Annotated in this window: 120 protein-coding genes and 1 tRNA gene (2 of these 121 cut by a window edge); 97 read left to right on the forward strand and 24 right to left on the reverse strand. The window is 72.7% G+C overall.

What is annotated here, in order from left to right; translation table 11 throughout:
• The 3 genes in view from rpmG to O2W20_RS04200 are tightly spaced (at most 31 nt apart) and all read left to right on the forward strand, a layout consistent with a single transcriptional unit that may run on beyond the window.
• On the forward strand, positions 1-18 hold the final stretch of the coding sequence (rpmG, locus tag O2W20_RS04190; RefSeq protein ID WP_014742879.1) for a 50S ribosomal protein L33. 147 nt of this gene lie to the left of the window's left edge; the window shows 18 of its 165 coding nt (coding positions 148-165); its start codon lies beyond the left edge, outside the window; the stop codon is at positions 16-18.
• A gap of 31 nt (positions 19-49) precedes the next feature.
• The gene (locus O2W20_RS04195) at positions 50-496 is read left to right on the forward strand and encodes a MaoC family dehydratase N-terminal domain-containing protein (RefSeq protein WP_269170494.1); all 447 of its coding nucleotides are present in this window, start codon (positions 50-52) and stop codon (positions 494-496) included.
• A complete protein-coding gene (locus O2W20_RS04200) occupies positions 493-915 on the forward strand; it encodes a MaoC family dehydratase (protein ID WP_269170495.1) in 423 nt (140 codons plus the stop codon). Before O2W20_RS04195 ends, O2W20_RS04200 begins: the two co-directional genes overlap by 4 nt.
• 16 nt (positions 916-931) lie before the next feature.
• Here the strand turns inward: O2W20_RS04200 and O2W20_RS04205 are convergent, their stop codons facing one another.
• Positions 932-2,185 (reverse strand): pyridoxal phosphate-dependent aminotransferase, encoded by a 1,254-nt coding sequence (locus O2W20_RS04205; protein ID WP_269170496.1) that lies wholly within the window; start codon positions 2,183-2,185, stop codon positions 932-934.
• 224 nt (positions 2,186-2,409) lie between these two features.
• Between O2W20_RS04205 and O2W20_RS04210 the strand changes: the two genes are divergently transcribed.
• From O2W20_RS04210 to O2W20_RS04250, 9 genes are all read left to right on the forward strand, one after another.
• Positions 2,410-2,485: transfer RNA gene (locus tag O2W20_RS04210), tRNA-Trp, on the forward strand.
• A 63-nt stretch (positions 2,486-2,548) separates the two neighbouring features.
• Complete coding sequence (gene secE / locus O2W20_RS04215; protein WP_269170497.1) at positions 2,549-3,013, forward strand: preprotein translocase subunit SecE; 465 nt, start codon at positions 2,549-2,551, stop codon at positions 3,011-3,013.
• A 40-nt stretch (positions 3,014-3,053) separates the two neighbouring features.
• Positions 3,054-3,950, forward strand: coding sequence for a transcription termination/antitermination protein NusG (gene nusG, locus O2W20_RS22745; protein WP_269170498.1), 897 nt, complete (start codon positions 3,054-3,056; stop codon positions 3,948-3,950).
• 51 nt (positions 3,951-4,001) lie between these two features.
• A complete protein-coding gene (gene rplK, locus O2W20_RS04225; RefSeq protein ID WP_036334253.1) occupies positions 4,002-4,430 on the forward strand; it encodes a 50S ribosomal protein L11 in 429 nt (142 codons plus the stop codon).
• A 128-nt stretch (positions 4,431-4,558) separates the two neighbouring features.
• Positions 4,559-5,278, forward strand: a complete 720-nt coding sequence (rplA, locus tag O2W20_RS04230; protein ID WP_269170499.1) for a 50S ribosomal protein L1 — start codon at positions 4,559-4,561, stop codon at positions 5,276-5,278.
• Between the two features lie 327 nt (positions 5,279-5,605).
• A complete protein-coding gene (gene rplJ / locus O2W20_RS04235) occupies positions 5,606-6,238 on the forward strand; it encodes a 50S ribosomal protein L10 (protein ID WP_269170500.1) in 633 nt (210 codons plus the stop codon).
• Positions 6,239-6,257: 19 nt separating this feature from the next.
• Entirely contained in the window at positions 6,258-6,647 is a 390-nt protein-coding gene (rplL, locus tag O2W20_RS04240) for a 50S ribosomal protein L7/L12 (protein WP_269170501.1), read from the forward strand.
• A 571-nt stretch (positions 6,648-7,218) separates the two neighbouring features.
• Positions 7,219-10,728, forward strand: a complete 3,510-nt coding sequence (gene rpoB / locus O2W20_RS04245) for a DNA-directed RNA polymerase subunit beta (RefSeq protein WP_269170502.1) — start codon at positions 7,219-7,221, stop codon at positions 10,726-10,728.
• Between the two features lie 94 nt (positions 10,729-10,822).
• Positions 10,823-14,722: a DNA-directed RNA polymerase subunit beta' gene (locus tag O2W20_RS04250; protein WP_269170503.1), complete on the forward strand. Its 3,900-nt coding sequence runs from the start codon at positions 10,823-10,825 to the stop codon at positions 14,720-14,722.
• Positions 14,723-14,834: 112 nt separating this feature from the next.
• Here O2W20_RS04250 and O2W20_RS04255 read toward each other — a convergent pair whose 3' ends face one another.
• The 3 genes from O2W20_RS04255 to O2W20_RS04265 form a co-directional block, all read right to left on the reverse strand.
• Positions 14,835-15,875 carry an LLM class F420-dependent oxidoreductase gene (locus O2W20_RS04255; protein ID WP_269170504.1) on the reverse strand — a complete coding sequence of 347 codons (1,041 nt, stop codon included), beginning with the start codon at positions 15,873-15,875 and terminating at the stop codon, positions 14,835-14,837.
• 88 nt (positions 15,876-15,963) lie between these two features.
• A complete protein-coding gene (locus O2W20_RS04260) occupies positions 15,964-16,179 on the reverse strand; it encodes a hypothetical protein (protein ID WP_269159153.1) in 216 nt (71 codons plus the stop codon).
• A gap of 92 nt (positions 16,180-16,271) precedes the next feature.
• Positions 16,272-17,252, reverse strand: coding sequence for a hypothetical protein (locus tag O2W20_RS04265; protein ID WP_269170505.1), 981 nt, complete (start codon positions 17,250-17,252; stop codon positions 16,272-16,274).
• A 628-nt stretch (positions 17,253-17,880) separates the two neighbouring features.
• Between O2W20_RS04265 and rpsL the strand changes: the two genes are divergently transcribed.
• The 36 genes from rpsL to truA all read left to right on the forward strand — a co-directional run bounded on the left by rpsL (position 17,881) and on the right by truA (position 40,788).
• Complete coding sequence (gene rpsL, locus O2W20_RS04270; RefSeq protein ID WP_036334266.1) at positions 17,881-18,255, forward strand: 30S ribosomal protein S12; 375 nt, start codon at positions 17,881-17,883, stop codon at positions 18,253-18,255.
• On the forward strand, positions 18,255-18,725 hold the full coding sequence (rpsG, locus tag O2W20_RS04275; protein WP_269159155.1) for a 30S ribosomal protein S7: 471 nt from the start codon (positions 18,255-18,257) through the stop codon (positions 18,723-18,725). Before rpsL ends, rpsG begins: the two co-directional genes overlap by 1 nt.
• A gap of 87 nt (positions 18,726-18,812) precedes the next feature.
• A complete protein-coding gene (gene fusA, locus O2W20_RS04280; RefSeq protein ID WP_269170506.1) occupies positions 18,813-20,912 on the forward strand; it encodes an elongation factor G in 2,100 nt (699 codons plus the stop codon).
• A gap of 94 nt (positions 20,913-21,006) precedes the next feature.
• The gene (gene tuf / locus O2W20_RS04285; protein WP_269170507.1) at positions 21,007-22,200 is read left to right on the forward strand and encodes an elongation factor Tu; all 1,194 of its coding nucleotides are present in this window, start codon (positions 21,007-21,009) and stop codon (positions 22,198-22,200) included.
• A 119-nt stretch (positions 22,201-22,319) separates the two neighbouring features.
• Complete coding sequence (gene rpsJ / locus O2W20_RS04290; RefSeq protein WP_014742859.1) at positions 22,320-22,625, forward strand: 30S ribosomal protein S10; 306 nt, start codon at positions 22,320-22,322, stop codon at positions 22,623-22,625.
• Positions 22,626-22,639: 14 nt separating this feature from the next.
• Positions 22,640-23,305 (forward strand): 50S ribosomal protein L3, encoded by a 666-nt coding sequence (gene rplC, locus O2W20_RS04295; protein WP_269170508.1) that lies wholly within the window; start codon positions 22,640-22,642, stop codon positions 23,303-23,305.
• Entirely contained in the window at positions 23,302-24,090 is a 789-nt protein-coding gene (gene rplD / locus O2W20_RS04300) for a 50S ribosomal protein L4 (RefSeq protein WP_269170509.1), read from the forward strand. Before rplC ends, rplD begins: the two co-directional genes overlap by 4 nt.
• Positions 24,087-24,389, forward strand: coding sequence for a 50S ribosomal protein L23 (gene rplW / locus O2W20_RS04305; protein ID WP_014742856.1), 303 nt, complete (start codon positions 24,087-24,089; stop codon positions 24,387-24,389). The genes rplD and rplW overlap by 4 nt, the downstream gene beginning before the upstream one ends.
• A gap of 54 nt (positions 24,390-24,443) precedes the next feature.
• On the forward strand, positions 24,444-25,277 hold the full coding sequence (rplB, locus tag O2W20_RS04310) for a 50S ribosomal protein L2 (protein WP_269170510.1): 834 nt from the start codon (positions 24,444-24,446) through the stop codon (positions 25,275-25,277).
• Between the two features lie 22 nt (positions 25,278-25,299).
• On the forward strand, positions 25,300-25,581 hold the full coding sequence (gene rpsS / locus O2W20_RS04315; protein ID WP_036334275.1) for a 30S ribosomal protein S19: 282 nt from the start codon (positions 25,300-25,302) through the stop codon (positions 25,579-25,581).
• A gap of 28 nt (positions 25,582-25,609) precedes the next feature.
• Positions 25,610-26,077, forward strand: a complete 468-nt coding sequence (gene rplV, locus O2W20_RS04320) for a 50S ribosomal protein L22 (protein ID WP_164699905.1) — start codon at positions 25,610-25,612, stop codon at positions 26,075-26,077.
• Positions 26,077-27,006 (forward strand): 30S ribosomal protein S3, encoded by a 930-nt coding sequence (gene rpsC / locus O2W20_RS04325; RefSeq protein WP_269170511.1) that lies wholly within the window; start codon positions 26,077-26,079, stop codon positions 27,004-27,006. The genes rplV and rpsC overlap by 1 nt, the downstream gene beginning before the upstream one ends.
• Positions 27,007-27,009: 3 nt before the next feature.
• Complete coding sequence (gene rplP, locus O2W20_RS04330) at positions 27,010-27,426, forward strand: 50S ribosomal protein L16 (RefSeq protein ID WP_269170512.1); 417 nt, start codon at positions 27,010-27,012, stop codon at positions 27,424-27,426.
• Positions 27,426-27,659, forward strand: coding sequence for a 50S ribosomal protein L29 (gene rpmC, locus O2W20_RS04335; RefSeq protein ID WP_014742850.1), 234 nt, complete (start codon positions 27,426-27,428; stop codon positions 27,657-27,659). The genes rplP and rpmC overlap by 1 nt, the downstream gene beginning before the upstream one ends.
• Positions 27,656-27,961, forward strand: a complete 306-nt coding sequence (gene rpsQ / locus O2W20_RS04340) for a 30S ribosomal protein S17 (protein ID WP_269170513.1) — start codon at positions 27,656-27,658, stop codon at positions 27,959-27,961. Before rpmC ends, rpsQ begins: the two co-directional genes overlap by 4 nt.
• A 199-nt stretch (positions 27,962-28,160) precedes the next feature.
• Entirely contained in the window at positions 28,161-28,529 is a 369-nt protein-coding gene (rplN, locus tag O2W20_RS04345; protein ID WP_222050071.1) for a 50S ribosomal protein L14, read from the forward strand.
• 2 nt (positions 28,530-28,531) lie between these two features.
• Positions 28,532-28,879 carry a 50S ribosomal protein L24 gene (gene rplX, locus O2W20_RS04350; RefSeq protein ID WP_442928849.1) on the forward strand — a complete coding sequence of 116 codons (348 nt, stop codon included), beginning with the start codon at positions 28,532-28,534 and terminating at the stop codon, positions 28,877-28,879.
• Positions 28,880-28,884: 5 nt separating this feature from the next.
• A complete protein-coding gene (rplE, locus tag O2W20_RS04355; protein ID WP_331254073.1) occupies positions 28,885-29,469 on the forward strand; it encodes a 50S ribosomal protein L5 in 585 nt (194 codons plus the stop codon).
• Between the two features lie 32 nt (positions 29,470-29,501).
• Positions 29,502-29,687: a type Z 30S ribosomal protein S14 gene (locus tag O2W20_RS04360; protein ID WP_036334286.1), complete on the forward strand. Its 186-nt coding sequence runs from the start codon at positions 29,502-29,504 to the stop codon at positions 29,685-29,687.
• A 133-nt stretch (positions 29,688-29,820) separates the two neighbouring features.
• Positions 29,821-30,231 carry a 30S ribosomal protein S8 gene (rpsH, locus tag O2W20_RS04365; protein ID WP_036334288.1) on the forward strand — a complete coding sequence of 137 codons (411 nt, stop codon included), beginning with the start codon at positions 29,821-29,823 and terminating at the stop codon, positions 30,229-30,231.
• Positions 30,232-30,246: 15 nt separating this feature from the next.
• The gene (gene rplF, locus O2W20_RS04370) at positions 30,247-30,786 is read left to right on the forward strand and encodes a 50S ribosomal protein L6 (protein WP_269170514.1); all 540 of its coding nucleotides are present in this window, start codon (positions 30,247-30,249) and stop codon (positions 30,784-30,786) included.
• Positions 30,786-31,202 (forward strand): 50S ribosomal protein L18, encoded by a 417-nt coding sequence (gene rplR, locus O2W20_RS04375; RefSeq protein WP_081975217.1) that lies wholly within the window; start codon positions 30,786-30,788, stop codon positions 31,200-31,202. The genes rplF and rplR overlap by 1 nt, the downstream gene beginning before the upstream one ends.
• A 37-nt stretch (positions 31,203-31,239) precedes the next feature.
• Positions 31,240-31,881: a 30S ribosomal protein S5 gene (gene rpsE, locus O2W20_RS04380; protein ID WP_036334292.1), complete on the forward strand. Its 642-nt coding sequence runs from the start codon at positions 31,240-31,242 to the stop codon at positions 31,879-31,881.
• A 1-nt stretch (position 31,882) separates the two neighbouring features.
• Positions 31,883-32,065, forward strand: a complete 183-nt coding sequence (rpmD, locus tag O2W20_RS04385; RefSeq protein ID WP_269170516.1) for a 50S ribosomal protein L30 — start codon at positions 31,883-31,885, stop codon at positions 32,063-32,065.
• Positions 32,066-32,090: 25 nt separating this feature from the next.
• Positions 32,091-32,534 carry a 50S ribosomal protein L15 gene (rplO, locus tag O2W20_RS04390; protein ID WP_269170517.1) on the forward strand — a complete coding sequence of 148 codons (444 nt, stop codon included), beginning with the start codon at positions 32,091-32,093 and terminating at the stop codon, positions 32,532-32,534.
• 196 nt (positions 32,535-32,730) lie between these two features.
• A complete protein-coding gene (secY, locus tag O2W20_RS04395; RefSeq protein ID WP_269159165.1) occupies positions 32,731-34,041 on the forward strand; it encodes a preprotein translocase subunit SecY in 1,311 nt (436 codons plus the stop codon).
• A complete protein-coding gene (locus O2W20_RS04400; protein ID WP_269170518.1) occupies positions 34,041-34,661 on the forward strand; it encodes an adenylate kinase in 621 nt (206 codons plus the stop codon). Before secY ends, O2W20_RS04400 begins: the two co-directional genes overlap by 1 nt.
• An 81-nt stretch (positions 34,662-34,742) precedes the next feature.
• Positions 34,743-35,546, forward strand: a complete 804-nt coding sequence (gene map, locus O2W20_RS04405) for a type I methionyl aminopeptidase (RefSeq protein WP_269170519.1) — start codon at positions 34,743-34,745, stop codon at positions 35,544-35,546.
• A gap of 288 nt (positions 35,547-35,834) precedes the next feature.
• On the forward strand, positions 35,835-36,056 hold the full coding sequence (gene infA / locus O2W20_RS04410; RefSeq protein WP_012950459.1) for a translation initiation factor IF-1: 222 nt from the start codon (positions 35,835-35,837) through the stop codon (positions 36,054-36,056).
• Between the two features lie 73 nt (positions 36,057-36,129).
• The gene (gene rpmJ, locus O2W20_RS04415) at positions 36,130-36,243 is read left to right on the forward strand and encodes a 50S ribosomal protein L36 (RefSeq protein ID WP_014742835.1); all 114 of its coding nucleotides are present in this window, start codon (positions 36,130-36,132) and stop codon (positions 36,241-36,243) included.
• Positions 36,244-36,257: 14 nt separating this feature from the next.
• Complete coding sequence (rpsM, locus tag O2W20_RS04420) at positions 36,258-36,632, forward strand: 30S ribosomal protein S13 (RefSeq protein WP_036334299.1); 375 nt, start codon at positions 36,258-36,260, stop codon at positions 36,630-36,632.
• A 128-nt stretch (positions 36,633-36,760) separates the two neighbouring features.
• Positions 36,761-37,168, forward strand: a complete 408-nt coding sequence (gene rpsK, locus O2W20_RS04425; RefSeq protein ID WP_026844840.1) for a 30S ribosomal protein S11 — start codon at positions 36,761-36,763, stop codon at positions 37,166-37,168.
• Between the two features lie 35 nt (positions 37,169-37,203).
• The gene (gene rpsD / locus O2W20_RS04430) at positions 37,204-37,830 is read left to right on the forward strand and encodes a 30S ribosomal protein S4 (protein WP_269159168.1); all 627 of its coding nucleotides are present in this window, start codon (positions 37,204-37,206) and stop codon (positions 37,828-37,830) included.
• 127 nt (positions 37,831-37,957) lie between these two features.
• Positions 37,958-39,025: a DNA-directed RNA polymerase subunit alpha gene (locus tag O2W20_RS04435; protein WP_269170520.1), complete on the forward strand. Its 1,068-nt coding sequence runs from the start codon at positions 37,958-37,960 to the stop codon at positions 39,023-39,025.
• Positions 39,026-39,194: 169 nt separating this feature from the next.
• Positions 39,195-39,914 (forward strand): 50S ribosomal protein L17, encoded by a 720-nt coding sequence (gene rplQ / locus O2W20_RS22670; protein WP_331254098.1) that lies wholly within the window; start codon positions 39,195-39,197, stop codon positions 39,912-39,914.
• Positions 39,915-39,942: 28 nt separating this feature from the next.
• A complete protein-coding gene (gene truA, locus O2W20_RS04445; protein ID WP_269170521.1) occupies positions 39,943-40,788 on the forward strand; it encodes a tRNA pseudouridine(38-40) synthase TruA in 846 nt (281 codons plus the stop codon).
• Positions 40,789-40,827: 39 nt separating this feature from the next.
• On the opposite strand, the gene O2W20_RS04450 is transcribed toward truA, so the two are convergent.
• Together O2W20_RS04450 and mobA are read right to left on the reverse strand one after the other, a co-directional pair.
• The gene (locus O2W20_RS04450) at positions 40,828-41,493 is read right to left on the reverse strand and encodes an NAD(P)H-binding protein (RefSeq protein WP_269170522.1); all 666 of its coding nucleotides are present in this window, start codon (positions 41,491-41,493) and stop codon (positions 40,828-40,830) included.
• 58 nt (positions 41,494-41,551) lie between these two features.
• Complete coding sequence (gene mobA / locus O2W20_RS04455; protein WP_269170523.1) at positions 41,552-42,139, reverse strand: molybdenum cofactor guanylyltransferase; 588 nt, start codon at positions 42,137-42,139, stop codon at positions 41,552-41,554.
• A gap of 42 nt (positions 42,140-42,181) precedes the next feature.
• Here mobA and fdhD point away from each other — a divergent pair, with 42 nt between their 5' ends.
• Positions 42,182-43,009, forward strand: a complete 828-nt coding sequence (gene fdhD, locus O2W20_RS04460) for a formate dehydrogenase accessory sulfurtransferase FdhD (RefSeq protein WP_269170524.1) — start codon at positions 42,182-42,184, stop codon at positions 43,007-43,009.
• A gap of 9 nt (positions 43,010-43,018) precedes the next feature.
• On the opposite strand, the gene O2W20_RS04465 is transcribed toward fdhD, so the two are convergent.
• From O2W20_RS04465 to moeA, 3 genes are read right to left on the reverse strand one after another with little or no spacing between them, the layout of a single operon-like run.
• Positions 43,019-43,513: a MogA/MoaB family molybdenum cofactor biosynthesis protein gene (locus O2W20_RS04465; protein WP_269170526.1), complete on the reverse strand. Its 495-nt coding sequence runs from the start codon at positions 43,511-43,513 to the stop codon at positions 43,019-43,021.
• Positions 43,510-44,013: a cyclic pyranopterin monophosphate synthase MoaC gene (moaC, locus tag O2W20_RS04470; protein WP_269170527.1), complete on the reverse strand. Its 504-nt coding sequence runs from the start codon at positions 44,011-44,013 to the stop codon at positions 43,510-43,512. Before moaC ends, O2W20_RS04465 begins: the two co-directional genes overlap by 4 nt.
• Positions 44,010-45,215 carry a molybdopterin molybdotransferase MoeA gene (gene moeA, locus O2W20_RS04475; RefSeq protein ID WP_269170528.1) on the reverse strand — a complete coding sequence of 402 codons (1,206 nt, stop codon included), beginning with the start codon at positions 45,213-45,215 and terminating at the stop codon, positions 44,010-44,012. The genes moaC and moeA overlap by 4 nt, the downstream gene beginning before the upstream one ends.
• A gap of 171 nt (positions 45,216-45,386) precedes the next feature.
• On the opposite strand from moeA, the gene O2W20_RS04480 reads away from it, so the two are divergent.
• From O2W20_RS04480 to tsaE, 12 genes are all read left to right on the forward strand, one after another.
• Positions 45,387-46,352 carry a PfkB family carbohydrate kinase gene (locus O2W20_RS04480; protein WP_269170529.1) on the forward strand — a complete coding sequence of 322 codons (966 nt, stop codon included), beginning with the start codon at positions 45,387-45,389 and terminating at the stop codon, positions 46,350-46,352.
• Between the two features lie 52 nt (positions 46,353-46,404).
• The gene (locus O2W20_RS04485; RefSeq protein WP_269170530.1) at positions 46,405-46,890 is read left to right on the forward strand and encodes a beta-class carbonic anhydrase; all 486 of its coding nucleotides are present in this window, start codon (positions 46,405-46,407) and stop codon (positions 46,888-46,890) included.
• 175 nt (positions 46,891-47,065) lie between these two features.
• A complete protein-coding gene (gene rplM, locus O2W20_RS04490) occupies positions 47,066-47,509 on the forward strand; it encodes a 50S ribosomal protein L13 (RefSeq protein WP_269170531.1) in 444 nt (147 codons plus the stop codon).
• On the forward strand, positions 47,506-47,925 hold the full coding sequence (rpsI, locus tag O2W20_RS04495) for a 30S ribosomal protein S9 (RefSeq protein WP_164699893.1): 420 nt from the start codon (positions 47,506-47,508) through the stop codon (positions 47,923-47,925). The genes rplM and rpsI overlap by 4 nt, the downstream gene beginning before the upstream one ends.
• 10 nt (positions 47,926-47,935) lie before the next feature.
• Positions 47,936-49,291, forward strand: coding sequence for a phosphoglucosamine mutase (gene glmM, locus O2W20_RS04500; RefSeq protein WP_269170532.1), 1,356 nt, complete (start codon positions 47,936-47,938; stop codon positions 49,289-49,291).
• A gap of 151 nt (positions 49,292-49,442) precedes the next feature.
• A complete protein-coding gene (glmS, locus tag O2W20_RS04505) occupies positions 49,443-51,305 on the forward strand; it encodes a glutamine--fructose-6-phosphate transaminase (isomerizing) (protein ID WP_269170533.1) in 1,863 nt (620 codons plus the stop codon).
• 117 nt (positions 51,306-51,422) lie between these two features.
• Positions 51,423-51,800 carry a holo-ACP synthase gene (locus O2W20_RS04510; RefSeq protein WP_269170534.1) on the forward strand — a complete coding sequence of 126 codons (378 nt, stop codon included), beginning with the start codon at positions 51,423-51,425 and terminating at the stop codon, positions 51,798-51,800.
• Positions 51,797-53,233: an NAD(P)H-hydrate dehydratase gene (locus O2W20_RS04515; RefSeq protein ID WP_269170535.1), complete on the forward strand. Its 1,437-nt coding sequence runs from the start codon at positions 51,797-51,799 to the stop codon at positions 53,231-53,233. The genes O2W20_RS04510 and O2W20_RS04515 overlap by 4 nt, the downstream gene beginning before the upstream one ends.
• Positions 53,234-53,260: 27 nt before the next feature.
• Complete coding sequence (alr, locus tag O2W20_RS04520) at positions 53,261-54,412, forward strand: alanine racemase (protein ID WP_269170536.1); 1,152 nt, start codon at positions 53,261-53,263, stop codon at positions 54,410-54,412.
• The gene (locus tag O2W20_RS04525; protein WP_269170537.1) at positions 54,412-55,599 is read left to right on the forward strand and encodes an alpha/beta fold hydrolase; all 1,188 of its coding nucleotides are present in this window, start codon (positions 54,412-54,414) and stop codon (positions 55,597-55,599) included. Before alr ends, O2W20_RS04525 begins: the two co-directional genes overlap by 1 nt.
• Before the next feature lie 33 nt (positions 55,600-55,632).
• Entirely contained in the window at positions 55,633-56,250 is a 618-nt protein-coding gene (locus O2W20_RS04530; RefSeq protein WP_269170538.1) for a uracil-DNA glycosylase, read from the forward strand.
• Positions 56,247-56,699 carry a tRNA (adenosine(37)-N6)-threonylcarbamoyltransferase complex ATPase subunit type 1 TsaE gene (gene tsaE, locus O2W20_RS04535; RefSeq protein WP_269170539.1) on the forward strand — a complete coding sequence of 151 codons (453 nt, stop codon included), beginning with the start codon at positions 56,247-56,249 and terminating at the stop codon, positions 56,697-56,699. The genes O2W20_RS04530 and tsaE overlap by 4 nt, the downstream gene beginning before the upstream one ends.
• A gap of 3 nt (positions 56,700-56,702) precedes the next feature.
• On the opposite strand, the gene O2W20_RS04540 is transcribed toward tsaE, so the two are convergent.
• A complete protein-coding gene (locus O2W20_RS04540) occupies positions 56,703-57,383 on the reverse strand; it encodes an alpha/beta hydrolase (protein ID WP_269170540.1) in 681 nt (226 codons plus the stop codon).
• Positions 57,384-57,493: 110 nt separating this feature from the next.
• Here O2W20_RS04540 and tsaB point away from each other — a divergent pair, with 110 nt between their 5' ends.
• The 3 genes from tsaB to tsaD are packed head-to-tail and all read left to right on the forward strand — an operon-like array spanning position 57,494 to position 59,600.
• Positions 57,494-58,123: a tRNA (adenosine(37)-N6)-threonylcarbamoyltransferase complex dimerization subunit type 1 TsaB gene (tsaB, locus tag O2W20_RS04545; protein WP_269170541.1), complete on the forward strand. Its 630-nt coding sequence runs from the start codon at positions 57,494-57,496 to the stop codon at positions 58,121-58,123.
• 2 nt (positions 58,124-58,125) lie between these two features.
• Positions 58,126-58,569: a ribosomal protein S18-alanine N-acetyltransferase gene (rimI, locus tag O2W20_RS04550; protein WP_269185488.1), complete on the forward strand. Its 444-nt coding sequence runs from the start codon at positions 58,126-58,128 to the stop codon at positions 58,567-58,569.
• Positions 58,566-59,600, forward strand: a complete 1,035-nt coding sequence (gene tsaD, locus O2W20_RS04555) for a tRNA (adenosine(37)-N6)-threonylcarbamoyltransferase complex transferase subunit TsaD (protein WP_269170543.1) — start codon at positions 58,566-58,568, stop codon at positions 59,598-59,600. The genes rimI and tsaD overlap by 4 nt, the downstream gene beginning before the upstream one ends.
• Positions 59,601-59,626: 26 nt before the next feature.
• Here tsaD and O2W20_RS04560 read toward each other — a convergent pair whose 3' ends face one another.
• On the reverse strand, positions 59,627-60,874 hold the full coding sequence (locus tag O2W20_RS04560; protein WP_269170544.1) for a THUMP-like domain-containing protein: 1,248 nt from the start codon (positions 60,872-60,874) through the stop codon (positions 59,627-59,629).
• Positions 60,875-61,065: 191 nt separating this feature from the next.
• On the opposite strand from O2W20_RS04560, the gene groES reads away from it, so the two are divergent.
• The 3 genes from groES to O2W20_RS04575 all read left to right on the forward strand — a co-directional run bounded on the left by groES (position 61,066) and on the right by O2W20_RS04575 (position 64,902).
• Complete coding sequence (groES, locus tag O2W20_RS04565; protein WP_269159193.1) at positions 61,066-61,374, forward strand: co-chaperone GroES; 309 nt, start codon at positions 61,066-61,068, stop codon at positions 61,372-61,374.
• Positions 61,375-61,501: 127 nt separating this feature from the next.
• A complete protein-coding gene (gene groL / locus O2W20_RS04570; RefSeq protein ID WP_269170545.1) occupies positions 61,502-63,142 on the forward strand; it encodes a chaperonin GroEL in 1,641 nt (546 codons plus the stop codon).
• Between the two features lie 146 nt (positions 63,143-63,288).
• Positions 63,289-64,902 carry a GGDEF domain-containing protein gene (locus O2W20_RS04575; RefSeq protein ID WP_269170546.1) on the forward strand — a complete coding sequence of 538 codons (1,614 nt, stop codon included), beginning with the start codon at positions 63,289-63,291 and terminating at the stop codon, positions 64,900-64,902.
• Positions 64,903-64,996: 94 nt separating this feature from the next.
• Here O2W20_RS04575 and O2W20_RS04580 read toward each other — a convergent pair whose 3' ends face one another.
• The gene (locus O2W20_RS04580) at positions 64,997-65,296 is read right to left on the reverse strand and encodes a WhiB family transcriptional regulator (protein WP_036334333.1); all 300 of its coding nucleotides are present in this window, start codon (positions 65,294-65,296) and stop codon (positions 64,997-64,999) included.
• A 368-nt stretch (positions 65,297-65,664) separates the two neighbouring features.
• Between O2W20_RS04580 and O2W20_RS04585 the strand changes: the two genes are divergently transcribed.
• On the forward strand, positions 65,665-66,423 hold the full coding sequence (locus O2W20_RS04585; protein ID WP_269170547.1) for a response regulator transcription factor: 759 nt from the start codon (positions 65,665-65,667) through the stop codon (positions 66,421-66,423).
• A 1,280-nt stretch (positions 66,424-67,703) separates the two neighbouring features.
• Here the strand turns inward: O2W20_RS04585 and O2W20_RS04595 are convergent.
• Positions 67,704-68,138, reverse strand: a complete 435-nt coding sequence (locus O2W20_RS04595) for a DUF5319 family protein (protein ID WP_269159197.1) — start codon at positions 68,136-68,138, stop codon at positions 67,704-67,706.
• Between the two features lie 189 nt (positions 68,139-68,327).
• Between O2W20_RS04595 and guaB the strand changes: the two genes are divergently transcribed.
• From guaB to O2W20_RS04615, 4 genes are all read left to right on the forward strand, one after another.
• A complete protein-coding gene (gene guaB / locus O2W20_RS04600) occupies positions 68,328-69,848 on the forward strand; it encodes an IMP dehydrogenase (RefSeq protein WP_269170549.1) in 1,521 nt (506 codons plus the stop codon).
• A 3-nt stretch (positions 69,849-69,851) separates the two neighbouring features.
• Positions 69,852-71,015 (forward strand): GuaB3 family IMP dehydrogenase-related protein, encoded by a 1,164-nt coding sequence (locus O2W20_RS04605; RefSeq protein WP_269170550.1) that lies wholly within the window; start codon positions 69,852-69,854, stop codon positions 71,013-71,015.
• 8 nt (positions 71,016-71,023) lie between these two features.
• On the forward strand, positions 71,024-72,607 hold the full coding sequence (gene guaA, locus O2W20_RS04610; RefSeq protein ID WP_269170551.1) for a glutamine-hydrolyzing GMP synthase: 1,584 nt from the start codon (positions 71,024-71,026) through the stop codon (positions 72,605-72,607).
• Between the two features lie 76 nt (positions 72,608-72,683).
• Positions 72,684-73,703, forward strand: coding sequence for a sodium:calcium antiporter (locus tag O2W20_RS04615; RefSeq protein WP_269170552.1), 1,020 nt, complete (start codon positions 72,684-72,686; stop codon positions 73,701-73,703).
• A gap of 57 nt (positions 73,704-73,760) precedes the next feature.
• Here the strand turns inward: O2W20_RS04615 and O2W20_RS04620 are convergent, their stop codons facing one another.
• Positions 73,761-74,045, reverse strand: a complete 285-nt coding sequence (locus tag O2W20_RS04620) for a hypothetical protein (protein ID WP_269170553.1) — start codon at positions 74,043-74,045, stop codon at positions 73,761-73,763.
• A complete protein-coding gene (locus tag O2W20_RS04625; RefSeq protein ID WP_269185489.1) occupies positions 74,038-75,090 on the reverse strand; it encodes a PspC domain-containing protein in 1,053 nt (350 codons plus the stop codon). The genes O2W20_RS04620 and O2W20_RS04625 overlap by 8 nt, the downstream gene beginning before the upstream one ends.
• Before the next feature lie 134 nt (positions 75,091-75,224).
• On the opposite strand from O2W20_RS04625, the gene O2W20_RS04630 reads away from it, so the two are divergent.
• On the forward strand, positions 75,225-76,463 hold the full coding sequence (locus tag O2W20_RS04630; protein ID WP_269170555.1) for an ATP-binding protein: 1,239 nt from the start codon (positions 75,225-75,227) through the stop codon (positions 76,461-76,463).
• Positions 76,460-77,128, forward strand: coding sequence for a response regulator (locus tag O2W20_RS04635; protein WP_269170556.1), 669 nt, complete (start codon positions 76,460-76,462; stop codon positions 77,126-77,128). The genes O2W20_RS04630 and O2W20_RS04635 overlap by 4 nt, the downstream gene beginning before the upstream one ends.
• A 36-nt stretch (positions 77,129-77,164) precedes the next feature.
• On the opposite strand, the gene O2W20_RS04640 is transcribed toward O2W20_RS04635, so the two are convergent.
• From O2W20_RS04640 to O2W20_RS04655, 4 genes are all read right to left on the reverse strand, one after another.
• Positions 77,165-77,899 carry a PIG-L deacetylase family protein gene (locus O2W20_RS04640; protein WP_269170557.1) on the reverse strand — a complete coding sequence of 245 codons (735 nt, stop codon included), beginning with the start codon at positions 77,897-77,899 and terminating at the stop codon, positions 77,165-77,167.
• 13 nt (positions 77,900-77,912) lie between these two features.
• Positions 77,913-78,827, reverse strand: coding sequence for an RNA polymerase sigma factor SigJ (gene sigJ / locus O2W20_RS04645; RefSeq protein WP_269170558.1), 915 nt, complete (start codon positions 78,825-78,827; stop codon positions 77,913-77,915).
• Positions 78,824-79,387 carry a carboxymuconolactone decarboxylase family protein gene (locus O2W20_RS04650; protein WP_269170559.1) on the reverse strand — a complete coding sequence of 188 codons (564 nt, stop codon included), beginning with the start codon at positions 79,385-79,387 and terminating at the stop codon, positions 78,824-78,826. The genes sigJ and O2W20_RS04650 overlap by 4 nt, the downstream gene beginning before the upstream one ends.
• A 103-nt stretch (positions 79,388-79,490) precedes the next feature.
• Complete coding sequence (locus O2W20_RS04655; RefSeq protein WP_269170560.1) at positions 79,491-79,808, reverse strand: chorismate mutase; 318 nt, start codon at positions 79,806-79,808, stop codon at positions 79,491-79,493.
• Between the two features lie 260 nt (positions 79,809-80,068).
• Here O2W20_RS04655 and pcrA point away from each other — a divergent pair, with 260 nt between their 5' ends.
• Positions 80,069-82,360, forward strand: a complete 2,292-nt coding sequence (pcrA, locus tag O2W20_RS04660; protein WP_269170561.1) for a DNA helicase PcrA — start codon at positions 80,069-80,071, stop codon at positions 82,358-82,360.
• A gap of 51 nt (positions 82,361-82,411) precedes the next feature.
• Here the strand turns inward: pcrA and O2W20_RS04665 are convergent, their stop codons facing one another.
• Positions 82,412-83,278, reverse strand: a complete 867-nt coding sequence (locus tag O2W20_RS04665) for a M23 family metallopeptidase (RefSeq protein ID WP_269171003.1) — start codon at positions 83,276-83,278, stop codon at positions 82,412-82,414.
• 240 nt (positions 83,279-83,518) lie between these two features.
• Entirely contained in the window at positions 83,519-84,424 is a 906-nt protein-coding gene (locus O2W20_RS04670; protein WP_269170562.1) for an esterase/lipase family protein, read from the reverse strand.
• A 163-nt stretch (positions 84,425-84,587) separates the two neighbouring features.
• Here O2W20_RS04670 and O2W20_RS04675 point away from each other — a divergent pair, with 163 nt between their 5' ends.
• The 13 genes from O2W20_RS04675 to O2W20_RS04735 all read left to right on the forward strand — a co-directional run bounded on the left by O2W20_RS04675 (position 84,588) and on the right by O2W20_RS04735 (position 96,834).
• Positions 84,588-85,640, forward strand: a complete 1,053-nt coding sequence (locus tag O2W20_RS04675; protein ID WP_269170563.1) for a hypothetical protein — start codon at positions 84,588-84,590, stop codon at positions 85,638-85,640.
• 34 nt (positions 85,641-85,674) lie between these two features.
• Positions 85,675-86,085: a cobalamin B12-binding domain-containing protein gene (locus O2W20_RS04680; protein WP_269170564.1), complete on the forward strand. Its 411-nt coding sequence runs from the start codon at positions 85,675-85,677 to the stop codon at positions 86,083-86,085.
• 104 nt (positions 86,086-86,189) lie between these two features.
• Positions 86,190-87,350, forward strand: a complete 1,161-nt coding sequence (sucC, locus tag O2W20_RS04685) for an ADP-forming succinate--CoA ligase subunit beta (protein ID WP_269170565.1) — start codon at positions 86,190-86,192, stop codon at positions 87,348-87,350.
• A 34-nt stretch (positions 87,351-87,384) separates the two neighbouring features.
• A complete protein-coding gene (gene sucD / locus O2W20_RS04690) occupies positions 87,385-88,263 on the forward strand; it encodes a succinate--CoA ligase subunit alpha (protein WP_269170566.1) in 879 nt (292 codons plus the stop codon).
• A 138-nt stretch (positions 88,264-88,401) separates the two neighbouring features.
• Positions 88,402-89,211, forward strand: a complete 810-nt coding sequence (locus O2W20_RS04695) for a hypothetical protein (protein ID WP_269170567.1) — start codon at positions 88,402-88,404, stop codon at positions 89,209-89,211.
• Positions 89,212-89,296: 85 nt separating this feature from the next.
• Positions 89,297-90,484, forward strand: a complete 1,188-nt coding sequence (locus O2W20_RS04700) for a cell division protein PerM (protein ID WP_269170568.1) — start codon at positions 89,297-89,299, stop codon at positions 90,482-90,484.
• A 49-nt stretch (positions 90,485-90,533) separates the two neighbouring features.
• Positions 90,534-91,172 carry a phosphoribosylglycinamide formyltransferase gene (gene purN / locus O2W20_RS04705; RefSeq protein WP_269170570.1) on the forward strand — a complete coding sequence of 213 codons (639 nt, stop codon included), beginning with the start codon at positions 90,534-90,536 and terminating at the stop codon, positions 91,170-91,172.
• The gene (gene purH / locus O2W20_RS04710; RefSeq protein ID WP_269170571.1) at positions 91,169-92,719 is read left to right on the forward strand and encodes a bifunctional phosphoribosylaminoimidazolecarboxamide formyltransferase/IMP cyclohydrolase; all 1,551 of its coding nucleotides are present in this window, start codon (positions 91,169-91,171) and stop codon (positions 92,717-92,719) included. The genes purN and purH overlap by 4 nt, the downstream gene beginning before the upstream one ends.
• Entirely contained in the window at positions 92,719-93,339 is a 621-nt protein-coding gene (locus tag O2W20_RS04715) for a pentapeptide repeat-containing protein (protein ID WP_269170572.1), read from the forward strand. Before purH ends, O2W20_RS04715 begins: the two co-directional genes overlap by 1 nt.
• 37 nt (positions 93,340-93,376) lie before the next feature.
• Positions 93,377-94,246, forward strand: coding sequence for a bifunctional methylenetetrahydrofolate dehydrogenase/methenyltetrahydrofolate cyclohydrolase (locus tag O2W20_RS04720; RefSeq protein ID WP_269170573.1), 870 nt, complete (start codon positions 93,377-93,379; stop codon positions 94,244-94,246).
• Entirely contained in the window at positions 94,243-94,569 is a 327-nt protein-coding gene (locus O2W20_RS04725) for a DUF3017 domain-containing protein (RefSeq protein WP_269170574.1), read from the forward strand. The genes O2W20_RS04720 and O2W20_RS04725 overlap by 4 nt, the downstream gene beginning before the upstream one ends.
• 59 nt (positions 94,570-94,628) lie before the next feature.
• Positions 94,629-95,582 carry a malate dehydrogenase gene (mdh, locus tag O2W20_RS04730; protein ID WP_269170575.1) on the forward strand — a complete coding sequence of 318 codons (954 nt, stop codon included), beginning with the start codon at positions 94,629-94,631 and terminating at the stop codon, positions 95,580-95,582.
• A 37-nt stretch (positions 95,583-95,619) separates the two neighbouring features.
• Positions 95,620-96,834, forward strand: a complete 1,215-nt coding sequence (locus tag O2W20_RS04735) for an NADP-dependent isocitrate dehydrogenase (protein ID WP_269159227.1) — start codon at positions 95,620-95,622, stop codon at positions 96,832-96,834.
• A gap of 116 nt (positions 96,835-96,950) precedes the next feature.
• Here O2W20_RS04735 and O2W20_RS04740 read toward each other — a convergent pair whose 3' ends face one another.
• On the reverse strand, positions 96,951-97,850 hold the full coding sequence (locus tag O2W20_RS04740; RefSeq protein ID WP_269170576.1) for a CAP domain-containing protein: 900 nt from the start codon (positions 97,848-97,850) through the stop codon (positions 96,951-96,953).
• 198 nt (positions 97,851-98,048) lie between these two features.
• Between O2W20_RS04740 and O2W20_RS04745 the strand changes: the two genes are divergently transcribed.
• Positions 98,049-99,380: a hemolysin family protein gene (locus O2W20_RS04745; protein ID WP_269170577.1), complete on the forward strand. Its 1,332-nt coding sequence runs from the start codon at positions 98,049-98,051 to the stop codon at positions 99,378-99,380.
• 12 nt (positions 99,381-99,392) lie between these two features.
• Here the strand turns inward: O2W20_RS04745 and galE are convergent, their stop codons facing one another.
• The gene (gene galE, locus O2W20_RS04750; protein ID WP_269170578.1) at positions 99,393-100,349 is read right to left on the reverse strand and encodes a UDP-glucose 4-epimerase GalE; all 957 of its coding nucleotides are present in this window, start codon (positions 100,347-100,349) and stop codon (positions 99,393-99,395) included.
• Between the two features lie 26 nt (positions 100,350-100,375).
• Between galE and hisC the strand changes: the two genes are divergently transcribed.
• The 4 genes from hisC to O2W20_RS04770 all read left to right on the forward strand — a co-directional run bounded on the left by hisC (position 100,376) and on the right by O2W20_RS04770 (position 104,350).
• Positions 100,376-101,533 carry a histidinol-phosphate transaminase gene (gene hisC / locus O2W20_RS04755; RefSeq protein ID WP_269170579.1) on the forward strand — a complete coding sequence of 386 codons (1,158 nt, stop codon included), beginning with the start codon at positions 100,376-100,378 and terminating at the stop codon, positions 101,531-101,533.
• Positions 101,534-101,560: 27 nt separating this feature from the next.
• Positions 101,561-102,586, forward strand: a complete 1,026-nt coding sequence (gene trpS / locus O2W20_RS04760; protein ID WP_442928931.1) for a tryptophan--tRNA ligase — start codon at positions 101,561-101,563, stop codon at positions 102,584-102,586.
• A complete protein-coding gene (locus O2W20_RS04765; protein ID WP_269170581.1) occupies positions 102,583-103,173 on the forward strand; it encodes a 2'-5' RNA ligase family protein in 591 nt (196 codons plus the stop codon). The genes trpS and O2W20_RS04765 overlap by 4 nt, the downstream gene beginning before the upstream one ends.
• 61 nt (positions 103,174-103,234) lie before the next feature.
• Positions 103,235-104,350 carry a YihY/virulence factor BrkB family protein gene (locus O2W20_RS04770; protein WP_269170582.1) on the forward strand — a complete coding sequence of 372 codons (1,116 nt, stop codon included), beginning with the start codon at positions 103,235-103,237 and terminating at the stop codon, positions 104,348-104,350.
• On the opposite strand, the gene O2W20_RS04775 is transcribed toward O2W20_RS04770, so the two are convergent.
• Positions 104,277-105,584, reverse strand: a complete 1,308-nt coding sequence (locus O2W20_RS04775) for a D-alanyl-D-alanine carboxypeptidase family protein (protein ID WP_269170583.1) — start codon at positions 105,582-105,584, stop codon at positions 104,277-104,279. The two genes, O2W20_RS04770 and O2W20_RS04775, sit on opposite strands and share 74 nt — an antisense overlap.
• Positions 105,585-105,898: 314 nt before the next feature.
• Between O2W20_RS04775 and O2W20_RS04780 the strand changes: the two genes are divergently transcribed.
• From O2W20_RS04780 to O2W20_RS04795, 4 genes are all read left to right on the forward strand, one after another.
• Positions 105,899-106,957: a BMP family lipoprotein gene (locus O2W20_RS04780; protein WP_269171004.1), complete on the forward strand. Its 1,059-nt coding sequence runs from the start codon at positions 105,899-105,901 to the stop codon at positions 106,955-106,957.
• Between the two features lie 173 nt (positions 106,958-107,130).
• Positions 107,131-108,678, forward strand: a complete 1,548-nt coding sequence (locus O2W20_RS04785; protein WP_269170584.1) for an ABC transporter ATP-binding protein — start codon at positions 107,131-107,133, stop codon at positions 108,676-108,678.
• Positions 108,675-109,931 carry an ABC transporter permease gene (locus tag O2W20_RS04790; protein ID WP_269170585.1) on the forward strand — a complete coding sequence of 419 codons (1,257 nt, stop codon included), beginning with the start codon at positions 108,675-108,677 and terminating at the stop codon, positions 109,929-109,931. The genes O2W20_RS04785 and O2W20_RS04790 overlap by 4 nt, the downstream gene beginning before the upstream one ends.
• A protein-coding gene (locus tag O2W20_RS04795; RefSeq protein ID WP_269170586.1) for an ABC transporter permease crosses the window boundary here: on the forward strand, positions 109,928-110,823 show its 5' portion. It continues 385 nt past the right edge of the window; only the first 896 of its 1,281 coding nucleotides appear in the window; the start codon lies at positions 109,928-109,930; its stop codon lies off the right edge, out of view. Before O2W20_RS04790 ends, O2W20_RS04795 begins: the two co-directional genes overlap by 4 nt.

The raw sequence follows: 110,823 nt of genomic DNA on the forward strand, positions 1-110,823 counted from the left end.
CACCGCGAGACGCGCTGACCGCAGCGGTCGCGAGGAGAGGGCGGGGAGCATGACGCTGGACGCAGGACTGGTCGGGCGCAGCTACCCGCCCTCTGCCGTGTACGAGGTCGGGCGAGAGAAGATCGCGGAGTTCGCCACGGCCCTGGCCGACCCGGACCCGGTCTACCGCGACCCGGCCGCCGCGCGTGCCGCCGGTCACCCCGACGTCATCGCCCCGCCGACCTTCGCCATCGTGCTCTCCCTCGGTGCGGCCGACGTCGTGGTCGAGGACCCGGAGGTCGGGCTCGACTACAGCCGGGTCGTCCACGGCGAGCAGCGGTTCACCCACCACCGCCCGATCCGGGCCGGCGACCGGCTGGTCGCGACCGCCACGATCGACGCGGTGAAGACGGTGGCCGGCAACGACATGCTGACCACCCGGGTGGACCTGGCCACCGAGGACGGCGAGCCGGTCTGCACCACCCGCTCCATGCTCGTCGCCCGGGGCACGGCGTGAGCCCGCGACCGGCCGACGTCGAGGTCGGCGCCGAGCTCCCCGAGCAGACCTCCCGGGTCACCCGCGCCGACCTGGTGCGGTACGCCGGGGCTTCCGGTGACTTCAACGTCATCCACTGGAACGAGCGGGTCGCCCGCGAGGTCGGCCTCCCCGGCGTGATCGCGCACGGGATGCTCACCGCCGGCCTCGCCGTCCGCGCGGTCACCGCCTGGGCCGGCGATCCGGCTGCCGTCGTCGACTACCAGGTGCGCTTCAGCCGGCCGGTGGTGGTGCCGGACGACGAGCTCGGTGCCGAGCTCACCGTGCGCGGCCGGGTCGCCGCGCTCCTCGAGGGCGGCCGGGTGCGCATCGACCTCACCGTGACCAGTGGTGGCGAGAAGGTGCTGTCCCTGGCGCGCGCCGTCGTCGCGCTCGGCTGATCCCGCGCGTGGGGCGTCAGTCGGCGGAGCCCAGCAGCTGCTGCATCCGGCGGACCCCCTCCACCAGGTCGTCGTCCTCCAGGGCGTAGGACAGCCGGAGGTACCCCGGCGTGCCGAAGGCCTCGCCGGGGACGACGGCGACCTGTGCCTGCTCCAGCAGCAGCTCGGCCAGCTCGGCGCTCGTGGTGACGGTGCGGCCGGCGATCGACCGGCCGAGCAGCGCGGTGACCGAGGGGTAGACGTAGAAGGCACCGAGGGGCTCCGGGCAGGCGATCCCGGGGATCTCCCGGAGCATCCCGACCACGGTCCGGCGGCGGCGGTCGAGCGCGGCCCGCAGTTCCGCCACGCTGGACTGGTCGCCGGTCAGCGCGGCCACCGCGGCGGCCTGCGCGATGTTCGAGACGTGGCCGGCCGAGTGCGACTGCAGGGCCGTTGCGCCGGCCACCACGTCCGCCGGCCCGATCAGCCAGCCCACCCGCCAGCCGGTCATCGCGTACGCCTTGGCGACCCCGTTGACGACGACGCACCGCGGCTGGATCTCCGGGACCAGGGCGGGCAGGGACGCCGCCGTCGTCCCGTCGTAGGTCAGGTGCTCGTAGATCTCGTCGGTGACCACCCAGAGGCCGGCCGCCAGTGCCCACCGGCCGATCTCGGCCACCTCCTCGGGCGGGTGGACGGCGCCCGTCGGGTTGGCCGGGGAGTTGAACAGCAGCAGCTTGGTGCGCGGGGTGCGCGCAGCCTCCAACTGCCCGACGGAGACGAGGTAGCCGCTGGCCTCGTCGGCGACCACGGGGACGGGGACGCCACCGGCCAGCCGGATCGCCTCCGGGTAGGTCGTCCAGTGCGGAGTCGGCAGCAGGACCTCGTCGCCGGGGTCCAGCAGCGTCGCCAGCACCTGGGCGACCGCCTGCTTGCCCCCGGCGGTGACCAGGACGTCGGTGGGCCGGGCGGTGAGGCCCGAGTCGCGCAGCGTCTTGGCGACGATCGCCTCCCGGAGCTCCATGAGGCCCTCGACCGGGGTGTACCGGTGCATCGCCGGGTCCCGGGCCGCGCGGACGGCTGCGGCGACGACGTGGTCGGCCGTGGCGTGGTCCGGCTCCCCGGCGGCCAGGTTGACCACCGGCCGCCCGGTCGCCCGCAGCGCCTTGGCGCGGGCGTCTGCGGCCATCGTCGTCGAGGAGGTGAGGGCACCGACCCGCCGGGAGACCCGCCGATCCACCGGTGGCGCCGGCTCGGCGGGATCGGGCCCGGGCGCAGTGGCGGTCGACATGATCCGATCGTGGCAGACGGGCGGGGACGCCCGGCCTGTCCGCTCGCCCCGTCTGAGGGCCCGGGCGGGGGCCTCGCCTCCCGTGTTCGCTGCCCCCCGGGTCGGTCCCGTACACTCGACGACCTGGGGCCTGTGGGACCCCGCCACCGGCGTGCCCCGGAGGCCCTCTTCGGGGGGTCACGTCGAGACTGGGGCCGCGCCGCGACGCGGGCCCGGCGATCCCTAGGGGTGTAGCTCAATTGGCAGAGCAGCGGTCTCCAAAACCGCAGGCTGCAGGTTCAAGTCCTGTCACCCCTGCCACGACCTGACGACCGACCGAGATGAGCCGACCGAAGTGAGCCGGACCGACGTGAGCGAGGCGCTGTGAGCGAGAAGGACGGCGAGCCGAACGGCGAGCAGGTCGACGCCGAGCAGCTCGACGCCGAGACGCCGGGCGTGGATGACGCGGAGGCGCTCGAGGCCGCCGAGGCCGGTGTCGCCGACCAGGCGGAGTCCGACGAGGACAAGGTCGTCGCCACCCCCACCCAGCGCCGGTCCCGGTCCTCCCGCCGTCCGGCCGACCGGACGCCGGACGCCGGACCCACGGGGGAGGGCACCCGCACCCGGGCCGACGCCGAGCGGGCACGCGCCGCGGAGCTGAAGGAGAAGCGGAACCTGGGGCGGTTCCTGCGCGAGGTCGTCGCCGAGCTGCGCAAGGTCATCTGGCCCGGCCGCAAGGAGCTGATCACCTACACCACCGTGGTGATCATCTTCGTGGCCGTCATGGTCGCGATCGTCGCCGGCCTGGACCTCCTCTTCGCCCAGGGCGTGCTCGCCGTCTTCGGCTGACCGTCCGCGCCTGCACCGCACCCGACAAGGAAGAGACCCTGTGACTGACCCCCGCGAGCCCTTCGAGACCGACAGCGCCGTCGAGGGCACCGACCTCGACGACGCGCGTGCGGACGTGCGCGGCAGCGCCGACCTCGAGACGGGCGCCGGCGAGACCGGGTCCGCCGAGGGATCGAGCGACACCGCCGACCAGGACACCAGCACCGATGCCGCCGACGTCGTCCCCGACGTCGAGACCGGGGAGCCGGCCACGCTCGCCGCCGACCCGGCGCCCGAGCCGGCCCCCGACCACGACCTGCCGGTCAGCGAGGCCCTCGAGGCCGCGGCGGCAGAGGACGAGGACCCGGCGGACGCCCTGCGCTCGACGCTGCGCGGGCAGTTCGGCGACTGGTACGTGATCCACTCCTACGCGGGCTACGAGAACAAGGTGAAGACCAACCTCGAGTCCCGGATCACGTCGCTGGACATGGAGGACTACATCTTCCAGATCGAGGTGCCCACCGAGGAGGTCACCGAGATCAAGAACGGCAAGCGGACGCAGGTCAACCGCAAGAAGCTGCCGGGGTACCTGCTGGTCCGGATGGACCTCAACGACGAGTCCTGGGGAGCGGTCCGCAACACCCCGGGCGTCACCGGCTTCGTCGGGGCCACCTCCAAGCCCTCGCCGCTGAGCATCGACGAGGTCGTCAACCTGCTGGTCCCGGCGACGACCGCCAAGCCGGTCTCCGCGACCGAGGCCGCCCCCAGCGCCGGCCCCGCGCCGGAGGTCGAGTTCGAGGTCGGCGAGTCCGTCACCGTCATGGACGGTCCGTTCGCGACGCTGCCGGCGACCATCAACGAGATCAACCCGGAGCAGCAGAAGCTCCAGGTGCTCGTCTCCATCTTCGGCCGCGAGACGCCGGTCGAGCTGTCGTTCACCCAGGTCACCAAGATCTGACCCTGGCACAGGCAGCGCAGCACCACCCCCGATCCGCAGAAGAAGGAAGTCATGCCCCCCAGGAAGCGGTTGACCGCGGTCATCAAGCTCCAGATCAACGCCGGTGCGGCCACCCCCGCGCCGCCCGTGGGCCCCGCCCTCGGTCAGCACGGCGTCAACATCATGGAGTTCTGCAAGGCGTACAACGCCGCGACGGAGGCGCAGCGCGGCAGCGTCATCCCCGTCGAGATCTCGGTCTTCGAGGACCGGTCGTTCACCTTCGTCACCAAGACGCCCCCGGCAGCGCGCATGCTGCTGAAGGCCGCCGGTGTGGAGAAGGGCTCGGGTGAGCCGCACAAGACCAAGGTCGCGACGGTCACCCGCGACCAGGTCCGTGAGATCGCGCAGACGAAGATGGCCGATCTGAACGCCAACGACCTCGAGCAGGCCGAGAAGATCATCGCCGGCACCGCCCGGTCGATGGGCATCACCGTCAAGTGACGGCAGCCGCCGGCTGACGGCGGCGTTGCACGACCCGGGTCCACGCGGACCCGGCCAGTACTCGTGGGAGGGCCTCGCCAGGCCCGCGCACCACGCGACCCCCGCTCCCGGGGGGAAGGAGAACCACCATGGCAAAGCACGGCAAGCACTACCGCAAGGTCGCTGAGCTGGTCGACGCGGACAACCTGTACAGCCCGCTGCAGGCCGCCGGTCTGGCCAAGGAGACCTCGACCACCAAGTACGACGCGACCGTCGAGGTCGCCATCCGGCTCGGGGTCGACCCCCGCAAGGCCGACCAGATGGTCCGTGGCACGGTCAACCTGCCGCACGGCACCGGCAAGACCGCTCGCGTGATCGTCTTCGCGACCGGCGACAAGGCAGCCGAGGCCGAGGCCGCCGGCGCCGACGTCGTGGGCTCCGACGACCTGATCGAGCAGATCCAGGGCGGTTTCCTGGACTTCGACGCCGCGATCGCCACCCCGGACCAGATGGCGAAGGTCGGTCGCATCGCCCGCATCCTCGGCCCCCGTGGCCTGATGCCCAACCCGAAGACGGGCACGGTGACCCCCGACGTCACCAAGGCCGTCAACGACATCAAGGGCGGGAAGATCAACTTCCGCGTCGACAAGCAGGCCAACCTGCACCTGGTGATCGGCAAGACGTCCTTCGACCAGACCAAGCTGGTGGAGAACTACGCCGCCGCCCTCGACGAGGTGCTGCGGGCCAAGCCGTCCGCGGCCAAGGGCCGGTACCTGAGGAAGATCACCGTCTCCACCACCATGGGCCCGGGCATCCCGGTCGACCCGAACCGCACCCGCAACCTCACCGTGGACGAGCCCTCCGCCTGATCGACGGACGCCGCCCCCGGCGAGGGCCCCGCAGCGCACGTCGCTGCGGGGCCCTCGTGCGTCCGGCCCCACAGGGGCGTGTACTCTTGCCGCTGTTCCCCCCAAGACCGCTGGTCGTCGCACGTCCGCGTGCGATCGAAGGTCCGGAAACGACCGGACGACCCGCGCAGGTGGACGGTTCGACGAACGTGTCGCGGCACGGGCTCAGCGCCTGCACCGTGATCGTCCCTCGCCCCGTGCGCCCTGCGCCGGGGCGTTCCTCGTCTCCGGGCCCGATCGCCCCGGGCGCACGTCGCCGGTGGTCGCCCGACAGACGAGAGGAGGCCCATGCCCACGCAGGCGAAGGCCGCGGTGATCGAAGAGATCACCGAGCGGTTCCAGAAGTCCAGCGCGGCCGTGCTCACCGAGTACCGCGGGCTGACCGTGGCGCAGCTGACCGAGCTGCGTCGTTCCCTCGGTGCGGGCAGCAGCTACGCCGTCGTCAAGAACACCCTGACGAAGCGTGCAGCGGACTCGGTCGGTCACTCCGACCTGGCCCCGCTGCTCAACGGCCCCACCGCGATCGCCTTCATCGAGGGCGACCCGGTCGAGGCCGCCAAGGCCATCCGTGACTTCGCGCGGGCCAACCCGCTGCTGGTCATCAAGGGCGGCGTGGTCGAGGGCCGCACGGTCGACGCAGCCGAGGTCACCCGCCTCGCCGACGTCGAGTCCCGTGAGGTCCTGCTGGCCAAGCTGGCCGGCGCCATGAAGGGCAACCTCACCAAGGCTGCCGGGCTGTTCCAGGCCCCGCTGTCGCAGGTCGCCCGACTGGCCGAGGCCCTCAAGGAGAAGAAGCCGGCCGAGGGCGCTGCTGCCTCGGACGACGCTGCTCCCGCCGACTCTGCTGCTGACACCACCCCGGCCGCCCCGGCCACCAACGACGAGAGTGCTGCTGCGGACTCCGCGGCCAGCACCGACTGACCCCCCTCAAGGAGACACCATGGCCAAGCTTTCCACTGACGAGCTGCTCGACGCCTTCAAGGAGATGACCCTCCTGGAGCTGTCGGACTTCGTGAAGGAGTTCGAGACCACCTTCGACGTCACCGCTGCCGCTCCGGTCGCCGTCGCGGCTGCCGCTGGTGCCGGAGGCGGCGCCGCCACCGAGGCGCCGGTCGAGCAGGACGAGTTCGACGTCGTCCTCGAGGCTGCCGGTGACAAGAAGATCCAGGTCATCAAGGAGGTGCGCGGCCTGACCTCGCTCGGCCTCAAGGAGGCCAAGGACCTGGTCGACAACGCGCCGAAGCCGGTCCTGGAGAAGGTCGCCAAGGACGCTGCGGAGAAGGCCAAGGCCGCCCTCGAGGGCGCCGGCGCCACCGTCACCGTCAAGTGACCCCCCACCCTGCCGCCGCCCCCGCGGCGGCCGGGTAGCACCACCCCGCACTGACGACAGGGGCCGATCCACTCCGGTGGGTCGGCCCCTGTCGTGCGTCCAGATCGCTCCGGTGCGCCGTCCGGTCGCCCCTGGCCGGGTCTCCGTAGGCACGTCGTTCACCCACAGGTCCCGGCGTGGCAGTTCCCGCTGGGCTGCCGCACTGGCATCATCGGCAGGGCACTCGCCTCGCTCGCCCCCGATCCCGCGGTGCTGCGCTCCTCCTCCGGAGCCCAGTGTTCCCCGGGCCGGGTGGGCACCGGCCACCCCTCGTGGGTGGGTCCCCGGCCGCTCCGGCGGCCCGACGTGGACACCGGCGCTGAGCAGGGGTAGGGTCTCCTGTTGCGCTGCCCTCTGACTGCCAGCCCGCCGAGACGGGTCACGAGGGGTGCCCGGGAACGGCTCCGGGAGACCCCGTGTTGACCGTACCGACGGGGCAGGCATCCGCGGTCAGCCTCGCCGACAACGACGACGACCCAGGACGAACTGCACCCACCGCCCGCACGTCGTGAGGTCCTCGAAAGGACGCATCTTGGCAGGCTCTCGCCCCACCAGCATCACCCCCGGCACCACCGAGTCCAGCAGCACCCCGACCACCGCGGTCGACGTGCAGCCCGGTCCCCGCACCGGCGGCACCGACCACCAGAAGATCCCTGGCGCGCCGCTGCGCGTCTCCTTCGCCAAGATCCACGAGCCGCTCGAGGTCCCGGACCTGCTCGCGCTCCAGACCGCCTCCTTCGACTGGCTGGTCGGGAGCCCCGCGTGGCGGGCCACCCTCGCTCCCGAGGAGCAGGCCGGCGCGGTGGGCGGCCTGGCGGAGATCCTCGAGGAGATCTCCCCGATCGAGGACTTCAGCGGCTCCATGTCGCTGTCCTTCTCCAACCCGCGCTTCGAGGACGTCAAGGCGTCCCTCGAGGAGTGCAAGGACAAGGACATGACCTACGCGGCGCCGCTGTTCGTCACCGCCGAGTTCATGAACAACACCACCGGCGAGATCAAGAGCCAGACGGTGTTCATGGGCGACTTCCCGGTGATGACGAGCAAGGGCACGTTCGTCATCAACGGGACCGAGCGCGTCGTCGTCTCCCAGCTGGTCCGCAGCCCCGGCGTCTACTTCGACAAGAGCCTGGACAAGACGTCGGACAAGGACGTCTACAGCGCCAAGGTGATCCCCAGCCGTGGTGCGTGGCTGGAGTTCGACGTCGACAAGCGCGACACCGTCGGCGTCCGGATCGACCGCAAGCGCCGTCAGCCGGTGAGCGTCCTGCTCAAGGCCCTCGGCTGGACCGAGGACCGCATCCGCGAGCACTTCCAGTGGTCGCCCACGATGCTGGCCACCCTGGAGAAGGACCACCTCGCCGGCCAGGACGAGGCGCTGCTGGACATCTACCGCAAGCTGCGCCCGGGCGAGCCGCCGACGCGTGAGTCGGCGCAGGCGCTGCTGGAGAACCTCTTCTTCAACCCGAAGCGCTACGACCTGGCGAAGGTCGGCCGCTACAAGGTGAACAAGAAGCTCGGCGTCGAGGTGCCCAAGGGCACCTCCACGCTGACCGAGGACGACATCGTCGCGACCATCGAGTACGTCGTGCGTCTGCACGCCGGCGAGCCCGACCACGGCGTCGACGACATCGACCACTTCGGCAACCGGCGCCTGCGCACGGTCGGTGAGCTGATCCAGAACCAGATCCGGGTCGGCCTCTCCCGCATGGAGCGCGTCGTCCGCGAGCGGATGACGACCCAGGACGTCGAGGCCATCACGCCGCAGACCCTGATCAACATCCGGCCGGTCGTCGCCTCCATCAAGGAGTTCTTCGGCACCAGCCAGCTCTCGCAGTTCATGGACCAGACCAACCCGCTCGCGGGCCTGACCCACAAGCGCCGCCTGTCGGCGCTGGGTCCGGGTGGTCTGTCCCGTGAGCGCGCGGGCATGGAGGTCCGCGACGTGCACCCGAGCCACTACGGCCGGATGTGCCCGATCGAGACGCCGGAAGGCCCGAACATCGGCCTGATCGGCTCGCTGTCCTCCTTCGGCCGCGTCAACCCGTTCGGGTTCATCGAGACCCCGTACCGCAAGGTCGAGAACGGCACGGTCACCGACCAGATCGACTACCTCACCGCCGACGAGGAGGACCGCTTCGTCGTCGCGCAGGCCAACTCGCCGCTGGACGCGACGGGCCGGTTCGCCGAGGACCTGGTCCTGGTCCGCACCAAGGGCGGCGAGACCACCGACCTCGCGCCGGAGAACGTCGACTACATGGACGTGTCGCCGCGGCAGATGACCTCGGTCGCGACGGCGATGATCCCGTTCCTCGAGCACGACGACGCGAACCGGGCCCTGATGGGCGCGAACATGCAGCGTCAGGCGGTGCCGCTGCTGCGCAGCGAGGCGCCGCTGGTCGGCACCGGCATGGAGCTGCGTGCCGCCGTGGACGCCGGCGACGTCGTGGTGGCCGAGAAGGCGGGCGTGGTCGAGGACTCCACCGCCGACTACGTCACCGTGATGGCCGACGACGGGACCCGGCAGACCTACCGGCTGCTGAAGTTCCAGCGCTCGAACCAGGGCACCTCGATCAACCAGAGCCCGGTGGTCGAAGAGGGCCAGCGGGTCGAGGTCGGCCAGGTCGTCGCCGACGGGCCCTGCACCGACGAGGGCGAGATGGCGCTGGGCAAGAACCTGCTCGTCGCCTTCATGCCCTGGGAGGGTCACAACTACGAGGACGCGATCATCCTGTCGCAGCGCCTCGTGCAGGACGACGTCCTGTCCTCGATCCACATCGAGGAGTTCGAGGTCGACGCCCGCGACACCAAGCTCGGTGCCGAGGAGATCACCCGGGACATCCCGAACGTCTCCGAGGAGGTCCTCGCCGACCTCGACGAGCGCGGGATCATCCGGATCGGTGCCGAGGTCGTCCCCGGCGACATCCTCGTCGGCAAGGTCACGCCCAAGGGCGAGACCGAGCTGACCCCGGAGGAGCGGCTGCTGCGGGCGATCTTCGGTGAGAAGGCCCGCGAGGTCCGCGACACCAGCCTCAAGGTCAAGCACGGTGAGTCCGGCAAGGTCATCGGCGTCCGGGTCTTCTCCCGCGAGGACGGCGACGAGCTGCCCGCCGGCGTGAACGAGCTCATCCGGGTCTACGTGGCCCAGATGCGCAAGATCAGCGACGGCGACAAGCTGGCCGGCCGGCACGGGAACAAGGGCGTCATCTCCAAGATCCTCCCGCAGGAGGACATGCCGTTCCTCGAGGACGGCACCCCGGTCGACATCGTGCTCAACCCGCTGGGCGTGCCCGGCCGGATGAACGTCGGCCAGGTGCTGGAGATGCACCTCGGGTGGATCGCCAAGCAGGGCTGGGAGGTCGAGGGCACGCCGGAGTGGGCTGCGAAGCTGCCCGCCGCCGCCCGTCAGGCCGCTCCCGGCACCCGCACAGCGACCCCGGTGTTCGACGGCGCCAAGGAGGAGGAGCTCATCGGCCTGCTCGGCTCGACGACGCCGAACCGCAACGGCGAGCGGATGGTCAAGGAGACCGGCAAGGCGCGGCTGTTCGACGGCCGCTCCGGGGAGCCCTTCCCCGAGCCGATCGCCGTGGGGTACGTCTACATCCTGAAGCTGCTGCACCTGGTCGACGACAAGATCCACGCCCGTTCCACCGGCCCGTACTCGATGATCACGCAGCAGCCGCTGGGTGGTAAGGCGCAGTTCGGTGGTCAGCGCTTCGGTGAGATGGAGTGCTGGGCGATGCAGGCCTACGGCGCCGCCTACGCGCTGCAGGAGCTCCTCACCATCAAGTCCGACGACATCCTCGGCCGCGTCAAGGTGTACGAGGCGATCGTCAAGGGCGAGAACATCCCGGAGCCGGGCATCCCGGAGTCCTTCAAGGTGTTGCTCAAGGAGCTCCAGTCGCTCTGCCTGAACGTGGAGGTCCTCTCCGGCGACGGGCAGGCGATCGAGCTGCGTGACACCGACGACGAGGTCTTCCGCGCCGCGGAGGAGCTGGGCATCGACCTCAGCCGTCGCGAGCCGTCGTCCGTCGAGGACGTCTGATCGGCCGCCGGCCGGCCCTGAGCAGTCAGGGCCGGCCGGCACCAACCCTCATCGACTAGAAGCGAAGAACTAGCCCCGGAAAGGGGTACATCGAGTGCTCGACGTCAACTTCTTCGACGAACTGCGCATCGGTCTGGCCAGCGGTGACGACATCCGCCAGTGGTCACACGGCGAGGTGAAGAAGCCCGAGACCATCAACTACCGCACTCTCCGTCCGGAGAAGGACGGTCTGTTCTGCGAGAAGATCTTCGGTCCCACCCGGGACTGGGAGTGCTACTGCGGCAAGTACAAGCGGGTCCGCTTCAAGGGCATCATCTGCGAGCGCTGCGGCGTCGAGGTCACTCGCGCCAAGGTGCGTCGTGAGCGGATGGGCCACATCGAGCTGGCCGCGCCGGTCACCCACATCTGGTTCTTCAAGGGCGTTCCCTCGCGCCTGGGCTACCTGCTCGACCTGGCGCCCAAGGACCTCGAGAAGATCATCTACTTCGCTGCGTACATGATCACCTCCGTCGACGACGAGGCGCGTCACCGCGACCTGCCGACCGTCGAGGCCGAGATCAGCGCCGAGAAGTCCAACCTCGAGGGTCGCCGCGACGCCGACGTGGAGGCCCGCCAGCAGAAGCTGGAGGCCGACCTCGCCGAGCTGGAGGCCGAGGGTGCCAAGTCCGACGTGCGCCGCAAGGTGCGCGAGGGCGGCGAGCGCGAGATGCGCCAGCTGCGCGACCGGGCCCAGCGGGAGATCGACCGCCTCGAAGAGGTGATGGACACCTTCCGCAAGCTCGAGGTGAAGCAGCTCATCGCCGACGAGGGCCTCTACCGCGAGCTGCGCGACCGCTTCGGTGAGTACTTCGAGGGCGGCATGGGCGCTGCGGCGCTGCAGAAGCTGCTCGCCGGCTTCGACCTCGACGCCGAGGCCATCTCGCTGCGCGAGACCATCCGCAGCGGCAAGGGCCAGCGCAAGCTGCGGGCGCTCAAGCGGCTGAAGGTCGTCGCGGCGTTCCAGCAGACCCAGAACTCGCCCATGGGCATGGTGCTGGACTGCGTGCCGGTGATCCCGCCGGACCTGCGCCCCATGGTGCAGCTGGACGGTGGCCGCTTCGCGACCAGCGACATGAACGACCTGTACCGCCGGGTGATCAACCGGAACAACCGGCTCAAGCGACTGCTCGACCTGGGCGCGCCGGAGATCATCGTCAACAACGAGAAGCGGATGCTCCAGGAGTCCGTGGACGCGCTGTTCGACAACGGCCGTCGTGGCCGGCCGGTCACCGGTCCGGGCAACCGTCCGCTGAAGTCCCTGAGCGACCTGCTCAAGGGCAAGCAGGGCCGTTTCCGCCAGAACCTGCTGGGCAAGCGCGTCGACTACTCCGGCCGTTCGGTCATCGTCGTCGGCCCGCAGCTGAAGCTGCACCAGTGCGGTCTGCCCAAGCAGATGGCCCTGGAGCTGTTCAAGCCCTTCGTGATGAAGCGGCTGGTGGACCTCAACCACGCGCAGAACATCAAGTCCGCCAAGCGGATGGTGGAGCGCGCGCGGCCGGTCGTGTGGGACGTCCTCGAAGAGGTCATCACCGAGCACCCGGTGCTGCTGAACCGGGCGCCGACCCTGCACCGTCTGGGCATCCAGGCCTTCGAGCCTCAGCTGGTCGAGGGCAAGGCCATCCAGATCCACCCGCTGGTCTGCACGGCGTTCAACGCCGACTTCGACGGTGACCAGATGGCGGTGCACCTGCCGCTGTCGGCCGAGGCGCAGGCCGAGGCCCGCATCCTCATGCTGTCCAGCAACAACATCCTGAGCCCGGCCGATGGTCGCCCGATCACCGCGCCGACCCAGGACATGGTGCTGGGCCTCTACCACCTGACCTCCCTCGCCGGGACGGTCGAGGTGCCCGAGGGTGAGCGGCCGAAGTCCTACTCCACGACCGCGGAGGCCGTCATGGCCTTCGACAAGGGCGTGCTCGGGCTGCAGGAGCGGGTCCTCATCCGCCTCGACGAGGTCTTCGGCGTCGACAGCGGCCCGAACGACCCGTGGGAGGCCCCCGAGGGCTGGGAGCCCGGCCAGCCGGCCCTCGTCTCCACCAGCCTGGGCCGGGTCCTCTTCAACGAGGCCCTGCCGGAGGACTACCGGTTCGTCAACTACCAGGTGCCGAAGAAGGCGCTGGGCGCGATCGTCAACGACCTCGCCGAGCGCTACCCGAAGGTGCAGGTGGCGGCGACGCTGGACGCCCTCAAGTCGGCTGGGTTCCGCTGGGCGACCCGTTCGGGCGTGACGATCGCGATCGACGACGTCGTCACCCCGCCGGTGAAGGCCGCGATCCTGGAGCGGCACGAGGACGAGGCCCGCAAGATCGAGCGTCAGTACGAGCGCGGCGTCATCACCGACGCCGAGCGTCGTTCCGAGCTCATCGAGATCTGGACGCGGGCACGCGCCGAGGTCAGCCAGGCGATGGTCGACAACTTCCCGACCACCAACCCGGTCTGGGTCATGGTCAACTCCGGCGCTCGCGGCAACATGATGCAGATCAGCCAGATCGCCGGCATGCGTGGCCTGGTGGCCAACCCGAAGGGCGAGATCATCCCGCGGCCGATCAAGGCCAACTTCCGGGAGGGTCTGTCGGTGCTGGAGTACTTCATCTCCACGCACGGTGCCCGCAAGGGCCTGGCCGACACCGCGCTGCGGACCGCTGACTCCGGGTACCTCACCCGCCGGCTGGTCGACGTCTCGCAGGACGTCATCATCCGCGAGGAGGACTGCGGCACCGAGCGCGGCGTGATCATGCCGATCGGCACCGTGGTGGACGGCACGGTCATCCGTGACGCCCACGTGGAGACCAGCGTCTACGCCCGTGCACTGGCCGCTGACGTGGTCGCTGCCGACGGCACCCAGATCGCCCCCGCCGGGGCGGACCTGGGCGACGTGCTAATCGCTCAGCTCGTCGACGCCGGGGTCTCCGAGGTCAAGGTGCGCTGCGTGCTCACCTGCGAGTCGCTGCTGGGCACCTGCGCCACCTGCTACGGCCGGTCGCTGGCGTCGGGCAAGCTGGTGGACGTCGGCGAGGCGGTCGGCATCATCGCCGCCCAGTCGATCGGTGAGCCGGGTACGCAGCTGACCATGCGCACCTTCCACACCGGTGGTGTGGCCGGTGCCGACATCACGCACGGTCTGCCGCGTGTGGTCGAGCTCTTCGAGGCCCGTGTCCCCAAGGGCAAGGCCCCGATCGCCGAGCTGGCGGGCACCGTCCGGATCGAGGACGGCGACCAGTTCCGCAAGCTGACCATCGCCCCGGACGACGGGTCCGAGGAGGTCGTCTACGACAAGCTGTCGCGTCGCTCGCGGCTGCGGGTCGAGGACGGCGGGCACGTCGACGTCGGCGAGCAGCTGACCGAGGGTGCAGTCGACCCGCACGAGGTGCTGCGGATCATGGGCCCGCGTGAGGTGCAGCTGCACCTGGTGCGCGAGGTCCAGGAGGTCTACCGGAGCCAGGGCGTGTCGATCCACGACAAGCACATCGAGGTGATCATCCGCCAGATGCTGAAGCGGGTGACCATCATCGACTCGGGTGCGACGGAGTTCCTGCCCGGTGCGCTGGTCGAGCGGACGCTGTTCGAGACGGAGAACCGTCGGGTGGTCGCCGAGGGTGGCGAGCCGGCCTCGGCCCGTCCGGTGCTGATGGGGATCACCAAGGCGTCGCTGGCGACGGAGTCGTGGCTGTCGGCCGCCTCCTTCCAGGAGACGACGAAGGTGCTCACCGACGCCGCCATCCAGGGCAAGAGCGACAGCCTGCTCGGGCTCAAGGAGAACGTGATCATCGGGAAGCTGATCCCGGCCGGTACCGGCATCAGCCGCTACCGGAACATCACGGTCGAGCCCACCGAGGAGGCGCGCGCCGCCGTCTACACCATGGCCGGCTACGACGACGGGCAGTACTACAGCCCGGACGTCTTCGGTCAGGGCACGGGCGAGGCCGTCCGGCTCGAGGAGTACGACTGGCGCTGATGCGCTGAGTGAGTGACAGAGAGGCCCCGCACGCCAGCCGGCGTGCGGGGCCTCTCTGCGTCCTGTCGCGTCACGTGACGCAAGGAGCCGGGTGACCCCGGCTCGCCGGGGATCAGCCGGCCAGGCGGCGCATCGTCTCGACGGTGCGGAGTCGGCCCTCCCGGCTGTCGTCGAGCGGCTGCAGGTTGAGCGTGGTCACCCCGGCCTCCGCGAACGCGGCGATCCGCTCGGACACGTAGGACTCCGACCCGATGAGGGACGTCGCCCGCACCAGGTCCTCGGGGACGGCGGCAGCCGCCTCGTCCTTCCGGCCGGCCAGGTAGAGCTCCTGGATCGCTTCGGCCTCGGCCTCGTAGCCGTACCGGCGGGCCAGGTCGTTGTAGAAGTTCTTGCCCTTGGCACCCATGCCGCCGACGTACAGCGCGATCCCCGGCCGTACCGCCTCGACCAGGTGGTCGACGTCCTCACCGATCGCCACCGGCACCCCGACGACGACGTCGAGCTCACCCAGCGACGGGTCCCGCTTGGCCTTGCCCGCCTCGAGCGAGGCGGCCCACACGTCGGCAGCGCGCTCGGGGTGGAAGAAGATCGGCTCCCACTTCTCCGCGATCTCCGCGGCGAGCTCGACGTTCTTCGGTCCGAGGGCGGCCAGCAGCACCGGGATCTGCGGCCGGACCGGGGTGTTGATCAGCTTCAGCGGCTTGCCGAGGCCGGTGCCCTGGTCGGCCGGGAGCGGCACCTGGTACTTCTTGCCGTCGTGCTCCAGCCGCTCGCGGCGCCACACCTGGCGGCAGATCTCCACGATCTCGCGGGTCCGCTGCAGTGGGGCGTCGTACGGCAGCCCGTGCCACCCCTCGATGACCTGCGGGCCCGAGGCGCCGAGCCCGAGGGTGAACCGGCCACCGGACACGAAGTCCAGGCCGGCCGCGGTCATCGCGATCAGCGCGGGGGTGCGGCTGTAGATGGGCAGGATGCCGCTCATCAGCTCGACCCGGTCGGTCACGGCCGCGAGGTAGCCCAGCTGGCTCACCGCGTCGAACGTGTACACCTCCGCGCACATCGCGACGTCGAGCCCGGCGGACTCCAGGTCGCGGATCTCCTCCGCGGTCTGCTTGAAGTCACCGGCGTAGCTGGCCTGGATCCCGATGCGCACGCGCCCTCCTCGGCGTTCGCGGCACCCTCGTCGGTGCCACGTGCCGCGACGGTAACGGCCTGCCGGGGGAGTGCGGCCCCGGGGCGGCTCAGAGGGCGCGGACGGTGCCGATCACGTGCGTGACGACCCGTACGCCGTCGACGTCGGCCGGCACCCGGGCGCCGGCGCCCGGCTCGGTCAGGTCGACCCGGACCACGTAGTCGGCGGCCTGCCGCGCGAGCCCGACCCCGGCGACACCCGGGTCGGAGGCGAAGCGCGAGGCCAGCGCGTTCTTGGCAGCCCGGGCGGAGGCGCGGTCGGTCATGGCCCCATGGTGCCCCTCCCCACGCGATCAGGACAGGGCAACGACCGCTGGTGCCCTCCCACCGGGGCCCCCCAGCCCATGGACCACTCGGCTCAGCCCGCGAACCACTCGACGTCGAGCTCGCGCAGCACGGTGGCCAGCGGGTTGGCGAACGTGACACCACCCCCGGCGCTGCCGCCGGTGGTGGACCCGGCGAACAGCAGCCCCAGCGGGGCGCGGTCCCGGCTGCGCCAGATCACCGACCCGCTGTCGCCGCCGGCGCTGAAGGCGCCGGTGAGACCCTCGATCTCCACCTGGTCGTCGAAGGTGTGCACGACGTCGTCGTACTGCACCCCGACGCCGTCCACCTCGACGGCGGTGATCCGTCCGTGGGTGTGGCCGGTCGTGCGCCCCACCTTCTCCACCAGTTCCTCGGGGTCGGTCTCGTCCGCGGCCGCCACCGCGGCGGAGAGCGGGCCCCCGGGGTAGCCGGCGGGATCGGCGACCATGCCCGGGTCCAGGGCGGCGACCGCGGCATCGACGAGGTTCCCCGGCTTGCCCCGGAACCGGACGAAGGAGGTCAGCCCACCGATGCGGTCGGTCTCGAGACCGCCGTCTGCGACACCCGGCTGCAGCACCGGGTCCCCCTCCGTGGCCGCGTCGCTGTCGGCCAGCACGTGGTTGTTGCTCAGCACCAGCAGCTCGGCAGCGCCGGCGCGCCGGACGAACCCGCCGAGGGTCCCGGCGGTGACGTCCCGATGGCTGATCGACGCCCCTGGCCGCAACGGACGGCCGCGCCTCCGCAGCTCCTCGGGAGTGGCGGAGCTCAGCGGCCGCACCGGTCCGATGACCCGGACGTCGACCTCGTCCCGGGCGCCGGCGTCCAGCCCGGCGAGCACCACCTCCGCGTCGGCCGGCTCGATCAGCCGGATCGCCAGGTGCACCTGGCCCCCGGCGACCGGGGTCAGGCCCAGGGCGACCCCGCTCCACCGGGAGGGCCCGTCGACCGAGCTGGCGACGACGCTGGACGGCGGCACCTCGCTCAGCCGCTTGGACAGCCGGGCCTTCAGTTCGCGGGCGTTGTCGGGGAGCACGGCTACCTCCGGGCGGCAGGGGCACCAAGGACTGGGTGCGCGACGTGAGCGGGTCAGCACCGACCGTAGGGCGGGAGTCCGACAGAAGCGACGTGGACGAACGGCGCCGGTCCACGGTGGCGGTGCACCTGCCCGCCGCCGTCCGACTCGGGTACGTTGCCGGCACGACCCCTCGGGCAGCTGCGTGCAGCGCCCGGGAATGTGCCCGGTACACCGCCAGTTGGTGCAGGACAGACCGGCTGACCCCGGTGCGCAGCCCACATGTCGACCCGGCTTTGACCGGTCCGGCAGGGCCGGGTACTGTGGTCAGCTGTGCCCAGGATGACTGGGCCTGCTCCCGTTCGCGGTGCACCTGGGTGTCCATCGGTCCTCGGACCGACCGGATGCCGGGGGCCACTCCCGTCACAGACGGGGCCCACTGCAAGGTGGTGTGGCCGGTGCCGAGTCGCGAGGGGCGATGAGTCCGGTTCGATCAACTGGCCGGTTCTCGCGGAGGGCGACACGCCCGAACGCGGGGGTCGGAGGGTGGGTCGCGGGCAGACTCGAGAGGGCCGGGCGACCGGGCACACCACAGCAGTGCACCACATCCACAGCACGACCCAGCGCAGGCAGGAGATCCAGGCCACCCATGCCCACGATCCAGCAGCTGGTCCGCAAGGGCCGCGAGGACAAGGTCGAGAAGACCAAGACCCCGGCGTTGAAGGGATCCCCTCAGCGCCGCGGCGTGTGCACGCGCGTCTACACGACGACGCCGAAGAAGCCGAACTCGGCGCTGCGCAAGGTCGCTCGCGTCCGCCTCACCAGTGGCGTCGAGGTGACCGCGTACATCCCGGGCGTCGGCCACAACCTGCAGGAGCACTCCATGGTGCTCGTGCGCGGCGGCCGGGTGAAGGACCTCCCCGGCGTCCGGTACAAGATCATTCGCGGCTCGCTGGACACCCAGGGCGTCCGCGGCCGTAAGCAGGCTCGCAGCCGCTACGGCGCGAAGAAGGAGAAGAGCTAATGCCGCGCAAGGGCCCCGCGCCGAAGCGTCCGCTCGTCGCCGACCCGGTGTACCAGTCCCAGCTGGTCACCCAGCTGGTGAACAAGGTGCTCGTCGACGGCAAGCGCTCCATCGCCGAGGCGATCGTCTACGGCGCCCTCGAGGGCGTCCGGGCGAAGAACGACACCGACCCGGTCGTCACGCTCAAGCGTGCGCTGGACAACGTGAAGCCCGCCCTCGAGGTGCGCAGCCGCCGCGTCGGTGGTGCCACGTACCAGGTGCCGATCGAGGTCCGCCCCTCGCGCAGCACCACCCTCGGCCTGCGCTGGCTCATCCAGTACAGCCGGGCGCGCCGCGAGAAGACGATGACCGAGCGCCTCATGAACGAGCTGCTGGACGCCAGCAACGGTCTCGGTGCCGCGGTCAAGCGCCGCGAGGACACGCACAAGATGGCCGAGTCGAACAAGGCCTTCGCGCACTACCGCTGGTGACGACAGTCCCTCAGCAGCCGCTGCCCGCGGTGGACCCGGGCGACCCCCGGACACCGCGCACGGACGAGAACGAAGAGGAGTGACGTAATGGCCCAGAACGAGGCCCAACTCGCCAAGACCCGCAACATCGGGATCATGGCGCACATCGACGCCGGCAAGACGACGACGACCGAGCGGATCCTCTTCTACACCGGTATCAACTACAAGATCGGTGAAGTCCACGACGGCGCGGCCACGATGGACTGGATGGAGCAGGAGCAGGAGCGCGGCATCACCATCACGTCCGCCGCGACGAAGTGCTCCTGGGCGGACCACGACATCAACATCATCGACACCCCGGGTCACGTCGACTTCACCGTCGAGGTGGAGCGGTCGCTGCGGGTGCTCGACGGCGCCGTCGCGGTCTACGACGGGGTGGCCGGTGTCGAGCCGCAGACCGAGCAGGTCTGGCGGCAGGCGGAGAAGTACAGCGTTCCGCGCATGTGCTTCGTCAACAAGCTCGACCGCACCGGTGCGGACTTCTTCCGCTGCGTCGACATGATGATCGAGCGCCTCGCGGCCAACCCGCTGGTGCTGCAGCTGCCCATCGGGGCCGAGGCCGACTTCATCGGCGTCGTCGACCTCGTCTTCATGCGCGCGCTCACCTGGCGCGGTGAGACCAAGATGGGCGAGGACTACTCCATCGAGGAGATCCCGGCCGAGCTCGCCGACCAGGCCGCCGAGTACCGCGAGAAGCTCCTCGAGAACATCGCGGACTTCGACGACTCGCTGATGGAGGACTACCTCGCCGGCGAGGAGATCGCCCCCGAGCGCCTCAAGGCCGCGATCCGCAAGGCGACGATCGCCGGCCAGGTCAACCCGGTGATCACCGGCACGGCCTTCAAGAACAAGGGCGTGCAGCCCCTGCTCGACGCGGTCGTCGACTACCTGCCCAGCCCGCTGGACGTCGAGTCGATCGTCGGCACCGCACTGGACGGCGAGACCGAGGTCCTGCGGCACGCCGACGAGAACGAGCCGTTCTCCGCGCTCGCCTTCAAGATCCAGACGGACCAGCACCTGGGCAAGCTGACCTACATCCGGGTCTACTCCGGCAAGCTCGACGCGGGCTCCCCGGTGCTGAACAGCACCAAGGACCGCAAGGAGCGGGTCGGGAAGATCTACCAGATGCACGCCAACAAGCGCGAAGAGCGTGCGGGCGTGGGCGCCGGCGAGATCGTCGCCGTCAACGGGATGAAGCAGACGACGACGGGCGACACCCTCTGCGACCCGCAGAGCCCGGTGATCCTCGAGTCGATGACCTTCCCCGCCCCGGTCATCTCGGTGGCGATCGAGCCCAAGACCAAGGGCGACCAGGAGAAGCTGGGCACGGCCATCCAGAAGCTGGCCGAGGAGGACCCCACCTTCCAGGTCAAGCTGGACGAGGAGACCGGTCAGACGGTCATCTCCGGGATGGGCGAGCTGCACCTGGAGATCCTGGTCGACCGCATGCGGCGCGAGTTCCGCGTCGAGGCCAACGTCGGCAAGCCGCAGGTGGCCTACCGCGAGACGATCCGCAAGGCCGTCGAGCGCTACGACTACACGCACAAGAAGCAGACGGGTGGCTCCGGCCAGTTCGCGAAGGTGCAGATCGCCCTCGAGCCGCTCGTGATGAGCGGCGACTCGGCGACCTACGAGTTCGAGAACAAGGTCACGGGTGGGCGCATCCCGCGGGAGTACATCCCGTCGGTCGACGCCGGCATGCAGGACGCCATGCAGTACGGCATCCTCGCCGGCTACCCGATGGTCGGCGTCAAGGCGTCGCTCCTGGACGGCCAGTACCACGAGGTCGACTCCTCGGAGATGGCCTTCAAGATCGCCGGGTCGATCGCCTTCAAGGAGGCTGCCCGCAAGGCCAGCCCGGCCCTGCTGGAGCCGATGATGGCGGTCGAGGTCGTCACGCCTGAAGAGAACATGGGCGACGTCATCGGCGACCTGAACTCCCGCCGCGGGACCATCCAGGCGATGGAGGAGCGCTCCGGCGCTCGCGTCGTCCGGGCCCTGGTGCCGCTGTCGGAGATGTTCGGCTACGTGGGCGACCTGCGCAGCCGCACCCAGGGGCGGGCGAGCTACACCATGGTGTTCGACACCTACGCCGAGGTCCCGGCCAACGTCGCCAAGGAGATCATCGCCAAGGCGACCGGCGAGTAACGGGACGGCGGGCCCGGGTACCCCGGGCCCGCCCCCCGAGCACGGACCACCCCAGACACGAGCACGACTGCGAAGACACGGAGAGAGGATCCCAGTGGCCAAGGCCAAGTTCGAGCGGACCAAGCCGCACGTCAACATCGGCACCATCGGGCACATCGACCACGGCAAGACGACGCTGACCGCGGCGATCACCAAGGTGCTGCACGACAAGTACCCGACCCTCAACGAGGCGTCCGCCTTCGACATGATCGACAAGGCGCCCGAGGAGAAGGCCCGCGGCATCACGATCTCGATCGCCCACGTCGAGTACCAGACCGAGAACCGGCACTACGCGCACGTCGACTGCCCCGGGCACGCCGACTACATCAAGAACATGATCACGGGTGCGGCGCAGATGGACGGCGCCATCCTCGTGGTGGCCGCCACCGACGGCCCGATGCCGCAGACCAAGGAGCACGTCCTCCTTGCCCGCCAGGTCGGCGTCCCCTACATCGTGGTCGCGCTGAACAAGGCCGACATGGTCGACGACGAGGAGATCCTCGAGCTCGTCGAGCTGGAGGTCCGCGAGCTGCTGTCCGAGTACGAGTTCCCGGGCGACGACCTCCCCGTGGTCCGCGTCTCGGCGCTGAAGGCGCTCGAGGGCGACGCCGAGTGGGGCGACAAGCTCATGGAGCTCATGAACGCCGTCGACACGGCGATCCCCGAGCCCGAGCGTGAGATCGACAAGCCGTTCCTCATGCCCGTCGAGGACGTCTTCACGATCACCGGTCGTGGCACGGTCGTCACCGGTCGCGTCGAGCGCGGCATCGTCAAGGTCTCCGAGGAGATCGAGATCGTCGGCATCCGCCCGACCTCGACCAAGACGACCGTCACCGGCGTCGAGATGTTCCGCAAGCTGCTCGACCAGGGTCAGGCCGGTGACAACGTCGGTCTGCTGCTGCGTGGCATCAAGCGCGAGGACGTCGAGCGCGGCCAGGTCGTCGTGAAGCCGGGTTCGATCACGCCGCACACGAACTTCGAGGGCTCGGTCTACATCCTCTCGAAGGACGAGGGTGGCCGGCACACGCCGTTCTTCAACAACTATCGTCCCCAGTTCTACTTCCGGACCACGGACGTCACCGGCGTCGTCACGCTGCCTGCGGGCACCGAGATGGTCATGCCCGGCGACAACACCGAGATGTCGGTCGAGCTGATCCAGCCGATCGCCATGGAGGAGGGCCTGCGCTTCGCCATCCGCGAGGGTGGCCGCACCGTCGGCGCCGGCCGGGTCGTCAAGATCAACCAGTGACACCCTGACGGGCGGCGGCCTCATCGGCCGCCGCCCGTCAGCCGGGTCGGGGATCCCGACCCAGGGTCAGCAGACCCACTTGTACTTTCACAACCGATCGGCAGGAGCGAAGACAACCGATGGCGGGACAGAAGATCCGCATCCGGCTGAAGGCCTACGACCACGAGGCCATCGATGCCTCGGCTCGGCGCATCGTGGACACGGTGACGAAGACCGGAGCGCGCGTCGTCGGCCCAGTGCCGCTGCCGACGGAGAAGAACGTGTACTGCGTCATCCGCTCGCCGCACAAGTACAAGGACTCGCGCGAGCACTTCGAGATGCGTACGCACAAGCGGCTCATCGACATCCTCGACCCGACGCCGAAGACGGTCGACGCGCTGATGCGCATCGACCTGCCGGCCTCGGTCGACGTCAACATCCAGTAAGGGCTGTCCCAGACATGGCGAGCACATTCCGTGGTCTCCTCGGCGAGAAGCTGGGGATGACCCAGGTATTCGACGAGAACAACCGCATCGTGCCGGTGACCGTCATCAAGGCGGGCCCGTGCGTGGTCACCCAGGTGCGCACCCCCGAGAAGGACGGCTACTCGGCCGTCCAGCTCGGCTTCGGTGCGATCGACCCCCGCAAGGTGAACAAGCCCGAGGGCGGGCACTTCGCCAAGGCCGGCGTCACGCCGCGCCGGCACGTGGTCGAGCTGCGCACCGAGGACGCCGCTGACTACACGGTCGGTCAGGAGCTGACCGCCGAGGTCTTCTCCGACGTGGCCAAGGTCGACGTCATCGGCACCAGCAAGGGCAAGGGCACCGCCGGCGTCATGAAGCGTCACGGCTTCAAGGGCCTCGGCGCGGGTCACGGCACCCACCGCAAGCACCGCGCCCCCGGCTCGATCGGCGGGGCCTCGACCCCGGGTCGCGTCTTCAAGGGCGTGCGCATGGCCGGACGCATGGGTGCGGTCACCACGACCACGCTCTCGCTGAAGGTCCACCAGGTCGACACGGAGAAGGGCCTGGTGCTCATCAAGGGCGCCGTCCCCGGTCCGCGCGGCGGGCTGCTGCTCGTCCGTTCCGCGGTCAAGGGTGGCCCCGTAGGGAGTGACGCTAAGTGACCACATCGACATCGGCTGGCGCGACCGACACCCGGTCCGACCGGCAGGTCGACGTCCGGACGCCGGCGGGGGAGACCTCCGGCAGCGTCACGCTGCCCGGCGAGCTCTTCGACGCCCCGGCCAACGTCTCGCTGCTGCACCAGGTCGTCGTGGCCCAGCTGGCCGCGGCACGCCAGGGCACGCACTCGACCAAGACGCGCGCCCAGGTCAGCGGCACCGGCGCCAAGCCGTACCGCCAGAAGGGCACCGGTCGGGCCCGTCAGGGTTCGCTTCGCTCGCCGCAGTTCACCGGCGGTGGCATCTCGCACGGCCCGCAGCCGCGGAACTACGAGCAGAAGACGCCCAAGAAGATGAAGGCCGCCGCCCTGCGCGGTGCCCTCTCCGACCGGGCCCGGGACGGCCGCGTGCACGTCGTCTCCGCGTTCGTCGAGGGTGACGCGCCCTCGACGAAGGCAGCGCTGAAGGTCCTGGACTCCATCAGCACCGCCAAGCGCGTGCTGGTCGTCCTCGACCGGGACGACGTCCTCAACTGGGTGAGCCTGCGCAACGTGCAGCGGGTCCACCTGATCGAGGCCGGTCAGCTCAACACCTACGACGTGCTGGTGTCCGACGAGGTCGTCTTCACCGAGACCGCGCTGGACGAGTTCGTCACCGGCCCGGCCCGGGGCGGCAAGGGCGCGGCCTCCTCGGCCGAACTCCCTGACCTGGAGACCCACGAGATCGACGGCGACGTGCCCTCGATCGCGCCGGCCACCACGACCGAGACGACTGAGGAGAAGGCATGAGCGTCCGCGACCCCCGGGACGTGCTGCTGTCCCCGGTCATCTCGGAGAAGAGCTACGGGCTCCTGGACGAGAACAAGTACACGTTCATCGTCCGGCCCGACGCGAACAAGACCCAGATCAAGATCGCTGTGCAGCAGGTCTTCAACGTGAAGGTCCTCGCCGTCAACACGATCAACCGCCAGGGGAAGAGGAAGCGCTCCAAGGGCGCTGTGATGGGGAAGCGCAAGGACACCAAGCGCGCCATCGTCTCCGTTGCCCCCGGTGACCGCATCGAGCTCTTCGGTGGACCCGGCGCCTGAGCGCCGGTGACCACTGATCGGACCAGAGAGAACAGACAGGGACTCTGAGGAACCATGGCCATCCGTAAGTACAAGCCGACGACGCCGGGCCGCCGCGGCTCGTCCGTCGCCGACTTCGCCGAGGTCACCCGCGACCATCCCGAGAAGTCGCTGGTCCGACCGCTGCACGGTCGTGGCGGGCGCAACGTCCACGGTCGTGTGACTGCTCGTCACCAGGGCGGCGGGCACAAGCGCGCCTACCGTCTCATCGACTTCCGCCGGGCCGACAAGGACGGTGTGCCGGCCAAGGTCGCGCACATCGAGTACGACCCGAACCGCACCTCGCGCATCGCGCTGCTGCACTTCGCCGACGGGGAGAAGCGCTACATCATCGCCCCGGCGAAGCTGAAGCAGGGCGACGTGGTCGAGTGCGGCCCCGCGGCCGACATCAAGCCCGGCAACAACCTGCCGCTGCGCAACATCCCGGTCGGCACGGTCATCCACGCCATCGAGCTGCGGCCCGGTGGCGGGGCCAAGATCGCCCGCTCGGCCGGCACGAGCGTCCAGCTGGTCGCCCGTGAGGGTCGTTTCGCCCAGCTGCGGATGCCCTCGGGCGAGATCCGCAACGTGGACGTGCGGTGCCGCGCCACCATCGGTGAGGTCGGCAACGCCGAGCAGTCGAACATCAACTGGGGCAAGGCCGGCCGGATGCGGTGGAAGGGCAAGCGCCCGACCGTCCGCGGTGTCGCCATGAACCCGGTGGACCACCCGCACGGTGGTGGTGAGGGCAAGACCTCCGGTGGCCGGCACCCGGTCAACCCGAAGGGCAAGCCGGAGGGCCGGACGCGCAAGCGCAAGGCCAGTGATGCCCTGATCGTGCGCCGCCGGCGCACCAACAAGAAGCGCTGAGCGGGTAAGGAGTCCGACAGACATGCCACGCAGCCTGAAGAAGGGCCCGTTCGTCGACGACCACCTGCTCGCCAAGGTGGACGTCCAGAACGACAAGGGCACCAAGAACGTCATCCGCACCTGGTCGCGGCGTTCGACGATCATCCCCGACATGCTCGGGCACACGATCGCCGTGCACGACGGCCGCAAGCACGTCCCGGTGTTCGTCACCGAGGCGATGGTCGGGCACAAGCTCGGCGAGTTCGCGCCCACGCGCACCTTCCGTGGGCACGTCAAGGACGACCGCCGGTCGCGGCGCGGCTGAGCGACGACCAGGTAGAGAAGAGACCCAGATGACTTCCCAGTTGGGACAGGAGACGCCGGTCGCCCGGGCCACGGCCCGGTTCGTCAGCGTCACCCCCATGAAGGCACGCCGGGTGGTGGACATGATCCGCTACCTGCCGACCGACGAGGCCCTGGCGCTGCTGCGCTTCACCCCGCAGACCGCCAGTGAGCCGGTGGCCAAGGTCGTCGCCAGCGCGGTCGCCAACGCCGAGCACAACCTGCAGTTGGACCCCGCAGCGCTGGTCGTCAGCGCCGCGTTCGTCGACGAGGGCCCCACGCTCAAGCGGATCCGTCCGCGTGCCCAGGGCCGGGCGTTCCGCATCAACAAGCGGACCAGCCACATCACCGTCGAGGTGACCGAGGTGAGCTCGAGCGCTGAGCTGGCCCTGCGGTCGCGCAAGGCACGTCGGGAGACCGGGCAGTCCGGCCCGGCCACCCAGCAGCAGAAGAGCAACACGAGGGGAGGGACCCGCTAGTGGGTCAGAAGGTCAACCCGCACGGGTTCCGGCTCGGCATCACCACCGACTACAAGTCCCGGTGGTACGCGGACAAGCTGTACGCCGACTACGTCAAGGAAGACGTGGCCATCCGGAAGCTCATGGGCAAGGGCATGGAGCGCGCAGGGATCTCGAAGGTGGAGATCGAGCGCACCCGTGACCGGGTCCGAGTGGACATCCACACCGCCCGGCCGGGCATCGTCATCGGCCGGCGTGGCGCGGAGGCCGACCGCATCCGGGGTGAGCTCGAGAAGCTCACCGGCAAGCAGGTGCAGCTGAACATCCTCGAGGTGAAGAACCCCGAGTCCGACGCGCAGCTGGTCGCCCAGGGTGTCGCCGAGCAGCTGTCCAGCCGCGTGAGCTTCCGTCGTGCGATGCGCAAGGCCATGCAGTCGGCGCAGCGCAGCCCGCAGGTCAAGGGCATCCGGGTGCAGTGCTCCGGTCGCCTCGGCGGCACGGAGATGAGCCGCTCGGAGTTCTACCGCGAGGGTCGCGTCCCGCTGCACACGCTGCGCGCGAACATCGACTACGGCATCTACGAGGCCCGCACGACCTTCGGCCGCATCGGCGTGAAGGTCTGGATCTACAAGGGTGACGCCAGCGGCTCGCGCGCCGAGCGGGAGGCCCTCGAGGCCCTCGCCCAGCGTCAGCAGCGCCGTGAGCGGGCCCAGCGTCCCCAGCGTCGGTCCGGCTCGTCCGGCACGACCGCCGGGGGCACCGAGGCCGGCCGCGCAGCGGCCGACGCCCCGGTCTCCACCGAGCAGCCGTCCGAGGCTCCCGCCGACGCCACCAGTGCCGTCGCCGTCGCCTCGGGTGAGGCTGCTCCCGCACAGAGCATCGGCGAGGCAGCCGGTGCTGAGGGCACCGCGGCCGCGAAGGCCGCCGGCGCCGAGAACACGGAGGGCTGACCAGTGCTCATCCCGCGTCGGGTCAAGCACCGCAAGCAGCACCACCCCGACCGCACTGGCCGGGCCAAGGGCGGCACCGCGATCAACTTCGGTGACTTCGCGATCCAGGCTCTCGAGCCGGCCTACGTGACGAACCGGCAGATCGAGTCCGCTCGTATCGCCATGACCCGTCACATCAAGCGTGGCGGGAAGGTGTGGATCTCGATCTACCCCGACCGTCCGCTGACCAAGAAGCCGGCCGAGACCCGCATGGGTTCCGGCAAGGGCTCGCCCGAGTGGTGGGTGGCGAACGTCAAGCCCGGTCGGATCATGTTCGAGCTGTCGGGTGTCGACGAGCCGGTGGCCCGCGAGGCCATGCGCCGCGCGATCCACAAGCTCCCCATGAAGTGCCGCTTCATCACTCGCGAAGGAGAGGTGTGATGGCCGCCGGCCTCACTGCGCCTGAGCTGCGCGAGCTGTCCGCCGACGAGCTGGCCACCCGGCTGCGCGAGTCGCGCGAAGAGCTGTTCAACCTGCGGTTCCAGGTGGCCACCGGCCAGCTGGACAACAACCGGCGACTGCAGACCGTCCGCCGCGACATCGCCCGGATCTACACGATCATGCGCGAGCGCGAGCTCGGTCTCTCGGTCGCCCCGAACGAGGGTGTCGCATGAGCGAGGTCACGAACACCAGCACCGAGACCTCGACCGGGCCCGGCCTGGCCGGGCGTGGCTACCGCAAGGTCCGTGAGGGCCTGGTCGTCAGCGACAAGATGGACAAGACCATCGTCGTCGAGGTCGAGGACCGCGTGAAGCACGGGCTCTACGGCAAGGTCCTGCGCCGCACCAGCAAGCTGAAGGCGCACGACGAGCAGAACACCGCCGGCATCGGCGACCGGGTGCAGATCATGGAGACGCGCCCCACCTCCGCCACCAAGCGGTGGCGTCTGGTGTCGGTCGTGGAGAAGGCCAAGTAAGAAGTCGACAGCCGGCCCCTCGGGGTCGGTGAGCAGGGAGTACCCTGGACGACTGGCGCGCTCTTCGGTGCGCGCCACATCCCGGAACCCGTGCACGGACGCACCGGCGGCATCGCTGCCGGTGCGTCCGCACGTGGGTACCGGACAGCCGGTTCACCGATCCGGTCCGGCTGTCACCACTCAGATTCAGGAGCAGGAAGTGATCCAGCAGGAGTCGCGGCTCAGGGTCGCCGACAACACCGGGGCCAAGGAGATCTTGTGCATCCGGGTGCTCGGTGGCTCGGGGCGTCGCTACGCGGGCATCGGTGACGTCATCGTCGCCACCGTCAAGGACGCGCTTCCGGGCGCAGGCGTCAAGAAGGGCGATGTGGTCAAGGCCGTCATCGTCCGCACGGTCAAGGAGCGCCGTCGTCCGGACGGTTCCTACATCCGCTTCGACGAGAACGCCGCGGTGATCATCCGCGACACCGGGGACCCGCGCGGTACGCGCATCTTCGGCCCGGTGGGCCGGGAACTGCGCGACAAGCGCTTCATGCGGATCATCTCGCTCGCTCCGGAGGTGTTGTGATCATGGCTCAGCCGACGAGCGGGAAGACCCCGTCGATGAAGGTCAAGAAGGGCGACTCCGTCGTCGTCCTGGCCGGCAAGGACAAGGGTGCCAAGGGCCGCGTCATCGCGGCGTTCCCCCGGACCCAGAAGGTCTTGGTGGAGGGCATCGGCCGGGTGAAGAAGCACACCCGGATCAGCACCACCCAGCGCGGTGCCCAGCAGGGCGGGATCGTCACGCAGGAGGCCGCCATCCACGTGAGCAACGTGATGGTGATCGACTCCGAGGACAAGCCGACCCGGGTCGGCTACCGCAAGGACGAGGAAGGCCGCAACATCCGGGTTTCGCGGCGCACCGGTAAGGACCTCTGAACACCATGAGCGCACCCACCCGTGAGCTGCCCCGCATGCTGGCCCGGTACCGCGAGGAGATCGCCCCGGCCCTGCAGTCCGAGTTCGGCTACCCCAACGTCATGCAGATCCCCGGTCTCGTGAAGATCGTGGTCAACATGGGCGTCGGCGAGGCCACCCGTGACGCCAAGTTGATGGACGGCGCGGTCCGCGACCTCACCGCCATCACCGGCCAGAAGCCCGCCGTCGTGCGGGCCCGCAAGTCGATCGCGCAGTTCAAGCTGCGCGAGGGCATGCCGATCGGCGCCAAGGTCACCCTCCGCGGCGACCGCATGTGGGAGTTCCTGGACCGGCTGCTCTCGCTGGCCCTGCCCCGCATCCGCGACTTCCGCGGCCTGAGCCCCAAGCAGTTCGACGGCCACGGCAACTACACGTTCGGTCTGACCGAGCAGTCGATGTTCCGCGAGATCGACGTCGACAGGATCGACCGGCCCCGGGGCATGGACATCACCCTGGTGACCACCGCCACCACCGACGAGGAGGGCCGGGAGCTGCTGTCGCGGCTCGGCTTCCCCTTCGCCGGCCAGACCGTCGTGAACACCACCCGCTGACGCGGTCTGCGTAGAAGGTAGGAGACCAAGAGATGGCCAAGAAGGCCCTTGTCAACAAGGCGGCTCGCACGCCGAAGTTCGCCGTCCGCGGCTACACCCGCTGCCAGCGGTGCGGTCGGCCCCACGCGGTCTTCCGCAAGTTCGGCCTGTGCCGGATCTGCCTGCGGGAGATGGCCCACGCCGGCGAGCTGCCCGGTGTGACCAAGTCCAGCTGGTAACAGACGCAGTACGGCCCGCCCCGCACGGGGCGGGCCACTCGCTCCCGGGCACGCCCCGGAGCACAACCCACGTCGCCGAGAGGCCCGCGCACGACAGCGTGCGGAACCGCGGCGAGAGAGGCACGACGTACCCATGACGATGACCGACCCGATCGCGGACATGCTCACGCGGATCCGCAACGCCAACCAGGCGTACCACGACGCCGCGGCCATGCCGTCGTCGAAGCTCAAGACGAAGGTCGCCGCGATCCTCCAGCAGGAGGGCTACATCGGCGGCTGGACCGTCAACGACGTCGAGGTCGAAGGCCACGTCCGCAAGGAGCTCGTGGTCTCCCTCAAGTACGGCCCCAACCGCGAGCGCAGCATCGCCGGTGTCCGTCGGGTCTCCAAGCCCGGCCTGCGTGTCTACGCGAAGTCGACCGCCCTGCCCAAGGTCCTGGGCGGCCTCGGGGTGGCGATCATCTCCACCTCCACCGGGCTGCTGACCGACAAGCAGGCGAACAAGAAGGGCGTGGGTGGGGAAGTCCTCGCCTACGTCTGGTAAGAGGAGCGAGCAGACATGTCACGGATCGGACGACTCCCGATTCCGGTGCCGAGCGGGGTTGACGTCGCCATCGACGGGCGAACGGTCAACGTCTCCGGGCCGAAGGGGAAGCTCAGCCACACGGTGGCCGCTCCCATCACCGTCGAGCGCGGTGAGGACGGGACCCTGCTGGTGCAGCGTCCCAACGACGAGCGAGAGTCCCGTGCCCTGCACGGCCTCTCGCGGTCGCTCATCGCCAACATGATCACCGGCGTCACCCAGGGGTACGAGAAGACCCTGGAGATCGTCGGCGTCGGCTACCGCGTGCAGGCCCGCGGGTCGGACCTCGAGTTCGCCCTCGGTTTCAGCCACCCGGTGCTGGTCAAGGCCCCTGAGGGGATCGCCTTCACCGTCGAGGCCCCCACTCGCCTGCGGGTGAGCGGGATCGACAAGCAGCAGGTCGGCGAGGTCTCCGCCAAGATCCGCAAGATCCGTCGCCCCGACCCGTACAAGGGCAAGGGCGTGCGGTACCAGGGCGAGGTCGTCAAGCGCAAGGTCGGGAAGACGGGCAAGTGATGGCACAGGCAGCCAAGACCGAGAAGGGTGTCCGGGTGCACAAGCCCGTCGGCACCGACGTCAGCACTGCGCGCCGCGTCTCGCGGCTGCGCCGGCACAACCGTCTCCGCAAGCGCGTCGGCGGCACGCCGGAGCGCCCGCGCCTGGTGGTCAAGCGCAGCTCGCGGCACATCCACGTCCAGGTGGTCGACGACACGGTGGGCCGTACCCTGGCCAGTGCGTCGACCATGGACGCCAGCCTGAAGGGCGCCGAGGGCGACAAGTCCGCCCTCGCCCGTCAGGTCGGTGCCCTGGTCGCGGAGCGTGCCAAGGCCGCCGGGATCGCCGCCGTCGTCTTCGACCGCGGTGGCAACCGGTACGCCGGGCGCATCGCCGCCCTGGCGGACGGCGCCCGCGAAGGCGGGCTGGACTTCTGATGAGCACCATCACTGAGCAGATCGAGAGGGACGTCTGATGCCAGGACCACAGCGACGCGGCGGTGGCGCCGGCGGGACGGGTGGCCCCGGCGGTGCCGGCGGCGGCAACGACCGCCGTGACCGCCGCGACGGCGGCCGCGGCCCCGGTGGCGGTACCGCCGAGAAGAGCCAGTTCATCGAGCGCGTGGTGGCCATCAACCGCGTGTCCAAGGTCGTCAAGGGTGGTCGGCGCTTCAGCTTCACCGCGCTGGTCATCGTGGGCGACGGCAACGGCACCGTGGGTGTCGGCTACGGCAAGGCCAAGGAGGTGCCCGCGGCGATCGCCAAGGGCGTCGAGGAGGCCAAGAAGCACTTCTACAAGGTGCCTCGCATCGCCAGCACCATCCCGCACCCGGTGCAGGGTGAGGCGGCTGCCGGTGTCGTGCTGCTGAAGCCGGCCAGCCCGGGTACCGGTGTCATCGCCGGTGGTCCGGTGCGCGCCGTGCTGGAGTGCGCCGGCATCCACGACATCCTGTCCAAGAGCCTCGGGTCCTCGAACCCGATCAACATCGTCCACGCGACCATGCAGGCGCTGAAGGACCTCGTCCGTCCCGAGGAGATCGCGGCTCGCCGCGGTCTGCCCCTGGAGGACGTCGCCCCGGCCGCGATGCTGCGTGCGCGGGCCGGTCAGGGGGTCTGAGATGGCTCAGCTGAAGGTCACCCAGGTCAAGTCGGCCATCGGCACCAAGCCGAACCAGCGTCAGACGCTGCGTTCGCTCGGGCTGAAGCGGATCCACGACTCGGTCGTCCAGGAGGACCGTCCCGAGATCCGCGGGATGGTCGCGACGGTGCCGCACCTGGTCGCCGTCGAAGAGATCGTCTGAGCGTCGGACGAGAAGGAACACTGACATGACTCTCAAGGTCCACCACCTGCGTCCGGCCCCGGGCGCCCACACCAAGAAGACCCGCGTGGGTCGCGGTGAGGGCTCCAAGGGCAAGACGGCCGGTCGCGGCACCAAGGGCTCCGGCGCTCGCGTGCAGGTCTCGGCCCGCTTCGAGGGTGGCCAGACCCCCCTCTTCATGCGACTGCCGAAGCTCTCTGGCTTCAAGAACAACAACAAGGTCGTCTTCCAGGTCGTCAACCTGGACCGGATCGCCTCCCTGTTCCCGCAGGGCGGGACCATCGACCCGGGGACGCTGGCCGACGCCGGCGCCATCCGGCGGGGTCAGCCGGTCAAGGTCCTCGGTACCGGCGAGCTGGGCGGGGTGAAGGTCGACGTGCAGGCGCACGCCTTCTCGAAGTCCGCCCAGGAGAAGATCGGCGCTGCCGGGGGCAGCACCACCCAGATCTGACCGCCGACGGCCCCCGGGGCGCGCACCCGAGCAGGGTGACTGCGCCCCGGGGGCCGTCTGCTGTCCGGTCGTGGACCGGGCTGCGCCACACTCGTCCAGGTCCGCCGGACCCCGCTCTCGTCGTCCCCGTGGGACGGTGGCGGTGGGGATGTCGGCCGACGTTGATAACCTCACACGACCAACTCGGGGAGGGCACGTGCTGCAGGCGTTCGCCGCGGCGTTCCGGACGCCAGATCTCCGGCGCAAGCTGCTGTTCTCCCTGGCGCTGATCGCCGTCTACCGGCTCGGCGCCAGCGTCCCGGGGCCAGGTGTGTCCACCGAGGCGATCAACAGCTGTCTGGACCTGGCTGCGGCCTCCGACCAGCGCGACGTCTACTCGCTGGTCAACCTCTTCTCCGGCGGGGCGCTGCTCCGGCTGTCGGTCTTCGCGCTCGGCATCATGCCGTACATCACCGCGAGCATCATCGTCCAGCTCCTGGTCGTGGTCATCCCGCGGTTCGAGCAGCTGAAGAAGGAAGGGCAATCGGGTCAGGCCAAGCTGACCCAGTACACCCGGTACCTGACGATCGCACTCGCCGTGCTGCAGAGCACCGGGATCATCGCCCTGGCCCGCAGTGGCCAGCTCTTCCCGAACTGCCCGCAGGACATCATCCCGTCGGACTCCGTGTGGACGACGGTCATCCTCGTCATCACCTTGACCGCCGGCACCGCCGTGATCATGTGGCTGGGCGAGCTCCTCACGGAGAAGGGGATCGGCAACGGCATGTCCGTGCTGATCTTCACCTCGATCGCCGCCCGGATCCCGGCCGAGGGTGGCGCGATCCTGCAGACCCGCGGCGCCTTCATCTTCGCCGTCGTCTGCGTGTTCGCCCTCGTCGTCATCGCCTCGGTGGTCTACGTCGAACAGGCGCAACGCCGCATCCCGGTGCAGTACGCCAAGCGGATGGTCGGCCGCCGGATGTACGGCGGGACGTCGACGTACCTGCCGCTGAAGGTGAACCAGGCCGGCGTCATCCCGGTCATCTTCGCCTCGTCGCTGCTCTACCTGCCCCAGCTGCTCAGCCAGCTGCAGAGCGACTCCAGCGGTCCGGTCCGCAGGTTCTTCGAGAACTACGTGATCAACCAGAGCAGCCCGGTGCACATCGCCATCTACTTCGGGCTGATCATCTTCTTCACGTACTTCTACGTGTCGATCACGTTCAACCCCGAAGAGCGGGCCGACGACATGAAGCGCTACGGCGGCTTCATCCCGGGCATCCGCCCCGGTCGACCCACAGCCGAGTACCTGCAGTACGTGCTGTCCCGGATCACCCTGCCCGGGTCGATCTACCTCGGGTTGGTGGCGGTGCTGCCCAACCTGTTCCTCTCGATCACCCAAGAGGGGCAGAACCAGAACTTCCCGTTCGGCGGGACCGCGGTGCTGATCATGGTGGGAGTGGGCTTGGAGACGGTGAAGCAGATCGAGACGCAGCTCAACCAGCGCAGCTATGAAGGGTTCCTCCGCTGATGCGCGTCGTGCTGCTGGGCCCTCCCGGGGCGGGCAAGGGGACCCAGGCCCAGGTCATCGCCGCTCGGCTGGGTGTGCCGGCGATCTCGACGGGCGACATCTTCCGCGCCAACGTCACCAGTCAGACCGACCTGGGCAAGCAGGCCAAGGCGTACATGGACGCCGGTGACCTGGTGCCCGACGTGATCACCGTCGCGATGGTCTCCGATCGACTGGCCGAGCCCGACGCCAAGGCGGGCTTCCTGCTCGACGGCTTCCCGCGCACCATCGCCCAGGCCGAACAGCTGCGTGACTCGCTGGCGGAGATGGGTCACCGGCTCGACCGCTGCCTGGAGCTCGTCGTCGACGAGGACGAACTCGTACGCCGGCTCTCCGGCCGGCGGGTGGTGGTCGACGGCGAGATGGTCCAGCGGGACGACGACAAGCCCGAGACCGTGCGGCACCGGCTCGAGGTCTACCGGGAACAGACCGCGCCGTTGGCCGGGTTCTACGAAGAGGTCGGGCTGCTCAGCCGGATCGACGCCATCGGGGAGATCGACGAGGTCACCCGACGCGCCCTGGAGGCACTGGGTGCCGATGAGGCGCTGGACGACGAGCCCGACGACGAGTCCGGGCGCTGACCCAGCGAGGTCGTGGTGCACGGTGACCGCGGAGCTGGCTGGGCGTCCTGGCTGCCGCTGTTCGCGAAGTGGAGTGGACGCATGATCCAGATCAAGACGGCCCACGAGATCGAGCTCATGCGCGCCTCCGGCCTGGTCACCGCCGGGGCCCTCAAGGCCGTGCGCGCTGCCGTCCGCCCCGGGGTGACCACCGGTGAGCTCGACGCGATCGCCGAGGACCACATCCGGTCGTCCGGCGCCGTGCCGAACTTCCTGGGCTACCACGGGTTCACCGGCACCATCTGTGCGTCGATCAACGACGAGGTGGTCCACGGGATCCCGAACCCCGACCGGACGCTGGCCGAGGGCGACAACATCTCCATCGACTGCGGTGCCATCCTCCAGGGCTGGCACAGCGACTCGGCGATCACCGTCTCCGTCGGCACGCCGTCCGCTGCGGACGTGGCCCTCCTGGAGGTCACCGAGCGCTCGATGTGGGCCGGGCTCGCGAAGGCCGTGGCCGGCGGCCGGCTGACCGACATCAGCCACGCCGTCGAGGAGTCGATCACCGCGCACGAGCACCGGTACGGGATCGTCGACCACTACGGCGGTCACGGCATCGGCACCGAGATGCACCAGGACCCCCATGTCCTGAACTACGGGCGTGCGGGTCGCGGCCCGAAGCTCGTGCCCGGCCTCGCGCTCGCGATCGAGCCGATGGTCACCGTCGGCGACCCGGCCACCGTCGAGCTGGACGACGGCTGGACGGTCGTGACCAAGGACGGCTCCCGCGCCGCGCACTTCGAGCACAGCGTCGCCATCACGCCGGAGGGACCGTGGGTCCTGACGGCGGAGGACGGCGGCCTGGCCGGCCTCGCGCCCTTCGGGGTCACCCCCCGCTCCTGACCGGTCTCCCTCCGGGGCACTCAGGGCGCTCGCCCACGCCCCGGGGGACGAGGGAACCGTCACCACGGCCCGGGTTGGAGCCCTGGTGCTGCGGGGAGTACAGTGGCCGATGGCGTTCGCGCCGTCCGTCGTCGTGCTGTGGCCGTACGCCGCCGGACGCCCTCAGCGAGATCGCCCGCACGACCGCACCCGACTCATCGGGTGCAGCCAGCAAGGAACCCCGCACCACCGCCCGTGTCATCAGGCATGGGCGCATGCAGTCTGATCGAACGAGGAGGCCGTGTAGGCGTGGCAAAGAAGGACGGGGCCATCGAGGTCGAGGGTCGTGTCGTCGAGCCGCTGCCCAACGCGATGTTCCGGGTCGAACTGCAGAACGGGCACCGGGTGCTCGCCCACATCAGCGGCAAGATGCGGCAGCACTACATCCGGATCCTGCCCGAGGACCGCGTGGTCGTGGAGCTCTCGCCCTACGACCTGACCCGCGGCCGCATCGTCTACCGCTACAAGTAACCCGCTGCCGGTCCGGGTCCCACGCGTGGGTCCGGGGGTCGGCGCACGATCTACAGGAATGAGGGCGGCACCGGTGAAGGTCCAGCCGTCGGTGAAGAAGATCTGTGACAAGTGCAAGGTGATCCGCCGGCACGGCCGGGTCATGGTCATCTGCGAGAACGCCCGGCACAAGCAGCGCCAGGGCTGAGGGAGTACCTGACAATGGCACGACTTGCTGGCGTCGACCTTCCCCGCGAGAAGCGGATGGAGATCGCGCTCACCTACATCTACGGGATCGGGCCCACGTCGGCCAAGGCGACCCTGGCCGCAACGGGCGTCAGCCCGGACCTGCGGGCCAAGGACCTGACCGACGAGGACCTGCTCAAGCTGCGCGACTACATCGACGAGCACTTCCGCGTCGAGGGTGATCTGCGCCGTGAGGTGGCTGCCGACATCCGCCGCAAGGTGGAGATCGGTTGCTACCAGGGCCTGCGGCACCGCCGCGGCCTGCCTGTGCACGGGCAGCGCACCAAGACGAACGCGCGCTCGAGCAAGGGCCCGCGCAAGACCATCGCGGGCAAGAAGAAGGCCCGCTGATCTCAGCACCTCGGCGCACCGTCGCGGGTCCGTAGGGCCGGACCGGCGGTGCGCCTGAGCACGACCGTCCCCTCGGCTAGGACCGGGTGGGCGACCAGGCCACGAACACAGACTCAGACCGGAGAGAGATGCCTCCCAGGGCTCGCGCGGCAGCTGGCACCAAGAAGGTGCGCCGCAAGGAGAAGAAGAACGTCGCTCACGGCGCGGCGCACATCAAGAGCACCTTCAACAACACGATCGTGTCGATCACCGACCCCACGGGCAACGTGATCAGCTGGGCCTCGGCCGGGCACGTCGGGTTCAAGGGCTCCCGCAAGTCCACGCCGTTCGCGGCGCAGATGGCTGCGGAGAACGCCGCACGCAAGGCGCAGGAGCACGGCATGCGCAAGGTCGACGTCTTCGTGAAGGGCCCGGGCTCCGGTCGGGAGACCGCGATCCGCTCACTGCAGGCCACCGGCCTCGAAGTGGGTCAGATCCAGGACGTGACGCCTCAGCCGCACAACGGCTGCCGCCCCAAGAAGCGCCGCCGGGTCTGACCGGTCACTGACGAGACGAACTAGGAGTACCTGACGTGGCCCGTTACACCGGAGCCGACTGCCGCTTGTGCAGGCGCGAGAAGATGAAGCTGTTCCTCAAGGGCAGCAAGTGCGAGTCCCCGAAGTGCCCGATCGAGATCCGGCCTTACCCGCCGGGCGAGCACGGCCGGGGTCGCAGCAAGGACAGCGAGTACCTGCTCCAGCTTCGTGAGAAGCAGAAGGCCCGCCGCATCTACGGCGTGCTGGAGAAGCAGTTCCGCGGTTACTACGAAGAGGCGAACAAGAAGTCGGGCAAGACCGGTGAGGTCCTGCTGCAGATCCTCGAGTCCCGCCTCGACAACGTGGTCTACCGGGCCGGCTTCGCCGAGTCCCGCGACATGGCCCGCCAGCTGGTGCGCCACGGCCACATCAAGGTCAACGGTCGCAAGGTCGACATCCCGTCCTACCGGGTGAGCGCCAACGACATCCTCGAGGTGGCTGCGAAGTCCGCCGAGATGGTGCCGTTCCAGCTCGCCCAGGCCAAGGCCGGCTCTCGTCCGGTGCCGCCGTGGCTGGAGGTCATCTCCTCGCAGCTGAAGGTGTTGGTCCACAACATCCCGGCGCGCCAGGTGATCGACACCCCGGTCCAGGAACAGCTGATCGTCGAGCTCTACTCGAAGTGATCGGCCGGTAGGACAGCACGACCGCAGGACCAGCACGACGGCGGGACGGGCGGACCGATGTCCGTCCCGCCGGCACCACCCCCTCACGGCGTCATATGGCGGGTGCCGGAGGACCTGAAGGAGAACCATGCTCATCGCACAGCGTCCGACCCTCGCCGAGGAGACCATCGACGCCCAGCGCTCCCGGTTCGTCATCGAGCCGCTCGAGCCGGGCTTCGGTTACACCCTCGGCAACTCGCTGCGTCGCACCCTGCTGTCCTCGATCCCCGGCGCTGCTGTCACCAGCATCCGGATCGAGGGCACCCTGCACGAGTTCACTACCGTGCCGGGGGTCAAGGAGGACGTCACCGAGATCATCCTGAACCTCAAGGGCCTCGTGGTCAGCTCCGACTCCGACGAGCCGGTCACCATGTACCTGCGCAAGCAGGGGCCGGGTGAGGTCACGGCGGCGGACATCGCGCCGCCGGCCGGTGTCGAGGTGCACAACCCCGACCTGCACATCGCCACGCTGAACGCGAAGGGCCGGCTCGAGGTCGAGCTGGTCGTCGAGCGGGGCCGCGGCTACGTGCCGGCCACCCAGAACAAGCAGCCCGGCCAGGAGATCGGTCGCATCCCCGTCGACTCTATCTACTCGCCGGTGCTCAAGGTGACCTACGCGGTCGAGGCCACCCGTGTCGAGCAGCGCACCGACTTCGACCGCCTGGTGGTCGACGTCGAGACGAAGCCGTCGATGGAGCCCCGCGACGCCATCGCCAGCGCCGGTTCGACGCTGGTCGAGCTCTTCGGCCTGCTGCGCGAGCTGAACATCGACGCCGAGGGCATCGAGGTCGGGCCCAGCCCGGCCGAGGCCGCCGACATCGCCAACTTCTCGATGCCCATCGAGGACATGGACCTCACGGTGCGGTCCTACAACTGCCTCAAGCGCGAGGGCGTGCACACCGTCGGTGAGCTCGTCACCCGCTCCGAGGCGGACCTCCTCGACATCCGGAACTTCGGCGCCAAGTCGATCGACGAGGTCAAGCTCAAGCTGGCCGCGATGGGCCTGGCACTGAAGGACAGCCCGCCCGGGTTCGTCCCCACCTCGGTGGAGAGCTACGACGAGGGCTACGAGACCGACGCCTACCAGGGCGACGCTGCTTTCGGCGATCCGGCCACGCTGGACGAGGGCACCTACCAGGAGACCGAGCAGCTCTGACAGGCTGTTCGTGATCCGGGGCGCGGCCGGCGGGGGAGACCCTGCCGGCCGAGCCCCGCACCGAGCACTGAGCACTGGCCATCCCACGGTGGCCCAGCAGCACGCAGCACTGCGATGTGGACGACGCAGCCGGCACACGCCCCGCCCGGCCGCCTGAGGAAGGACCGACATGCCCACCCCCACCAAGGGCCCCCGTCTCGGCGGCTCCCCCGCGCACGAGCGGCTGATGCTGGCCAACATGGCCACCTCGCTGTTCGAGCACGGGCGGATCACCACCACCGAGGCCAAGGCCAAGCGGCTGCGGCCGCTGGCCGAGAAGCTCGTCACCTTCGCCAAGCGCGGTGACCTGCACGCCCGTCGGCAGGTGCTGACGACGATCCGTGACAAGGACGTCGTGCACCACCTGTTCGCCGAGATCGGCCCGCGCTTCGCGGACCGACCCGGTGGCTACACGCGCATCGTCAAGGTCAGTCCCCGCAAGGGCGACAACGCACCGATGGCGATCATCGAGCTGGTCGAGGGCCAGACGGTGGCGCAGCAGGCCGTCGGCGAGGCCGAGCGTGCCCGCGGCACGCAGTTCGCCGCCGGCGCCGGCGCATCGGCAGCCGCCGGTGAGGTGACCGCAGACGCGGTCGCCACGGACACCGACGAGTCCGCCGAGGCCGAGGAGGTCGTCACCGACGTCTTCGTGCCCGACGGTGAGCGCCAGGACGACGGCGACGTCACCCCGGAGCCGACGGCGGAGAACCTCGCCGTCGTCGACGACCCGACGCTCAGCCCCGACGTGGCCGCTGCGGCCGCCGCCGAGGTGGAGGCCGCCGAGATCACCGACGCGGCGACCGCGGGCGCTCAGGCCCCCGGTGGCGAGCCGGCCACCGACCCGAAGTGAGTTGAGACCGTCTCCGACGGTCCACCCCATGCAGGACGTGCACGCTGACGAGCCCGCCACCGTTCTCGGTGGCGGGCTCGTCCGCGTCCGGCTGGGCATCTCCTACGACGGGACCGCACTGCACGGCTGGGCCCGCCAGCCGGGCCTGCGCACCGTCCAGGGGGAGCTGGAGCTGGCCCTGGCCACGGTGCTGCGGGCGGACGTGGACCTCACCGTGGCCGGCCGCACGGACGCCGGCGTGCACGCCACCGGTCAGGTGGCCCACGCCGACCTGCCGGGGGATCTCTTCGCCGCACACCAGGACCGGCTGCTGCGGCGGTTACGGGGCGTCCTGGCGCCGGACATCGCCGTGACCTCAGCGGAGGCGGTCACGGCCGACTTCGACGCGCGCTTCTCCGCGTTGGCCCGGCACTACGTGTACCGGCTGACCGATGCCGACGCCGGGCCGCCCCCGCTGCGCCGTGCCGACACCGTCGGTTGGTCGCGCCGGGTCGACGCCGAGGCGATGCAGGTCGCGGCTCGGCTGCTGCTCGGGCGGCAGGACTTCGCCGCCTTCTGCCGTCGGCGCGAGGGGGCGACGACGATCCGCACCCTGCTCGCCCTGGACGTCCAGCGGGACGGGGACCTGGTGCAGGTCCATGCGTCGGCCGACGCCTTCTGCCACTCGATGGTGCGCAGCCTCGTCGGTGCCCTCGGCGCCGTGGGTGAGGGGCGCCGGCCGCCGGAGTGGCCGGCGTCCCTGCTCAGCCGGAGCGAGCGGGCCGGTGACGTGCCCGTCGCCCCGGCCGGTGGCCTGACGTTGCTGCGGGTCGACTACCCGGACGACGCCGACCTCGCGGCCCGCGCGCAGGTCACCCGGGCGAAGCGGAGCTGACGGCCGCCAGCGGCGCCGGAGCGGGCCGACGGCCGGCCGTCAGGGGAGGGCGCTCACGGCCTCGGGGATCGGCGTGTCACCGGTGAGGAGCTCGACCACGGTGCCGTCCTTCGGGTCGTCGAGCAGGGCCACCAGGACGGCGGCGACGTCGTCGCGGGGCACCTCGCCGCGGTCGGTGGTGTGCTCCAGGCGGACCCGGCCGGTGCCCGGATCGTCGGTCAGGCTGCCCGGGCGGATCACCATGGGGGACAGGCCCTCGCGGGACAGCACGTGCTCCTCGGCGGCCAGCTTGGCCCGCAGGTAGGCCACGAAGACCTCGTCCATGTCCTCCGGGGGTGCGTCGCCGGCCACCAGCTCGACGCCGATCGAGGAGATCAGCAGGTAGGGGCGGACGCCGGCGGCGACGGCCGCGTCGGCCAGCAGCACGGCTGCACCGCGGTCGACCGAGTCCTTGCGCTCGATGCCGCTGTCCGGGCCACCGCCGGCGGCGAAGACCACGGCGTCGGCACCGGAGACGACGGCGGCCAGCTCCTCCACCGAGGCCTGCTCCAGGTCCAGCACCACCGGCTCGACGCCGTCGGCCTCCAGGTCGGCACAGTGGTCGGGGTTCCGGATGATGCCGACGGCGGTGTCCCCCCGCTGGCTCAGCAACCGGCCGAGGCGGCGGGCGATCTTCCCGTGGGCTCCTGCTGTGACGACGCGCATGGTGCGGCCCTACCCGGGGCCGGTCGCTCTCACGCGGGCCGGCTCCGTGGCGAACGGCTCACGCGCTGGTGGGTGCGGCGCGGGCGCGGGCCAGGTCGGCCGGGGTGTCACAGTCGGTCCACGGCGCCGGGCGGTCGGGCGACGCCGCCGGCCGGTGGCGGCCCACCGACAGCTGCGACAGCACCGCCCGCAGCGGGGTGTGCGGGCGGGGGTCCCGGAGGGCGTCGCGCAGGGCCGCGGTCCGCCAGACGCCGAGCAGCAGCTGGTCCCGGCCGGTGTCGTCGACCACCAGCACGCCGTCCTCGGCCAGCTGCTGGCGCAGGGCGGTGACCAGGTCGCGGGTGAGGAAGGGCAGGTCGGCGGCGAGGACGGCGACCACCTCGGCCGCCCCGACCGCGGCGAGCCCGGCGGCGAGCGCGGGAACCGGGCCGCCACCCGCCGGGACCTCTCGGACGAGCACGACGCCCTCGGGGACGGGCTGGGGCGGTCCGACCACGACGACCGGGTCGGCGTCCCGTACGGCGTCCAGGACGGCGGCGAGCATGGTGCGGCCACCGACGTCCAGCTGCGGCTTGGGCTGTCCGCCGAGCCGGGCTGCCCGGCCGCCGGCCAGCACGACGGCCGCGAAGGGCGGGAGCGAGGTCATGGCCGGAACGGTAGGGCGTGGGCGGTGAGTACCGTCATCGGCGTGGGACGAGTCACCAGCCGCACCCCGGTGCTGCGCATCCGAGGCGCCGTGCACACCCGACGGCCGGACACGGTCGCCTCCGAGGAGCCGCTGGAGATCCGGCTGGGCGGCACCCCGCTCGCGGTGACGATGCGGACCCCCGGCGACGACTTCGACCTCGTGCACGGCTTTTTGACCACCGAGGGCGTGATCGCGTCGGCGGCCGACATCGCCGGGCTGCGGTACTGCAACTCCGTCGACGACGAGGGCCGCAACACCTACAACGTCGTCGACGTCGACCTGGCGCCCGGCGTCGAGGCCCCGGACACCGCACTGGACCGGAACTTCTACACGACCAGCTCCTGCGGTGTCTGCGGCAAGGCCAGCATCGACGCGATCCGGACGAAGACCGCCTACGACGTGGCCGCCGACGACACCCGGCTGACCCTGGCGACGCTGCTGGCGTTGCCGGACCGGCTGCGCGCCGCCCAGCAGGTGTTCGACAAGACCGGGGGGCTGCACGCCGCCGGGCTGTTCACCGCCGAGGGCGAGATGGTCGCGCTGCGCGAGGACGTCGGCCGGCACAACGCGGTGGACAAGGTGGTCGGCGACGCGGTGCGCGAGGGTCGGGTGCCACTGGCCGGGCACGTGCTGATGGTGAGTGGCCGCTCGTCCTTCGAGCTCACCCAGAAGGCGGCGATGGCCGCGGTGCCCGTGCTGGCCGCGGTGTCGGCGCCCAGCTCACTCGCCGTGGAGCTGGCCCAGGAAGTGGGCATCACGCTGATCGGCTTCCTCCGCGGCGACGGCTGCAACGTGTACACCCACCCCGAGCGCCTGGTGCTGGAGTAGCGCCCTTCCTCAGTGGTCGCCACCGCGGAGCTGGCTGACCACGTGCGGCAGCAGCGGGCCCAGCACGGCGAGACCGTCCCGGACGCCGCCGGTGGAGCCGGGCAGGTTGACGATCAGGGTGCGCCCGGCGGTGCCGGCGACCCCGCGGGACAGCACCGACGTGGGCACCTTGCCCTCGCCGTACCGGCGCACCGCCTCGGCGATGCCGGGGGCCTCGCGCTCCAGCACCGCGCGGGTCGCCTCGGGTGTGACGTCGGTGGGCGAGAGCCCGGTGCCGCCGGTGGTGAGGACCACGTCGGCCCCGCCGGCCACCGCCTCCCGCAGCACCTCGGTGAGCGCCGCGACGTCGTCCGGGCGCACGTGCGGGCCCTCCACGGTGAAGCCGAGGCCGCGCAGCGCGTCGGCGAGCGCCTGCCCGGAGCGGTCCTCGTAGACCCCGGCCGAGGCACGGTTCGAGGCGGTGAGCACGACGGCCCGGGCGTCGGCCGGCAGGTCGGAGCTCATCGGGTCCAGTCGCCCTTCTTGCCGCCGGACTTGGCGAGCAGCCGGACGTCGGTGATGCAGGCGCGCGGGTCGACGGCCTTCACCATGTCGATGACGGTGAGCCCGGCGACCGCGACCGAGGTGAGCGCCTCCATCTCCACGCCGGTGCGGTCGGCCGTGCGGGCGGTGGCGGTGATCTCCACGGCGTCGTCGGCGACCTCGAGGTCGACGGTCACGCCGTGCAGCGCGATCGGGTGGCAGAGCGGGATGAGGTCGGGCGTGCGCTTGGCCCCGGCGATCCCGGCGATCCGGGCCACCGCGATCGCGTCGCCCTTGGGCACCCCGGTGCCGCGCAGCAGCGCGACCACCTCCGGGCTGACCAGCACCCGGCCGGCGGCGGTGGCCACGCGTGCGGTGACCGCCTTGGCGGTGACGTCGACCATCCGGGCGGCGCCTGTCTCGTCGACGTGGGTGAGTCGTGCCGGGTGGTCGGCGGGTGTGCCCTCGGGTGAGGTGGTCACTGGAGTGCTCCTTCGATCAGGACGACGGTGACTCGGGCGCCCTCGGGCAGGTCGGTGACGTCCTCGGGGACGACGACCAGGCAGTTGGCGCGGGCCAGGTGGGCGACCAGGTGGGAGCCGGGCCCGCCGACCTGGTCGACGACCTCGCCGTCGAACCGCCCGCGCAGGAACTGCCGGCGGCCGGCGGGGGAGCGCAGCGGGGCGGTGAGTCGGGCGCTCGTGCGCAGCCGGTCGGGGGAGGTGTGGCCGAGCGCACGGCGGAGTGCCGGCCGGACGAACACCTCGAAGGAGACGAAGGAGCTCACCGGGTTGCCGGGCAGCGTGATCACCGGGACGCCGTCGACGGTGCCGGCGCCCTGCGGCCCACCCGGCTGCATGGCGACCTTGCCGAACTCGACCGTGCCCAGCCCGGCGAACGCGTCCTTGACCACCTCGTAGGCGCCGGCGCTGACCCCGCCGCTGGTGACCAGCAGGTCGGCGTCGGGCAGCTCGGCGCGCACCGCGGTGAGGAACTGGTCGACGTCGTCGGGCACGAAGTGCAACGTGCGCGCCTCCCCCCCGGCCTCGGTGACGGCGGCGGCCAGCAGCACCGAGTTGGACTCGTAGATCTGGCCCGGCTGCAGCGGGCGGCCCGGTTCGACCAGCTCGCTGCCGGTGGAGAGGACCAGCACCCGGGGGCGGCGTCGCACCGGCACGGTGTCGTACCCGACCGCGGCGGCGAGCCCCAGCTGGGCAGCGCCGAGCGCGGTGCCGGCGGGCAGGGCCAGCTCGCCGGCCCGGATGTCCTCCCCGGCGTGCCGCAGGTGGGTGCCGGCCGGAGGGGACGAGCTGATGGTGACGACGTCGGTGCCGGCATCGGTGCGCTCGACGGGGACGATCACGTCGGCGCCGTCGGGCACCGGGGCGCCGGTCATGATGCGGTGCACCGTGCCCGGCAGCAGCGGCGGCACGTCGGTGCGCCCGGCCGGCAGGTCGGCGCCGACCGGCAGCCTCACCGGCGCCTCCGCGGTGGCCGCCCCGACCTCGGCGTGCCGCCCGGCGTAGCCGTCCATCGCGGAGTTGTCGAAGCCGGGCAGGGCCACCCGCGCGGTCAGGTCCCGGGCGAGCACCCGTCCGGCGGCCGCGGCGAGCGGGACGTCCTCGACCGGCAGCGGGGCGAGCAGCCCGGCGACCGCTGCCTGGTGTTCCTCGACGGTGCGCACGCCGCCCATCCTCACCGATGCCCCGGCAGCGCGTCGCGGCGCGGGCCGGGACGGCGCTGGGTCCGGCCCGTGGTCGCGAGACGGACGGTGGGCGGGCAGGCTGGTCCGGTGACCGACGTCGCGGCCGGCCGGGGGCCGGTGCGGTGCGACCGGAGCGGGGGAGGAGCGAGCGTGCCAGTTCCGGAGGGCCCTGCCGTCGTCGTCGGCCAGGTGGGCCGGGACCTCGTGCTGGAGGTCGACCGGTTGCCGCCCGGCGGCCGGAGCACCGACGTCCGCCGCCGCCGGGAGATGCTCGGCGGCAAGGGCGCGAACCAGGGTGTCGCGATGGCGCAGCTGGGCTGGCCGGTCGCGCTGGTCGGGGTGCTCGGCGACGACCCGCCGGGTGACCTCGTCCTGGCCCAGGCGGTCGCCGACGGCCTGGGGGTCTCCGGGGTGGTCCGCCGCCACGGTGCCGAGACCGCCCTCCTGGTCGACCTGGTGGAGTCCGACGGCACCCGGCGGCTGCTGGAGCACGTGCCGGCGGACACCCTGCTGACCGTCGCCGACGTGGACGCGGCCGCGCCCTCGTTCGCGCGGGCGTCGGCCGTCCTCCTGCAGCTGCAGCAGCCGGGGGACGCCGTCCGCGCCGCGCTGGCGCTGGCTCCGCGGGGCGTGTTGACGGTCGCGGACGGCGCGCCGCCGGACGACGAGACCCGTGACGCGCTGCTGGGCCGGGTGCAGGTCCTGCGGGCCGACGTGGTCGAGGCCGGGCTGTGGGTGGACGGCGAGCTGGACGGGCTGGCCGACGTGCGCGGTGCAGCCCACCAGCTGTGCGCGGCCGGTCCGCGGGTGGTCTGCCTCGCGGCCGGGGAGCACGGCGACCTCACGGTGTGGCGGGAGCCCGGCGGCCGGTTGCGCGAAGAGCTGGTGCCGCTGCTCGGCTCGGACCCGGTCGACCCGACCGGCGCCGGGGACAGCGTCGTGGCGGCGCTCACCGTCGCGCTGCTGCGCGGCGCGGACCCGGGGACGGCGGCCTGGCAGGCGGGGGCCGCGGCGGCCCTGACCGTGGACCGGCTCGGTGGGCGGCCCGCGCTGGACCCGGAGGAGGTCACCGGCCTCGCCGCGGGGTGCCGGGAACGCGGCGGTGCGGGCCGCTGACCGGTCGCGCTAGCGTTCGCCGGGACACGAGGCGGACGCAGAGGTGGTGCAGGTGACCGAGATCGACCAGATGCTCGCGGCGAACGAGGCCTGGCTCGGGGAGTTCCCGGGCGACCTCCCGGTGGCCCCGGACCGCAAGGTCGCCGTCGTCGCCTGCATGGACTCGCGGATGCCGCTGTTCGGGATGCTCGGACTGGCCGTCGGCGACGCCCACGTCATCCGCAACGCCGGCGGCGTCGTCACCGAGGACACCCTGCGGTCACTGGCCATCTCCCAGCACGTCCTGGGCACCCGCGCGGTGGTGCTCGTGCACCACACCGACTGCGGGCTCAACAAGGCCACCGACCAGGAGGTCGCCGACCTGGTGGAGCGGAACACCGGGCACCGGCCGCCGTGGGTGGCGCGCACCTTCACCGACGTCGACGCAGACGTCCGGGAGTCGATGCAGCGGATCCGGGAGACGCCCTATCTGCTCAGCACCGAGGTGCGGGGCACCGTCTACGACGTCGCGAGCGGCCGGCTCCGCGAAGTCGACTGATCGCGGCTGTCAGCCGACCGGTCCGACGCTGGTATGGTTCTCCGTTGGTGCGTGATGCCGGTTGGTGCACGCGTGTCCGGGGCCGCCGATCTCATCGGATCAGCCCGAGTCTCCCGTGCTCGGTGAGGCGATCCCACCAGCCACCCGCCCGACGACGACAGGACAAGTGAGCCTCGTGCGCACGTACAGCCCCAAGCCCGGTGACATCACCCGGGCCTGGCACGTCATCGACGCCACCGACGTGGTGCTCGGTCGACTCGCCAGCCAGACCGCGATCCTCCTCCGCGGCAAGCACAAGCCCCAGTTCGCGCCGCACGTCGACGCCGGCGACTTCGTCGTCATCGTCAACGCGGGCAAGGTGGCCCTGACCGGCTCCAAGCGCGACACCAAGGTCGCCTACCGCCACTCCGGCTACCCGGGTGGCCTCCGGACGATCAACGTCGGTGACGAGCTGAAGACCCGTCCCGACCGCGTCGTCGAGCGCGCCATCAAGGGGATGCTGCCGCACAACACGCTGGGCCGGCAGATGCTCTCCAAGCTCAAGGTCTACGCCGGGCCCGAGCACCCGCACGCCGCCCAGCAGCCCCAGACCTACGAGATCAAGCAGGTGGCCCAGTGACCAGCGCACTGACCGTGACCGACGCCGACGGGCGTCCCATCCAGACCGTCGGCCGCCGCAAGGAGGCCATCGTCCGGGTGCGTCTCCTCCCGGGCACCGGCGAGTTCAAGCTCAACGGCCGCACCATCGAGCAGTACTTCCCCAACAAGGTGCACCAGCAGCTCATCCGTGAGCCGTTCGTGATCCTGGAGAAGAACGAGCAGTACGACGTCGTCGGCATCCTGCACGGCGGCGGCGTCAGCGGCCAGGCCGGCGCGCTGCGCCTGGCCATCGCCCGCGCGCTCATCGAGATCGAGCCCGAGGACCGTCCGGCCCTGAAGAAGGCCGGCTTCCTCACCCGTGACCCCCGTGTCACCGAGCGCAAGAAGTACGGCCTGAAGAAGGCCCGCAAGGCGCCTCAGTACTCGAAGCGCTGACGGTACGTCCGTGGGTCGGCTCTTCGGGACCGACGGCGTCCGGGGCCGGGCCAACGCCGAGCTGACGCCGGAACTGGCGCTCTCGGTGGCCCGGGCGGCCGCCAGCGTGCTCGCCGACCGCGACGGGACCTCGCGTCCCGTCGCGGTCGTCGGGCGTGACCCCCGCGCGAGCGGGGAGATGCTCGAGGCCGCGGTCGTCGCCGGCCTGGCGAGCGCCGGTGCCGAGGTGCTGCGCGTCGGGGTCCTCCCGACCCCCGCGATCGCGCACCTGACCGGCCGCACCGACGCGGACCTGGGCGTGATGCTCTCCGCGAGCCACAACCCGATGCCCGACAACGGCATCAAGCTGTTCAGTCGGGGTGGGCACAAGCTGCCCGACGCGGTCGAGGCCGCCATCGAGCGGCGGGTGACGGGCGCCGACGACGGCGACCCCCGCGGCGACCACCGGCCGACCGGCGGGGGCATCGGCCGGGTCCGCGACCTGGCCGGCGCCGCGGAGGACTACACCACCCACGTCCTCTCCGCGCTGCGCGAACCCCTGCGGAACCTGCGCGTCGTCGTCGACTGCGCCCACGGAGCCGCCTACCGCTGCGCCCCGGAGGTCTACCGCCGGGCCGGTGCGCAGGTGCACGTCATCGGTGGCGAGCCCGACGGCTGGAACATCAACGACGGCATCGGGTCCACCCACCTGGGGCCGCTGATCGAGGCCGTCGCGCGGCACGGTGCCGACATCGGCATCGCCCACGACGGGGACGCCGACCGCTGCCTGGCCGTCACCGCCCAGGGCGAGGTCGTCGACGGCGATGCGATCCTGGCGATCTGCGCACTGGCGCTGCACGAGAGCGGCAACCTGGCCGGCGACACGGTCGTCGCCACCGTGATGAGCAACCTCGGCTTCCACCACACCATGCGCGCTGCCGGCATCACCGTGCAGACGACCGCCGTGGGCGACCGCTACGTCCTCGAGGCGCTCCGCTCGCGTGGGCTCTCCCTCGGTGGTGAGCAGAGCGGCCACCTGGTCTTCCTGGACTGGGCGACCACCGGTGACGGGCTGCTCACCGGGCTGGCGCTGCTGTCCCGGATGAGCGCCACCGGCGCCTCGCTGGCCGAGCTGGCCTCGGTCGTGCAGCGGCTGCCGCAGACGCTGGTCAACGTGCCGGTGACCGACCGGCTCGCGGTGGCGGAGAGCGACGCGGTCGCTCGGGCCGTCAACGCGGTCGAGGCCGAGCTGGGCGACTCGGGCCGGGTGCTGTTGCGCCCCTCGGGCACCGAGCAGCTGGTGCGCGTGATGGTCGAGGCGCCGACGCAGGACCAGGCTGACACCGTCGCCGCTCGGCTGGCAGAGGTCGTCGCCGCCACCCGCTGACCCCCCGTCGGCAGCTGGGTGGGCGTGCTGCTCGGCGGTGGGACCGTTCCTCGAGTGTCTGGGGGGACGCGACGAGTGGCCGCTGGTGCATGTGGGGCACGGCTCACGCAGCACGGCGGTGAGCTGGTGCGGAGTCGGTATCCTCGGTCGAATGTGCGGCATCGTGGGATACGTCGGCCCGCAGGACTCGGTGAACGTGGTCCTGGAGGGCCTGCGCCGACTCGAGTACCGGGGCTATGACTCGGCCGGGGTGGCGGTGCTGGCCGACGGCCGGCTGGCCACCGCCAAGAAGGCGGGCAAGCTCGCCAACCTGGAGAAGGAGCTCGCCGAGGAGGGGCTGCCTGCCTCGACGATCGGCATCGGGCACACCCGCTGGGCCACGCACGGCGGGCCCACCGACCGCAACGCCCACCCGCACGTCTCCGCCGACGGCACCGTCGCGGTGATCCACAACGGGATCATCGAGAACTTCGCGTCGCTGCGTGCCGAGTGCGAGGCCGCCGGCATCGAGTTCTCGTCCGAGACCGACACCGAGGTCGTCGCGCACCTGCTGGCCGCCGTCTACCGGGAGACCCCCGAGGGGCCCGACCGGCTCGCCGAGGCGATGCGCACCGTCAGCCGGCGCCTGCAGGGTGCCTTCACCCTGGTCGCCAGCCACACCGCCGAGCCCGACCGGCTGGTCGCCTCGCGGCGGAACAGCCCGCTGGTCGTCGGGGTGGGCGACGGGGAGTACTTCTTCGGCTCCGACGTGGCGGCCTTCATCGGGCACACCCGCCGGGCGCTGGACGTCCAGGAGGACCAGGTCGTGCTCCTGGACCGCGACCACGGGGTGACGGTCACCGACTTCGCCGGCACCGTCGTCGAGCCGGTGACCCGCACCGTCGACTGGGACGCCGCAGCCGCGGAGAAGGGCGGCTACGACTGGTTCATGCTCAAGGAGATCGCCGAGCAGCCGCAGGCGGTGGCAGACACCCTGCTGGGCCGGCTCGGTGAGACCGGCGAGCTGGTGCTCGACGAGGTCCGGCTCTCCGACCAGGAGCTGCGCGACGTCGACAAGGTCTTCGTCGTCGCCTGCGGAACGGCCTACCACGCGGGGCTGATCGCCAAGTACGCGATCGAGCACTGGACCCGGGTGCCGGTCGAAGTCGAGCTGGCCAGCGAGTTCCGCTACCGCGACCCGGTGCTGGACCGCAGCACGCTGGTCGTGGTGATCAGCCAGTCCGGCGAGACGATGGACACCCTGATGGCGCTGCGCCACGCGAGGGAGCAGAAGGCCAAGGTCCTGGCGATCTGCAACGCCAACGGGTCGACGATCCCGCGGGAGTCCGACGCCGTCCTCTACACCCACGCCGGGCCCGAGGTCGCCGTCGCCTCGACCAAGGGGTTCCTCACCCAGGTCGTGGCCTGCTACCTGGTGGGGCTGTTCCTCGCCCAGGTGCGCGGGGTCAAGTACGCCGACGAGGTCGCCGCCATCGTCGACGACTTGCGGGCGCTGCCGGCCCAGGTGACCGAGGTGCTGGGCACCATGGAGCCGGTGCGGGAGCTCGCCCGCGACCTCGCCTCCGAGAACACGATCTTGTTCCTCGGCCGGCACGTCGGCTACCCGGTGGCCCTGGAGGGGGCGCTCAAGCTCAAGGAGCTCGCCTACATCCACGCCGAGGGCTTCGCCGCCGGCGAGCTGAAGCACGGCTCGATCGCGCTGATCGACCAGGGGACACCGGTGATCATCGTCGTCCCGTCGCCGCTGAGCCGGGAGTCGGTGCACGGCAAGGTGGTGAGCAACATCCAGGAGGTCCGCGCCCGCGGTGCCCGCACGATCGTGATCGCCGAAGAGGGCGACGACGACGTGTTGCCCTACGCCGACCACCTGATCCGGGTGCCGCGCACCCCCACCCTGCTCGCACCGGTGGTCACCACGGTGCCGCTGCAGGTGCTGGCGTGCGAGATCGCCGCCACCCGCGGCCTCGACGTCGACCAGCCGCGCAACCTGGCCAAGAGCGTCACCGTCGAGTAGCCGGCCCCGCCGCCAGCATCGACCAGGTGACCTGATCACCGGCTGTCCCCCCGCACCAGCGTTGGTGCGGGGGGACAGTCGTCGGTGCGGGCGGACGACGGCAGGCAGACTGGGCCGGTGATCATCGGGATCGGTGTCGACGTCTGCCCGGTGGAGCGGTTCGCCGCCTCGCTGATCCGCACCCCGGGGCTGCGGGACCGCCTGTTCACCCCGGCGGAGCAACGCACCCCCGCCGGTGCCGAGCGCAGCGGCGAGTCGCTGGCGGCGCGCTTCGCCGCCAAGGAGGCCCTGGCCAAGGCACTGGGCGCGCCGGGCGGGCTGCGCTGGCACGACGCCGAGGTGGTGGTCGGGGAGCGCGGGCGCCCGCACCTGGAGGTCCGTGGCACGGTGGCCCGGTGCGCGGCCGAGCTGGGCGTCACCTCCTGGCACGTGTCGCTGAGCCACGACGGGGGCATCGCCTCGGCCATGGTGATCGCCGAGGGAACTGCCCCGTGATCGGGCTGCACACGGCCGCACAGGTCCGGGACGCCGAGCAGGCCGTGCTGGCCGGGCTCCCGGCGGGCGCGCTCATGCAGCGGGCCGCGACCGGGCTGGCCACCGTCTGCCTGCGGCTGCTGGGCCGGGGGCAGGGCGTCCGCGTGGTGCTGCTCGTCGGGTCCGGCGACAACGGCGGCGACGCCCTCTTCGCCGGCGCCCTGCTCGCCCGGCGCGGAGCGGCCGTCACCGCCGTCCTGCTCGCGCCGGAGCGGGCGCACGCCGAGGGGCTGGCCACGTTCCGCCGGGCCGGCGGGCGGGTGGCCGAGGCGGCCGACGCCGGGCTGCACCGGGCCGACCTGGTCCTCGACGGGATCATCGGTCTGGGCGGCACGGGCGGGCTGCGGGAGCCGGCGGCCGCGCTGGTCCGGGAGGCGACCGCCGGGCCGGGGCTGCTGGTCGCGGTCGACCTGCCCAGCGGCGTCGTCGCCGACACCGGGGAGGTGCCCGGCGATGCCTTCCCCGCGCAGCACACGGTCACCTTCGGCGCGGTCAAGCCCGGGCTGGTGGTGGGCGCCGGGCGCCGGCAGGCGGGCACGGTGCACCTGGTCGACATCGGGCTCGGCCCCGCGCTGGCCGAGCCGGCGGCCCGGCAGCTGACCGACGCCGACGTCGTCCCGCACCTGGACGCCCCCGCACCCGACGACGACAAGTACTCCCGCGGCGTGGTCGGTGTGCTGGCCGGGTCGGCCACCTACCCCGGCGCCGGGGTGCTCTGCACGGGAGCCGCGCTGCGCACCCGGCCGGGCCTGGTCCGGTACGCCGGCACCGCCGCGGACGGCGTCCGGGCCTCCTGGCCGGAGGCCATCGTCACGTCCGGCCGCCCGGGGGACGCCGGCCGTGTGCAGGCCTGGGTGATCGGCCCAGGGATGGGCACCGACGACGACGCCGCCAGCGTGCTCGCCGAGGTGCTGGCGACCGACCTGCCGGTGGTGGTCGACGCCGACGGGCTGACCCTGGTCGCCCAGCGGCCGGAGCTGGTGGGCGAGCGGACCGCGCCCACCGTGCTCACCCCGCACGACCGCGAGTTCGCGCGCCTCTTCGGTGAGGTCGGCACCGACCGGATGGCCGCGACCCGCCGCGGTGCCGCGGAGCTGGGCTGCACCGTGCTGCTCAAGGGGGATGCCACCGTCGTCGCCGACGCGGCCGGCACCACCTTCGTCAACGGCACCGGCACCCCGTGGCTGGCGACCGCGGGCACCGGCGACGTGCTCGCCGGGGTGCTGGGTGCCGTGCTGGCCACCGGGCTGCCGGCGGCGGAGGCCGCGGCCGTCGCCGCCCACCTGCACGGCCGGGCCGGGCAGCTGGCCGCCGAACAGGGACCGCTGATCGCCGGGGACCTGGTCCGCCGGCTGCCCGAGACGCTGGCCCGGCTGCGCGCCGGTGCCGGCTGACCGCGGCGGCCTGGGACAGTGGGCGGTGTGACGCAGGTGCAGCAGGTGCTGGGCAGCCGGGCCGAGGTGGTCGTCGACCTCGACGCGATCGCGGAGAACACCGCGGCGCTGCGCGCGCGGGCCGGCCGGCCGCTGATGGCCGTGGTCAAGGCCGACGGCTACGGTCACGGGCTGGTCCCCGCTGCCCGGGCGGCGCTGGCCGGCGGGGCCGACGCCCTCGGGGTGACGGTGCTGGAGGAGGCGCTCGCGTTGCGCGCCGCCGGGGTCGCCGCGCCCCTGCTGTCCTGGCAGCACGGGCCGGGGGAGGACTACGCCGCGGCCCTGGCCGCCGACGTCGAGCTGTCGGTCAACGCCGAGTGGGCGCTGGCCGAGGTCGTCGACGCTGCGCGCGCCACCGGCCGCACCGCCCGCGTGCAGCTGTTCGCCGACACCGGCCTGTCCCGCGAGGGGGCGACCCCGGAGGCGTGGCCCGGGCTGGTGGCCGCCGCGGTGCGCGCCCAGGCCGACGGCGACCTCGTCGTGACCGGGCTGTGGAGCCACCTCGCCTACGCCGACGCCCCCACCCACCCGACGATCGCCCGCCAGGTGCAGGTCTTCGAGGAGGCGGTGGCGCTGGCCGGGCGGGCCGGGCTGACCGACGTCCGCCGGCACCTGGCCAACTCGGCGGCCACGATCGCGCTGCCGGAGACGTGGTACGACATGGTCCGGCCCGGGGTCGCGCTGTACGGCCTGGACCCGCTGGGCGGCGACCCGGGGCAGTACGGGCTCCGCCCGGCGATGACGGTCCAGGCCCGGGTGGCGCTGACCAAGCGGGTGCCGGCCGGGACCGGGGTCTCCTACGGCCACACCTACGCCCCGGACCGTGAGACGACGCTGGCCCTGGTGCCGGTCGGCTACGCCGACGGGGTGCCCCGCGCCGCCGGGAACCGGGCGCCGGTGTTCGCCGCCGGGGCGCAGCGGACGATCGCCGGCCGGGTCTGCATGGACCAGTTCGTCCTCGACGTGGGCGACGACCCGATCGCACCGGGCGACGCGGTGGTGCTGTGGGGCTCGGGGGCGGACGGCGAGCCGACCGCCCAGCAGTGGGCCGACGCGGTCGACACCATCCACTACGAGCTCGTCACCCGGGTGGGCGGCCGCTTCTCCCGCCGCTACGTCGGCACCGCGGGGACCGCCTGATGGCGCAGCACGGCCACCTCCGCCTGGGCCGCACGGCCGGCCTGGTCGGCGCCGCGGTCGGCCTGGCCGCCGCGGGGACGGCGGTCGGGGTCGCCGTCACCCGGACGGCGACGGCCCGGGTGCGGGCCGGCCAGCTGGCCGGTCAGCGCGGGGAGAACGGCCGCCCCGTCGAGGACGTGCCGGTGAACCAGCTGCGCCGGGAGGACCCGCTGGGCGCCGGCCGCCGTACCGCCGACCGCACGGTGGTGGTGCGGGCCGACGACGGGGTGGCGCTCACGGTCGAGGAGGTCGGCCCGACCGATGCGCCGCTGACCGTCGTCTTCGTGCACGGCTACGCGCTGTCCATGGCCTCCTGGACGTTCCAGCGCAGGGACCTCGGCGAGCAGCTGGCCACCGCCAACGGCCACCGGCCCACCGCGCGCCTGGTCTTCTACGACCAGCGGGGGCACGGCGCCTCCGGCCGCGGTGCCCCCGAGCGCTCGACGATCGACCAGCTGGCCGCGGACCTGGAGTCGGTGCTCACCGCGCGGGTGCCGCGCGGGCCGGTGGTGCTCGTCGGTCACTCGATGGGCGGGATGACGGTGCTCGCACTCGCCCAGCGACGGCCGGAGCTGTTCGGGACCCGGGTCGCCGGGGTGGCGCTGGTGTCCACCTCCAGCGGCAACCTCGGCGACCTGGACTTCGGGCTGCCCGCGCTGCTGACCCGGGTGCGCGCCACGGTGCTGCCAGTGGCGGTCTGGGCCATGCGCCGCAGGCCCGGGCTCGCCGAGGTGACCCGGCGACTGGCCAAGGACGTCGTGTCGGCGGTCACCTGGTCGATGTCGTTCTCCTCCACCGGCGTCGACCCGGCACTGGGGCGCTACGTGGACGCGATGATCGCCGGGACCCCGGTCGACGTGGTCGCCGAGTTCTACCCGGCGATCGCCGGACTGGACGTCAGCGGCGCGATCGAGCCGTTGTGCCGGGTGCCGACCGTGGTGCTCACCGGCGACGCGGACAAGCTGATCCCCAAGGCGCACAGCGAGCGGATCCGGACGCGGCTCGAGGAGTCGGGGGACGGCGCCGTCGAGTACGTCGCCGTCCCGGACGCCGGGCACCTGGTGCCGCTGGAGCACCCGGGACAGGTCACCGACGTGCTGGCCGGCCTGATCCGCCGGGTCGCCGCCGGGCAACGCCCCGCCGACTGACCCCCGACCGGGCCCCGGTCGTAGGGTGCTGGCGTGGCTGCTCCCCGACCCGACGCGGCCGCCGGCGAGGTGGCGGCGACCGCCGCGGCCGCGCCGGACTGGGCCTCGCTCGCCGAGGTCGCCCGCTCCTGCGTCGCCTGCCCCGAGCTGGCCGCCACCCGGCAGCACGTCGTCGTCGGGGACGTGCCGGTGACGGGTCGGCCGCGGCTGGTGGTCGTGGGGGAGGCCCCCGGGGCCACCGAGGACGAGACCGGCCGGCCGTTCGTGGGGAAGAGTGGTGCGCTGCTGGACCTGCTGCTCGGCGAGGCCGGCCTGGCCCGCGAGGAGGTGGCCGTGCTCAACATCGTGAAGTGCCGCCCACCGGGCAACCGGACCCCGAGGGCCCCCGAGGTCGCCCGGTGCAGCGGCTGGCTGCGCCGCCAGCTCGACCTGCTCGGCGCCGACGTCGTGGTCGCCCTTGGGCTCTCCTCGGCGAAGTGGTTCCTCGGCCCGCGCACCGTGCTCGGCCAGGTGCGTGGCCGGGCGCACGACGTCGACGGGCGTGCCGTGTGGGTCACCTACCACCCGTCGGCGGCGATCCGGTTCGGTCCGAACGGTGCCCCGCGAGCCGCGCTCGCCGCCGACCTGCGCGCCGTGGCGGGCTCGCTGTGAGGCGCGCGCACGAGCTGCCCACCGTCGCCGACACCCAGGCCTTCGGCCGCGAGCTGGCCGGGTTGCTGCGGGCCGGCGACCTGGTCGTGCTGGCCGGTCCCCTGGGTGCGGGGAAGACGGCCCTCACCCAGGGCATCGGCGCCGGCCTCGGGGTGCCCGGCCCGGTGACCTCGCCGACCTTCGTGCTGGCCCGGGTGCACCGCGGCGGACGGGTCCCGCTGGTGCACGTCGACGCCTACCGGCTGGCCGGCATGGCCGACGTCGACGACCTGGACCTGGACGCCACCACCGACGAGGCGGTCACGGTCGTCGAGTGGGGGCACGGCCTGGTGGAGCAGCTGGCCGACGAGCACCTGGTGGTCGAGCTCGACCGGCGGGACGACGACGTCCGCACCGCCCTGCTGGTGCCCGTCGGCCCGGGCTGGGAGCAGCGGCTCACCGACGCCTGAGGCTCAGCCGGCCCGCTCGACGATCGGGCGCAGCAGCGCCGCCAGTTCGGCCGGCGCGGCCAGGAACGGTGAGTGGCCGGCGTCCAGCCGGAGCACGGTGCCGGCGCGGGTGGACATCGCCTCCTGGGCGGCGACCGGGATGGCCTGGTCCTGCTCGCAGACGACGTAGGTGCTCGGCAGCTCCGTCCAGGCGGCGCGGCTCAGCGGCTGGGTGAGCGCGGCCGTGGACTGCAGCTGCAGCTCGGCCACCGCCTGCCGGGTGAGCTCGGGGGAGACGCCGTTGTAGAACACCGTCTCCGGCGCGGTGGCCCGCACGTGCGTCGGGTGCAGCTCCTGCCAGGGCGGGACCTGTCCGCCCAGGCTGCTCACCAGCGAGTCGCCCACGTCGAGCTGGAAGGCGCACAGGTAGACCAGGTGCGCCACGCCCAGTTCCGCGCTGGCCGCCTCGCTGATCGGGATCCCGCCGTAGGAGTGCCCCACCAGGACGACGGGCCCCTCGACCCCGGCGAGCGCGTCCCGGACGGCCGCGGCGTCGGCGGTGAGGTCGCCGAGCGACTGCGGGTCGGTGCCGGAGCTGGGCAGCGCGACGCGGACGACGTCGACGCCGGGCAGGTGGTCGACCAGCGGCTGCCAGCACCACGGGGTGTGCCAGGCGCCGTGGACCAGGACCAGGGTGGCGGGCATGTGGGTTCCTCGTCGTCGGGGGCAGTGGACGCGCAGTTGATCAACAAGGCGGCCTCGGGCGCAACCGCCCGGCCGCTGCCGACGGGGCGCGGCATCTACCCTCGACGGTCGTGCTCGTCCTCGCGCTCGACACGGCCACCCCGACCCTCGTGGTCGGCCTCGCCCGCTGGACCGCCGGTGGCCCCGCCGACGTGCTCACCGAGCGCGGGCTGCCCTCGGGCAATCGGCACGCCGAGCTGCTCACCCCCGCGATCCGGGAGGTCCTCAGCACCGCCGGCGTCGCGATGGCCGACCTGGACGCCGTCGTCGTCGGCCTCGGGCCGGGACCGTTCACCGGCCTGCGGGTCGGCATCGTCACCGCAGCCGCCCTGGGGGACGCCCGCGGGATCCCGGTGCACGGGGTCTGCTCGCTGGACGCGGTCGGCGACGGCGCCCGGTCGGTGGTCACCGACGCCCGGCGCAAGGAGGTCCACTGGGCCACCTACGACGACACCGGGGCGCGGCTCTCCGGCCCCGGGGTGGACCGGCCGGAGGACGCCCCGGTCGCCGACCCGGTCGTCGGGGACATCCGGTTCGCCGAGCGGCTGGGTCGCGAGGTCATCGCCGCAGAGGTCACCACTGCCGGGCTGCTGCGCGCCGCCGTCCCCGTGCTGGGCCGGCCACCGGCGCCGCTGGAGCCGCTGTACCTGCGCCGTCCCGACGCGGTGCCCTCGGTGACCCGCAAGCCGGTCTCACAGTGACGGTGCAGCTGCGCGACATGACGGTCGCCGACCTGCCGGCCGTGATGGGTCTCGAGGAGGAGCTCTTCGCCCCCGACACCTGGACCGAGTGGATGTACCGGGACGAGCTCGCCCGCCCCGACACCCGGCACTACCTGGTCGCCGTCGACGCCGACGCCGTGCTCGGCTACGCGGGGCTGATCAGCTACCCCTACGAGGCGCACATCGCCACCATCGGGGTCACCGGCACGCGGCAGCACGAGGGGATCGGGGCGCTGCTGCTGGACGCGCTGCTCGCCGAGGCGGACGGGCGGCGCACGCCGGTGCTGCTGGAGGTGCGCGAGGACGACGAGGCGACCCAGGCGTTCTACCGCCGGCGCGGGTTCGCCGAGATCGGCCGCCGCCCGAACTACTACCCGCTCAGTGGGAAGGACGCCGTCGTGATGCTGCGGGAGGTGCGGCGATGAGCCAGCCGCTGGTGCTGGGGTTCGAGACCTCGTGCGACGAGACCGGCATCGGGCTGGTGCGCGGGCAGACGCTGCTCTCCGACGCGCTGGCCACGTCCATGGCCGAGCACGAGCGCTTCGGCGGGGTGGTCCCGGAGATCGCCAGCCGGGCGCACCTGGAGGCGATGGTCCCCACGGTGCACCGGTCGCTGGCCGACGCCGGGGTGACCCTCGGCGACGTCGACGCGATCGCGGTCACCGCGGGGCCGGGGCTGACCGGCGCGCTGCTGGTGGGGGTGGCGGCGGCCAAGGCCTACGCGCTGGCCCTCGACGTCCCGCTGTACGGGGTGAACCACCTGGCCGCGCACGTCGCCGTCGACGAGCTGGAGCACGGCCGGCTGGCCGAGCCCTCGATCGCGCTGCTCGTCTCCGGCGGGCACAGCTCCCTGCTGCTGGTGCCCGACCTCGCCCAGGACGTGCAGGAGCTGGGCCGGACGATCGACGACGCCGCGGGGGAGGCCTTCGACAAGGTCGCCCGGGTGCTCGACCTGCCGTTCCCCGGTGGCCCGCCGATCGACCGCGCCGCCCGGGAGGGCGACCCGCGGGCGATCCCGTTCCCGCGCGGGCTCACCGGCCCCCGGGACGCCACCTACGACTTCTCCTTCTCCGGCCTGAAGACGGCGGTGGCCCGGTGGGTGGAGGGGCAGCAGCGGGCCGGGGAGCCGGTGTCGGTCGCCGACGTCTCCGCGTCCTTCCAGGAGGCGGTGGTCGACGTGCTGACCGCCAAGGCGGTGCGGGCCTGCCGCGACCACGGGGTCGACCACCTGGTCATCGGCGGCGGCGTGGCGGCCAACTCGCGACTGCGCGCCCTGGCCCAGGAGCGCTGCGACGCCGCCGGGATCGTGCTGCGCACCCCGAGCCCGCGACTGTGCACCGACAACGGCGCGATGGTGGCCGCACTCGGCTCGCGCCTGGTCGAGGCCGGGGTGGCCCCGGCGCCGGTCGACCTCGGCGCCGACAGCTCCATGCCGATCGACCTGATCTCCCGCTAGCCCACCAGAATGGCCATCTTGGTGGGCTAGGGGGCTGCGCAGACCAGCACGGTCGGGGCGCCGGCGACGCGGGTGACGACGACGACCGCGCTGCCCTCGCCGGGCCCGCGGAGCTGCCGGGCCAGCGTCTCGGGCTCGATCGGCGACCCCCGCTTCTTCACCACCACCCGGCCGACCCCGCGGGCGCGCAGCAGCGCCTTCAGCTTCTTCAGGTTGAACGGCAGCACCTCGGTCACCCGGTACGAGCTGACCCACGGGGAGTCGGCGGCCGCATCGGAGGTCAGGTAGGCGATCGTCGGGTCGACCAGGGTCGCGTCCAGCTCGGCCGCGGCGAGGGCGACCAGGCCGGAGCGGATGACCGCCGGGTCGGGCTCGTGCAGCCAGTCGCGCACCGGGCCGGGCCGCGCGTCGCCCGGATCGGTGTCGGCGGTCAGCTCCCGCACGCCGCCGTCCCGGCCGATCACGGTGGCCCGGCGCCACGTGCGCGACGGCCCGCGCCCCCACAGCAGCGCCTCGACGATCGACCCGCCCACCGACACCCACTCCGCCTCGACCCCGGCCGGCACCTGGTCGTGGTCCAGCCCGGGAGCCACCTTCACCAGGCAGGTGGGCACGGCGTCGAGCAGCGCCTGCACCGTCGACCAGGGTGGGGACCAGCGGTCCGGGTCGAGCTGACGGCGCCCGCCGGCCCGCCGGGCGGGGTCGAGGACGGCGGCGTCGCAGCCGGCCACCCGGCCCCCGGTCGCGGCGGCCACCAGGTCGACGGCGTCGGCCGCACGGACCTCGACCCCGCTGAGCCCCGCCGCCGCGGCGTTGAGCCGGGTGAGCTCGCGGGCGACCGGGTCCAGGTCGACGGCGACCACGGCGGCGCCGGCCCGGGCCAGCGCCACCGTGTCGGTGCCGGCCGCGCAGCCGAGGTCGACCACCGAGCGGGCACCGTCGGCCAGCAACCGGGCGGCCCGCCGGTCGGCGAGCACCGGGCGGCCGGCCTGCTCGAGTGCGTCGGCGGTGAAGAAGAACCGGTCGGCGTCGGCGCCGAACGCCGGCCGGGCCCGCTCCCGTTGCCGGGCGATGCCCCAGGCCGGGCCGGCCAGCTCCACGCCCACCTCGGCTCGCAGCCGGGTCAGCGCGGTGACCGCGTCGGCGCGTTCGGCCAGGAGCTCCCGGGCGCGGGTCAGCGCCGCCGCACCGGCCGGGGTCGCGAGGGCCTGCAGCTGGCGCACCGTCTCCGCGGCCTGCCCGCCGGGCTCGTCGTCGTGGGGGTCCCCGGGCACCGGCACAGCCTGGCGCATCGCCGTCCCCACCTGGGCAGGACCCCGGTTGAGCGGCTGGCACTCACGTGGGTAGAGTGCCAATCGACACGGGCCGGGCCCCGACCCCCGCGACGGCGAGGCCCAGCCCCCGTGCCACAGCATCAGCACCATCCATTCGAGAGCCCGTCCGACACCGAAGGGGGCGTCACGACGTGACGACCGCTACCAAGGTCAACATCAAGCCGCTCGAGGACCGCGTGGTGGTCCAGGCCAATGAGGCCGAGACCACCACCGCCTCCGGTCTGGTCATCCCGGACACCGCCAAGGAGAAGCCCCAGGAGGGCACCGTCATCGCTGTCGGCCCCGGCCGCGTCGACGACAACGGCAACCGGGTCCCGCTCGACGTGAACGTCGGCGACGTGGTCATCTACTCGAAGTACGGCGGCACCGAGGTGCGCTACGGCGGCGAGGACTACCTCGTCCTCTCCGCGCGCGACCTGCTCGCCGTCGTCTCCAAGTAAGACCCTCGGCCCCCACAGGGCCGCGCACGACACAGCACGACACCGCCCCGGCGACCCGAACCACCGGGTCCCGGGGCGGTCGTCGTCTGCCCCCGTTCTCCTCCGCACCACCTGAGAGAGGTCTGGCATGGCCAAGATCATCCTGTTCGACGAGGACGCCCGTCGCGCCCTCGAGCGTGGCGTCGACAAGCTCGCCGACGCCGTCAAGGTCACCCTCGGCCCCCGCGGCCGCAACGTGGTCATCAACAAGAACTTCGGCGCCCCGACGATCACCAACGACGGCGTGACCATCGCCCGGGAGATCGATCTCGAGGACCCGTACGAGAACCTCGGCGCCCAGCTCGCCAAGAACGTCGCCACCAAGACCAACGATGTCGCCGGCGACGGCACCACCACCGCCACCGTGCTGGCCCAGGCCCTCGTGCACGAGGGCCTGCGCAACGTCGCCGCCGGGGCCAACCCGATGAGCCTGGGCCGCGGCATGCGCGCCGCCGTCGACGCGGTCTCCGCCGCCCTCGACGCCGTCGCCATCCCCGTCGACGACCGGAAGGCCATCGCCGGGGTCGCCACCGTCTCCGCCCAGGACGCCGAGGTCGGCGAGCTGATCGGCGAGGCGATGGAGCGGGTCGGCAAGGACGGCGTCATCACCGTCGAAGAGGCCAACGGGATGACCACCGACCTGGACGTCACCGAGGGCGTGCAGTTCGACAAGGGCTACCTGTCGCCGTACTTCGTCACCGACAACGAGTCGATGGAGGCCGTCCTCGAGGACGCCCTCGTCCTCATGGTCAGCGGCAAGGTCAGCGCCCTGGCGGACCTGCTGCCGCTGCTGGAGAAGGTCCTGGCGACCGGCAGCCGCCCGCTGCTGATCGTGGCCGAGGACGTCGAGGGCGAGGCGCTGTCCACCCTGGTCGTCAACTCGATCCGCAAGACCGTCAAGGTCGTCGCGGTGAAGTCGCCCTACTTCGGCGACCGGCGCAAGGCGTTCATGACCGACCTCGCCATCGTCACCGGCGGCCAGGTCGTCAGCGAGGACGTCGGCCTGTCCCTGGACGGCGTCGGCCTCGAGGTGCTGGGCACCGCGCGCCGGGTGACCGTCACCAAGGACGACACGACGATCGTCGACGGTGGCGGCACCTCCGGCGCCGTGGCCGACCGGGTCGCCCAGATCCGCAAGGAGATCGAGGCGACCGACTCCGACTGGGACCGCGAGAAGCTGCAGGAGCGGCTGGCCAAGCTGGCCGGCGGCATCGCGGTCATCCGCGTCGGTGCCGCGACCGAGGTCGAGATGAAGGAGCGCAAGCACCGCATCGAGGACGCCATCGCCGCCACCCGCGCTGCGGTGGAGGAGGGCGTCGTCCCCGGGGGTGGCTCCGCGCTGGTGCACGCCGCCACGGCGATCGACGACCTGGAGCTGACCGGCGACGAGCTGATCGGCGCCCGGTCGGTGCGCAAGGCGATCGACTCCCCGCTGTCGCTGATCGCCTCCAACGCCGGGTTCGAGGGGCCGGTCGTCGTCGGCCGGGTCCGTGAGCTGGGCATCGGCCAGGGCTTCAACGCCGCCACCGGCGAGTACGGCGACCTGGCCGCCCAGGGCGTCATCGACCCGGTCAAGGTCACCAAGGCTGCGCTGTCGCACGCCGCCTCGATCGCGGCGATGGTGCTCACCACCGATTCCGCGATCGTGGAGAAGCCCGCCGACCAGGAGTCCGACGGTGCCGGGCACCACACCCACGGGCACTCGCACGGCCACGGGCACAGCCACTGAGCTGAGCGCGACCGGCTGACCTCCGCCCCCGTTCCCGTCTGGGAGCGGGGGCGGAGGCGTTCCTGGCCGCTGAGTGGGCACAACCCGTGCGAGTCAGCCCGCCGAGGCCGGGCTCAAGCTGTTGGTCGGGCGGTCGATGGGGTGGTGTGCACGACACGGAGGCCGGTGAGAGGGCAGGGTCCCTCTCCTCTCCGGCGACCGCTGCGGACGCCGTCGAGCTGGCGGCCGTCCTCAGCGAACTGGAGGCGCTGTCGCGATTCGACCGCGACGGCATCGGCGACCGGGCGCAGGCGGCGCAGGACGCCGCCCGCGCACTGGACGTCCCGGAGCTGGAGCTGCGGGCGCGACTGGTGGCGGCCGACCTGGCCCGACGACGCGGGGACGTGGCCGAGGCCGGCCGGGTCGCCCGCGAGGTGCAGCGCTGGGCCACCGACGCGGGTTCCCGGCACCTGCTGTCCCGCAGCCACTTCCTGCTGGCGGCCGTCTTCCAGGAGCTGGGCGACCTCTCGCTGGCCCTGGAGCACGCCGTCCAGTCGGTGGACCTGCTCGGCGACGACGGGCCCCCGGCGCAGCGGATCGACCACCTCGCCCGGCTGGCCGACTGCCAGGGCCTGCAGGGTGACGAGGGAGCGCGGGAGCGGTACGCAGAGGTGCTCGGTCTCGCCGCGCAGCTCGGTGACGTGGACCGGCAGCTGCTGATCCTGAACAACTGGGCCTACGTGGAGACGATCGCCGGCCGGTACGACGGTGCCCTGACCCTGAGCACGCAGCTGCAGGCCCTCTCCGACGAACAAGGGGTGGTGTTGCACGTCGGGCGGCTGGACACCATCGCCCGCGCCCTCCTCGGACTGGGCCGGCTGGAGGAGGCGGAGAACGCCCTCGCGCCCGGGACCCGGCCCGGAGCGCTGGACGCCTCGTCGGACGGGGACGCCGGCGCCGACTTCCTGCTCACCCTGGCCGAGGTCCGTCGCCGGCGGGGGCGCGTGGCCGGTGCGCAGCAGGCGCTCGACGAGTGCGTGCGCCGGTGCGAGCAGCACGGGCTGACCGCCATCCGGGTGCGTGCCCGGCGGGAGCAGGCCGAGCTGCACGCGGCAGGTGCTGACTTCCGGGCGGCGTTCGAGGAGCACCAGCTGTACTGCCAGGCGGCGCTGGACCTGCAGTCCGTGCAACGCGATGCCCGGGCCCGGGCGCTGCAGGCGATGTACGAGACCACCGAGGCGCGGCGGCAGAGCCGGCGCTACCGCGAGCTCTCGCTGCGCGATCCGCTGACGGGCCTGTACAACCGGCGCTTCGTCGACGACCAGCTCCCGCAGGTGCTGGACCGGGCGACCGCGGCCGACGAGGTGGTCTCCGTGGCGCTGGTCGACCTGGACCACTTCAAGCGCGTCAACGACACGTGGTCCCACGACGTCGGGGACCAGGTGCTCCGCGCAGTGGCGGCGAGGCTGGAGGTCGCAGCGTCGGGCTCCGTCGTCCCGGGCGGCTTCGCCGCCCGGATGGGGGGCGAGGAGTTCCTGCTGGTGCTCGTGGGCGGGGACCTGCCGCGCGCCGTCCGGCAGCTGGACGACCTGCGCCGGGAGGTCGCCGCCCACCCGTGGGGCGACCTGGCCGACGACCTGGCGGTGACGCTGAGCGCCGGGGTGTCCACCACGGCCGGGGACGCGGGCGCGACGATCGCCGGTCTGCTCAGCCGCGCGGACGAGCACCTGTACGGGGCGAAGACCCGAGGGCGGGACCTGGTCGTCAGCGACCTGGGCTGAGCGGTGCCGGACAGCCGAGAGGGCCGGTCCGACACGTTCGTCGGACCGGCCCTCTCGGCGTCTCGTCAGCGGGGGAGGCCTCCCGCAGGCAGGATCAGACCGCGGCGGCGATGGCGGCGGGCTCGGCGGCGATCAGCCGCGCGCGCTCCTCCTCGCTCATGCCACCCCAGACCCCGTAGGGCTCGCGGACCGACAGGGCGTGCTGGAGGCAGGACTCGATCACTGGACAACGTCCGCAGACGGCTTTGGCAGCGGCCTGGCGGCGCGCGCGGGCCGGCCCGCGCTCACCGTCGGGGTGGAAGAAGAGCGACGTGCTCTCGCCCCGGCAGGAACCGTGCAGCTGCCAGTCCCAGACCTCGGCCACGGGGTTGGGCAGTCGGCGGATGTCAGCCATTGGACCTCCTCGGCTCGGTGCACCGGGGGGTCTGCCCGGTCGCTTCCGGGCCGATGCCCGCTGCCGACCAGCCGCAAACACGACCGATCGTGCTCGTCCTGCGAGATCGGCCGACTTGTGCTTCAGCCGTCGCGCGATCACGGGTCGTCACCCGCGGGGGTGACGGCCACTGTTGCTGCACTACCCAGCGGATCAAGGTGGTCACAGTGAGTGCCGACCACCAGGGTGGGGGACACCCCGACACCCGTCCGGGAGACCGGAGGTGCCGGCGCTCCCGGGAGCGGGGGGACCACCCCGCTCCGGCCACCCGCCCGGGCGACGCCCGGTCGGTACGCCGCCGGCTCCGACCGGCGCAGACGGGAGCAGTCGTGATCGAGGACAGGACGCGGGGCAACAGCAGCGGTGGATCCGTCGTCTGGGTGTTCGACGAGCGCCGCCGGGTCCGGGACGACGTCGCCGGCCGGCTCCTGGCCCTGCCGTTCGTCAGCCGCGTCGAGGCCGTCGCCGACCCCGCGTCGCTGATGGCCCGGCTGGACAACCGGGTGCCCGACGTCCTCCTCGTCGGCACCCAGCGGGCGACCGACAGCGGGCTGTCGGTGGCCACCCAGGTCCTGCGCGCCCACCCCACGCTGCCGGTGCTGATGCTCGGCGCACCGGACGACGCCGAGACCGTGCGCGCCGCGGTCTCCCTCGGCGCGCGGGGCTACCTCCGCTGGGACGCCAGCCCGGTGGAGCTCGGGCTGGGCCTGTCCCGCACCGGCATGCGTCCCGAGGGTGGGCGCCTGCCCCACCAGGTGGCCCCTGCGCCCCGCAACCCGCAGCACGCGGGCATGCTCGCCGGTGCCCCCGCCGGCTCGGGCTGGAGCGGCGCCAGCCCGCTGGCCGGCCTGGCCCCGACCACGGTGCGGTCCACGGTCCCCGAGACGCCGCAGGCCGCCCTGTCGGGGCGGGAGATGCAGGTGCTCACCGGGATGAGCCAGGGCAAGAGCAATGCCCAGATCGGCCGGGAGCTCTACCTGTCCGAGGACACGATCAAGACGCACGCGCGGCGGCTGTTCCGCAAGCTGGGCGCCAAGGACCGCGCCGAGGCCGTCGCCACCGGCTTCCGCCGCGGCATCATGACCTGACCTCCTGGTCCTGACCGAGGTCAGGCCGCCCGGGCGACCGTCGAGCCGCTGCGCGCCGCGGCCCACCGGTCGGGGAGGCGGCTCTACCTCACGCTGGCCGGAGGTGCGGGCCGTCGTCCACCGGACGACGGCCCGTCCACGTCCCGGCCGGTGCACGGTCGACGCCGGTCCCGTCGGCCGACGATCAGCCGGTGCCCTCGCTCCTCCCCGGTCCGGTCCGGGTCACCGCGTCGTCCCGGCTGGGCGTCTTCACCCTCACCGAGTTGACCGCGGCCGGGGTGACCGAGCGCGAGGTGCGGAGCGCTGTTGGCTCCGGGAACTGGGTCCGGCTGCGCAGAGGCTGGTTCATCGGCGCGGGCGACCTGATGGAGGCCGAGGCGACCGGCCGGCGCCACGAGGTCGACGCCTTGGTGGTGACCGGCTCGCTCGCCAGGCCGAACGCGGTCGTCAGCCACGGCACCGCCGCACGGATCTGGGGGCTGCCCGTCCCGTCGGTGCTCTCGGCGGAGGTGCGGCTGACCGACCCGGACCGCTGGCGCACGGGCCCCGGGTACGCGATGGCCCGCGCTGCCCTGCCGGCCGAGGAGGTCACCACCCGTGGGCTGCACCGGCTCACCACGGTCGCCCGGACGCTCGTGGACAACGCGCGGGAGTGGCCCGAGCTCCCCGCGGTGGCGGCGATGGACGCGGCTCTCCTCAGGGGCTCGGTCACGCCGGAGCAACTGCAGACGACGCTCGACAGTCACCGGTTCGCACCCCGGGCCCCGCGGGCCGTCCGGGCGGTCGCTGCGGCCGACGGGCGGGCCGAGAGGTGGCTGGAGACGAAGGGGCGGCTGCGCTTCCGTGCCGCAGGACTCCCGCTCTTCGTGCCACAGGTCGAGCTGTGGGTCGGGGAGCGGCTGGGCGAAGGTCGTGGACGGTTGGTACGAGGACGCAGCCCTGGCCGTGGAGTTCGACGGTCGGGTGAAGTACGTCCGTACGGCGGCCGCCCCGAGGACGTCCTGTTCGACGAGAAACGGGAGGAAGACGCACTGAGGGCTCTCGGGATCCGCTTCGTCCGTCTGGTGGACGGGGACCTCGAGGCGGGGTGGGCAGCGGTGGAGAGCCGTGTGCGCCGGGAGCTCCGGGTCCCGGGGCCCGGAGCCCGGAGCCCGGAGCTTCCGCACCGTGCCGCGCACGGTCGGGCGTCGTCGCGCTCGGGGTTGAGCCGCCCATCCGACCGTGTGGCCGGTGTGGGAGGCGGCTCGACGGTCGCCCGGGCGGCTCAGCCCCGAGGTCGCTCAGTCGTCGCGGGCGTGCCGGCCGCCGGTGCCGTGCCGGCCGGTGGGCTCCTCGCGCTCGGCGAGCGCGGCCACCCCGTCGGCGTAGCCGCTGGCGTAGTCCCAGCTGACGTAGTCGTCGGGGTCGGGGTCGAACGGCGGCTCGTGCCGGCCGGTCTGGCCCTCGTCGAGCAACTGGCGCAGGTTCGCCTGCATCAGCGCCCAGTCGACGTGGTGTTCCTCGTCGCAGTCGGGGCAGTCGACGACGATGCCCTTGACCCCGGTCGGCTCCAGCAGCGTGCGGAAGACCTCCAGCTCGGCCAGGTCGTCGAGCACCCCAGCCCGTTCCTCCATGGTCAGCGGTGGCTGCACCGAGTGGTCACCGGAACCGAGACCGTCCCCGAAGTCCGGGTCGCGATCCGGGGTCGCGCCGAATGCGTCGTCCCACGCGTCCACGTGTCCTCCTCGCCGGACAGGCCGGCCTTCTCGGTCGCTGCTGGTCAGCCAGCAGTCGGGCCGGGCGCACCCGACCACCGGACCACGGTAGCGGGGGGCGGGAGCCCTCCGGTGCTCCGCCTAACATGAGATGGGATCCCGTGCGCCTCGGAGGCGCTCCCACCGAAGAAGTCGAGAGGGTGGCGGCACATGCAGCCCGACGAGCGCGTCCCTGAACTGCCGGCCAAGTTCGCCCCGCTGGGGCTGACCTACGACGACGTCCTGCTGGTCCCCGGGCCCTCGGACATCGTGCCCACCGACGTGGACACCAGCAGCCGGCTGACCCGCGGCATCCGGCTCGCCATCCCGCTGGTCTCCTCCGCGATGGACACCGTCACCGAGTCGCGGATGGCGATCGCCATGGCCCGCGCCGGTGGCATCGGGATCCTGCACCGCAACCTCGCCGCCGAGGACCAGGCCGGCCAGGTCGACCTGGTCAAGCGCTCCGAGGCCGGCATGGTCACCAACCCGGTCACCTGCTCCCCGGAGAACAGCCTCGCCGAGGTCGACGCGCTGTCGGCCCGCTACCGGATCTCCGGCGCCCCGGTCGTCGACGCCGACGGCGTGCTGGTCGGCATGGTCACCAACCGCGACATGCGCTTCGAGACCGACCAGCACCGGCTGGTGCGCGACGTCATGACGCCGCTGCCGTTGGTTACCGCGCCGGTCGGCGTGGAGCCGGAGCGGGCGCTGGCGCTGCTCAAGCAGCACAAGATCGAGAAGCTGCCGCTGGTGGACGACGCCGGTCGGCTGCGCGGGCTGATCACCGTCAAGGACTTCGTCAAGCGCGACCAGTTCCCCAACGCCACCAAGGACGTCGGCGGCCGGCTGACCGTCGGCGCCGCCCTCGGCGTGGGCGAGGACGCCTACAAGCGGGCCGGGCTGCTCGTGGACGCCGGGGTCGACGTGCTCGTCGTCGACACCGCCCACGGCCACCAGCGTGCCGTGCTGGACATGGTCGCCCGGGTGAAGAAGGAGTTCGCGAACGTCGGCCACGGCGTGCAGGTGGTCGGCGGCAACGTCGCCACCCGCGCCGGTGCGCAGGCGCTGATCGACGCCGGGGTCGACGCGGTCAAGGTCGGCGTCGGGCCGGGCTCGATCTGCACCACCCGCGTGGTGGCCGGGGTCGGCGTCCCGCAGGTCACCGCCATCTACGAGGCCGCGCTCGCCGCCCGTCCGGCCGGGGTGCCGGTCATCGCCGACGGCGGGCTGCAGTACTCCGGTGACATCGTCAAGGCGCTCGTCGCCGGGGCGGACACGGTCATGATCGGCGGCCTGTTCGCCGGGGTCGAGGAGGCCCCGGGGGAGCTGGTCTTCATGAACGGCAAGCAGTACAAGACCTACCGCGGGATGGGCTCCCTCGGCGCGATGCAGAAGCGCGGCAACCAGTCCTTCAGCCGGGACCGCTACTTCGCCGACGACGTCCTCTCCGACGACAAGCTCGTCCCGGAGGGGATCGAGGGGCAGGTGCCCTACCGCGGGCCGCTGTCCGGGGTCGCCCACCAGCTGGTCGGCGGGCTCCGCGCGGGCATGGGCTACGCGGGTGCGGCCACCGTCGCCGACCTGCAGGAGCGTGGCCAGCTGACCCGGATCACCTCCGCCGGGCTGACCGAGAGCCACCCGCACGACATCCAGATGACCGTCGAAGCCCCCAACTACCGAGGCCGCTGACCCATGCCAGTACGCGACAACGTCGAGATCGGCCTGAACCGCTTCGCCCGCCGGGGCTACGACCTGGACGAGGTGTCGATCGTCCCCTCGCGGCGCACCCGCGACCACGACGACGTCTCCACCGCCTGGCAGATCGACGCCTTCCGGTTCGAGATCCCGCTCGTCACCAGCCCCAGCGACGCGGTGGTCAGCCCGGCGACCGCGGTCGCCGTCGGGCGGGCCGGTGGCCTGGGCGTGCTCAACGCCGAGGGCCTGTGGACCCGCTACGACGACCCGACCGACGTCTACCACCGGCTGCGCGAGGCCGCCGGCCCGGACAGCGGACCGCCGACCGCCCTGCTGCAGGAGGTCTACGCCGCGCCCGTTCAGCCGGACCTGATCACCAGCCGGATCAAGGAGCTGCGCGACTCGGGCGTGACGACGGCGGTCCGGGTCTCCCCGCAGCACACGGCCTGGCTGGCGCCGGCGATCCTGGCCGCCGGGGTCGACCTGCTGGTCATCCAGGGCACGATCGTCTCCGCGGAGCACGTCAGCACCGGCGGGGACGCGCTGAACCTCAAGGAGTTCATCGCCGACCTCGACGTCCCGGTGATCGTGGGCGGCGCCGCGGACTACCAGACCGCGCTGCACCTGATGCGCACCGGAGCGGCCGGGGTGATCGTCGGTGTCGGCGCCGACAGCTGGTCGACCGCGGACGCCGTGATGGGGATCCGGGTGCCGCTGGCCAGCGCCATCGCCGACGCCGCCGCGGCCCGCCGGGACTACCTGGACGAGACCGGTGGCCGGTACGTGCACGTCATCGCCAACGGCCGGATCGAGACCAGCGGCGCCATCGCCCGTGCCCTGGCCTGCGGCGCCGACGCCGTCCAGCTCGGGGAGCCGCTGCGCACCGCCGCGGAGGCCCCGGCCGGCGGTGTGTGGTGGGACTCGGTGGCCGCGCACCCGCGGTTGCCCCGCGGCGGGACGTCGGCACCGGCGCAGGCCCGCGGCACCCTCGAGGAGGTGCTGCTCGGCCCGGCCACCGCCGCCGACGGGCGCACCAACCTCTTCGGTGCCCTGCGCCGCACCATGGCCAAGACCGGCTACCGGGACCTCAAGGAGTTCCAGCGGGTCGACCTGGTGCTCGGTGGGGGCAGCGACGACGCACCCGGCCACCTGGCCGGCTGAGCGCGGCGATGAGCAGCGGTCTGTCGAACATGGACTTCCCGACCGTGCTGGTCGTCGACTTCGGCGCCCAGTACGCGCAGTTGATCGCCCGGCGCATCCGCGAGGCCGGCGTGTACTCCGAGCTCGTCGGCTCCGACGTGCCGGTCGCCGAGCTGCTGGCCCGCAAGCCCGCGGCGATCGTGCTCTCCGGTGGGCCCTCCAGCGTCTACGCCGAGGGTGCTCCGCAGCTCGACCCGGCCGTCTTCGAGGCGGGCGTGCCGGCCTTCGGCATCTGCTACGGGTTCCAGGCGATGGCCGCCAGCCTCGGCGGCACGGTGGCCCGCACCGGCGACCGGGAGTACGGCGGCACCCCGCTGACCGTGACCACGCCGGGGCAGCTGTTCGGTGAGCTGCCCACCGAGCAGTCGGTGTGGATGAGCCACGGCGACGCGGTCTCCGCCGCACCGCCCGGGTTCACCGTCACCGCCACCAGCACCGGTGCGCCGGTCGCGGCCTTCGAGGACGTCGACCGGCGGCTGGCCGGCGTGCAGTTCCACCCCGAGGTGAAGAACACCCCGCACGGGCAGACGGTGCTCGAGCACTTCCTGTTCGACATCGCCGGCCTGGAGCCGAGCTGGACGATGGCCAACGTCGTCGACGAGCAGGTCGCCTCGATCCGGGCCCAGATCGGTGACCGCCGGGCCATCTGCGGGCTGTCCGGCGGGGTCGACTCCGCGGTGGCCGCCGCGCTGGTCCAACGGGCCATCGGTGACCGGCTCACCTGCGTCTACGTCGACCACGGGCTGATGCGCGAGGGCGAGACCGAGCAGATCGAGCGGGACTTCGTCGCCGTCACCGGCGCCGACCTGCGCGTCGTCGACGCCAGTGACCAGTTCCTGGCCGCGCTGGCCGGGGTCAGCGACCCCGAGACGAAGCGGAAGATCATCGGCCGGGAGTTCATCCGGGTCTTCGAGCAGGCCGCGCTCGACGTGATCGCCGACGCCAAGGAGCACGGCGAGACCGTCGACTTCCTGGTGCAGGGCACCCTCTACCCCGACGTGGTGGAGTCCGGTGGCGGCACCGGGACGGCGAACATCAAGAGCCACCACAACGTCGGCGGGCTCCCCGAGGACCTGACGTTCACCCTGGTCGAGCCGCTGCGCACGCTCTTCAAGGACGAGGTGCGCGAGGTCGGCCGACAGCTGGGCCTGCCCGACACCCTGGTGCAGCGCCAGCCGTTCCCCGGCCCGGGCCTGGGCATCCGGATCATCGGCGAGGTCACGGCTGAGCGGCTGGACGTGCTGCGCCAGGCCGACGCGATCGCCCGCGAGGAGCTGACCGCGGCGAAGCTGGACACCGAGATCTGGCAGTGCCCGGTGGTGCTGCTGGCCGACGTCCGATCGGTGGGGGTGCAGGGCGACGGGCGCACCTACGGCCATCCCGTGGTGCTGCGCCCGGTGTCCAGCGAGGACGCGATGACCGCCGACTGGACCCGGCTGCCCTACGACGTGCTGGCGAGGATCTCCACCCGGATCACGAACGAGGTGGCCGAGGTGAACCGGGTGGTGCTCGACGTGACGAGCAAGCCCCCGGGCACGATCGAGTGGGAGTAGCCGCCCGAGTGGCGAGGCCCCGCGCGTCATGATCAGGTTGTCGTCGATCTGATCGACCACGCGAGGAGGTACCGGAGTGACCGCGGGGGTGTGGCCACTCTGGCCCAGCGTGCTGGCCCTCGCCGCCATGGCGGCGGTGATCATCTTCGCCGGCATCCGGCTGACCCGCGCCGCCGACGAGCTCGCCGACCGGACCGGCCTGGGTGATGCGATCGGCGGCGCGCTGCTGCTCGGCGCGGTCACCTCGCTGCCGGGCATCGTGACCACCGCGACCGGTGCGCTGGAGGGGGATCCCGCTTTCGGTCTGGCCAACCCGATCGGTGGGGTGGCGGTCCAGACGGTCTGGCTGGCGATCGCCGACCTGGTCTACCGCCGGGCCAACCTCGAGCACGCCGCCGCCTCGCTGGAGAACGTGCTGCAGGCGCTGATCCTGATCGGGATGCTCTCCCTGCCGGTGGTCGCCTACGCGACCCCGACCCTGCAGTGGGGCTGGGTGCACCCGGTCACCCTGCTGATCCCGGTGCTCTACGGCTACGGGCTGGTCCTGCTCCGGCGGATGCACGACCATCCCATGTGGCAACCCATCCAGACGTCGGCGACGGTCGAGGACATCGAACCCGACGGCACCGACGCCTCGACCCGCCGGCTGTGGGTGCAGCTCGCGTCCCTGGCCCTGGTGGTCGGCGTCGCCGGCTGGGTCATCGGCCAGGCCGGCCTGGGTGTCGTCGCGGCGACCGGGCTGCCGAGCGGCGTCGTCGGGTTCACCCTCACGACGGCGGTCACCTCGCTGCCCGAGCTCGTGGTGCTGATCACCGCGGTACGCATGGGGGCGCTGACCCTGGGGATCGGCAACATCATCGGCGGGAACGTCTTCGACACCCTGATGATCCCGGTGGCCGACATCGCCTACCTGGAAGGCCCCGTCTACCGCGACGCGGGTGAGACCAGCCTGGTGCTGCTGGGCGGCACGATCCTGATGATCACCGTGCTGGCGGCCGGGCTGGTCATGCGCGAGCGCAAGGGCATCGGCTTCGAGGGCTTCCTGCTGCCGCTGATCTACCTCGGCACGGTGGCCCTGGCGGTCGTCACCCGCTGACCGGCCGGGCCCGGGAGCACCTCCCGGACCCGGCCGCGGTGAGACCTCAGCTCGCCGTCAGCCGCGGCGGCGGGCCTTGCGCCACTCGTTGACCAGCAGCGCGGTCCCGGCGCCGATCAGGATGACCCAGGCGATCCCGTTGCCGAACCAGTCGAAGGACAGGTCCACCCCGGCCATCAGCAGGATCGCCACCAGGATGAACAGCACCCCGGCGACCAGTGCGCCGTTGTCGACGTCGCGTCGGCGGCCGGACTCGTCGACGGCGGACGTCGCGGAGCTGCCGGTGGTGCCCTGCGGGAACACCTCGGTGTCCCGCCGTCCGTAGGGGTCGTGCTCAGCCACGGGACACCTCCACGTCACCCAGACCTGCGTTGATGGTGATCTCGAACTCCGGCTCGGAGTCCCCGGACCAGTCGGCCGTGCCCCGGCCGGGGAAGAAGCCGGCCTCCACCCTGTCGCCGAACAGGTCGGTCTCGCCGAGCCCCTGCACGACCTCGAGCTGCACGTCGGCGGAGAACGGCACGATCACCTCGATGTCGCCGAGCCCGGAGTCGATCCGGGTGGTGATCGGTGAGTCCAGGTCGGCCAGCTCGTCGGAGTCCACGCCGCGCAGGTCCAGCAGCAGGTCACCGACCCCGTTCTCGTACTCCGACTGCACCGCGACCGCCGACGCCGGGCGCCAGGTGCGGTCGCCCATGCTGCCGTTGGGGACGTCGACCGTCGCGGCGATCGCGAGCGCCACGGAGAGCACCATGCCCAGCCCGATGAGCCCGCCCTTGGCGCCCCGGCCGATCCCGGTCAGCGCACCGAACACCAGGCCGACGCCGACGATCAGCAGGGCGCTGCCCAGCACGCCGCGGGCGCCCAGGTCCACGGTGGTGAACTGGTCGAGCATCACCGCGATGCCGGCGATGATCAGCAGCGCCGCGATCGTCACCCCGGGCACCGGGGACCGCGCGCCGGTCCGGACCTGCTCCGGAACACCTGGCTGGCCGGGCGGCGCGGCGGGGGCGGCCGGCATGAGCAGCCACAGCAGCACGTAGATGATCAGGCCGCTGCCGCCGGCGAGGGTGAGCGCGATGGCGCCCACCCGCCACAGCAGGGCGTCGACGCCGGTGTACTCGGCCAGGCCGCCGGCGACGCCGCCGATCACCCTGTCGGTGCGGCTGCGCCGCAGCGGCGGCCGGGCGACCGAGCCCGGTGGAGGAGGAGGCGGCCAGGAGCCCGGGGGAGGGGGAGGCGGCCAGGAGCCCGGGGGAGGGGGAGGCGGCCAGGAGCCCGGGGGAGGGGGAGGCGGCCAGGAGCCCGGGGGAGGGGGAGGCGGCCAGGAGCCCGGCGGCTGCTCGGCCGCCGGGGGCGGGGTGGAGGGAGGGACTGCTGAGGTCATGCCACGAGCCTGCCCACTCCGGGGGCCCAGCGGTATCAGGGAACCCCCTGGACCGACCCTGATCCGTGCCGGCCGCCCCGCCTCCGGGTGATCACCGGTGTGCGCGGCGCGGGGACGGTGACACCATCGGGACCGTGACCACCAGCACCGCGCCGACGGCCGGGCAGCCCGCCCCGCCCGCGGCCCGGCTCCCCGACGGTCGCCCGGCCCGGCCCCCGCTGGCGCGGCCGGCCAGCGGCCGGCTGCTGGCCGGGGTGGCCGCCGGGACGGCCGCGCATCTGCGCCTGGACCCGCTGGTGGTCCGGGTGGTCGTGATCGGCCTCGCGTTCACCGGGGTGGGCGTGGTCGCCTACGCACTGCTGTGGCTGACCATGCCGGTCGCCGACCCGTCCGGGGACGGCGCCCCGAGCGCCGTCCTGAGCCAGCGCCCCAGCCGTCGCCAGCTGATCCTGCTGGCGCTGCTGTCCTTCGTCGTCTTCGGGCTGGTCTCCCAGCTGCTCACCTTCGGCGGCTACGACGTCGTCCTGCCGCTGGTGCTCGCCGGGATCGGCCTGGCGGTGATCTGGCGGCAGACCGACACCGACGCCTCGCTCTCCCGCCGCACCAGCCGCTGGGCGCTGGCCGCCGGCGTCGTCGTCGGCGTGGTCGGCGTGGTGCTGCTGCTGGCGACCACCGGCCAGCTGGCCAACGCCCGCAACGGCTTCACCGCCACCGTGGTGATCCTGGTCGGCCTTGCCTTGGCGACCGCCCCGCTGTGGCGCCGCCTGCTCGACCAGCGCGCGACCGAGCGGGCCGCCCGGATCCGGTCGGAGGAGCGCGCCGCGGTCGCCGCCCACCTGCACGACTCGGTGCTGCAGACCCTCGCGCTGATCCAGCGGCACGCGGCCGACCCCACGGTGGTGGGCCGGCTGGCCCGCAGCCAGGAGCGGGAACTGCGGGCGTGGCTGTACGAGCCGACCGTCGCCACCGGCGGCACCTGGGCCGGGCTGGTCGCCCGGCTGGTGGCCGAGGTGGAGGCCGACCACGCCGTCACCGTCGAGCCGGTCGTCGTCGGGGACCTGCCCGTCGACGACGCGGTCGCCACCCTCGGCCAGGCCGCCCGGGAGGCGGTGGTCAACGCCGCGAAGCACTCCGGTGCGCCGTCCGTCTCGCTGTACAGCGAGGTGACGCCGGGCGCGGTGACGGTGTTCGTCCGGGACCGCGGCACCGGGTTCGACCCGGCCGCCGTGCCGGGCGACCGGCGCGGGCTGCGCGACTCGGTGGTGGGACGGCTGACCCGACTGGGCGGCACGGCGACGGTGCGATCCGCGCCGGGAGAGGGGACCGAGGTGGAGCTGTGCCTGCCGCGCGAGCGGACGGAGGCGCCGGCATGACGGCCACGGGGCGCACCCGGGTCTTCCTGGTCGACGACCACGCGATGGTCCGCGCCGGGGTGCGGGCCGAGCTGGGCGAGGAGGTCGAGGTGGTCGGCGAGGCGGCCGACGTCCCGACCGCGGTCGCCGGCATCCGGGCCAGCACGCCGGACGTCGTCCTGCTCGACGTGCACCTGCCCGGCGGCGGGGGCCACGCCGTCCTCGAGTCGCTGCGCACCGAGCTGCCCTCGACCCGCTGGCTGGCGCTGTCGGTCTCCGACGCCGCCGAGGACGTCATAGCCGTCATCCGGGCCGGGGCCCGGGGGTACGTCACCAAGACGATCTCCGGCGCCGACCTGCGGGACGCCGTCCGCCGGGTCGCCGAGGACGACGTCGTGTTCAGCCCCCGGCTGGCCGGCTTCGTGCTCGACGCCTTCTCCGCGGGCCCCGCGGCCCCCGAGCCCCCCGACGACCCGGCCACCGACCCCGGCCTGGACCTGCTGTCGGCCCGCGAGCGGGAGGTGATGCAGCTGCTGGCCCGCGGCTACACCTACCGGGAGATCGGTGGCCGGCTGTTCATCTCGGTGAAGACGGTGGAGTCCCACGCCTCCAACGTGCTGCGCAAGCTACAGCTGTCCAACCGCAACGAACTCACCCGCTGGGCGGCCACCAACCGGCTGCTGTGATGCGGTGGCCGCGGGTGCCGTCCGGAGGCCGACGGGTCAACCGGTGTAGACGACGTGGAAGGCCTCGGCCAGTCGGCCCTCGGGCAGGCCGTGGGTGCGGGCGTTCTGCCGCATCCAGCCGGTCAGGAACTCCGCCACCTGGCCCTCGGGCCAGTGCGAGACCTGGCTGACGTGCGAGCCCAGCGCGGCGAGCTTGCGGTCGAGCACGTCGGTCACGTCCACGGCGTGGTCCGAGCGGGGGCCACCGCCCAGCCACACCTCCGACACCGTCCAGGCCTCCAGGCCCTCGTCGGCCAGCAGCTCGGGGAAGGCGAAGGGGTTGCGGGCGTCGGGGTACACCGCCCGCAACGTGGACTCGCCCACGGTCATGTGGTCGGGGTGGCTGGCGCCGATCCGCTCCCAGAACCGCTCGGGTGAGCTGGTCAGCACCCGCTGCGGGCGCACCTGCCGGATCACCCGGCTGATGTCTCGGCGCAGGTCCAGCGTCGGCTCCAGCCGCCCGTCCGGGTACCCGAGGAACCGGACGTCGGTGACCCCGACCGCAGCCGCGGCGGCACGCTGTTCGGCCCGGCGCAGCGGCCCCATCTCCTCGCGCGGGGTCTCGTCGAAGCCACCGGCGTCCCCGTCGGTGATGATGCAGTAGGTGACCTCGGTGCCCGCCGCGGTCCAGCCGGCCACGGTGCCCGAGCTGCCGAAGTCGACGTCGTCGGGGTGGGCGAGCACGCAGAGGGCGCGCTCGACGAACGGGGCAGGGGCCTCGGGCAGCGGCATCACGCGGGCGAGCCTAGGTCGCGGCGCGCGGGTGTCCGGCCAGGCCCCGCAGCTTGTCGGGGTTGCGGACGACCAGCACCTGTCCGATGCGCCCGTCGACGACGACCAGCGACATGGTCAGGAACGGCTCGGCACCGCTCCAGGCCACGATCGCCGCAGCGCCGTTGATCTCCACCACCTCGATCCGAAGGTCGGGCACGTCCGTGGCCTGGGCGGCGATCGCGACCAGGAACCGGGTGACCCTCTCCGCGCCGGTGATCGGCCGCAGCGCCGCCTTCGCCTTGCCGCCGCCGTCGCTGACCAGCACCACGTCGGGCGCCAGCGCCGCCAGCAGCGCCTCGACGTCACCGCCTGCGCAGGCAGCCAGGAAGCGGTCGGTCACCTCCCGCTGGGCACGGCGGTCGGTGTCGAACCGGGGGCGGCGGGCTTGGACGTGTTCCCGTGCCCGGTGCGCCATCTGCCGGACTGCGGACTCGCTGCGGCCCAGCGCTGCTGCGACCTCGGCCACCGGCAGGGCGAAGACCTCGCGGAGCACGAAGACCGCACGCTCGGCGGGGGAGAGGGTCTCCAGCACTACCAGCAGGGCCAGGGACACCGCCTCCCCGGTCTCCGCGACCTCGCTCGGGTCGGCCGGGCCTGGTGCCGCGGCGACCCGGTTCTCCCCGGTGAGCAGCGGCTCGGGCAGCCACGGCCCGACGTAGCTCTCCCGCCGGGCCCGGGCGGAACGCAGCCGGTCGAGCGCCAGCCGGGTGGTGACCTGCACCAGGTAGGCCCGCGGGTCGGTGACGTCGGCCCGGTCGGCCGCCGACCAGCGCAGCCAGGCGTCCTGCACGGCATCCTCGGCCTCGGCCACGCTGCCCAGCAACTGGTAGGCGACGGAGAAGAGCAGCCGGCGGTGGCCGGTGAACAGGTCGGCGGCGGCGGTCACCGGCCCGGCACCTCGCACCGGTCCCGGAAGCCCTGACTGGTCAGCCCGAGGGCGGCGTTGGTCCGGGAGCGGGAGTTCTCCACGGAGATCATCATGGTGAGCTCCACCAGTTGGGCGTCGTCCAGGTCTCGCCGCAGGTCCGCGACCATCTCATCGGTCACCTGCGGTGGGGTTACCGTCATGGCCTCTGCGTAGGCCATCACCCGTCGTTCCAGGTCGCTGTACACCGGGCTGTCCCGCCACCGCGGGACGTCGCCGAGCTTGGCCGGGTCCACCCCGCGCTGGCTGCTCTCCCAGAAGCCGAAGTCCAGGCACCAGGCACAGCCGATGGTGGTCGCCGAGGACATCACTGCCAGCGCCTTGAGCGTCGGGTCCAGCCGGCGCCACCGGGCCACGCTCTTCTCGAAGCGGACCTGGCTGAGCAGCACGCGAGGGTGGTGCGCCATCGCCGCGCCCGGGTCGAGCACCGCCCCATAGGTACGGCGGGACCACCACTCCGCGGCCCGGGTCAGCAGGGTGCGGGGCGGGTCGAGCGAGATGCGGGCGGTGTCGGTGGTCATGTTCGTCGTCCTCTCCGTCGGCTGGTGCCCATGGAGACGGGACGGCGGCCCTGGACGTGACATCCGCACGCGGCCGCACCAGGGCCGGCCGAGGAGGACGGCGTCAGAGCCGGCCGCGGCCCTGGCGCAGCAGCATCATCCCGAGCGTCGAGCCGTCCGGGCCGAGGGCGTCGCGGAAGCGGGAGAGCACCCGCTGCTCGCGGGACAGCGACAGCCGCATGCCACCACTCGCGGTGCGCAGCGAGCCGATCTCCTGCGAGATGGCCAGCCGGCGCCGGACGAGCGCGATGATCTCGGCGTCGCAGGCGTCGATCTCCCCGCGCAGCGCGTCGATCCGCGCCGCGGGGTCCGTCGCGGTGCCGGCGGCCGAGCTGCCGGTGCTGGGGGAGAGGGCGGTGCTGGTGGAGAGCGCGGTGCTCATCGGTTCCTCCGGGGTGCAGGAGGCCGTCGGGACCCCGGAGACGGAAAAACGCCCCGGGGCCGTGGGCCCGGGGCGTCGTGTGCGGTGGCGGTTCAGCCAGCCGAGACGGACACCGGAACCCGGTGGCCGTAGTAAAACTCTCGGGGGCTGAGCACGTCCAGAAGTGTGCCACAGCCCACGGTCTGGAGCCACCGCCGACCACCCCGCCGACACGCGGGCCGCCCGGAGCTGTCGGGGTCCCGGCTTAGAGTGGCGGCGTCATGAGCAGCCCCCAGCACACCCTCCCCGGCACCGCCGCGCTCCCCCGGCACACCTCCGGCCAGACCGGCCGCGAGCTGGACCGGATGCTCGCCGGCCTGAACGGCCCGCAGCGCGAGGCCACGATCCACGAGGGCAGCCCGCTGCTCATCGTCGCCGGGGCCGGCTCGGGCAAGACGCGGGTGCTCACCCACCGGATCGCCTACCTGCTCGGCGCCCGCGGCGTGCAGCCCGGCGAGATCATGGCGATCACCTTCACCAACAAGGCCGCCGGGGAGATGAAGGAGCGCGTCGCCGCGCTGGTCGGCCCACGGGCCCGGGCCATGTGGGTGTCCACGTTCCACTCGATGTGCGTGCGCATCCTGCGGGCCGAGGCCGGCAAGCTCGGCATGAAGAGCTCGTTCACCATCTACGACCAGGGCGACTCCGTCCGGCTGATGACGATGGTCGCCCGCGACCTGGATCTCGACGCCAAGCGGTATCCCGGCCGCAGCCTGGCCAACCAGGTGTCGAACCTGAAGAACGAGCTGGTCGACGAGGAGTCCTACGCCCCGCAGACGGCACCGGAGAAGGTGCTGAAGGAGGCGTACACCCTCTACCAGCGGCGGTTGCGCGAGGCGCACGCCATGGACTTCGACGACCTGATCATGACCACGGTGCACCTGCTCCAGGCCTTCCCCGATGTGGCCGAGCACTACCGCCGCCGGTTCCGGCACGTGCTGGTCGACGAGTACCAGGACACCAACCACGCCCAGTACGTGCTGGTCCGCGAGCTGGTCGGCACGCACGGCGGCCCGGTGCCGCCGGCCGAGCTGTGCGTCGTCGGCGATGCCGACCAGTCGATCTACGCCTTCCGCGGCGCGACGATCCGCAACATCGACGAGTTCGAGCGCGACTACCCCGACGCCACCACGATCGTGCTGGAGCAGAACTACCGCTCCACCCAGCGCATCCTGCGCGCGGCCAACCAGGTGATCGCCCGCAACACCGCCCGCCGGCCGAAGAACCTGTGGTCCGACGCCGGTGACGGCGAGCTGATCGAGGGCTACGTCGCCGACAACGAGCACGACGAGGCCGCCTGGGTCGCCGAGCAGATCGACGCGCTCACCGACGAGGGCAAGGCCCGGCCGGCCGACATCGCGATCTTCTACCGCACCAACAACGCCTCCCGCGTCTTCGAGGAGGTGTTCATCCGGGTCGGCATGCCCTACAAGGTTGTCGGCGGGGTGCGCTTCTACGAGCGGCGGGAGGTCCGGGACGCGGTCGCCTACCTGAAGGTGGTCGCCAACCCGGCCGACGTGGTGAGCCTGCGGCGGGTGCTGAACACGCCCAAGCGTGGGATCGGCGAGCGGGCCGAAGCGTGCGTCGAGCGGTTCGCCGACCGTGAGCGGATCCCGTTCGCCAGCGCGCTGCGCCGGTGCTCGGAGGTCGGTGACCTGGCCACCCGGTCGCTCAAGGCGATCCAGGAGTTCGTCGCCCTGCTGGAGGAGTTCGAGCAGCTGGTCGAGACCGGGTCGGGTCCGGCGGCCCTGCTGGAGAGCGTCCTGGACCGCACCGGCTACCTGGCCGAGCTCGAGGCCAGCACCGACCCCCAGGACGAGGGGCGGGTCGACAACCTCAACGAGCTGATCTCGGTGGCCGCCGAGTTCGAGGCTGCCAACCCCGGGGGCACGGTCACCGAGTTCCTCGAGCAGGTCTCACTCGTCGCCGACGCCGACCAGATCCCGGTCAGCGGCGACGAGGCCGGCGTGGTGACCCTGATGACCCTGCACACCGCCAAGGGCCTGGAGTTCCCGGTGGTCTTCCTCACCGGCCTGGAGGACGGCGTCTTCCCGCACCTGCGGGCCCTCGGTGACCCGCGGGAACTGGAGGAGGAGCGCCGGCTGGCCTACGTGGGCATCACCCGGGCGCGCCAGCGGCTGTTCCTCTCCCGGGCCACCGTGCGCACCAACTGGGGGCAGCCGGCCTACAACCCGCCGTCCCGGTTCCTCGACGAGCTGCCGGCCGACGCCGTCCACTGGGAGCGGCTGGAGCCGGCCCCCAGCAAGCCGATGAGCTCCGCGCAGGCGCGGGTCGCCTCGACCGGCCTGTCGACCGGGGGCCTCCGCGGTGGTGCGGGCAACCGGGCGGTGATCAGCGTCGACGTCGGCGACCGGGTCAGCCACGATGCTTTCGGGCTCGGCACGGTGGTCGAGATCAACGGCGCCGGCGACAAGGCGCAGGCCACGGTCGATTTCGGCTCCGGCGGCACCAAGCGCCTCGTGCTCCGCTATGCGCCCCTCGTCAAGTTGTAGGGCCCCTCGTCAAGCTGCAGGGCCCCACTGGTCGAGCTGTAGCGAGGCCGCTCAGCCGACGGACAGGCCGCGCTCGGCGAGCCACGCCTCCGGGTCGATCGGCTTGCCGTTCATCCCACCGCGGTGGATCTCGAAGTGCAGGTGCGGCCCCGTCGACTGACCCTGGTTGCCGACCTTGGCGATCTGCTGACCTGCCGAGACGACGTCGCCGGCGGACACGTCGTAGTAGCGCATGTGCCCGTAGATCTGGACGTTCCCGTCGGCGTCCTGGATGTAGACGGCGTTGCCGTAGCCCGACGCGGGGCCGGCGCGCAGCACGACCCCGTCCGCCGCGGCGAAGATCGGCGTGCCGAGCGGGGCGGCGAGGTCGAGGCCCCAGTGCATGGTGCCCCAGCGCTGGCAGAAGCACGTGGTCAGCCGGCCGGCGGTGGGCACGACGAAGTCGGGCTCGCGCGCGGCCCGCGAGGCGGCGATCTCGCTCAGTCGGGCCTGGGCCTCCGCCTGACTGATCTCTCCGCGGACCCCCTCGACGTCCACGCCGCCGGCGAAGCTGGCATCGGCCAGGCCCAGCCCGTAGTCCACTCCAGAGGCCACCGGGGCGGGAGCGGGCTCGCCGAGGCCGCCCATCAGCGAGGTCGCCAGGGCGCCGACGACGGCGACGGCGAGCAGCACCGGCGCCCGGCGACGCGGCGGGCGGGGGACGCGGCGTCGCGGGGCCGCACCCGGTGAGCTCGGCGGCGTCTCCTCGGGTTCGGCCGGGGCGCCGGTGGCGGTGCTCGGGTCGGTCTCCTGGGTGGCCGCCCACTCGCGGTCCCAGTCCCAGTCGTCGTCGAACTGGTCGGTCCAGTCGCCGGACGCGCCGGCGAGGGGTGCGGCGGGGACGACTTCGGACTGCCTGCGGCCGACGAGTTCTCGCATACGGGACAACGGGCACCTTCCCGGGCAGCACGCCGGGGTTGCCGGGCGTCGTCGGGCACCAGCCGGCCGCAGGGAGCGGCTGGTGCTGGCACTGCGGTCTCGGTGACGCCGACGGAAATCCCATCGGTGTCATTCGAGACGCTACGGAGGGCGGCGGAGGCCACCAACGACCTGACTACGCGTGTCGTGAAGGAGAGCTATGAGTGATGACACCCGCAGTTGGCAGGTGTCGACATGTGGTCAGGCGGCAGCGACGGGAGCGTCGTCGATGCCGGTCCGCAGGCCGGCCAGGGTCGCGGCGACCTCGTCCACCACACCCCGGTGGATGGGCAGCGACATGTGGCCGACGCCGGGCACGAGGACGTTGCGGGCCTGGAGGTCGGGGTGGTCGCAGCGGCCGGCCGACGACGGCACGACCATCTGGTCCAGGTCGCTGTAGACCGCCGTCACCCGGGTCCGGCACTCCGGTGCCGGAGCGGCGAGCTCCTGGAACAGGGCCGACCCCGGGCGGAGCTGGCGCACCAGGCGGGTGGGCAGGACGTGCGCCCACCGGCTCCCACCGTGCGGCGTCCCGAGGGTGACCAGCGACTCCACCCGTGCATCACCGCCCAGGCGCTGCACGAGGTACCGGGCGACGAGCCCGCCGAGGCTGTGGCCCACCACGTGCACCCGGTCGTGACCGGTCGCCCGGCAGACCTCCTCGATGTGCTGGCCCAGGGCCTCGGCCGCGCTCTCCACATCGCGCAGCAGTGGGCTGTAGTTCCAGGTGCAGACCTGGGCGAAGCCGCGTCGGCGGAGGCCCCGGCGCATCACCGCGAACACCGACCGGTTGTCGACCAGCCCGTGGACCAGGACGACGGGGATGCGGGCGGCCAGGGGGTCGGCGGCGAACAGGGCCCGGACGGCGGCCGGCTGCGGGCTGGGTCGGTAGCTCCCGTCGGGACGCAGCCGCTCGGTGCGGGTGCCGAGGGGGTAGAGCAGCGTGTGTGCCCCCACCCAGGCCAGCTCGGTGAGGCTACCGGTGATCGCGGCCGGGGAGACCAGCCGCCGGAGGCCGGTGCGCCGAGGGGTCGCTGGGACGTCGCTCCCTGCTCCCCCGCGCGGGGCGTGCCAGGCTGGTGCGGAGGGCAGAACGGGTACCTGCACGCCGTTCTCCCTCCCGTCCGTCCCGGCACCGCGCCGGGCGGCGCGCCATGGGCAGTGGTGTGCTCAGTTTCGCGGACCGTAATGCCCCGTTGTGTTGAAAGTCATACAACCGATACACAACACGCGCCCGTGGCCAGACAGCTCGATCCCGAGGAGACCCCCAGTGCCCGCCCGTGACCGCGCCCCCGCCCGCACCGGCACGCCCGGCCGGCCCGCGGCGCGCACCCCGGCGGCCCGCCGCATCGGAGGTCGCCGCGCCGGTGCAACCGCGCCGTCCGCCGTCGCCCCCGACCGGGTCGTCGTCGGGCCGGTCCCGGTGCTGGCCCGCGCCTGCGGGCTGCTCCTCCTGCTCGCCGGGCTGGCCGGCGCAGCGGCGGCCTTCCCGACCTACCTCGTGGTCGGCGGGACGGCGGTGAGCCCCGTCCAGGGAGCGCTGGACGCCGTCCTGACTCTCGTCGCGCCGGTCGCCTCGATCGCGGTCGGCGCCGGGCTGCTCCTCGGGCGGGTGCCGCGGTTCGGTCTGGCCTACGCGGCGGTCACCGGCGCGCTGGCGGTCGGCCGGCTCCTCATCGAGCTCCATCGCGGGCAGGGGTCGACCACCCGCCCGGCGGTCGAGGTGCTGGCCGGTGAACTGGTGCTGACCAGCTCGGTGGAGGTTGGTGCCGGCTGGGTGCTCGGTGTCGTCGCCCTGGGCCTCGCCGTCCTCGCCGGGGTGACCGCGTTCGCCGCCTGGGGTCGCACGGTGATGGAGGACGGTGGCGGGCTGGACCCGCTGCGTCCGGTGCTCGCCGGCGTGGCGGCGCTCCTCGGCGTGGCGGCGGTGCTCGCCCTCGCGCTGCCGGCGGCCGACGTCCCGGACGAGGTGGTGACCGACCCGCTGACCGGGCTGGAGGCCGTCGTGGAGCAGGAGGGGCCGCAGGCGCTGCTGGAGCGGCCCGGGCTGGCCCTGCTGGGCGGGCTGCTGCTGGCGGGCGCGCTCGTGTTCTCCGCCGTCGTCGCGCCGTCGCTGCGGCCCCGGCTCGCCGCCGTCGGGGGACTGCTCGCCGTCGCGGTCTTCCTGCTGGACACCGCCCTGTCCGGGCTCCGCGACGCGTGGTCCAGTCCGGACCTGGAGTGGACCGTGCCGGGGATCGGCCTGCTGGTGCTGGCCCTCGGGGCGGTCGGGCTCACGCTCCTCGCCTGGCGCTGGCGGCGCGGTTCACCCGCTCAGGGGTGACGTAGGACACCCTGCCGCCCCTAGAGTCGAGGCCGTGGCAGCTGAGCGCATTCGTGTCGTGATCGCCAAGCCGGGCCTCGACGGTCACGACCGCGGCGCCAAGATCGTCGCCCGCGCGCTCCGCGACGCGGGCATGGAGGTCGTCTACACCGGGCTGCACCAGACGCCCGAGCAGATCGTGGACACCGTCGTCCAGGAGGACGCCGACGCGGTCGGGCTCTCGGTGCTCTCCGGCGCCCACATGACGCTGTTCCGGCGGCTCGCCGAGCTGCTCCGCGAGCGGGAGGTCGACGACGTCGTCGTCTTCGGGGGCGGGATCATCCCCGAGGCCGACCTGCCCGAGCTGTCCCGGCTGGGCGTGGCCCGGGTCTTCACCCCCGGTGCGAGCACCGAGGAGATCGTGGGCTGGGTCCGCGAACACGTGGGCGCCACCGCCGAGGCCTGACCCCACATCCCGATCCCGCTGAGCGGAAGAGACGGGTGAGACGTCCCCCTCCGACGGAGGGCAGGTGACGCGAGGCGGAACGGGGCGGGCTACGGTCCTTGCTCGTGGATCTCTTCGAGTACCAGGCCCGTGACCTGTTGGCCTCGCACGGCGTGCCCGTGCTCCCCGGCGGCGTCGCCGAGACGCCCGAGCAGGCGGAGGCGATCGCCCGTGAGATCTCCGCCCCGGTCGTCGTGAAGGCGCAGGTGAAGGTCGGCGGCCGCGGCAAGGCCGGCGGCGTGAAGCTGGCCGACGACCCCGAGAGCGCCAAGGCGCGGGCCCAGGACATCCTCGGGCTGGACATCAAGGGGCACATCACCCACAAGGTGATGGTGGCCCAGGCCAGCGACATCGCCGAGGAGTACTACTTCTCCTACCTGCTCGACCGCTCCAACCGCACCTTCCTGGCCATGGCCTCGGTCGAGGGCGGCGTGGAGATCGAGACGCTCGCCGTCGAGCGCCCGGAGGCGCTGGCCCGCATCCCCGTCGACGCCTCGGTCGGCGTCGACGCGCAGAAGGCCGCCGAGATCGTCGACGCCGCCGGCTTCCCGGCCGAGGTCCGCGACCAGGTGATCGCCATCGCCGTGCAGCTGTGGGACGTCTTCAGCAAGGAGGACGCCACCCTGGTCGAGATCAACCCGCTGGCCAAGGCGCCCGACGGCACCGTGCTCGCCCTGGACGCCAAGGTGACCCTGGACGAGAACGCCGCCTTCCGGCACGGCGACCACGACGCCCTCGAGGACGTCGCCGCCGCCGACCCGCTCGAGGCGGCCGCGAAGGAGAAGGGCCTCAACTACGTCAAGCTGGAGGGCGAGGTCGGCATCATCGGCAACGGCGCCGGCCTGGTCATGAGCACGCTGGACGTCGTGGCCTACGCCGGCGAGGAGTTCGGTGGGGTCCGCCCGGCCAACTTCCTCGACATCGGCGGTGGCGCCTCCGCCCAGGTGATGGCCGACGGGCTGGGCGTCATCCTGTCCGACCCGTCCGTGAAGAGCGTGTTCGTCAACGTCTTCGGCGGGATCACCGCCTGCGACGCCGTGGCCGACGGCATCGTCTCGGCGCTGGGCCTGCTCGGCGACGAGGCCACCAAGCCGCTGGTCGTGCGGCTGGACGGCAACAACGTGGAGGAGGGCCGGCGGATCCTCGCCGAGGCCGCCCACCCCCTGGTGACCGTGGTCGACACCATGGACGGCGCCGCCCGCCGCGCCGCCGAACTCGCCGCCTGATCGCCCCGGCACCCGAGAACAGGACACAGCAGAGATGTCGATCTTCCTCACCGAGAACAGCAAGGTCATCGTCCAGGGCATCACCGGATCCGAGGGCCGCAAGCACACTGCCCGGATGCTCGCCTCCGGCACCGCCGTCGTCGGTGGCGTGAACCCGAGCAAGGCCGGTCAGACCGTGGACTTCGACGGCACGTCCGTCCCCGTCTTCGGCACCGTCGCCGAGGCGATGAAGGAGACCGGGGCCGACGTCACCGTCGTCTTCGTGCCGCCGAAGTTCGCCAAGGGCGCCGTCCTCGAGGCCATCGACGCCCAGATCGGGATGGCCGTGGTCATCACCGAGGGCATCCCGGTGCACGACTCGACCTACTTCTGGGCGCACGCCCAGGGCGGCTCGACCCGGATCATCGGCCCGAACTGCCCCGGGCTGATCAGCCCCGGGCGGTCCAACGCCGGCATCATCCCGGCGAACATCACCCAGGCCGGCAAGATCGGGCTGGTCAGCAAGTCCGGCACGCTGACCTACCAGATGATGTACGAGCTCCGGGACATCGGCTTCTCCACCGCCGTCGGCATCGGCGGCGACCCGGTCATCGGGACGACGCACATCGACTGCCTCCAGGCGTTCCAGGACGACCCGGAGACCGAGGCCATCGTGATGATCGGCGAGATCGGCGGCGACGCCGAGGAGCGCGCGGCGGACTTCATCAAGGCCAACGTGACCAAGCCGGTCGTCGGCTACGTCGCCGGCTTCACCGCCCCCGAGGGCAAGACGATGGGCCACGCCGGCGCCATCGTGTCCGGCTCGGCCGGCACCGCGCAGGCCAAGCAGGAGGCCCTCGAGGCCGCCGGGGTCAAGGTCGGCAAGACGCCGTCGGAGACCGCTCGCCTCATGCGGGAGATCGTCGGCGGCTGACGCCACCGACCGCGTTCCACCGCCACTGCCCGGCGCCTCTCCGGAGGCGCCGGGCAGTGGCGTCCCCAGGGGTGCCTGCCGCGTGCCAGACGGCGGAGACTCACTGGTGCCCGTCCGCACGACGCCGAGGAGAGCACCATGACGCCGAGTGGTCCGGCCCAGCCTCCGGCGGGGCCCCAGCAGCCGGGCGGTCCGCTGCCGGGTGCGCCGGCCGCGGGCCCCGGCTTCGACCGGAGCAGGCTCGGGACGGCCGACGTGCTGGTGGCCGGGGGAGCCCTCCTCTACGTGCTCGTCGGCTTCCTGCCGTGGGCCTCGGTCGACTTCGACTTCGTCGGCCGGATCACCGCCAGCGGGTACGAGTACTCCGGGCTGGTCGTGCTCGGCGCGCTGTTGCTGCTGGCCGCAGGAGCGTGGGCGGTGCTCCCCGCGGTCCGGCAGGACCGGGTCGGCCCCCTGCGCGCCGCGCCGACCGTCGTCCTGGCCGCGTTGGCGCTGCTCTGCACGCTCATCGCCTGGCTGCGGAGCGCCGACTACGGCTTCCAGCTCCCCGCCCTGCTGGGCGTCCTCCTCGCCGCCGCCGTGACCGTCCTGGCCGCGCTCTCCCTGCTGCCCGGGCTCCGCGACGCGTCGGTCCTCCGCAGTGGTCCGGTCGACCGCGGGGAGGGCGACGCTGGAGGACGGTCGCCGCAGCACCAGCCGGCGCCCGGGTACGGGCCGCCGGCGGCCCCCGAGCAGCCGCAGTACGGCCGCCTGCACTACGGGCAGCCGGTGGCCTTCGGGCAGTCGCAGTACGCGCAGCCGCAGCACGAGCCGCCGCAGTACGGGCGTCCGGAGTACGGGCAGCCGGAGACCCACTGGCAGCGGCCCACCCCGGCGCCGCCGGCCGGCGGGGCGACCGCCGAGCACCCGGCGGACCCGGACCGGCCACGCCCCGCTGCCGACCGCTGACCCCCCGCCACGGGCGGGGCCGTGACTTGGGTCGCCCCGGCGCGTGCGCCACGCCGGGTCTCCTGCGCCTTGCGACAGTGAGGGGGTGACCTCCCTGCTGGCGCGTCTGCCCTCCGTCGGGTCGGGGGCGCGCCGCGGTCGGCTCACCGGCCTCCTGGCGGCGGCCGCCGCGCTGGCCGTGTCGGCGCTGGGCCTCGCCGGACTGACCCTTGCCGTCGTCGTCGTCCAGACGCTGGACCCCGACGGCGGGCTGCCCCTGACGTCCTCGGCGCGGGTGGCCGGCCAGCTGTGGTTGCTCGCGCAGGGCGCGGAGCTCGGGCTCTCCTCGGGCCCGGTGCGGCTCGCGCCGCTGGCCCTGACGGTGGCGATCGCCTGGGGGATCAGCCGGGCCGCCGGCTCGGTGGTGGCCCTCCGGCGGGTGCGCACCGGTGGTGGGGCGGCCGCGGTGCTGGCGCTCGTCGTCGCCGTCCACGTCGCCCTCGCCACCGGCCTGGCCCTGGCCCTGGACGCCCCGGGCGCCTCGGTCGCCCTGCCGCGTGCGGTGCTGGGCGCGGGCGTCGTCGCGCTCGTCGCCGGCGGGCTGGGGGTGCTGCGCGACTCGGGCCTGGGTGCGGAGCTGGTCGACCGGCTCCCCGGTCCCGGGCGGGTGGTGCTGCGCGCGGTGGCCGCCGGGACCCTGGCGCTGGCCGCCTGCTGCACCGCGGTGATCGCCGTGGCCCTCGTCGACGACGTGGCCGGGCTCGGCCGGATCATCACCGGCCTCGGTGGCGCCGGTGCCGGAGCCGCCGGGCAGGTCGGGCTGAGCCTGCTCGTGCTGCCCAACGCCGTGGGCGCGGTGATGGGCCTGGCCGCCGGCCCCGGCTTCCTGGTGGGCACCGGGACCTTCGTGTCCACCAGCGGCGTCACGCTGGGCAGCGTGCCCGCGCTGCCGCTGCTGGCCGCGCTGCCCGACACGCAGGCGGTGCCGCTGCTGGCCTTCCTCTCCCAGGTCCTGCCCGCGGTGGCCGGCCTCGTCACGGGTGCGGTGCTCGGTCGCCGGCTCGGCGACGACGACGGCGGCACGGTGATCGCGGCCCTCTGGGGTGTGGTCGCCGGGCTGGGCGTCGGCGTCTGCGCCGGGCTGTGGGTGCTGGTCGCCGGCGGCCGGCTCGGCGACGCGGCGCTGGCCGAGGTGGGTGCTCCGGCGCTGGCCACCGGACTGGCGATCGCCGCGCAGGCGGCCCTCGCGGCCGCCGTGGCCGCCGCCGTCAGCCGCTGGCGCGCGCGGGGCTGACCCCGGCCGCGGTCGGCCCGGCCGGAGGTGACGGCTAGGGTTGGCGAACGTGTCCGCCGACGCAGCCGTCCCGCGGTCCCGCGTCGTCGTCCTGTTGTCCGGGGCCGGCACGCTCTGCGCGGCGCTGCTGTCCGCCGCGGACTCGCCGGGCTACCCCGCCGAGGTGGTCGCTGTCGGCTCCGACCGCGCGGACGCCCCCGGCCTGGCGCACGCGCGTGACGCCGGCGTCCGCACCTTCGTCACCGCCCTGCGGGACGCCCCCGACCGGGCCGGCTGGGACGCCGCACTGGCCGCGGAACTGGCCCGGCACCGGCCCGACTGGGTCGTCTGCGCGGGCTTCATGAGGCTGCTGGGCCCGGCCGTCCTGGACGCGTTCGGTGGCCGGGTGCTCAACAGCCACCCGGCGCTGCTGCCGGCCTTCCCCGGCGCCCACGCCGTCCGGGACGCGTTGGCCGCCGGCGTCACCACGACCGGCGCGACCGTCCACCTCGTCGACGCCGGCCTCGACACCGGTCCGGTCCTGGCCCAGCGCCCGGTGCCGGTGCTGCCCGGGGACGACGAGGAACGCCTGCACGAGCGGATCAAGACCGTGGAGCGGGAGCTCCTGGTGCAGACCCTGGCCGGCCTCGTGGTCCAGGCCGCCGGGCTGTCCCCGACCGACCCACCGACCCAGGAGAGCACCCGATGAGCGACCGCACCCCCGTCCGCCGCGCCCTGCTCGGCGTCTACGACAAGAACGGCGTCGAGGAGCTGGCCCGTGGGCTGGTCGACGCCGGGGTGGAGCTGGTCAGCACCGGCGCCACCGCGGCCCGGATCGCCGCCGCCGGCCTGCCGGTCACCCCCGTCGAGCAGGTCACCGGCTTCCCCGAGTGCCTGGACGGCCGGGTCAAGACGCTGCACCCGGCGGTGCACGCCGGCATCCTCGCCGACCGGCGCCGGCCCGAGCACGTCGCCCAGCTCGACGAGCTGGGCATCGCCGCCTTCGACCTGGTCGTGGTGAACCTCTACCCGTTCAGCGACACGGTGGCCTCCGGCGCCTCGCCCGACGAGTGCATCGAGCAGATCGACATCGGCGGCCCGGCGATGGTGCGCGCCGCGGCGAAGAACCACCCCTCGGTCGCCGTCGTCGTCGACCCGGCCCGCTACGACGAGGTCGTCGAGGCGGTCACGGCCGGCGGGTTCACCCTGGCCCAGCGCCGGGAGCTGGCGGCCGAGGCGTTCCGGCACACCGCCGCCTACGACGTCGCCGTCGCCTCCTGGATGGGGAACGTGCTGGCCCCGGACGACGCGAGCGGCTTCCCCGAGTGGGTCGGCGGGAGCTGGGAGCGCACCGACGTCCTGCGCTACGGCGAGAACCCCCATCAGGGCGCGGCGCTGTACCGCAGCGGGCAGTCGGGTCTCGCGGACGCCGAGCAGTTGCACGGCAAGCAGATGTCCTACAACAACTACGTCGACACCGACGCCGCCTGGCGGGCCGCCCACGACCACGCCGACCCCTGCGTGGCGATCATCAAGCACGCCAACCCCTGCGGCATCGCCGTCGGTGCCGACATCGCCGCCGCCCACCGCAAGGCGCACGCCTGCGACCCGGTCTCCGCGTTCGGTGGCGTGATCGCGGCCAACCGCGAGGTCGACCTGACCCTGGCCGAGCAGATCGCCGAGGTCTTCACCGAGGTCGTCGTCGCCCCCTCGTTCACCCAGGACGCCCTCGGCGTGCTGACCGCGAAGAAGAACGTCCGGCTGCTGCGCATGCCGGAGGTGCCGCGGCTGTCGGTGGAGCTGCGCGCGATCAGCGGCGGGCTGCTGCTGCAGACCGCCGACCGGATCGACGCACCCGGCGACGACCCGACCAGCTGGACGCTGGCCGCAGGTGCACCGCTGGACGCCGCGGGGCTGGACGACCTGGTGTTCGCCTGGCGGTCGGTCCGCTCGGTGAAGAGCAACGCCATCCTGCTGGCGGCCGACAAGGCCACCGTCGGGGTCGGCATGGGGCAGGTCAACCGGGTCGACTCCGCCCGGCTCGCGGTGGCCCGGGCGGGGGAGCGGGCGACCGGCTCGGTGGCCGCCTCCGACGCGTTCTTCCCCTTCGCCGACGGGCTGCAGGTCCTGCTGGACGCCGGGGTGCGGGCCGTGGTGCAGCCGGGCGGGTCGGTGCGGGACGAGGAGGTCGTCGCCGCCGCGCAGGCCGCCGGGGTGACGCTGTACCTCACCGGCACCCGCCACTTCGCGCACTGATGCGGGACCCGCAACCGCCGGCGCCGGGCACGGTCTGGGAGGGCGAGGACCTCGCCCGGGTCGACTGGGACTGGGCCCGGCTGGAGCAGGTCACGTTCATCGACTGCCGCTTCGACGACGCCGACATGTCCGAGCTGGTCACCACGCGGTGCGTCTTCGAGCGCTGCGTGCTCACCGGGGCGGCGCTGTCGGGCTCCCGGCACGAGGGGACGGCGTTCCTCTCCTGCCGGTTCGACCGGGCGAAGCTGTCCAACGTGACCTGGAGCGGGTGCAAGCTCACCGGCTCGCAGTTCCCCGGCGCCACGCTGCGGCCGATGACCTCCAGCGAGTGCGACTGGTCCTACGTGTCGCTGCGGGGCGTCGACCTCTCGGGTGTCGACCTCTCCGGCCAGAGGCTGACCGAGGCCGACCTCACCGACACCGTGCTGACCGACGCCGACCTGACCCGGGCCGACCTCCGGCGCGCCCGGCTGCAGTCCACCCAGCTGCGCGGGGCGGACCTGCGCGGTGCCCAGACCGACGGCGTCAACTGGCGGGGGTTCGACCCCACCGGGGTGCGGCTGGACCTGGCGCAGGCCGTGCTGTTCACCAGCGCCCACGGCGCCCTGGTGGCCGGCTGAGCGAGCCCGGCGGGGTGCGTCGGGCAGACTGCACCCCGTGGTGGCGACGACTCTGGACGGCAAGGCGACCGCGGCGACGATCCGGGCGGAGCTGACCGAGCGGGTGGCGGCCCTCGCCGCGGCCGGACGGCGACCGGGCCTGGGCACCCTGCTGGTCGGCGACGACCCGGGCAGCCGCTGGTACGTCGGGGCCAAGCACTCCGACTGCGCCCAGGTCGGCATCGCGAGCATCCAGCGGGAGCTGCCGGCCACCGCCGACCTCGCCGAGGTGCTCGCCGTCGTCGACGAGCTCAACGCCGACCCGGCCTGCACCGGCTACATCGTGCAGCTGCCCCTGCCGCGCGGCATCGACGAGAGCGTCGTGCTCGAGCGGATCGACCCGGCCAAGGACGCCGACGGCCTGCACCCGGTCAACCTCGGCCGGCTGGTGCTCGGCGTCCCCGGGGCGCTGCCCTGCACGCCGGTCGGGATCGTCGAGCTGCTCCGCCGCTTCGACGTCCCGCTGGCCGGCGCGGAGGTGGTCGTGGTCGGCCGCGGCATCACCGTCGGCCGGCCGCTGGGCCTGCTGCTCACCCGGCGCACCGAGAACGCGACCGTGACCCTCTGCCACACCGGCACCCGGGACCTGGCCGCGCACACCCGCGCGGCCGACGTCGTCGTCGCGGCGGCCGGCGTCCCGGGGCTGATCACCGCCGACATGGTCAAGCCCGGTGCGGCCGTGCTCGACGTGGGGGTCAGCCGGGTGGACGGCAAGATCGCCGGCGACGTCGCCGCGGACGTGCGTGAGGTGGCCGGCTTCGTGGCCCCCAACCCCGGCGGGGTCGGCCCGATGACCCGGGCGATGCTGCTGGCCAACGTCGTCCTGGCCGCCGAGCAGGCGGCCGGGGTCGAGGCGCTGACGGCATGACCCGGCCCGCCGGCGGGAGCCCACCGACCCGGCCGCCGCTCTACCTGCGCCGACCGCTGCTGGCCGGCTTCCTCCGGCAGTGGCCGCTGCTGGCCGTCATCGTCGTCGCCGGGGCCGGGCTGCTGCTCGTCGCGGCCGACCGGTGGCGATCGGGGCTGGTCGTGATGGGGGTCGCGCTGGTCGCCGCAGCCGCGCTGCGCCTGCTGCTCCCGTTGCGTCGCACCGGCTTCCTCGCCGTCCGCAGTCAGCGCATCGACGTCGCCCTGACGGGCTCCGCCGGCGTCGCGCTCGTGGTCCTGGCCCTGAGCATCCCGCCCACCTGACCAGCCCGGTGCGGCCCCCGCATGGCCGGACGGCGCCGCTCGGGGCTAGGTTGGCGGGCATGGCAGAGCGGGCCCGGAACGGCAAGGTCACCGTGGTCGGTGCCGGTTTCTACGGCTCGACCACCGCGTTGCGACTGGCGGAGTACGACCTGTTCGAGACGGTCGTGCTCACCGACATCGTGGAGGGAAAGCCCGAGGGGCTGGCGCTGGACATCAACCAGTCGCGCCCGATCGAGGGGTTCGAGACCCGGGTGGTGGGGGTCGGCGGCGGTTCGTACGCGGGCACCGAGGGCTCCGACGTCGTGGTCATCACCGCGGGGCTGCCCCGCAAGCCCGGCATGAGCCGGATGGACCTGATCGAGACCAACGCCGGCATCGTCCGCCAGGTCGCCGAGAACGTCGCGCAGACCTCCCCGGACGCCGTCGTCATCGTCGTCTCCAACCCGCTGGACGAGATGACCGCCCTGGCGCAGCTGGCCACCGGCTTCCCGAAGGCCCGCGTCATGGGCCAGGCCGGGATGCTGGACACCGCTCGCTTCAGCAACAACGTCGCCGAGGAGCTCGGCGTCCCGGTCGCCTCCGTGCGGACGCTGACCCTGGGCTCGCACGGCGACACGATGGTCCCGGTGCCGTCCCGCTGCACCGTCGACGGCAAGCCGCTGGCCGACGTGCTGCCCGCCGACCGCATCGCGCACCTGGTCGACCGGACCCGCAACGGCGGGGCCGAGGTCGTGGCGCTGCTGAAGACCGGGTCCGCCTACTACGCGCCGTCCGCGGCAGCCGCCCGGATGGCCCGCGCCGTGATCTCCGACAGCGGCGCCGTGATGCCGGTGTGCGCCTGGGTCGACGGCGAGTACGGGATCGCCGGGGTCTACCTGGGGGTCGAGGCCGAGATCGGCCGAGAAGGTGTCCGGAAGGTCGTCGAGGGCGACCTCTCCGACAGTGAGCTGGCCGGCCTGCGCGAGGCCGCCGAGGCGGTACGCGCCAAGCAGGCCGATGTAGTCGACCTCTGACCGCGCTGGTCAGAGCAGCAGAGAGGGAACTGATTTCGTGAGCAAGATCAAGGTAGAGGGCAAGGTCGTCGAGCTCGACGGCGACGAGATGACCCGGATCATCTGGCAGTTCATCAAGGACCAGCTGATCCTCCCGTACCTGGACGTCGACCTCGAGTACTACGACCTCGGCATGGAGAACCGCGACGCGACCGACGACCAGGTCACCGTCGACGCGGCCAACGCCATCAAGCAGCACGGCGTGGGCGTCAAGTGCGCCACCATCACCCCGGACGAGGCGCGGGTCGAGGAGTTCGGCCTGAAGAAGATGTGGCGCTCCCCGAACGGGACGATCCGGAACATCCTCGGCGGCGTGATCTTCCGCGAGCCGATCATCATGCAGAACGTGCCGCGGCTGGTGCCGGGCTGGACGAAGCCGATCATCATCGGCCGCCACGCCTACGGCGACCAGTACCGCGCCACCGACTTCACGTTCCCCTCCGCGGGCACCCTGAAGGTCGTCTTCACCCCCGAGGACGGCGGCGAGCCGATCGAGCGCGAGGTCTTCCAGGCCCCCGGCGCCGGCGTCTCGCTGTCGATGTACAACCTCGACGACTCGATCCGCGACTTCGCCCGGGCCTCGCTGAACTACGGGCTCAACCGCGGCTACCCGGTCTACCTGTCCACGAAGAACACGATCCTGAAGGCCTACGACGGCCGGTTCAAGGACATCTTCGAGGAGGTCTTCCAGGCCGAGTTCAAGGAGCAGTTCGACGCGGCCGGGATCACCTACGAGCACCGCCTCATCGACGACATGGTCGCGGCGTCCCTCAAGTGGGAGGGCGGCTACGTCTGGGCGTGCAAGAACTACGACGGTGACGTCCAGTCCGACACCGTGGCCCAGGGCTTCGGCTCGCTCGGCCTGATGACGTCGGTGCTGGCCACCCCGGACGGCAAGACCGTCGAGGCCGAGGCCGCCCACGGCACGGTCACCCGGCACTACCGCCAGCACCAGCAGGGCAAGGAGACCTCGACGAACCCGATCGCGTCGATCTTCGCCTGGACCCGGGGCCTGGCCCACCGCGGCGTGCTCGACGGCACCCCCGAGGTGACCCGGTTCGCCGAGACCCTCGAGCGGGTCTGCATCGAGACCGTCGAGGGCGGTCAGATGACCAAGGACCTCGCACTGCTGATCTCCAAGGACAGCCCGTGGCTGACCACCCAGGACTTCCTGGCGGCGATCGACACCAACCTGCAGAAGGCGATGGCCTGACGACAGCTGTCGTGATGATGGCCTGACAGTTGTAGTTCAGAACGACCCCCGCGACCTCTGGTCGCGGGGGCCGTTCTGCGTTGCGGGCGGGCCGAGATCGGGCTGGTGGTGGGGGCTCAGGCGCCGAAGAGCTGGGTCCACCACGGACCGCCGGCCCCGGTGGCCACCCCGACCCCCAGCGTGCGCAGATCGCAGTCGAGGATGTTCGCCCGGTGCCCGGGGCTGGTCATCCAGGCCGCCATCACCGCGGTCGCGTCGGGCTGGCCGGCGGCGATGTTCTCCGCCCGCGCGTGGCCCAGCCCGGCCGCGCGGGCGCGGGCGAAGGGGTCCAGCCCCTCGGGGTTGACGTGGGAGAAGTAGCCGCGGTCCCGCATGTCGGCGCTGTGCGCCCGGGCGACCGTCGCCAGGCCGGTGTCCGCGCTGACCGCGGCGCAGCCGGCGGCGGCCCGCTCGGCGTTCACCAGGCTCAGCACCTGCCCCTCGGGCCCGGGCGCCGCCGGTGCGGCCGCCGCTGCGGGCCGGGGGGCGGCCGCCGCGGCCGGCGGCGGTGCGGGCGCCGGCGCTGCTCTCGCGGACGGCGCAGGAGTCCGGGGCGCAGGCGCGGCTGCCTGCGGCGGAGGGGGCGGAGGCGGCGGCGGAGCGGGGGTCGGGCCCGGGGCAGGGGCAGGACCCGGAGCCGGTGGGGGCGGCGGCGGGACCGCGGTGGTGGTCGCGGCGGTCGGCTCTCCTGCACCGCCGGTCACCGGCGCAGGCGCAGTGCTGGACGGCGCAGGGTCGCTCGGGTCGGCGGGCGGTCCGGCGTCCGCCTGCTGCTCGACGTCCGGGGCCCGCTGCTCGACGTCCGTCGCGCGCTGCTCGACGTCCGTGGCCTGCGAGGCGTCGTCCAGCCCAGGCAGGAGTCGGCCGCCCAGCACGGTGGTCAGGGCGACCGCGGCGACGACGACGGCGATCAGCACGAGCGCCCACCGCGACCGGTGGCGTCCGGCCGAGAACGGCGGGGTGAGGCGGTGCGGCACGTCGGCGTCCTCACGGTGGGTTCAACTCGTTACCCAGGCGAGGGTAGCCGCATGCGGACGGTCACCGTGCCGGTCGCGGGCGGGGCTCCGCAGGGGTGGGCCCGGCAGGGAGGCGCGGCCCGCCCCTCGGTCCAGCCACTACCGTGGGCGACTCCGGGCGTTCCCGGCACACCCCACATCTGGAGGAGCACGCCGCTCGTGAGCGACGTCTGGCTCAACATCGTCATGGTCTTCGCCTTCGTGCTGGTCGGCGGTGCGTTCTCCGGCGCCGAGATCGCGCTGGTGTCCCTCCGCGAGTCCCAGGTCCGCGCCCTGGCCGAGACCGGCCGGCGCGGGCAGGCGCTGAACAAGCTGCTCGCCGACCCCAACCAGTTCCTCGCCTCCGTCCAGGTCGGCGTCACGCTGGCCGGCTTCTTCTCCGCCGCGTTCGGCGCCAGCACGCTGTCCGGGCCGCTCGGCGACGTCCTGATCCGTTGGGGGGTGCAGCCCGGTGTGGCCGACCCGCTGTCCTTCGTCGCCGTCACCATCGCGATCAGCTACCTGTCCCTGGTCGTCGGCGAACTGACCCCCAAGCGGCTGGCCCTGCAGCGGGCCGAGGGCTTCTCGCTGGTGGTCGCCGCCCCGCTCAACGCCATCGCCAAGCTGTTCCGGCCGATCATCTGGCTGCTGTCGAAGTCCACGAACGTGCTGGTCCGCCTGCTGGGCGGTGACCCGCGGGCGGGCGGGGAGTCGATCAGCCAGGAGGAGCTGCGTGACCTGGTCGCCGCGCACGAGTCGCTGTCCAGCGACGAGCGCCGGCTGATCGACGAGGTGTTCCGGGCCGGGGACCGCGAGGTGCGAGAGGTGATGACTCCCCGCACCGAGGTCCACTTCCTGGAGGCCAGCATGACCGCCAGCCGCGCGGCCAAGCAGGTCGCGGACTCCAACTGGTCCCGCTACCCGGTCGTGGGCCGGAACGAGGACGACGTCGTCGGCTTCGTGCACGTGCGCGACCTGTTCCTGCCCAGCCACCCGGCCGGGCGGGCGGCGACCGTGGGGGACCTCGCCCGCGAGATCAAGCAGCTGCCGGGCACGGCCGGCGTGCTCACCGCCCTGTCCGGGATGCGCAAGGAGAACCGGCACTTCGCGATCGTGGTCGACGAGTACGGCGGCACCGACGGCATCGTCACCCTGGAGGACCTCATCGAGGAGGTCATCGGCGACATCTACGACGAGTACGACGAGGACGTCGCGCCCGAGTCCGAGGAGCCGGCCGAGGGGCCGCACGAGGTCGACGGTCTGCTCAACCTCGACGACTTCGCCGGGGCGACGGGGCTGCAGCTGCCGGAGGGCCCGTACGAGACGGTGGCCGGTTACGTGCTCGCCGAGCTGGGGCGCCTGCCGGTGGTCGGGGACACCGTGACGGTCGAGGAGCGCACCCTGACGGTGCTCGAGCTCGACGGACGGCGGATCGCCCGGATCAGCGTCAGCGCCGCCCCGCAGCAGGACGGCGACGCCGCCGACACGGCCGCGGAGTCCACCGCAGGCTGACGGCCGGCGTCCTCAGGCCCGGCTGTTCGTGAACGCCCAGGCGTCGGCGACGATCTCGCCGAGGTCGGTGTGCTGCGGTGCCCAGCCGAGCTCGTCCTGGATCCGGGCAGAGCTGGCCACCAGCCGGGCCGGGTCGCCGGGGCGGCGGTCGCCGACGACGACCGGCAGCTCGTGCCCGGTGACCTCCCGGACCGCGTCGACCATCTGCTGCACGGAGAAGCCGGTGCCGCTGCCCAGGTTGTAGACCCGGTGCTCGCCCGGCGCCGGGGCCGGCAGCGCCAGCAGGTGGGCCGCGGCGAGGTCCTTGACGTGCACGTAGTCGCGGATGCAGGTGCCGTCGGGGGTGGGGTAGTCCGAGCCGTACACGGTGAGCGACTCGCGGGTGCCCGAGGCGACCTGCAGCGCGATCGGGATCAGGTGGGTCTCGGTGGCGTGCCGCTCGCCGACGCCGTAGGCCGCGCCGCCGACGTTGAAGTACCGCAGGCTGACCGCGGCGAAGGAGTGGGCCACCGCGTAGGAGGTCAGCATGGTGTCGACGGCGAGCTTGCTGGCGCCGTAGGTGTTGGTCGGCCGGGTCGGGGCGTCCTCGCGGATCGGCACCTCGTCGGGCTCGCCGTAGGTGGCCGCGGTCGAGGAGAACACGATCCGCCGGCAGTCGACCGCACGCATCGCCTCCAGCAGCGCCAGCGAGCCGCCGACGTTGGAGTGCCAGTAGACCTCGGGCTCGACCTGGCTCTGCGCGACCAGGCTCTTGGCCGCGAAGTGCAGCACCGCCTCCGGCCGCACGTCGGCCAGCACCGGCGCGGAGTCGTGCAGCGACGCCCGGACGAACCGGGCCCCGGCGGGGACGGCGTCCTCGTGGCCGGTCGACAGGTCGTCGAGCACCGTGACCTCGTGGCCGGCCTCCAGCAGGGCCGCCGTGACTACGCTGCCGATGTAGCCGGCCCCACCGGTGACGAGTACGCGCATGCGCCCAACCCTAGTGAGTCGCCCGGATGAGCTCCGGCGCGACCGAGGAGGAGGATCCCGTGGTCAGCGCCCGCCCTGCCGTGGCCGCCATGCCGGTCTACCGACCCGGCCGCAACCCCGCCGACCTGGCCCGCGAGATCGGTGTCGACCGCGCCGTGAAGCTGGCCAGCAACGAGGTCGCCTTCCCGCCGCTGCCGGCCGTCGTCCAGGCGATCGCCGCGACGGCGGGGGAGACGAACCGGTACCCGGACAACGGCGCTGTCGTCCTCACCCGGGCCCTGGCCGAGCGGTACGGCGTCGAGCCGGCGCAGGTGGCCACCGGCTGTGGCGCGGTCACCGTCTGCCAGCAGCTGGCCCAGGCCTACAACGACCCGGGCTCATCCATCGCGTTCGCCTGGCGCTCCTTCGAGATGTACCCGCTGCTCGCCCAGGTCGCCGGGGCCCGGGCCCAGCAGGTGCCGCTCGTCCCGGGCACCCCCGGCGGGGCCGCGGACACCCACGACCTGGACGGCCTGGCCGCGGTGATCGACGACACGACCCGGGTCGTCTTCGTCTGCAACCCGAACAACCCGACCGGGACGGCGGTGCGGCGCCCCGAGCTCGAGCGCTTCCTGGACGCCGTCCCGGCCCAGACGCTGGTCGTGCTGGACGAGGCCTACCGCGAGTTCGTCACCGACCCCGACGTCCCCGACGGGGTCGAGCTGATGCGCGGTCGGCCCAACGTCGCCGTGCTGCGGACGTTCTCCAAGGCCTGGGGCCTGGCCGGCCTGCGGGTGGGCTACCTCCTCGCCGAGGACCCGGCCGTGGCCGACGCCGTCCGTCGCACCCAGGTGCCGTTCAGCGTCTCCTCCCTCGCCCAGGCCGCGGCGGTCGCGGCGCTGGCCAGCGAGCCCGAGGTGCGCGAGCGCTGTGCCGCCGTCGTCACCGAACGCGCCCGGCTCACCGGGGCGCTGCGCGAGCGCGGGCTGCCGGTGGCCGACAGCCAGGCCAACTTCGTGTGGCTGCCGCTGGGGGAGCGCACCGCCGAGGTCGCCGCTGCGCTCGAGGCGCGCGCGGTGATCACCCGGCCGTTCGCCGGTGAGGGGATCCGGGTGACCGTCGGCACCCCCGAGGAGGACGACGTCTTCCTCGGCGCGCTGGACGACGTCCTGACCAGCGCACCGGCGGGTGCTGCCGGAGCCTGAGCGAGCACTGCTGGGGCGCGTGGTTCGATGGAGGACGTGCCTGCTCCCCGCGTGCTGTCCGGCATCCAGCCGACGGCGGACTCCTTCCACCTCGGCAACTTCCTGGGGGCACTGCGGCAGTGGGTCGCCCTGCAGGACGACCACGAGGCCTTCTACTGCGTCGTCGACCTGCACGCGATCACCGCGGAGCAGCCCGACCCGGCACTGCTGCGCTCGCGCACGCTGGCCTCCGCGGCGCAGCTGCTGGCGCTCGGGGTCGACCCGGACCGCAGCGCGCTGTTCGTGCAGAGCCACGTGCCCGAGCACGCGCAGCTGGCCTGGGTGCTCCAGTGCCTGACCGGCTTCGGTGAGGCCAGCCGGATGACCCAGTTCAAGGACAAGAGCTCCCGCGAGGGGGCCGGGGCGACGTCGGTGGGGCTCTTCACCTACCCGGTGCTCCAGGCCGCCGACATCCTGCTGTACCAGGCTGCCCGGGTGCCGGTGGGTGAGGACCAGCGCCAGCACCTGGAGCTGACCCGCGACCTGGCCACCCGTTTCAACGGCCGGTACGGGGACACCTTCGCCCTCCCCGAGGCCTACGTGCCGCCGGGGGCGGCGAAGGTGCTGGACCTCCAGTCGCCGGACAAGAAGATGAGCAAGAGCCTCCCGCCGGCCGGCTGCATCAACCTCCTGGACGACCCGAAGGTGACGGCGAAGCGGATCCGCTCGGCGGTCACCGACACCGGCCGCGAGGTCGTGGCCGACCCGGTGGGGAAGCCCGGGGTGACGAACCTGCTGGCCATCCACTCGGCGCTGTCCGGGCAGAGCGTGGCGCAGCTGGAGGAGCAGTTCGCCGGCCGCGGCTACGGCGACCTGAAGAAGGAGGTCGCCGAGGTCGTGACCGACGCCCTGGCCCCGGTCCAGCAGCGCACCGCCGAGCTCCTGGCCGACCCCGCCGAACTCGAGCGCGTGCTCGCCGCCGGCGCGGCCCGGGCTCGTGAGGTCGCGGCCCCGACGCTGGCCACGGTCTACGAGCGGGTCGGCTTCCTCCCCGCCGTCGGGGCACCGACGTGAGGGACCGGCCGCTCCGGGCCGACGACACCTTCGTGCACCGGCTCGGCGCCGCGACGTCGCCGGACACCGCCGTCCTCGGCGTCGTGGTGTCGGTGCCCGAGCCGTGGGCGCAGCTGCTGGTGGAGTGGCGGGGCAAGTGCGGCGACCCCCAGGCCACCCTCGTGCCCCCGCACGTGACGCTGCTGCCGCCCACCGAGGTGCCGATCGGAGCCCGGCCGGCGATCACCGAGCACCTCGCCCGGGTGGCCGCCCAGCACCCCCCGTTCGACATGCACCTGTCCGGCACGGGCACGTTCCGCCCGATCTCGGAGGTGGTCTTCGTGGCGGTCGCGCAGGGCATCGGTGACTGCGAGCTGATCGCGACCGACGTCCGGACCGGGCCGCTGGCCCGGCCGTTGAGCTTCCCGTACCACCCGCACGTCACCGTGGCCCACGACGTGCCGACCGACATGCTGGACATGGCCTACGCCGGCCTGGCCGAGGTGCACGCGGAGTTCCGGGTCGACGGCTTCACCGAGTTCGAGCAGCTGCCCAGCGGTGCGTGGGCCGTCTCCCGCGAGTACCCGCTCACCGGCCCGCAGCACTGACCCGCGTCCGCGTCGGGCCGCTGCTGCGCGGGACCGCCGGGGAGCGTCCAGACTGGCCACGATGACCAACCCCGTCACCCGCGCGGCCGGGGCGGCGGGCGGGTTCCTGCGCCGCCAGCGGGCCCGGCGCTCCTGGCTCGACCACCTGGTCCGTGCCGGCGGGCGCTACATCCGGGTGCACGCCACCCTGATGGCCTCCGGGGTCACCTACTACGTCTTCCTCGCGCTGGCGCCGGTGACCCTGCTGCTCGTCGCGGTCGCCGGGTTCGTCCTGCGTGGCGACCCGCTGCTGCAGGACGAGCTCCTCGGTGCCCTCCGGGACGCCGTGCCGGGGGAGACCGGGGACAGCCTGGCGCAGACGGTCACCACGGCCGTCGAGAGCGCCACCACGTTCGGCCTGCTCGGTCTGCTGGGCGTGGTGTTCATCGGGCTGGCCGCGATGGACAAGCTGCGCATCGGCATGGACATCGTCTGGCGGGGCCGGGCCGACCCGCCGGAGTTCCTGGCCGACCGGGCCCGGGACCTCGTCTCGCTGTTCGGGCTCGGCGTCGCGGGTGCCCTGAGCATCGCGCTCACCGCCGGCGCGGCCACCGTCGCCGACCAGGTGCTCGGGCTCACCGAGGTCGACGAGGTGCCCGGGTTCTTCCTGGTCAGTCGTGCGCTGCCGATCGTGCTGGCGGTGGCCGGGGCCACCCTGCTGTTCCTGTGGTTGCTCAAGGGCGTGCCGGGCACCCCCTTCGGCTACCGGCAGGTGCTGCCCGGCGCCGTCTTCGGCGCCGTGGGCTTCGAGGCACTGAAGCTGGTCGGTGGGCTCTACCTGGCGGTCATCGGCGGCAACGTGACGGCCTCGACGTTCGGTGGCCTGGTCGGGCTGATCGTCTGGATCAACGTGGTGTGCCGGTTCGCCTTCTTCACCGCGTGCTGGACGGCGACCCTCCCCGCGATCGAGCACGCAGACACCCAGGTGCCGCACGGCCCGGCCGGGCCGACGCCGCTGCCGGAGATGGCGCGGGTCGACGAACGGGCCGCGAGCCCGGCCCCCGGCCGGCTCGCCCTCGGCCTGCTCGCGGTCGGTGCGCTCACCGGTGCCGCCGGAAGCCGGCTCATCGCCCGCCGCGGGGGTCGGAGGCGGCCTCGGACCCAGCGTCCCGGAGCACCGCCCGACGGCGGCCGATGACCGTGGCCGCCACGATCACCAGCGCACCGGCGGCCAGCCCGGCGGGCACGAGGGGGGAGGTGCCCGTCGCGGAGCCGGGAGCTGCCACGGCGGCCGTACCGGCCGGCTCGGCCACGGTCGTGGCCTCGGCGGCCATCGACCCCGTCTTCTCGGCGGCCATCTGCTCGGCGACCTCCGCGGCCTCCATCGCAGCGGCGACCTCGCCCGGTTCGACCAGCCGGCCGACGGCCTCGGCGTCGGCGGGGACGGCGAAGCCCCAGTCCAGCAGCCGCCTGGCCTGCTCCAGCTCGTGCACCGGGCGGCGCTCGGCCTGCATGACGCTGACCACCAGGCGCCGGCCGTCGCGTTCGGCGGCCACGACGAAGGTGTGCCGGGCCGCGTCGGTGAACCCCGTCTTGCCGCCGAGGGTGCCCGGGTAGTCGCTCAGCAGGGTGTTCTGGTTCTGGATCTGGTAGCCCTCGTAGCCGGCGACGGTCGGCATCTGCGCGATGCGGGTCTGCAGCACGTCCAGGCTGTAGGGGTCGGTGACCAGCTGGCGCAGGATCAGGGCGAGGTCGTAGGGCGAGGAGGACTGCCCGGCCACGTCCAGCCCGGAGGGCGTGCCCGCGACGGTGTCGTACGCGCCCAGCTGCGCGGCGGTCTCGTTCATCGCGGCGAGCGTGCTCTCCACCCCGCCCGCGGCCCGGGCGAGGGCGTTGGCCACGTCGTTGCCCGACTGCATGACCAGGGCGCGGAGGAGCAGGTCGACCGGGTACTGGCCGCCGCGCACCAGACCCACCCGGCTGCCCTCGATCGCCTCGTCCTCGACCGTGCCCTCGACGACCAGCGCGGGGTCCAGCACCGGCGCGAGGGTGAGCAGCGTCAGCGCCTTGAGCGTGCTGGCCGGGTAGTAGCGGCCGTGCGGGTCCCGGGCCCCCAGCACCGCACCGGTGCCGGCGTCGGCGACCAGCCAGCCGCGGGCGTCGATGCCCTCGGGGAGCGGAGGTGCCCCGGGCGCGGTCACCTGGCCGCGGGTGTCCAGCCGCTCACCGCCGACGGTGCTGCCGTCGGGGGCGCTGCCCTGGGGTGGCCCGTTCGGGTACGGGCTGGTCGGGGTCGGGGCCGCCGGGTCGACGGTGGGCCGGGAGTTCTCGGCCAGGGCCGGGTCGGCGGGGGCCAGCAGGACCCCGATCACCAACAGCCCGGCCACGAGCAGCACGGCGGTCAGCCGGCGCAGCGGCAGGGGTCGGCGCATGCCCGACGCTAACCCGCGGTGGCCTGCCCGATCGAACAGCGGCCGGTCCACGGTGTGCCGGAGGTCTCTCGGAGGGCCCGCCGTGTGTGCCGGGTGTTGCCCATTGGCAACGATCGGGTCTCTATCCGTTCGCCTGGGGGTCCCCGGCGCCCGAGCCGCGGTTAGCGTGCGCACGTCGCCGTCGGAACCGCCTCGTACGTGCGAGCCGGTACGTGTGAGCCGAACGGCGGAGCAGCCTGCAACACACCGCACCGGGGCTTCCTCCGACCACTGGTCGGCGGAGCCCTCTCAGAGAGGAGACCGTCTTGCGCCGAGTGCGTGGGATGAAGGCCGCAGCTCTGCTGCTGGCCGGCAGCATGGCCCTGGCGGCCTGCGCCAGTGACGAGACCGACACCGGTTCCGGCGACGGCGGCGGCGGCGGCGGCAGCGCCTCCGGCGAGGAGCTGATGGTCGGGCTCGCCTACGACACCGGCGGTCGCGGCGACAAGTCGTTCAACGACTCGGCCTACGCCGGTGTCGAGGCCGCCATCGAGGAGATGGGCGGCGATGTCCAGGAGCTCTCGCCCAACGACGACGGTTCCGACCGCGCGGAGCTGCTCACCCAGCTGGCCGAGCAGGGCTACGACCCGGTGATCGGAGTGGGCTTCGCCTACGGCGAGATCATCGGCGACATCGCCGCCGAGTACCCGGAGACCACCTTCGCCGTCGTCGACTCGTCGGTGGCCGAGATGGGCGCCGAGAACCTGACCGGCCTGCTCTTCGCCGAGGAGGAGGGGTCCTTCCTCGCCGGTGCGGCTGCGGCACTGAAGTCCGAGACCGGCCACATCGGCTTCGTCGGCGGCGTCGAGAACCCGCTGATCCAGAAGTTCGAGGCCGGCTACGTCGCGGGTGCCCAGGCGGTCAAGCCGGACATCATCATCGACACCCAGTACATCTCCCCGGCCGGTGACTTCTCCGGCTTCGGCGACCCGGCCCGCGGGCAGATCGTCGCCCAGGGCATGTTCGACGCCGGCGCCGACATCGTCTACCACGCGGCCGGCGGCTCCGGCCAGGGCGTCTTCGAGGCCGCTGCCGACTCCGGTGGCCGCGCGATCGGCGTCGACTCCGACCAGTACGAGACGGTCGGTGACCCGGCTCTGCAGGCGGTGATCATGACGTCGATGCTGAAGCGGGTCGACAACGCGGTGGAGTCGTTCATCACCGACTACTCCGAGGGCGCTGTCGAGGGCGGCCAGGACATCATCAACGACCTGTCGACCGACGGCGTGGGCCTGTCCACCTCTGGTGGGCAGATCGACGACATCCAGACCCAGATCGACGAGTTCCGCCAGCAGATCATCGACGGCGAGATCGAGGTCCCGACGATCCCGTGACGCGCTCGTCCTGAGCAGCACGGACGCGGCGGGCCCGGGGGCGGTACACGCTCCCGGGCCCGCCGTTTTCCGTGTGTACCGTCTCCGCGTCGGACCGGACGTCGTCCGACGCGCTCACGACCGGAAGACCTCCGGTCTCCAGCCCCGGTCCAGCGCCCACCATGGAGATCCCGTTGAACGATTCGGCACCACTGGCGGTCGAGCTGCGCGGCATCACCAAGCGCTTCCCCGGCGTCGTGGCCAACAAGGACATCGAGCTGCGCGTCCGGCGCGGCGAGGTGCACGCCATCGTGGGGGAGAACGGCGCGGGCAAGTCCACGCTGATGAAGACCCTGTACGGCATGCACCGCCCGGACGAGGGGCAGATCCTGCTCGACGGGAAGCCGGCGACCTTCCGGAGCCCGGCGGACGCCATCGCCGCGGGCATCGGGATGGTCCACCAGCACTTCATGCTGGCCGACAACTTCACCGTGCTGGAGAACGTCGTCCTCGGCAGCGAGCCGACCAAGGGCGCCCGGCTGGACCGCAGTGCCGCCCGCCGCCGGATCCAGGAGATCTCCGACAGCTACGCGCTGGGCCTGGACCCCGACAGCCTGGTCGAGGACCTCGGCGTCGGCGACCGGCAGCGCGTGGAGATCGCGAAGGTCCTCTACCGGGGCGCCACCACGCTGATCCTCGACGAGCCGACCGCCGTCCTGGTCCCGCAGGAGGTCGACGAGCTGTTCGGCAACCTGGCCGAGCTCAAGCGTGAGGGCCTCACCGTCATCTTCATCTCGCACAAGCTCGACGAGGTGCGCAAGGTCGCCGACTCGATCACCGTCATCCGCCGAGGCACGACCGTCGGCACCGCCGACCCGCGGACGACGTCGGCCAAGGAGCTGGCGGAGATGATGGTCGGCGCCGAGCTGCCCGTCGTGGCGACGCGGGAGTCCACGGTGCGCGAGGCCCCCGTCCTCCGGATGCGCGGGGTGACCGTCACCGCCGTCGCCGGCGGCCGGTCGGTCGTCGACGACGTGTCCCTCACCGTGCGCGAGGGGGAGGTCGTCGGCATCGCCGGTGTCGAGGGGAACGGCCAGGCCGAGCTCGTCGATGCGATCATGGGCCTGCGGCCGCTGGCTGCCGGTGAGCTCCGGCTCGGCGACGAGGACATCGCGCAGTGGAGCACCCGCCGACGCCGCGAGGGCGGCATCGGCTTCGTCCCGGAGGACCGGCACCGGCAGGGGATGCTGCTGGACGCGCCGCTGTGGGAGAACCGGATCCTCGGCCACCAGACCCGGCCGCCGGCGGTCAAGGGCTTCTTCATCGACCGGCGGTCGGCCCGGGCGGACACCGCCCGGATCATGCGCGAGTACGACGTCCGGGCACCGGGGCCGGACACCGCGGCGGTGGCGTTGTCCGGGGGCAACCAGCAGAAGCTGATCGTCGGTCGGGAGATGAGCGCGCACCCGCGACTGCTGGTCGCCGCCCACCCGACCCGCGGTGTCGACGTCGGCGCCCAGGCCGGCATCTGGGAGCTCCTCAAGGACGCCCGCGCGGAGGGGATGGGGATCCTGTTGGTCTCGGCCGACCTGGACGAGCTGATCAGCCTGTCCGACACGCTGCACGTGATGCTCCGCGGCGCACTGGTCGCGACGCTGGACCCGAGACGGGTCACCCCGGAGGAGCTCGGTGGGCACATGACCGGCGCCGCGCGCGGCGACGACTCGGTGGGTGCGGCGTGACCGCCCTCCGCCGGCTGGGCCTGTCCCTGATGGCCCCGGCCATCGCCGTGGTGGTGGCGCTCGTCCTGTCCGCGGCCGTCATCGCGCTGATCGGCCAGAACCCGGCCACCGCGGTCCGGGTCATGTTCGACTTCGGCGACTCGCCGGCCCAGCAGACCCAGGCGATCGTGGTGGTGCTCAATCGCGCGGTGCCGCTCTTCCTCGCCGGGCTGGCGGTCTCGGTGGCCTTCCGGATGGGCCTGTTCAACATCGGCGTTGAGGGCCAGTACCGGATCGCGACGGTGCTGGCCGCCGGCGCCGGGGCGGCAGTGGTCCTGCCCGGGCCGCTGCACCTGCTGTTCATCGTCGTCGTCGCGATGGTGGTCGGGGCCTTCTGGGCCGGCATCGTCGCCGTGCTGAAGGTGACCCGGGGCGTGAGCGAGGTGATCAGCTCGATCATGCTGAACTTCATCGCCCTGGGGTTGGCGTCCTACCTGCTCACCGGGCCGTTGCGGGGATCGCCCGAGGGCGCCTCGATCATCACCACCAGCCCGATCCCCGAGTCCGGTTGGTTCCCCGGTCTGAACGGTGTGCTCACCGGGCTGGGCCTGGCGGAACCGCGATCGGAGCTCTACGGCTTCCTGGTCGTGGCCGTGGTGGTCGGCACCGCCGTGGCCGTGCTGGTCAAGCGCACCCGCTTCGGCTTCGACCTGCGGGCCACCGGGATGTCGGCGTCCGCGGCGACCGCCAGCGGGGTGGACGCCCGCCGGATGGTGCTCAAGGCGATGCTCATCTCCGGCGCCATCGCCGGCCTGATCGGGATGCCCGACCTGCTCGGTGAGGCACGCAGCTACAACACCGAGTTCACCGCCGGCCTGGGCTTCCTGGGCATCGCCGTGGCCCTGCTGGGCCGGAACTCCCCGCTGGGGATCGCGTTCGGTGCGCTGCTGTTCGCCTTCCTCGACCGGGCCGCGATCCCCCTGCAGTTCGCCGACATCCCGGCCTCGGTCGTCACGATCATCCAGGGCACGATCGTGCTCGCCGTCGTCATCGCCAACGAGATCGCCCGCCGGGTGACCCGGCAGCAGGCCGAGCGCGGCAGCGCCGTCGCGCCGCCCACCACCGGTGACGGCAGCACCGGCGGCGAGCAGGGGCCCGGCGACGGACCGCCACCGGACGTCGGTCCCACGACCGGCACCGGCACCGGCGTCGGGGTCCGCAACGCGACCGGCGACGCCGGCCGCACCGACAGCCGTCAGGGAGCAGGAGCATGAGCACCGCGACCGCCGTACCCGGAGCCGGCACCGGCCGTGGGCCGGTGACCGAGCTGTTCCTCGGCGGTGGCCGGGCGCGCCGGGTGACCTGGCTGCTGGTCGCGCTGCTGGTGCTGTTCTCCGTCGTGCGGGTGATCTCGGGGCAGCAGGCGCTGACGTCGTCGTCCACCTTCGGTGCGGCACTGCTGCTCGCCGTACCGCTCCTGCTGGTCGCCCTCGGCGGCCTGTTCGCCGAGCGTGCGGGCGTGGTGAACATCGGCCTCGAGGGCATGATGATCCTGGGCACCTGGGGAGCCGGCTGGGCCGGCTACCAGTGGGGCTGGGTCGGCGCGCTGGTCGGGGGCGCGATCTGCGGTGCGCTCGGCGGTCTGCTGCACGCCGTCGCCACCGTCACCTTCGGCGTCGACCACGTCGTCTCCGGCGTCGCGATCAACATCCTGGCCGCCGGCGTCGTCCGCTTCCTCTCCGAGCTGCTCTACACCGACAACCCCGCCGGGGGTGGTGTCACCCAGTCGCCGTCGCTGTCCAGCCGCCCGCCGAGCTTCTCCCTGCCGGTGCTCTCCTCCGGCCCCGACCTGCTCGGTGACCTGGAGTCCCGGCACTGGTTCCTGGTCAGCGACCTCGCCGGCCTGCTCCGCGGGGTGAGCAGTGGGGTCGGCGTGCTCACCGTGCTGGCCGTGCTGATGGTCCCGGCGGCCTACCTGGTGCTCTGGCGGACGGCGTTCGGCCTGCGGCTGCGGTCCTGCGGGGAGAACCCGGCGGCCGCCGACTCCCTCGGCGTCCCGGTCTACCGGCTCAAGTACATCGCGGTGATCATCTCCGGCATGCTGGCCGGCCTGGGCGGGGTCTTCCTGGTCTTCATCGCCAACATCTACCGCGAGGGGCAGACCAA

The organism is Modestobacter sp. VKM Ac-2982, assembly GCF_026967935.1.
GTDB lineage: Bacteria > Actinomycetota > Actinomycetes > Mycobacteriales > Geodermatophilaceae > Modestobacter.

Excerpts from the sequence above, each read along its gene's own strand:
- rplK (WP_036334253.1), top strand. The coding sequence starts at position 4,002 with ATGCCCCCCAGGAAGCGGTTGACCGCGGTCATCAAGCTCCAGATCAAC.
- rpsH (WP_036334288.1), top strand. The coding sequence starts at position 29,821 with ATGACGATGACCGACCCGATCGCGGACATGCTCACGCGGATCCGCAAC.
- fusA (WP_269170506.1), top strand. The coding sequence starts at position 18,813 with ATGGCCCAGAACGAGGCCCAACTCGCCAAGACCCGCAACATCGGGATC.
- rpsE (WP_036334292.1), top strand. The coding sequence starts at position 31,240 with ATGCCAGGACCACAGCGACGCGGCGGTGGCGCCGGCGGGACGGGTGGC.
- O2W20_RS04725 (WP_269170574.1), top strand. The coding sequence starts at position 94,243 with ATGACCCGGCCCGCCGGCGGGAGCCCACCGACCCGGCCGCCGCTCTAC.
- rpsG (WP_269159155.1), top strand. The coding sequence starts at position 18,255 with ATGCCGCGCAAGGGCCCCGCGCCGAAGCGTCCGCTCGTCGCCGACCCG.
- rplB (WP_269170510.1), top strand. The coding sequence starts at position 24,444 with ATGGCCATCCGTAAGTACAAGCCGACGACGCCGGGCCGCCGCGGCTCG.
- guaB (WP_269170549.1), top strand. The coding sequence starts at position 68,328 with ATGCAGCCCGACGAGCGCGTCCCTGAACTGCCGGCCAAGTTCGCCCCG.
- trpS (WP_442928931.1), top strand. The coding sequence starts at position 101,561 with ATGGAGGACGTGCCTGCTCCCCGCGTGCTGTCCGGCATCCAGCCGACG.
- O2W20_RS04360 (WP_036334286.1), top strand. The coding sequence starts at position 29,502 with ATGGCCAAGAAGGCCCTTGTCAACAAGGCGGCTCGCACGCCGAAGTTC.
- O2W20_RS04655 (WP_269170560.1), bottom strand. The coding sequence starts at position 79,808 with ATGAGCACCGCGCTCTCCACCAGCACCGCCCTCTCCCCCAGCACCGGC.
- rplL (WP_269170501.1), top strand. The coding sequence starts at position 6,258 with ATGGCCAAGCTTTCCACTGACGAGCTGCTCGACGCCTTCAAGGAGATG.
- rpsK (WP_026844840.1), top strand. The coding sequence starts at position 36,761 with ATGCCTCCCAGGGCTCGCGCGGCAGCTGGCACCAAGAAGGTGCGCCGC.
- rplC (WP_269170508.1), top strand. The coding sequence starts at position 22,640 with ATGGCGAGCACATTCCGTGGTCTCCTCGGCGAGAAGCTGGGGATGACC.
- truA (WP_269170521.1), top strand. The coding sequence starts at position 39,943 with ATGCAGGACGTGCACGCTGACGAGCCCGCCACCGTTCTCGGTGGCGGG.
- rplW (WP_014742856.1), top strand. The coding sequence starts at position 24,087 with ATGAGCGTCCGCGACCCCCGGGACGTGCTGCTGTCCCCGGTCATCTCG.
- sucD (WP_269170566.1), top strand. The coding sequence starts at position 87,385 with ATGTCGATCTTCCTCACCGAGAACAGCAAGGTCATCGTCCAGGGCATC.
- O2W20_RS04195 (WP_269170494.1), top strand. The coding sequence starts at position 50 with ATGACGCTGGACGCAGGACTGGTCGGGCGCAGCTACCCGCCCTCTGCC.
- rplE (WP_331254073.1), top strand. The coding sequence starts at position 28,885 with ATGAGCGCACCCACCCGTGAGCTGCCCCGCATGCTGGCCCGGTACCGC.
- O2W20_RS04525 (WP_269170537.1), top strand. The coding sequence starts at position 54,412 with ATGGCGCAGCACGGCCACCTCCGCCTGGGCCGCACGGCCGGCCTGGTC.
- rplX (WP_442928849.1), top strand. The coding sequence starts at position 28,532 with ATGGCTCAGCCGACGAGCGGGAAGACCCCGTCGATGAAGGTCAAGAAG.
- O2W20_RS04605 (WP_269170550.1), top strand. The coding sequence starts at position 69,852 with ATGCCAGTACGCGACAACGTCGAGATCGGCCTGAACCGCTTCGCCCGC.
- purH (WP_269170571.1), top strand. The coding sequence starts at position 91,169 with ATGAGCGACCGCACCCCCGTCCGCCGCGCCCTGCTCGGCGTCTACGAC.
- O2W20_RS04695 (WP_269170567.1), top strand. The coding sequence starts at position 88,402 with ATGACGCCGAGTGGTCCGGCCCAGCCTCCGGCGGGGCCCCAGCAGCCG.
- tsaD (WP_269170543.1), top strand. The coding sequence starts at position 58,566 with ATGAGCCAGCCGCTGGTGCTGGGGTTCGAGACCTCGTGCGACGAGACC.
- guaA (WP_269170551.1), top strand. The coding sequence starts at position 71,024 with ATGAGCAGCGGTCTGTCGAACATGGACTTCCCGACCGTGCTGGTCGTC.
- rplF (WP_269170514.1), top strand. The coding sequence starts at position 30,247 with ATGTCACGGATCGGACGACTCCCGATTCCGGTGCCGAGCGGGGTTGAC.
- O2W20_RS04540 (WP_269170540.1), bottom strand. The coding sequence starts at position 57,383 with ATGCCCGCCACCCTGGTCCTGGTCCACGGCGCCTGGCACACCCCGTGG.
- rplV (WP_164699905.1), top strand. The coding sequence starts at position 25,610 with ATGACTTCCCAGTTGGGACAGGAGACGCCGGTCGCCCGGGCCACGGCC.
- rplJ (WP_269170500.1), top strand. The coding sequence starts at position 5,606 with ATGCCCACGCAGGCGAAGGCCGCGGTGATCGAAGAGATCACCGAGCGG.
- O2W20_RS04580 (WP_036334333.1), bottom strand. The coding sequence starts at position 65,296 with ATGGCTGACATCCGCCGACTGCCCAACCCCGTGGCCGAGGTCTGGGAC.
- rplA (WP_269170499.1), top strand. The coding sequence starts at position 4,559 with ATGGCAAAGCACGGCAAGCACTACCGCAAGGTCGCTGAGCTGGTCGAC.
- O2W20_RS04435 (WP_269170520.1), top strand. The coding sequence starts at position 37,958 with ATGCTCATCGCACAGCGTCCGACCCTCGCCGAGGAGACCATCGACGCC.
- O2W20_RS04640 (WP_269170557.1), bottom strand. The coding sequence starts at position 77,899 with ATGCCGCTGCCCGAGGCCCCTGCCCCGTTCGTCGAGCGCGCCCTCTGC.
- O2W20_RS04450 (WP_269170522.1), bottom strand. The coding sequence starts at position 41,493 with ATGCGCGTCGTCACAGCAGGAGCCCACGGGAAGATCGCCCGCCGCCTC.
- rpmD (WP_269170516.1), top strand. The coding sequence starts at position 31,883 with ATGGCTCAGCTGAAGGTCACCCAGGTCAAGTCGGCCATCGGCACCAAG.
- O2W20_RS04650 (WP_269170559.1), bottom strand. The coding sequence starts at position 79,387 with ATGACCACCGACACCGCCCGCATCTCGCTCGACCCGCCCCGCACCCTG.
- O2W20_RS04770 (WP_269170582.1), top strand. The coding sequence starts at position 103,235 with ATGACCAACCCCGTCACCCGCGCGGCCGGGGCGGCGGGCGGGTTCCTG.
- O2W20_RS04465 (WP_269170526.1), bottom strand. The coding sequence starts at position 43,513 with ATGAGCTCCGACCTGCCGGCCGACGCCCGGGCCGTCGTGCTCACCGCC.
- mobA (WP_269170523.1), bottom strand. The coding sequence starts at position 42,139 with ATGACCTCGCTCCCGCCCTTCGCGGCCGTCGTGCTGGCCGGCGGCCGG.
- rpmC (WP_014742850.1), top strand. The coding sequence starts at position 27,426 with ATGGCCGCCGGCCTCACTGCGCCTGAGCTGCGCGAGCTGTCCGCCGAC.
- rplO (WP_269170517.1), top strand. The coding sequence starts at position 32,091 with ATGACTCTCAAGGTCCACCACCTGCGTCCGGCCCCGGGCGCCCACACC.
- rpsL (WP_036334266.1), top strand. The coding sequence starts at position 17,881 with ATGCCCACGATCCAGCAGCTGGTCCGCAAGGGCCGCGAGGACAAGGTC.
- O2W20_RS04400 (WP_269170518.1), top strand. The coding sequence starts at position 34,041 with ATGCGCGTCGTGCTGCTGGGCCCTCCCGGGGCGGGCAAGGGGACCCAG.
- O2W20_RS04260 (WP_269159153.1), bottom strand. The coding sequence starts at position 16,179 with ATGACCGACCGCGCCTCCGCCCGGGCTGCCAAGAACGCGCTGGCCTCG.
- map (WP_269170519.1), top strand. The coding sequence starts at position 34,743 with ATGATCCAGATCAAGACGGCCCACGAGATCGAGCTCATGCGCGCCTCC.
- O2W20_RS04635 (WP_269170556.1), top strand. The coding sequence starts at position 76,460 with ATGACGGCCACGGGGCGCACCCGGGTCTTCCTGGTCGACGACCACGCG.
- rpsQ (WP_269170513.1), top strand. The coding sequence starts at position 27,656 with ATGAGCGAGGTCACGAACACCAGCACCGAGACCTCGACCGGGCCCGGC.
- glmS (WP_269170533.1), top strand. The coding sequence starts at position 49,443 with ATGTGCGGCATCGTGGGATACGTCGGCCCGCAGGACTCGGTGAACGTG.
- groL (WP_269170545.1), top strand. The coding sequence starts at position 61,502 with ATGGCCAAGATCATCCTGTTCGACGAGGACGCCCGTCGCGCCCTCGAG.
- rpsJ (WP_014742859.1), top strand. The coding sequence starts at position 22,320 with ATGGCGGGACAGAAGATCCGCATCCGGCTGAAGGCCTACGACCACGAG.
- galE (WP_269170578.1), bottom strand. The coding sequence starts at position 100,349 with ATGCGCGTACTCGTCACCGGTGGGGCCGGCTACATCGGCAGCGTAGTC.
- O2W20_RS04715 (WP_269170572.1), top strand. The coding sequence starts at position 92,719 with ATGCGGGACCCGCAACCGCCGGCGCCGGGCACGGTCTGGGAGGGCGAG.
- rpsM (WP_036334299.1), top strand. The coding sequence starts at position 36,258 with ATGGCACGACTTGCTGGCGTCGACCTTCCCCGCGAGAAGCGGATGGAG.
- O2W20_RS04205 (WP_269170496.1), bottom strand. The coding sequence starts at position 2,185 with ATGTCGACCGCCACTGCGCCCGGGCCCGATCCCGCCGAGCCGGCGCCA.
- rplR (WP_081975217.1), top strand. The coding sequence starts at position 30,786 with ATGGCACAGGCAGCCAAGACCGAGAAGGGTGTCCGGGTGCACAAGCCC.
- hisC (WP_269170579.1), top strand. The coding sequence starts at position 100,376 with ATGAGCTCCGGCGCGACCGAGGAGGAGGATCCCGTGGTCAGCGCCCGC.
- rplQ (WP_331254098.1), top strand. The coding sequence starts at position 39,195 with ATGCCCACCCCCACCAAGGGCCCCCGTCTCGGCGGCTCCCCCGCGCAC.
- O2W20_RS04625 (WP_269185489.1), bottom strand. The coding sequence starts at position 75,090 with ATGACCTCAGCAGTCCCTCCCTCCACCCCGCCCCCGGCGGCCGAGCAG.
- pcrA (WP_269170561.1), top strand. The coding sequence starts at position 80,069 with ATGAGCAGCCCCCAGCACACCCTCCCCGGCACCGCCGCGCTCCCCCGG.
- mdh (WP_269170575.1), top strand. The coding sequence starts at position 94,629 with ATGGCAGAGCGGGCCCGGAACGGCAAGGTCACCGTGGTCGGTGCCGGT.
- rpsS (WP_036334275.1), top strand. The coding sequence starts at position 25,300 with ATGCCACGCAGCCTGAAGAAGGGCCCGTTCGTCGACGACCACCTGCTC.
- O2W20_RS04665 (WP_269171003.1), bottom strand. The coding sequence starts at position 83,278 with ATGCGAGAACTCGTCGGCCGCAGGCAGTCCGAAGTCGTCCCCGCCGCA.
- O2W20_RS04775 (WP_269170583.1), bottom strand. The coding sequence starts at position 105,584 with ATGCGCCGACCCCTGCCGCTGCGCCGGCTGACCGCCGTGCTGCTCGTG.